The organism is Lactobacillus sp. IBH004, assembly GCF_026185255.2.
GTDB lineage: Bacteria > Bacillota > Bacilli > Lactobacillales > Lactobacillaceae > Lactobacillus > Lactobacillus melliventris.
Genome location: NZ_CP110217.2, coordinates 688,870 through 804,212, shown reverse-complemented (window position 1 = coordinate 804,212; position 115,343 = coordinate 688,870). Strand labels below are relative to the sequence as shown.

Sequence of the window (115,343 nt, the reverse complement as noted above, 5' to 3'; positions counted from 1 at the left end):
AAACTAATATCAAATAAAAAGCAAATAGCCATACTGCTGCTTCTGACTTTACTGTACGTCTGCTTTTAATAGTCATCAGCCAAATTAAACGCATTACCATAAAAAATAAAAAGTAAAAAAGAGTTTTATCAAGTGCCAACATGATTAGCTTAATCAAAGCAAAATGATTTATTTTGGTCGCATAAAGTTGTGAAAGCTGGTTATATATTGGTCCTAAAAATATCATACTGGTTCAGTTCCTAAAATAGAGTTCATTTAAATTATACTCAAATTTCCTGTTTAATTATTAAAAAAGGTCTAACTATTTGGAAAAGATTGTCTAAAAGTCCAGAAACTTTTAAAATAGTCTGATAAGGGAGAGTTCATTTTGAATAAAAAAAATCTGACCAATTTCATTCAGACTCGTATAGGCTTTTTTTGCCTTCTAGTTGTTTTATTTACACTGAAATACATTTTTGCTGCCTATCATGATTTCAACTTGGGTATTTCCGACCCCTATCAACATTTTATAATGTGGCTGAGTCCGGTTGGCAGTGCTATTTTACTTATTAGCATTGGACTTTATTTTTCTAAGCCGCTTGTTTCTTATTGTGCCATGCTGCTGCTTGATTTTGCAAATTCTGGATTGTTATTTGCAAATATTCTTTATTACCGTCAATTCTCTGATTTTATCACCGTCAAGACCATAACTAATGCTGGAAAAGTCGCTCCTGGTTTAGGAAAAAGCGCTGTAGCACTACTTCAGCCTTCCGATCTATTATTGTGGCTTGATCTTATCGTTGTAGTTACACTATTAATCACTCACAAAATAAAAATTGATCAAAAATCTTTTGGCCTTCTTACCCCTTTTGCTGTTACTTCTGTCGGTAGTTTGGTTTTGGTTCTAAATATTTTTCTGGCCGAATCATCCAGACCAAGGTTATTAGGGACAACTTTTGATCGTTCATACATTGTCAAATACCTTGGTATTAATACTTATACTGTCTATGATGGTATTAAGAATGAACAAACGGAACAGGTAAATAGAAATGCCAATACTGCCGATTTAAACAAAATTTTGACTTATAATCAAAGAAATAAATTGCCCGCAAATCCAGAGTATTTCGGTAAAGAAAAGGGCAAAAATGTTATTATTATTCATCTTGAGAGCTTTCAACAATTTTTGATTGATCTGAAAATTAACGGAAAAGAGGTCACACCTTACCTCAATTCAATTTATCACGACAAACACACTTTGAGTTTTGCCAATTTTTACCATCAAGTCGGTATTGGTCGTACCAGTGATGCGGAGAACATGCTGGAAACTGGCACATACGGTATTTCTGATGGCTCTTTATTTACAGCGATGGGCAGTTCAAACACCTTTCAGGCTGCACCACAGATTTTACGTCAACACGGCAACTATACGTCAGCGGTATTTCATGGTAATGTAGGTACTTTTTGGAATCGCGATGATGTTTATAAAAATCTTGGTTATAATTATTTCTTTGACCAAAATTACTTTAGCCATGATAAAAACGACCACATCGGCTACGGTATTAAAGACAAAATATTGTTTGCTGAAAGTATTAAATATTTAGAAAGAATGCAGCAACCTTTTTATACTAAATTCATCACCGTAACTAATCATACACCGTTTGATATGGATGAAGAAGATCTGGATCCAACGTTTAAAACCAGTGATACTTCGGACAAGTCAATTAACAACTACTTTGAAACAGCCCATTATCTGGATCAATCTATTCGCGAATTTTTCGATTACTTAAAGAAATCCGGTTTAATCAAAAACACTATGGTAGTGATCTACGGTGATCATTACGGCTTAACTAATTCGGAGAATGAAACTTTAGCACCGATTGTTGGTGAAAGCTCTGATACCTGGAATGCTTTCAATAACGTACAAATGCAGCGCGTACCTTTTATGATCCACGCACCCAATCTCAAAGGAAAAATTAAACACGAAGTCGCTGGTGAAATTGATGTTTTGCCAACAATACTTCATCTTTTAGGCATTTCTAACCGTAATTATATTCAATTTGGCCATGATCTGTTAGCTCCCAAATATCGTCCGTGGGTTGTTTTTAGGAATGGCACGATTGTCAGTCAAAAGTACGTCATTATCGGTGGTAAGGGCCTTAAGGGAGTAGTCTATGACCGTAAAAGCGGCAAGCAAATTATCAATTTTACTGAACAAGAAAAATATGAAATAAACAAGTTAGCAAAAGAAGGTAAAAAATCATTAAAATACTCAGATTTATTAAATAATCATAATTTGTTACGATTTTACACTCCCAGCGGTTTTAAACCGGTTGACCCAGATGAGTTTGACTACTTAACTAATTTTAAACAAATGGAAGACATTAGACAGCAGTTAAACAATAAATCAACCGCGCTGATAAGTAAACACCGCAAATCTACTACCGGTTTGTATAAGACAGACGCCATCGAATTAAAGGGACGTGAAGAAGAAATTACTACCATTCCTGAATCTGTTTCTGGTAATCACTTAACTGAAAAGAAAAATAAATCTAGTAAAAAGAATAAAAAGTCATATAATAAAGAAAAATAAGAATTAGGAATCTTTGGTGGATTAAAATGCTTTATGTAGTGATTATTTTAGTTATTGTACTTTTATTACTCTCCTGCTGCCGGGTTGTACCTCAAAATAATGAAGGCCTAATAGAAACACTGGGAAAGTATTCCAGAACTGTAAAGGCTGGATTAGTACTGATTATTCCAGTAATTCAGAGATTACGTAAGGTCTCACTGGCAATGTTTCCCGCAGAAATCTCCAAATATTCAATTATTACTAAAGACAATGCAGAAATCACTACCAGTCTAACTCTAAATTATTTGGTAACAGATTCTTACAAGTATTTTTACAACAACACGGATTCAGTTAAATCTATGGTCGAACTCATTCGGGGACACTTGCGTGACATCATCGGAAGAATGGACTTAAATGACGCCTTAGGCTCAACTAGCAGCATTAACACTCAACTTTCAGAAGCTATTGGCGATTTAACAGACATTTATGGCATTCGGGTCGTTCGGGTCAATATTGATGAACTTTTACCTAGTCCAGAGATTCAAAGAGCAATGGATAAGCAGCTTACTGCAGACCGTGAAAAAATAGCAGCTATTGAAAAGGCGGAAGGTGAAGCTAAAAATATTGAATTAACTACCAAAGCTAAAAATGACGCTCTGATTGCTACAGCAAAGGCCAAAGCTGAAGCTGTTAAAACCGAAGCAGACGCAGAAGCGTATCGCATTAACCAGTTACAATTGACCTTAGCAAAAGCCAGTGATGGCTATTTTAAGAATCAAAGCTTAGACAGTTTCAATAATTTAGCTAAAGGTCCCAATAATCTAATTGTGGTAGGAAAAGATGAAATGACTAATCTTGGTTCAATTCCTGTAACTGCAAAAGTTTGGCACGAAACAACTAAAAATGACAAATAAGTCATACAAATAAAAAATCATTTCCTTTTGTGGAAATGATTTTTTTAATCTTCAAGATATTGTTCATAACCCTGGTCAAAAAGTATGATTGTAAATTCCGCTCCTTGATTGATTGCAGATTGGACACTAATTTTGCCACCATGCTGTTTGATCAAAGAGGATACAATAGATAATCCTAAACCATATTCTCCTTTACCAGAGCGGCTGCGTGAAGGATCAGCCTTAAAGTATCTTTCAAAAGCGTATTTAATTTGTTGCTGATTCATTCCGATACCATTATCTTTAATCATAATTACCGTTGCGTGTGCAATTCTATAACCGCTAATTTCAATTTTACCGTTAGCTGTAAATTGAATTGCATTCTGCACCAAATTAACCATTATTTGGGTAAAACGATCTTTATCTGCATAAACAGGCAGATTTTTTGGAGCAGTGATAAAGATTGTATCATCAGCTTTAGCAGCATTTTGCTTAAGTTGCATTGTTACATCATCAAATGTCTTTCTGGCATTAAAGCGCGTTTTAACTAAATTTATTTGGTTATTGCGAATTTTTTCATAATCCAAATTTTCATTAACTAAACGAATCAACCGCTTAGTTTCTCTACTCATCAAGGCAATAGACTTGGGCTTAGCTTTATCAGGAATTGCATCATATTGTAAGCCTTCTAAAATACCATTTATCGTAGTCAAAGGCGTGCGCATCTCATGAGCAGCATCAGCCATAAACTGGTCTCGCCTTTTTTCCTGCTCTTTCACTTCTTGATTTGATTTTTTTAATGTCCGAACCATCCGATTAAAATTATCAGCCAGCTGAGTTATTTCATCATGACCACTGTAATGTGTCTGCACATCAAAGTCACCTGCTGTAACTTTTTTGGTAGCGATAGATAACTTTTTAATTCTATTGGTTGCATAAAAAGAAAGGACCAAGCTGAGTACTAAACCTACAATAATGGCAGAAACTAATGCGTTGAAGAGATTTTGCTTGGCGATTCTTACAGGCCGCTCTACTTGGGCAATTCTGACTCCTAACCACATTGCCCCAATAAATTTTCCCTTATCCTTCCATGGTATAAGTACACCAGTACAAGCGTCTTTTTTATAGCCTAAGCTGGAGAGAGCTTCGTTATTATTTTTGATACGTAGCTTCTTACCACTTTTCAATTGCCTTAGACGGTGAGAAGTAAGTTTAATTTTCTCATTTCTTTGAGGATAAACTTGTGAACCATGTGCATTAAAAACGCTAAGATACACCCTATCGCTATGAAGGACAAATTCCAGCTTATTTAAAAATTTAGGATTCAGCATTGCTGCTCCGTCCTTTTTATCATTTGTAGCCAAAGTCCCTAATGCCGCGGCAAAATCTTCCATTCGCCGATAATTATATTCGTACGATTGTTGAGTAGTATTATTAATTTCAGAAAAACCGATTATTGATACCGTAGTAAGAATGATTAGTAAAAAACTAAGCATATGCTGATAAATCAACTTCATAATAAAGCCTACGAATCATCAAATTTATAGCCAACACCCCAAACGGTTTGGATGACATTTGCACCTACTTTTTCCAATTTTTGGCGTAGCTTTTTAATATGTGCATCCACGGTGCGATCTTCACCATAATAATTATAACCCCAAACAGATTCTAATAATTGTTCACGAGAAAAGACCTGCTTTGGCTTCTGGGCCATGGTATATAACAAATCAAATTCTTTGGGGGTAATATTTTGAACATGCTTATTATCATATAATACTTCACGTCTACTTGTGGAAATTTTTATATGATTAGTAACCACATCAAATTTTTCTCCGGATTCTGCTGTTTTGGTTTGTTCCTGCTTATCATCAATTCTGATTCTGCGTTGCAAAGCTTTAATACGTGCTATTAGCGCCAAAGGACTAAATGGCTTAGATACATAATCGTCGGCACCAGCATTAAATCCTTGAATTTGTTCTTCTTCACTGCTGCGCGCAGTAAGCATGATGATTGGAATTGATGGTGAGATTGCACAAACTTCTTTAGCAACTTCTATGCCATCTTTTTTAGGTAAATTAAGGTCTAGAGTGATCAAATCATATTGATCAGGATTCTCAGCAAACATTTTAACGGCTTGTTCCCCATCAGTGGCAACATCCATGGACCATCCTTCTTTTTCGAAAAACATCCCCATCATTTCTGCAACCGACTGATCATCCTCGACCATTAAAATTTTCAGTTTCATTTTCTGTCCCTAAATCCTTTTGTTCTCTCCTTTTTTACTTTGTCAGGGTCTATATAATCTGCCGGCAGTTCATGACGATTTATCAAAAATTTTTTTAGACTTTTTTCAGTAGCCATGATTGGAAAGATAATGAAAAGATAAAATGTCAGCAGCCAAAGTAAAAAGTAACGATCCCATTTAAGTAAATGGATTCCAACTCCTAATAATAATTGAATTAAACCAAATATAATAAAATAACCTCCTGCTTTATGCTGAGCAAATTTAAAACTTGCTTTATTCACTGTGGCCAAGTACGAATAATATCCGTAAAACGGCCAAGGTCTTTTCGAAGGTGAAATGAGCCATAATAGCCCAACTACTACCATAACTGAGCCACAAGCTATATAGATCATATTTTATTATTCCCCTTAATTGTTCGGCGCAGAAATAACCAATTTCATATTACCTGCGAATGTAAATTTTTTAATATTATTAGGAATTATCAGATTTGTTCCAATTGATAGGTCATATGATTTATTTTCAATTTGAAGTGTACCTGTCCCCTTCATGATTGTTACTAATAAGTAGGGGTGACTATTTAAGCCGGTGTGCCATTTCCCAGCTAAATCGATTTGCCACAAATAAAAATGAGGTGAAACGGGTGGTGCAACCAAAGTTTTAATAGTAGCATCCTGCACGTGATCTATTGTGATATCCAGTTTAGGATCAACATGTGGGACTTGAGTAACAGCGATTGATTTTTGGGTATGCAGTTCGCGTTTCTTACCAGTTTTTTGGTCAACACGATCATAGTCATACAACCTGTATGTTACATCACTAGATTGTTGGGTTTCAATAACCAATATTCCCTTAGTAAGGGCGTGGATTGTTCCTGAAGGGACATAAAAGAAATCACCAGTTTTTACTGGTACTTTGCGTAAAAGTTTATCCCATTCTCCCTTTTCTATCATTTCAGCCAGTTCCGCGCGAGTTTTGGCAGTATGTCCGTAAATTAGATATGATCCAGGATCAGCCTGCAAAACATACCAGCTTTCAGTTTTGCCACTATCGTTTTCTACTTTGCGAGCATATTCATCATTGGGATGAACCTGAACAGACAAATTATCATTTGCATCCAGGAACTTTACCAGCAGCGGAAATTCTTTACTTTCAGGGTTGCCAAATAGCGTCGGGTTTTCTTGATAAACCTGACGCAGACTTTGCCCTTTAAATTGACCATTGATTACTGTAGAAGCATCCTCTTTATAGCCGGAGATTACCCAAGCTTCTCCTACCTTGCCATCCGGAATATTATAATTAAAGATTGTTTTCAATTTGCGTCCACCCCAAATTTTGGGTCTAAAATAAGGAGTAAGAAAAATTGGCTCCATTTTAATCACCTCTCTAATAGTTTAATCTTTTAAGATGTAAATTTAAAACTATTTTTTCAAATATGACAACATTTATTATTGTTATAATAATACTTTTTGCTAACCCTTGCTCACATAAAATAATTTAATTGTAATAGTGTGCTTAAAAAAGGGCAAGAAAAAGCCCGCCAGTTTATCTTGACGGGCTTTTTGGGGGAATAATTTACTACTTTCTTTTTGTTAATCTATCATTTTTTATTCTTTAGTTTATCTAGTCGTGATTGTGCTATTTCCTGCTCTAAATCATGTACATATTGAGTCTTTTGCTCTTTATCCCAGCCATAGTAATCAGACATATGGTTAACGACACCTTCTTTAACCTGGTTTAAAGTATCACTCTTGAATAAGATGTGATAAGTACGCCTTAAGAGATAGTCAACAGGTGTCAATGTCATTTCTTCAGCTAGTGAATAATCAAGGGCTGCTGTTTCGCCAAGACTTAATCCTGCAGCGGGCTTAATCGTTTTTGCATAGTCATAGATTTGCTCTGCTTGTGAACCAAACAAGTTGGCAATTTCCTTGGCATCATCAGCAGTAATTCCGGCTGCTACGCCATCTTTAGCAATTCGAGCAAGTTCTTCTTCTGCATGGTCTGAATCAAAGTCACCACCTGCAACTTTAATTTCAGCAGAATTTTGTAAAGTAAAGTTCTTAGAAAACTTGTCATGAAGCTTTTGCTGTATTTTCTTCATGGCACCATTAGCCATAATACGATAATCTGTTAATTTACCACCAGCTAGAGTAATTAAGCCATCCTCAGCTTCAGTTAATGAACTACCGCGAGATACAGCGGACGGCGCTGAAGTACTGTCAGAGACACTGGCACCAGTTGCTGCATCTGCTGCTTCATTGCCTTCAACTTCGACTTCAATTAGGGGACGAACTCCAGCCCAGCTGGCTTCAATATCGTCAATAGTTAAATGAGCGGAAGGATACTTCTTATTAATAATATTTAACAAATAATCGACATCACTTTGTTCAACAGTAGGATGAGCATAATCACCGGTAAAGTCAGTATCGGTAGTGCCAAAATAGGTTTTACCTTCTCTAGGAATAGTAAAAATCATACGACCGTCTGCTGTACCTGAACCAAAGTAAGTTGGTTGCGGCACAGTCAAGCGTGATTGATCAACTACTAAGTGAACACCCTTTGTAGGACGCAGACGCGGCTTTTTATAAACAGCTTTATCTTCCTGTCTTACTAAATCGGACCAAGGCCCAGAGGTGTTAATAACTACATCCGCATGAATTTCAAATTCTTCACCGGTTAAGTTATCATGGACACGTACGCCGTTAACCTGCTTTTGCTCGTTATGTAAAATCGCAATGCATTTCAGCCGACTAACAGCCAAACATCCTAATTCATGTGCCTTTTTGACATTTTCTACTACTAAACGTGAATCATTGTTTTGGTAGTCTAGGTAAACGCCTGCGCCTTGTAGATTTTCGCTGTTTAATTGTGGCTCCCGTTTTAAAGTTTCTGCTTTATCCATTGTATAGTTAGCATACTTAATTAAAGGAGAGTCACCCTCGATTCCAGCTAAATGATCATATAGATCCATTGCTACTTTGACGGAAAACATGGTAAAAGTTGTTCCCGGCTCATCATAAATTGGTAAAATCATAGGATCAGGCCGAGTCATATGAGGAGCAATATGCTGAACTATTGCACGTTCCTTGACTGTATCAGAAACTACTTGAACATCAAAAGTCTTAAGATAGCGAATACCACCATGAACTAACCTGGTTGAACGTGATGAAGTTCCGCCACCAAAGTCCTGCATATCGATTAAACCGGTTTTCATCTTAGCTGCACTAGCTTGCAATGCAACGCCAGCTCCAGTAATACCGCCACCGATAACCAATAAATCTAATTTTTCATTTTTTAAACGTTCAATTTCTTCCTGTCTGGTTTTAATTGAAAACGCCATGGTATAACCTCTTTCTTTTAGTAAAACTGTTAACTAATTCTTTTGGTAAGGTTTGTATGAAAAACTTTGAGCAGCCTTAACAGCTGATTTCCACCCTTCATAAAGATGGTCTCTTTCAGCGCCACTCATTTGTGGTTTAAATATCTTGCCGACTTTTTGGATTTTCTTTATTTCCTCGAAATCTTTCCAATAGCCAATAGCTAAACCAGCAAGAAAAGCAGCACCTAAAGCGGTTGTTTCAAGATTAGCCGCACGCTCTATTTCAATTCCTAAAATGTCTGCCTGGAATTGCATTAAATAGTCGTTATTGGCAGCACCACCATCGACTTTTAATTTAGGAATTTTAATTTTGGTATCTTCATGCATAGTATCAATAACATCGCGACTTTCATAAGCCAAAGATTGTAGAGTTGCTTTTGTAAAATCATCCCTTGTCGTACCTCTAGTTAAGCCAAAGACTGAACCACGGACATTTGAGTCCCAGTATGGAGCACCTAGACCGGTAAATGCTGGGACGACAAAAACTTCATTGTTATCCTTGGAACGTTTTGCGGCTTCTTCTGATTGAGGAGCGTCATCAATAATGCCCAATTGATCACGCAACCACTGAATAGCAGAACCGGCAACGTAAATACTACCTTCTAAAGCATAATTTACTTTGCCATTAATGCCATATGCCACAGTCGTTAACAAGTTATTGGCCGAGAATTTTGGCTTTTCCCCTGTATTCATAACAGTGAACGCACCGGTACCATAAGTGTTTTTAACCATTCCTGGTTCAAAAGCTAATTGACCAAACAGAGCTGATTGCTGGTCACCAGCCATTCCGGCTATGGGAACTTGACTGCCATAGAAGTGATATTCCGCAGTAGTGCCATAAATTTCAGAATTAGAACGAATTTCCGGTAAAATTTTTCTAGGAATATTTAATAATTTTAGTATCTCATCATCCCAATCAAGTTTGGTAATGTTAAAAAGCATTGTCCGGCTGGCATTAGTGTAATCAGTAACATGAACTTTGCCACCAGTCAGTTTCCAGACGAGCCATGAATCGATGGTGCCAAATAATAATTCACCATTTTCAGCACGCTCCTGAGCGCCAGGAACATGGTCAAGTATCCAGCGAATTTTAGTTGCAGAGAAATATGCATCAGGAATTAAACCGGTTTTTTCATGGATCATATCGGAATACCCGTCAGCAATGATTTTATCGGCAATATCTGAAGTTTGCCGAGATTGCCAGACAATTGCGTGGTAGATTGGCAAGCCAGTTTTCTTATCCCAAATTACAGTCGTTTCCCGTTGGTTAGTGATACCAATAGCGGCAATCTGGTTAGGCTTAATTCCTGAATTAATAAACGAATTGGCAATAGTCGATAAAACTGAATTCCAAATTTCGTTTGCATCATGTTCTACCCAGCCAGGTTTAGGAAAATATTGATTAAACTCTTTCCGTGAATCAATTACTTTTTTACCAGAATGGTCTAAAATAATTGCACGTGTACTTGTAGTACCTTCATCAATCGCTAAAATATATTTTTCAGCCATTATACTTCTCCTTTTTAGTTACAAAACTAATTTAGTAAAGGTAACTGTCGTTACAATTCAATTTTACCCTCGCTTTTTAGTAAGCGCTAACATATAATGATGATAACTTATTAGATAAAGTTATAAGTAAAAGGACAAAATGTGATGAAATATAGCCTATTAGCATATAAATATTTTATAGATGTTGTAGAAACTCAAGGATTTACTCCGGCTGCTAAGAGAAATTTTGTTTCTCAAACTGCCATTAGTAACGCAATAAAAAATTTAGAGGAAGATTTAGGCGTGCAACTGATTGATCGTTCAACTTCCCATTTTAAAGTTACTTTAGCGGGTATTAATCTGTATCACTGTGCAGTACCGGTACTTAAGAAATATTATGAATTTAATGAAAAAATTAGTCAGTTAAATGATTCATTTCAAACGTTGAGAATACATTATTTACATGGTTTTGATTATTGGGCCGTTAGCTTAGCGCGATTACTTACAAAAAACAATTCAGGCTTACAATTACAATTAGATACCGAAAATTTTGCTACTAGTATACCGAAACTTGATGCAGAGGATTACGATGTGCTGATTGGTTTCTCAACAGCGGTAAGTAAAATTAAGAATATTCATGTTAAGAAAATCGGAACTGCCAATTTTGGGATTTTACTGAGCAAAAAAGCTGTTAATCAAGATGGTAGGCTAAAAAGGAATGTTATAAAAAAGCAGCCCCTTTTCTTGCAAAAATGGACTGCTACAGATAAGAATGATGTACAAACAAAAATTAAAAAAATTTTGGCCAAAAAGAACATTTGTTATGAACAAATTATTTATTTAGACAGTTTCGACGCTGCATTATCGAATGTTGTTTTAGATTATGGTATAGCTATCTATCCAGATGAACTGCCATTACCAACAATTTATGCTAAATATGTTACTTTCTTACCAAACTTACCAAAACTAAAATACGATGTTGTCGCAATTTATAAGAATCCAGCTATTTGTAATATATTAGACCATTGCTTGTCTAAAAAATAAGTTTTACGTTGTTTTTTATTAGTGTAACTTTTCCAGCCTACCCAATTTACTCAAACCAGTAGCTAGGGAAATGAACACAGAAAGAAACATGCAGACGGAAGCCACAACAAAATTAGAATGAACTTCTGCTTTAATTAAGAAGCCACTAACTAATAACATATTCAGGTTAGTGATGTCGAAATTGATGTTGTTGTTTCCTTAAATTGAGGCGGAGTTTCTGCGTGAAAAATGGTAAAAAGTTTGCCTGTGACCAGACGCTACTAAACAAAACCAATGCATAACCAAAAGTGACCCAAACAAATGACTGGACATCAAGCATAATTAGGAAGCCCCCATTATTAATAGAGCAATCATAATCATTTGTGTACCAAGTTTCATATTCTTATTAGTACGCAAGTAAATAAAATTGCCAATAATAATGGCAACCGCAGCTACTGTGTAAAAACACTTACTAGGCTTACCGAGACCTTCATTTCCTGTTTTAATAAAAATTTAACATGGGAACAACTGCTTGAAAACCAACATTAGCAACAAAAAAACTGTAATCAGCCATTTAATGTCATGATGAGTAAGTAAATAAGAAAGCCCTTTTTCAGCACTTTTCATAAAGTAACCAGAGCGGCCCTTAATATGTGTCGCATCAAGATACCGTGATCTAAAATTTAACCATGTACCTTCTAATAAGCTGTTCATGCTATATTGCAAAGTAAATTCCTTGCAGCCTCTAAACCCGGACGGATCATTAGTAACGCTTATAAGAAAACCAACTGTTGAAAATGGTGACTTAGCAGCTATTTTAGTAGATGATGAGGCTACGATAAACGTGTAAAGTTTTTTGGAAATAAAGTCATCTTAATTCCTGAAAATAATGACTATGATTCGATTGTTTTAAACAAAAATCGGTAGAGAAGAATTCTAAGAAAAATTGTTCATGTAGAATATGATGTTCAATAGCACTGAAAAACATATGCCAATTTATTCTTTTAAGTCATTTATAAAAATGGTAAATTGTAATTGTATTGTTAAAAATATAGTGGGAGATGCAAATGAAATTCTTATGGATAATTGCACTAATAATATTTGTTATTTACATAATTATTAGTGATAAAAAATTAAAAAATAGAAAAGATTATAAAGAAGCATTAACACCAAGTAAAAATCCATCAAAGGAACTATTAGTAAAACGTTGGTGGGTATGGGGACTAGTACTAGTTTTAATTTGTGGTTTCTTTGTACCAGATTTAAATAATGCCGAAAATCATGATGAGACATACAAGACTAGCTCACATCATTCAAAAAAACCATCATCTGTAAAAAAGAGGAAAAGCCTTTCTGACTACGCTTCCAAAAAGGTTACCAAATTTATGCCAGTGAAGAACACAGCTAAAGCAGTTACTTTAGGTGCTGGTAAGTATAAGGTCGGTAGAGATATTAAGCCAGGCAGATACGTTATTAAAGCAGTCAAGGGCAATGGTAATTTATCTAATAGCGATTTCACTATTAACGTTATTTTAGGAAAAAATGTTAAAAGCGATCAGGTAACTTCTTTTACTACCAACTTAATAAAAAACGACAAAATTAAGTTAGACTGGATAGAGTCTACAAGCTTCACGCCAACACCAGATAAATATACTTATAAAACAAAATTAAGTGCTGGTATATGGCTAGTAGGACTTGATATTAAACCCGGAAGATATGTCATACGGCCAATAAAAGGCAGAGGTAACTTGATATCAGAAGATGGTTCTGATGATAATTTAAACGAAATATTAGGCAAAGATGCTAAAAGAGATCAAGTCAGCAAAGTAACGGCTGATTTAACTGCTGGTGAAGTTATATTGTCTACTCTAGAATTAATTGGCTTAAGTAAAAAATAAGATTTAAATATTTTGAAAATAAGAAACTTGGTAAATTGTAAAATGAAGTTGAACACTTGCCCTGATTAGAAAATGAAAAAAGTCCATTGGACTTCTTTGATAGAATGTAATTAACTACAAAATTCTAGAAAGAAGTTACCAATGAACTCCCTTAATTCTACCATATCTACTCACCAAAAAGGCCAACATCTTGCTGTGCAAGACCGCATAATTATCCAAGTTTTACGCAGCCAATACCAGGAACACTGGCACGAAGTTTTTAAGACCATCACCACCGATAATGGTTCTGAGTTTGCGGATCTAGCCCAGTTAAAAGAAGCAGCGCAGACGCTGGTCTACTACGCGCACCCCTATACTTCTTGTGAGAAGGGCGGGGTTGAGCGGCACAACCGGCTAATTCGGCGCTTCATTCCCAAAGGCAAGTCCATCAAGGATTATGACTTAAGGCAAATCTATGGCATTGATGAATGGTGCAATAACCTGCCCCGCAAGATCTTAGCCTACCACACACCCGATGAATTATATGAAAGAAGATTAGATTGCATCTATCAGATCAAGTAGAGTGTTCAACTTAAAATTGCAATTTTCGAAACAAGAAACTTCAAAGAGATCATTGTTCGAATTTAGATTTCTTAAAGGCTCTATAATTTATCCTGTTGATGGCTTATCCATGTGGTAAGCTGTTAATAGGTTTTTTATTGCATAAAAAAGGAGGACATCTTCCTCTTGCTTCTTGTAATAAAATATTAACTTCACCCAATATTTTATAGAAGGTTTGAATTATGTCCTCTTTTAATAATTATATTAAATTTGCTCTTGATATTAAAGATCAAAACATTGTTTTTGAAGATTATTTCTTCCGTTTGGCTAACGGCTATAAGCAGAAGGTTTACCAAGCTGTCTTATTGCAGCCCAAATGTCCCTTTTGTGGCTCACAGGATGCGGACACAATGGCCGTTTGAAAACCGAAATCCGCTATCCTGCTGCCAATGCCGGTCAGCCAGTCATTATTAGACTTTTTAAGCAGAGAGTCTGGTGTCGCACCTGCAATAAACGCTCAATGGCTCAATCTGACCTGGTAGGCAAATACTGCTGTATTTCCCAGCCTGCAAAGCTTAAAATTCTCAGTGCCTTAACAGAAGACCGTTCAATGACCAGCATTGCCCGGGAAAACAATGTCTCTGTCAATACGGTGCAAAGAGTGCTGGGCTCTTGCTCGCATCAGTTTAATAGCAGCTATGATTATTTGCCGGAGCATCTAGCCTTCGACGAGTTTAAAGGCGTTGACCGCACCCTGCATTTTATTTGTCTTGATGCCGACAAGCACGAGGTGGTGCAGATTCTCCGCACACGCTATAAAAAAGCAATTATAGCCTACTGCAAAAAGTTTTCGCCTGCGGCAAAACAGTTTCTCTGGACCTGAATTTTTACTATCAAGACATTGTACGAGCATGCTTTCCCAACGCTGAGCTTGTGATTGATCGCTTTCACATGGTACAAATGCTTACGCGCTCCTTCAACTCTCTGCGCGTGCAGGTCATGAAGAAATTCAAAAAGACTAGCAGAGAATACCAACTGCTTAAAGCACCCTGGAAACTGTATCTCAAGAAGTACCAGGAACTCGACCAAATTCATCCGCATTACAATTGGAATTGCAAAGACAATCTGACACAAGAGCAGGTAGTCAACGAAGGCATCACCTGCAGCACGGAGCTCACTAATGCCTACAACCTGCTGCAGGCATTTTATGAAGCTTTGGCTGCCAATGATCCGCTGGCAATTAAAGAAGTGATTCATGCTAAAGAAGAAGCAGATAAAAGTATCGTCATACTTCTATCTGCTTCCTTACTTTAGGATGTTTGACAAAGAGCTAAATAAAGCCCTATGAACGCTTTATTCATAGGGCTTTATTGAAATATTTATGGAGGTGAGGGGAATTGAACCCCTGTCCAAACGCATTCCGTCACTGACATCTACGATCATAGTTATATTATTTGAACTTCACTAGTCCAAAACGCCATATAACAGGGCTAGTATGGACTAGCTAACCTGGAATGACTCTTTTTAACTATTCAGATGAGGTAGTTAAACGTAACTCACTAAGTTGATACTTGAATTCAGACGTGAGTAATCCGAAAGCAAGCAACACATGCGCCTAAACTAGGCAGCTAATGCGTAAGAATTTTCTTTATTTGCAGTTATAAAACTGTGACGTTTTTACGTAGACGTGACCTACGAACCGCAGTCAATGCGAATCTACGCCTGTCGAATCCCAAAACACCCCCGATTTAGGTAATACAATTATAGCATAACAAAGCTAAATTGCCTAATACCAGAAGAAACCTTGCACTTTATCTAAAAAACAAATTGGTCAAAAGCCAAGGCAATTCCATCTTGATTATTTGATGCAGTTTCAAAGTTAGCTTGGTTTTTCGCTTCAGAAGAGCCATTTGCCATAACTACTGAAGTTCCTGCAACCCTAAACATAGGTATATCGTTTCGCTCATCCCCAATTGCCATCACTTCATTAGTTTCAAATCCTAGTTTTTTTGTCAAAAATTTAAGTGCCACCCCCTTGTTAACATCTGGATGCATTATTTCTAAAAAGTTATCGGCTGCTCGCACCACATAATTTTCTTTGCCAAAGGTTTTTACAACATTAGCTTCAACTTCGTCAAGCTTGACTTTTTCGTCAGCAAAAACAGCCTTAATTATTTGTTCATCTTTAGGTAGTTCATCAGGCCTTCTGATTAGAACACCAGCACTGTTTTCCCACGCCTGGACAATAGTAATTCGATTAACATTTAAATTGCTTGTAATGATTGCACTGTTTTCAGCGACAACATTGTAAGCCACGCCATGCTCTTTAGAATATTGGTCAATCTTTTCATAAGTTGTTTGATCAATTCCTAATTGTTGAAGAGTCTTACCTGTCACCGTCTCAATGACAGCGCCATTAAAAGTAACAACATATTGATTGTCCTGAACTATTCCTAGTTCATTCAAAAAATGCTTCACACCAGCTAATGGTCGTCCAGAGCAGAGTACTACCTTGATATTTCGCGCTACTGCCTTCTTAACTACTTCAATAGTAGATTGAAGTAACCTTCCCTGACTATTTAATAGTGTGTCATCAACATCAATTGCAACTAATTTAATCATTTATTTTTCCTTTACCATTTTCTTCAGGTTTACAGTTATTTTCTATCGCAGCCGACCATACTTTTGCAAATTATTTTGATAGTCAGACCAGCTCAGCCATCACTATTAAGTTTGTCTCGAAATTTTTGAGCCAATTTGTTTTTTGCCAATCAAATATAATATTTCATTATGATGATGCTTTGCTTTTCGAATACTATAATATCAAAAATAAACAAAAAAAGTCGCTAAGTTTTTCTTAGCAACTTCTCTATTTTATTATAAATTTCATCATTAACTCAAGTGAGCTAAACGAACGACATCCCGTTCAATCATTAATTCTTCATCAGTTGGAATAACTAAAGCTTTAATTTTTGAATCTGGCTTCGTAATAAATTTCTCACCATTTGATTTATTTGCTTCTAAATCAGGGTTTAAACCAATAAATTCAAATGATTTCATGATATTTTCACGAATACCAGAATCATGCTCACCTACTCCAGCAGTGAAAATAATCGCATCTGCACCTTTCATTTCAACCATGTAAGAACCAATATATTGAATGACACGATTTACAAAAATAGCTCTAGCAAGATCAGCTTTTTTATCAGAATTTTTCTCTAGGTCACGCATATCTGAGGAAATCTCAGAAATACCTAATAGACCAGATTTATCATTCAAAATATCAATCATTTCGTTAATATCAATATGGTCTTTATTCATGATATATTGCAAAACAGATGGATCAACATCACCGGAGCGAGTACCCATAGTGATGCCTGCTAATGGAGTGAAGCCCATAGATGTATCAAAAGACTTGCCACCTTTAACTGCAGTAACTGAAGCACCTGAACCAAGATGACAAACAATCAGTCTCAAATCCTTGGCATCTTTACCAAGCATTTGAGCCGCACGACCAACTATATAACGAACTGAGGTACCATGGGCTCCATATTTACGTACGCCATATTTTTCGTAATAATGGTAAGGAATTGAATACATGTAGTGAACAGGATCCAAAGTTTGGTGAAATGATGTATCAAACACGCCTACTTCAGGAACTCCTGGTAGTAATTTCATAAAGGCTTCAATGCCTTTGCCTTCTGCAGGATTATGAAGGGGGGCATATTCTTTTAAATCATAAATTTTTTGTAACTTAGCCTTGTCAATTAGTGCCGAATCGGTAAATTCTTCGCCACCCGCAACTATTCTATGACCTACACCAACAATTTCGCTTAGGTCATTAACAACATGGTATTTCTTCAAAGCCGAAAGCAATAAATTAACAGCAGTTTCCTGATCTGGAATTGCAACTTTCTCAGTATGTTTTTCGCCATTTGCCAGTTCAATTTGGAAAGAGGATCCATTAATGCCTACTCTGTCGGCAATTCCTTCTGCCAAAACCTTTTCTTCTGGTAAAGCAAACAACTTATATTTAAAAGAAGAGCTGCCTGAGTTGATTGCTAAAACTTTTTTCATAAATGTAATTCCCTCCATAAACTTGAATTTTTAACTTTTCACAAATCAATTAATATTTTTAGTATACCACTCATTTAGTTTAACATTAAGCTTTATTAGGTCTTCTTCCTTTTTAAACGAGTCTAACTTTGTGAGAAATACTTCACTATTTCTGGCATTTTTTCCATGATTTTGAAAAATTAAAATTGATCTTTGGTTAAATTTGTTTTGAAAAACATTGTCAGGCAATTCAATTATTGACCGTAAAAAAACTTTTTCTGACAGCCAAGGCATGAAGTCACTGCCGCCTTTACCAGAAAGAATTGTCTGTGGTACGAGTAGAAAAGCATAACCAGCTGGCCTGAGGTTCTTAATAATTTGTTCTATAAATAAAAGGTGAGCAAGCGAATGACCTTTCACAGATTTAGTAGCAAAATTAGCAGCATTATCATCAACCGGATAATAACCTACAGGCAAATCACTTACAACAACATCTGGGCTGGGAAACATCCAAGGAGTTAAACCATCTTGACAATACATTTCAATATCAATTTTATTCAAATGGGCTGCAATATCTGCAAAGCTTAGCATTTCTTCATCATTATCAATACCATAAAGTTCAAAATCCGCTTTAGAATGGTTGGAATTTTTTAGTTGTCTGACTACAGAAAATAGCAAATTGCCAGTGCCAATTGCCGGGTCAGCAATAATTAGTTTTTCTTTTGGCAACAGTTTGAGCATAAACATAGCGATAACAGTAGCAATAGCAGGTGGAGTCGGCATTTGATTAACATCTAGCCCATCTTCATTAACAGCTTTTAAAACTAACAAAGTGAAGATTTGTATCTTAATTTTTGGTGAAAGCTGATCGTAGTGCAAATTAGCATACTTTTGACTCAATTTTTGAACGGTCTCTTTGTCAGGAGCTCCCAACTCAACTTTTATCTGATTATTTTCTAAATTGTCAAAGGTTTCAACTAGAGCATCACCCAAAGAGACATTCAATGCTTCTTGTAAACACTTAACACAATCCAAAAAATTATTAAAAAGTTTTTCTATATTATCCATAATTTCTTCCCCTTATCTCCTAACCATTTTAATTTTAATAGAAACAAGGTTATAAGAGCAAGCAAATCAATTATTAATCAGATATTCAATCAATAAAAAATTATTTTCCATACTTTCCTGATAAACTTCTAAATAAAATTGAATAAAAATCAAACAGGTAGTCAAAACTAAGACACTACTTAAAAGTGCGTTACCTCTTATTTTCCAACTTTTGCTTTTTATCATTTACTACCTTCTTCTTCAAATTGGGACGAGAATTAAATTTAAAGTATAATTCAGACTTTCTACCATCTTTTTCCATTACATTTATTTTAATCAACCTATCTTTTGTAAGAAAATCAGCTTTTTCAACATTCAGTAATAAAGGCATGTGCCCTCCTTTAGGTGTTGTCACACGTACCATATCTTTGTATAGCGTCAAATAATAGGTAGTTGTCTCATTCTTCTTATTTGTTTTTACAAACACTGCTTTTGAGAAATTTGAATCTTTAGGTAAGGTATAAGCCTTTATACCCTTTTCTTCATTTATAAACCGATTTAATTGCACATATGAAAAAACAACATCATCTGTTTTATGTTGTGCTTTATTAGCTAATGTCAATGTCTTTAACAAATTTTGTAACATCAATACTACAATTAAGGTAATAAGAACTGAAAGCATTGCTTCAGCTAAAATAAAGCCTTTACTTCTTAATTTCATATTTTTTATTATTTTTTACATCGAGAATTTTTTTATTATCTACAAAGCGATAAAGGCGGTCATGTACCATTACCTGTTTAACGTTGGTTTTTTTCATCACGTTCCAAGCGTAAGTACGGTCAGTTTTTTGCTCAATTTTCCTTTCAATAAGTCTACTTTCCCCAATTATTAATTCTACAGTTGTAATTCCAACACATGCGATTATTAATCCAATCATGCTTTCCATTACTAAAAAGCCACACATTTTTTTATGAATCATTTATAGCACGTCCCCAAGTCATTTGTAATTTTATCTTTCGTGTATTTTTATCGTTACTGATGGTAATAGTATGAGGAGCCATTGAACCGGTAGTTGATATTTGTAAATTAGACAAATTATAAACATGTATTGGCTGGCTTATTTTTAATGATTTAAAGTAATTATCTCCAACAAATTCTATTTCTTTCAAATCCGGAAAATATTTAATAACACATGCTTGTTTACTTGTTGCTGAAACACGAGCGGCTTGTTCCACTGCACTCCTAATTTCTCCAACTGTATTCTCTAAAATTAATTTTTCTTTATAAGCATTTAACTCTATTGCACCTATTCCTGTGATGATTATTGCTATGGCCAAGGTAATAACCATTTCTACGAGAGTAAATCCTTTTAAATTAACTTTATTTAGCATTCTTTTCAACGATACCATCTTTTACAGCATAGTCCTTCGACTTTGTCAGTTGCTTCTTAGTTAGATAACCATCTGCAAACATGTTCTGAAAACTGATTGTTTTACCATTACGATCTTTATCATCTTCGTATAAAGTTACTTGAGTTTGTAAAGTTGATTTAAAGGCGTCATCTGTTTTTCTATTTGCATTGTTTTTTTGTTTTGCTAAGTTCGGAGCAATAATCACTAAAAGCATCATAATTATTGCAACTACAACTACCATTTCTATTAAAGTAAATCCCTTAACTTTACTCTTTTTCGATATCAAATTTAGTATTTTTTTCTTCATCATTATTCCTCAAATTTTTTGCATCATTGCATACATTGGTAATAATAGCTTCAAATATAAGCCAATAATGCATAATCCAATTAAAATAAAACAAAAAGGTTGTATATTTACAATTAACTTTTCTATTCTTTGTGCTAATTCATTAAAAAGTGCGTGTCCTAGAAGCATGAATTTTTTACTTAAATCTATTTTCTTTGAACCGGTTTGTAATAACAAAAGTAATTCATTCGGTAAAAAATCCTCTTTTTTGATTATTAAGTCAGGACTTATTCCCTGAGCCAACTGCTTACCCACACTCAAGCCAATTTGTTGTTGTAATGAGCCCTCCACCTGCATAGCAGCATAATCACAAATTTTTTGTAAAGAGAACCCACTCGCAAGCAAAAGTCCTACATCGTAAATTAAAATATATTCCACATATATTTGCACTAACGGCCCAATTATAGGAAAATGCCTCAGTTTACGTAGAGAAATATAATCTTGTTTTTTTAGTAAAAGCAAGACTTTACTCATAAAATAAATTATTACTAAGCAGGAAAATAATAAAATTAACAACATATAATCGCCAGTATGTTCACCAGATTCAGCAAATTGATTTGCGACAAAAGTTTGCATAAATAGTAAAAGGAAAATCATCATCAAAACTAAAACAAATGGATAGGTCAGCTCAGATTTTAGTTTTTTAAGCTGATCATTTTTCAAGCGATTCAGTGTGGCAATTTGAGTCAGGCACTCTGTTAAATTTCCTTGTGCCATTGATAATTCGATTTGAGTTACTATTGTTTTAGAAAAACCTAACTTTAACATTTCTGAACTCAATTTCTTCCCTGCTTGGATTTCAGTACATAATCTAATAAAAATATTTTTGTGATTTGGCCATATTACTGGCATCATTTCTAAACTCGCATTAAGGGAAAAGCCGTTAGATAAACTATTTTGTAAATATTCCAAAAATTCTAGTCGTTCTTTACTCGTTAATTTATCCTTGTTGATATTGCTCAAATATTTGCGCACTTATTTTTCCTCTTTCTTTGAGCTCACTTAAATTTTCTGACCAAGAGACAAAATCTGCCCTTTTTTCTTGGCTAATATCTTCTTGCAATTGGGAGCCGCTATCAATATCCATCAAACAGGCAAAACCATCTACTGTAGGTAAAAGGCGTTGATAACATACAGCCGTCAAACAGTTATACAAATCTGCTGTACTAACGTGTAAACTTTCTAATCTAGAAATAGTTTGTAAAGTGCTTTTGGCATGAACCGTAGCAAAGACAAGGTGTCCACTTAAAGCTGCATCTACAGCTAATCTTGCAGTAACTTTATTTCTAATTTCTCCAATAATCAGAATGTCTGGTCGATGGCGCAAAGATGCTTCAAGTAGTCCCTCATAGCTAATATCAGCTGCTAAATTAACCTGTGTTTGCAAGAAATCCGCCTCTTGAATTTCAACAGGATCTTCAATAGTCATTACCATTTGGTTTTTACCTACTATTTTTGCCAAATTATACATAGTAGTTGTTTTACCCGACCCAGTTGGCCCACTGGTAATTATCAATCCCCTTCTTCTAGTTAAGTCTGTTAACTTTTCAATTTGCCTATTAAAAAAATATTTGCCAGAATCAATTTGATAAATAATCCTAACAACTAAAGATTCATTATCATTAAAGTCTCCAATGCTGGAAAGTCTTAAATAGTACACAACATTTTTATACTCATATTCAAAAGCACCCACTTGAGGTCTCCGGTGTTCAGCTATATCCATTTGAGCACTAAATTTCAAAAAATTAATTATTTCTTTCCCTTCATTCACTGGATAGTGAGCTTGATTTTTGATTCCTACAATTGTTCTAAAGTTAACTGCTAACTTATTCCTCTGCAATAAGAAAAAAATGTCACTTGCACGTTTATTTATTGCTTCTTCAATCATATTATTAACTGTGTCTTTGATTCTCATCAATTCCCTCCTTTACTTTGTACTAATATTAAATACGCAAAATTGAGATAAAATTTTTACTTATTATTTACAAAAAATTGGAATTTTGCATATATTCGTTTTATAAAAAATTAAGTCTTATCTTTTATTCATTTTACTAAAAGGAACATATGAAGTGATTTAGACTCTGTTTCATATAGTTAAGCCAAACAAAAAAGTAGCACTTTCGTGCTACTTTTACCCATTAAATACATTACTAAACTGCGATTAAAACATACTTGTTTAGATAGAAAAAATTTATTAAAAATTTATTAATATGAATAAACACTAAAAACAATAAAAATTAGAAATTCACAGTAGAAGAGGCAGTATTTAAGGTTTCATCTTATTAAAATCACTCTCCTTTCTGTTTACAAATATTTGAAGCACTCAGACTTTTAAAAAATTAGCGCTATAACGATCATAAAAGAAATTCCTAAAGCCTTTGAGGTCTGTATTAATTTAATAGTTCCTTTTAATGATCATTGGTAATATTTATTTTTTATTGTTTTGATAAAGTCTTTGTAAAAATCATTTGGATTTTTTAATCTGAGTTTTAGTTTTTCTATATAGGATCAATATATTAAGTAATATTGGTAAAATAATCATTTTTAATATAGATAAAAGGATTACCGTTCATTCGCTTTAACGAAATAATTATTACAGTAAAATTTGGTGTTTGACTACCAAACTTATCTGCTTTAAATTCATCCTTACGGATTGTCTAACTCTAAAACAACCTTAATTTTTATGTACTACTCATAAATGAATATATTTTTAAAAGTACATTGATTAGCAACCTAAGTGACAGTCAGATTAGATTAGTTATCACTTAACCAACTAATTGAATTACATATATTCATAAAGATTTTATATGCTATAGCTATACATTTATATTGTGTAAAAATAATTAGCTGTGATTGCTAACCAATATAATGCAATAGAAACATTTTTTATTGCGATTTTGCTTCTTTGTATATATCATTAATAATGAAGCAAAATGATAAGTGGCTTTTTCTTTTTGCTCTAAAACTATTAAATATTTTTATTCAACAGCTTGAATTTAGGTCTATACCTACCTCCAATCTTATTATTAAATGCATTACTATGGAATATTGAATTTTCTTTAACCACAAGTGATACTATATAGGTATACAAAAAAGTAGCCAAACCCAAATTGAGGCTACTATATTAATTAACTAACACAAAAATGAAAATTTTGTGCTTACCACTATGTGGATAATTTTATTATATTACCATATTTGATAGCGGTCAAGGACAAAAGCAATCATTTGTAATACTTTTTGAGGACGAAAATAGCATGAATGTTTATTCTCGTATTTACAACTCCGCTAAAGAACACGGAATGTCAATAAAGGAATTGGCTCGAAAAGCCAAAATTGGTGAAAATAGTATTTATCGTTGGAAGACAATCAAACCGTCAATCCAGTCTTTGACTAAAGTGGCTCGACAATTGCATGTATCTACCGATTATTTATTAGGTCAAAAAGATAGTAATAGTAATTACTGCATAGATATAGCTGATGAAAATATTCAACTGCTGTATCAAGGACAAGAAATACCAGAAAAATATATTAAAATGCTCCGTTTTATTATGGAAGAAGACAAAGCAGAGAAACAAGAAAATTAGTTTTAATATAAAAAATCTCTGGAATCGCATCTTTGATTCTAGAGATTTTTAAAATAAATATTTCCTTAGTCCTCATCTGCAGCTGCTGTATAGACATTCTGAACATCATCATCATCTTCCAGAGCATCTACCAAATGATCGAATTGTTCTTTTTTATCATCTGGAACTGGAGTAGTTGTTTCAGGTATCATTGTTAATTCAGCATTAGCAAGTTTATAACCAGCTTTTTCAAGCGCATCACGTACTTGAGCAAATTGCTTAGGGTCTGTATAAATTTCATATGCATCATCGCTGGTTTGCAAGTCATCACCGCCAGCATCCATTACATCAAGTAACATTTGATCTTCATCAGCATCAGTTGTTGAGCGGTCAATAACAATGTAACCCCTACGATTGAACATATATGCAACAGAACCTGTAGCACCAAGAGAGCCGCCATTTCTGGTAAAAGCAACTCTAACAGCAGAAGCTGTTCGGTTCTTATTATCAGTTAACGCCTCAACAAAGATAGCTACACCACCAGGTGCATAACCTTCATAAGTAATTTCATCGTAATGTTCTTCTGAATTGCCTTCAGCCTTTTTAATAGCCCGGTCAATATTTGATTTAGGCATGTTGTTGGCATGAGCCTTATCCATTACCATACGCAAATTAGGATTCCCGGAAGGATCAGGACCACCATTCTTTGCAGCCATATATATTTCACGAGATAATTTTTGGAAAATTTTACCCCTCTTTGCGTCTTGCGCATTCTTGCGGCCTTGAATATTGTGCCATTTTGAATGTCCTGACATTTAAGAATCCTTCTTTCTTTTGCTAGCGTATTAACGATATTATCTTACCGCATAGCACCATAAATTTCAATACTAGCAATTATTTAGCTCAACTTTTTAGCATAATTTAATGCGCTTTCATTAAAATAAGTTTACCTTGACTCTGGTCAATTTTTTATTTAATTAGTAAAATAAAAACATTAATTGTTTTCAAAGGAGAGAGTTTTAGTGGAGGAAATAAATTCAAACAAGAAGTATATATCTTGGCCAGTCTTAACCCTGATGGCTTTTTGTACCGTGATCGGGCTGGACGATATTATGTACAACTTTCAAAATCAGGGAATGCCAGTGGTAACGTCATGGATTATCATGTGTTTGTTTTACGTCATTCCCTATTCATTAATGGTGGGCCAACTGGGATCTGTTTTTAATAATGAGGGTGGCGGCTTATCATCCTGGGTTCGTGGAACTAACGGAGAATTTCTCGGCTATTTTACTGCCTGGACATACTGGGCAGCGTCAATTCCTTATGCCGTTGATTCAGCTAACGAAATAATCGTTGATATTGGCTGGGCTTTGACCGGTTCTGAAAAGTTTCAAAGTCAAATTTCTAATACCAAATTCGCTTTGATGACCTTTGCGATGTTCATTATTTTCATTATTGTTGAACATTACTTTTCTCACTCAATGGAAGTTCTTTCTACTATTGGTGGTGGATTAATGCTCATCATGACCTTGATGTTTGTTTTCTTGGCTTTCTTGGGACTAGCAAAATCCGGTGGTCACATGGCAACACAACCGTTTACCTGGCGGACACTTATTCCCAAGTTTGACATGCATTATTGGACAACTATTGCAATGCTTATTTACGCACTGAATGGTTGTGAACTGGTGGCACCCTATGTGACTAAGATGAAAAAGCCTAAGTCTGATTTTCCTAAAGCAATGATTGCCTTGGCATTAATGACTATTTTCCTAACAGTCTTTGGCTCTTTTGCTTTGGGGATATATTTTAATAGCTACCATATTCCAAATGATTTAAAAATGAACGGCGCTTATTACGTTTTTGACATGGTAGGACACCAATATGGCTTAGGTAAAACTTTGCTCTACGTTTGGGCCTGGACTTCTGTCTTTTATAATGCCGCTTTATTAGCTGTTCTTCTTGATGCCATGACTAGGATGCTCATTTCTGATACTGGCGATAAGTATATGCCTCAGTTTTTACAGAAAAAAGACAAAAACGGTCTACCTATTAATGGCTACATTTTGACTGTTTCTTTGTCAGCGTTTATTATGCTGTTAGGTATCTTCCTACCAGATATGAACGATATCTTTAATTGGCTGCTGAATTTGAATGGAATTATTTCTCCTGGAGTAACCTGCTGGATCTTCTTCTCTTTCATGCAGATCAGGAAAAACTCGCAAAAGTTTACCTCTGACTACGTTTTTATTAAGAACGATAAGCTGGGATATCTGGCTGGTTTATTCTTACTAATAGTGACTGCTGCAGCAACTATTTTAGGAATCGCACCTCAGGACATTAAAAAATTTAGTGGCTACTGGTGGTATGAATTAATAATCAATATTGTTGCTATCATTGTATTAATCGGCTTAGGTGCTATTTTACCAAGTATCAGAAGACGTGAAGAAGAATACGGTATTGCATTTAACAAGAAGCAATGGACAACTATTTTTGTTTTGATAATCGGTTCTATTATTTTTGATCTATACCTTGGTGAGAAAAATACACTATTTCACAATGCCGCAATTAATTTTGGTCAAATTAAAATTGGGGTAAATATTGTCATGATTATTATTGAAACAATTTTGGCAATCCTAGTTTGTTGGCTTGTCGGCAGAAGAAAACCTACTCAGGTGAGCAACTAAATTTAACTCTATTCTCCGAAACTATTTTAGTTTCGGAGTTTTTATATATCAGAAAAATTTATGTAAAAATGCTTTCAAAAATAGCAGTACTCAATATTATTTCTCCCACATTGGTTAAAATATCCAAATATCTACTATATAATAGTAGTGACTGAAATAAATTAAGGAGATCTAAATGAAAAATATTCCCTTTAAAGCTGTAGCCGTTGACATGGATGGAACCTTTGAAAATGATGAAAAACAGTTTGATCATGAGCGCTTCGAAAAAGTCTTAACTAAATTGCGTCAAAGACACATCCACTTTATCGTCTCCAGTGGCAGACCATTATCACGTTTACGTCAAGATTTTTATGAATTTTTAGATCGGATTGATATTGTCGCTGATAATGGTTCAATTTTAACGAAAGACAATCAAATAATAGTTCGCCATGTGTTTACTTATAAAACTGGCATAAAATTAATTAATTTTATTCAAACCAATTATCCTTACGTTCAAATTGCTGCCAGTGGCTTGAACAACTCATATCTGAGTAAAAAGGCATTAAGTAACTTTAAAAATTTGATGCATTATTTTTATCCTAACGCCTGTGAAATTGGCGATCTTATTAATATTCCAACAAGTGATAGCCTAACCAAATTGACCTTAGAGTGCTCTGCTGAACTTGCGCATGAATTAGAACTAAAATTCAATCAGACGAATCCAGAAAGAATTCATTGTACTACCAGTGGTTTTAATAATATAGATGTAATGCCGAGTGGAGTTAATAAGGGACAGGGTTTAAAATATTTCCTGCGTTATTTTAATGTTAAACCTGAAGAATTAATTGCTTTTGGCGATGGTTTAAACGATCAAGAAATGATCGAATTAGCGGGATATAGTTATGCAATGAAAAATGGACATGAAGACCTTAAAAAAATTGCTAAATATGAGGCACCGTCTAATAACGAAATGGGCGTATTGCAAGTATTAGAGAGCTATTTAGATTAGAATAAGAATATGAATATTGTTTTAAAAATGATAAGGACAAATTTTCATGAGTTATATTGATGTACGACACAACTTTAAGCGTTACCATACAGGAGATACAGAAATATTAGCTAATAATGATGTTAGTTTTACTGTTGAAAAAGGTGAACTAGCCATTATTTTGGGTGCATCCGGTGCTGGTAAGTCAACTATTCTAAATATTTTAGGTGGAATGGATACTAACAGTTCCGGTGATGTCATTATCGATGGTAATAATATTGCTAAATATAATAAGCGGCAGCTGACAAGTTACCGCCGGACTGATATTGGCTTTGTATTTCAATTTTATAACTTAATTCAAAACCTCACAGCAAGAGAAAACGTTGAGCTGGCATCAGAAATCGTTCCTGACGCACTTGATCCGGTAAAAACTTTGGTTGACGTAGGTCTCAAAAACCGCATTAATAATTTTCCGGCAGAATTATCTGGTGGTGAACAGCAAAGAGTAGCAATCGCTCGCGCTATTGCCAAGAATCCTAAAATTTTACTTTGCGATGAGCCCACTGGTGCACTTGATTACCAAACGGGAAAAAGTGTTTTACAAACGATTATTAACATGAGCCGCAATAACGGAACTACAGTAGTTATAGTTACACATAATAGTGCTCTGGCTCCTCTTGCTAACCGGGTAATTCATTTCCATGATGGTAAGGTCACGCAAATTGAAGAAAATTCACATCCAGATAGTGTTGCAAATGTTAAATGGTAGAAAAGGCTAATCATGAATAAAGTTATTCTAAAAGATTTTTGGCAATCAATTAAGCATACCAAGGGGCAATTTATTTCTATCATGGGACTCATGATGATCGGTGCCTTTGCTTTAGTTGGTTTAATGGTTACTGGCCCAGATATGCGCGATACTGGCAATCATTATGCACAAAAGCTCAATACTGCTGATTTAACGGTTATTTGTAATTACGGCTTAGATCATAAAGATACGCAAAAAATCAAGAAAACTAAGGGCCTCCAGGCTGTTGAATTTGGTTATATGACAGATACTGTAATCAAAAACAGTCAGGAAAGTTTTCGCATTTTTTCTAAGCCCAATTCTGTGGGCAAATATGAAGTTCGGAAAGGTAACCTGCCCACTAAGTCAAACGAAATTGCTTTAGCAGACCATTATTCTGATAAATATCAAATTGGTCAAAAAATCACTTTTACTGAAAAGAAAAATGTTTTGGGTACGACTCTATTAAAACGAAAAAGTTTTAAAATTGTGGGATTTGTGCGCTCTAGTCAAATTTTATCCAATGTCAATTTAGGCCAAAGTAATAGCGGCACAGGGGAATTGAAAGGTTATGCAGTTGTCGATCCTAACTCTTTTAACCATACTGTTTATACGACTGCCAACTTAAGATATAAAGATTTGAGGGGGCTTGATTCTTATGGCAAGACTTATACCAGCAAGGTTAAGAATCATAAAAGAGTTTTACAGGATGATTTAAAAAATACTGCCCATCAAAGAAAAGCAAGGATTCTTTCTGCTGCTGGCAAAAAACTTGAGCCGCAAGAAAAGAAGATCCATGAAGCTGAGCAAAAATTAAATGCTGCCAGTCATCAAATTAACGCTGCCGCAAAGCAATTAGCCAGTCAAAAAGAAAAATTAAATGCAAAAGTAGCTCAAGCTAAAGCTGCTGGTATAAATTTGCCACCAGCTGCCCAGGCTCAATTAGAGCGAGCTGAACGAGAAATAGCTGCTGGTGAGCAAAAACTCCAACAAGAGAAAAAAGTATTTGCGCAAAAATCGCGTGATACAACCAAAAAGATAAAAACTGGCAAAGAGCAAATTAACAAGGCGAAAAGGCAATTAAATAAGTTAGCTCTTCCCAGTTATAGTGTTTATAACCGGCGAGAAGTTCCTGGTGGTGAAGGTAATTTAGTTTATACAACTGTGGCACAAGTAGTTGAAGATTTAGCAAAAGTATTCCCGATTTTTCTCTATTTTGTTGCCGCTCTAGTTACATTTACTACCATGAATCGCTTTATCGACGAAGAAAGAATAAATTCCGGCACAATGAAAGCACTTGGTTATGATGATTATGTCATTATCAATAAGTTTCTTGCATATGGCTTCATCTCAGGTACCATCGGTACCATTTTAGGAGTTTATTTAGGCCATACTTTGATGCCGCAGATTGTTTATCATGCATATTACAAGTCATTAACGGTCCCACCAATTGAATTACACTTTCACTGGCAGATCAGTCTGGTAGCTCTCCTATTGTCTTGGATTAGTTCAGTTTTACCGGCATACTTAACCGCCAAAAACGAATTCAGAGAAAAGCCAGCTGCCCTATTGTTACCAAAAGCTCCGGCTGCCGGATCCACGATTCTTTTGGAAAAAATTCCCTTTATTTGGAATCATCTTAGTTTTACCCATAAAGTTACAGCACGTAATATTTTTCGTTATAAAAAACGCATGCTGATGACCATCTTTGGCGTTTGTGGTGCTGCTACTATGCTTTTTGCAGGTTTCGCTGTCAAAAATTCAATTACTAACATGAATAACAGGCAGTTCAACGATCTAATTCATTACAACATGATTGTCGCCCAAAAGCCTGGTATTTCAGTTAACCAGCAAAAGACTCTAAATAATAAGTTAAAAGAAAACAATATTAAATCGGAGACTCCAATTTATTACGAATCTATGTCTAAAATTGCTGGTAAAACCGGTGACACCCAAGACATTACGTTAATTGCACCGTCTTCTGACAAGGTATTAAAAGATTACGTTCAGTTAACTAATCGGAAAACCAAGCAGACTCTGCATTTAACTAATAATGGAGTTATCATATCGGAACGGTTGGCAACTCTGCTTAAAGTAAGCAAAGGCGGATATCTAACGCTCACGGACAAAGATAATAAGTCTAGAAGAATGAAAGTAGCTGGTATTACAGAAATGTACATGGGACATTTTGTCTTCATGAATAAAACTCAATATCAGGATATCTTTAAGCGCAATTTTAAATCTAACGCCTATTTAGTTAACTTAAACAATCCTAGTCGCAAAAACACTAGAAATATAGCCGCCCAATTTATGGCTCTATCCGGAGTGGCCGGTGTTGTACAAAACACGGCTGTTAGCCAGGAACTAGATGTCGTGGTCCAATCCTTAAATTTGATTATGCTGGTGCTAATAGTAGTCGCTGGACTTTTGGCAATTGTAATTCAATATAATTTAACTAATATCAACATTGCTGAAAGAATACGGGAACTTTCAACAATCAAAGTTTTAGGATTCTATGATAATGAAGTAACAATGTATATTTATCGCGAAACCATTCTTTTAACAGGCATTGGTATATTGGTTGGCTATTTAACTGGTGATTTGCTCTATCGCTACATTCTTTATGTTGTTCCACCTGACAATGTTATGTTTAATCCGGCATTATCTGCTCCAAGTTTTCTGTGGCCATTAGGTGTAATTGGTTTGATCACTATCATTTTAGGTTTTATCGTTAATAAAAAGTTAAAAGACCTCGATATGTTAGAAGCTTTAAAATCGGTTGATTAATTATAACCTGCTCGCAATGAGCAGGTTTTTATTCGTAAAAAATTAAAAAATAAATAAAGTTGTGCTATACTTTTCTTATTAGATTTAATGTTCATGAAAAGATCTTCAAATTAACCTGTATACGAAATATTTATTATCCTTCCTTTTTAAATGATAAAGTTACTACAAATTAATTTTGGAGAAAAAATTGAATAATATTTTACAAGTTAAACATTTAAAAGAAACCTATAAGGATAAAAAGCAGGAATTTCAAGCTTTAGATGATGTTTCTTTTACAATTGACCAAGGAGAGATACTGGCGCTTTTAGGTCCTAATGGTGCTGGAAAAACTACTATTGTCTCAATCATTGGCGGTTATTTAATTCCTACTTCCGGCCATGTGATTTTAAATGGTCAAGATATTACCACTGCACGAAAGAGACCAAACATTGGCGTTTCTTTTGGTGGTGATTTAGGTTTTTACCGTAACGCTACAGCCAAGCAAAATTTGCAATTTTTTGCGGACTTGGCAAAGGTTCCCTTCCGCAAGCAGAACAAAGAAATCGAACGTGTTCTGTCAATTGTTGACCTTCTGAATGTTGCCAATAAAAAAGTGGGAGAATTTTCTAAAGGAATGACGCAAAGACTGCATATAGCACGCTCTTTGCTCAATAATCCTAATTTATTACTCTTGGATGAACCCACAAGTGGTCTTGATGTTGAAATTGCACAAAGTGTACAGAAGACAATTAAAAATTTGTCTGACTCGGGTATAAGTATTTTATTAACCAGTCATACAATGTCCGAAGTTGAAAAATTGGCTAAACGGATAGTCATTTTAGGTGCAGGGAAAGTATTTTTTACCGGCACCATCAATGCTGTTTTTGGCTTAGCCGAAAAAGAGATAAACCAAAAACCTAAAAATTTAGAAGAAGCCTACTTAGCTTTAGCACCTAAATTAAGGAGGAAATAAAAATGCGTTTTATTCGTCTCTTCCTCTTTCATGTTAAAGATTATCTTTCAGATCAATATTTTGTCTGGTTGACGATCACAAGTACTACTTCTATCTTTTTAATGCAATATATTATGGCGTACGCTACACATAATTTGGATAATACACAAATATGGCTCCAAAGCGGTATTTTTGGCATGTGGACTTCTTGTACAACCGTTGCCGGTTGCATCAGTTTTGAACGTTACAAAGGAACGCTGCCTTATTTATTAAACAGCCAGTATGATGAAAGAGCTTCGTTAATTACCTTGCTTTTGCCTGCATCCAGCTATGGCCTATTTTCGTTTCCGATTGCATTTATTCTGGCAAAAATTTTAGGAGCAGCTACTGGTACAGTTTCTCTCTACATTATTTTATTAATTTTGCTAATGTGGGTCGGTTGTGCAGTAATGGGCATCTTAATTTCATCTTTTCTAACTCTGTCACCAAACGCAATGGTCTATGAGAGTTTAATCGGAACTCCGATATTACTATTAGCAGGATTATTCGGCAATGATACCGTTTTAGGGCCATTAACCAATGTGTCACAATGGTTTATCCCAATCACGTCACCAATTGCTGCTTTATCCCATAATAAAAGCCTCAACTGGTCTTCTTATTTCTGCAGTTTACTTCTTTGGATTGTATTAATTGTGGTTATTGTCAGAAAAATTAACGACCTGGTAAGAAGGAAAGGAGCTCTGAAAATTATCTAATGTTTGCTACACAGTTCTCGAGCCTTTCATTTCTGAATAATTGGCGGACAAAGCTGACCTACTTTTTCATCACGCCAATGATTAATCTGGTCCTGTTAGTATTAATTAATATGCAGTATTCTAATCAGTTTAATTGGGATGTTGCCATTAGCTCCATTGCAATGGATGCGGCAGTACTTGCACTTGAAACATTTTGTTCTGCTGTGATTACCGATGCAAATTTAAAGATTGACTTTGAATTAATTGCCAAAAAGCCTTTTAGTTTCAGATATTGGCTTACTAAGTGCATTGTTGCCATTATTATAGGCTGCACTTTAGCACTAATTAACCTCTTTCTATTGTACTTAGTAGGTGCGCCCTTAGACATTATTGGACGAGCTTTGCTCATGCTACCACTTTCATGTATTTATGGTTGCGCTTTAGGTTTTGTATCTTGGGCTATTTCCTGGCAAATGAATGATCCCTATTTTTTGGAGAATATTTTTAGCAGTTTAGCCCAATTAATATCAGGAGTGTTAGTGGTAATTTCAGCTTATCCTGATTGGTTAAAAGCAATTGCTTTACTATTTCCTTTTGCAGAACCTGTTACTTATATTAAAACTGGTCATACGAATCTTATTTACAGCATATTTATTACCTTCATTTGGCTTATTATTGGCATTTTTGCTTATATTATTCAAATCAAGCCTGTTTTAGCCAAAGGAAAACATCATTATTAAAGTTCACACAGTGAAAGGACAGTCGAAACCAATTCGACTGTCCTTTTGATTGATATTATTTATCTTAAATTTTGGCTTTTCCTAATAAAACCGAACTGATAACAACTGATAATGAACTAAAGGCCATAGCTAGGCCAGCTATTTCTGGACTAAGTGTGAGACCCACACTTGCAAATAAACCAGCGGCTACTGGAATCCCCAGTACATTATAAATGAAAGCCCAGAACAGATTTAACTTTATCCTATTAAAAGTCTTGCGGCTTAGCTTTAAAGCCCGGACAACATCTTCCAAATCGTTTTTAATTAACACGATGCCACCTGCATCGATGGCGACATCGGTACCGGAACCCATGGCAATTCCTACGTCTGCTTGGGTTAGAGCTGGCGCATCGTTGATCCCATCACCCACAAAAGCCACATGATGCTTTTTCTGCAGCTTTTTAATGGTATCAGCTTTATCAACTGGTAAAACTTCAGCTATTACCTGATCAATACCAACCTGCTTTGCAATCGCCGCAGCTACCTGCTGATTATCACCGGTGAGCATAACCGTTTTAAGTCCTAATTGATGTAAATCGGAAATTGCTTTTTTGGCGTTTTCTTTAGGTGCATCTTGAATTGCAATTAGACCTATTACCTTATTATCTAAAACGACTGATACTACAGTTTTAGCGGCATTCGTCAAAGCTGCAACTTTAGATTTGAACTCTGGTGAAATAAGAACTGCATCCCTATTTTTAGGGCTACCTACCAAAATATTTTTTCCGTTAATAATACCGCTAATACCTTGTCCTTCATTAACTTTAAAGTCTTCCACTGGTAGAAAAGCAAATTTTTCTTTTTTAGCAGCAGCCAAAACAGCTGGAGCAAGAGGATGTTCAGAAAATTTTTCTAAACTGGCTGCCAATTGTAAAACAATTTTTCTATCACCAACAATATCTGTTACTTGTGGTTGACCTTTGGTAATCGTTCCCGTTTTATCAAAAACTATAGTATCAATGCTGTTTGCAGCCTCTAAAATTTCGCCGTTTTTGATTAAAATGCCCATTTTGGCACCACGACCAGTTCCTACCATTAAGGCTGTTGGGGTAGCCAGACCCAAAGCACAAGGACAGGCAATCACCATTACTGCAACAGCAAAAACTAAAGCAGTTGCAATATTTTTACCGAGAAAAATATACCAAACTAAAAAAGTTAGAATTGCAATAATCAAAACAGTAGGAACAAAAATATTGGCAACTTTATCGGTTAATTTTTGAATTGGCGCATGACTGTTCTGCGCCTTTTTTACTATAGCCACTATTTGAGCCAACATGGTATCATTGCCAACTTTTTGAGCTTCCATTACAAATGAACCTGTTTGATTAATTGTTGCCCCAATAACTTGGTCACCACTAATCTTTTTAACCGGCATGCTTTCACCAGTTACCATAGATTCATCAACACTGGAATTGCCGGAAACAATTTTGCCATCTACTGGAACTTTTTGTCCAGGCATCACTTGAATTAAGTCGCCCTTAACTACCTGAGTGATGGGAGTACTGACAAAATGATCACCTTTTTTAACCAGAGCATCTTTTGCGCCTAAATTAAGTAACTTTCCCATAGCATTTGAAGCAGTAGACCGCATTTTTTCTTCTAAAACCTGCCCTAGTAAAACAAAAGTAATGACTAAAGCCGCACTTTCGAAAAATACGGGTTTACCGGTGAACATGGCATAAATGCTGTAAATATAAGTTATTGATGTACCTAAAGCAACCAGAGTGTCCATGTTTGAATGATGTTTTTTAAATGCAGACCAGGCACTGGAAACAAACGGGCCAGCCGAAATTAACATAATAATCGTAGTTGATATCAGCATGGTCCATTCGCCACCTGGCAACATCCAGCCAGTAAAAGGATGGATAATCATTTCAATTAGCATTGGTAGTGATAATATTAGCGACGTCCAAAAACGTGTTGTGATCTTCATTGTTTTACCCTAACTATTTGACAATAACCTTACCATGAAACATATTCATACTGCATGCCCACTCGTATTCTCCAGGTTTTGATGTATCTATTTTGATCGGCTCTGTTTTACCTTGAGGCAATTTTTGATTTATCCCAAAATCTGAGAAGATAACATGATCTAAACAACTGGAAGAATCAGTTCTTTTAAAGTTTAAGGTAGCCGGTATTCCCCTTTCTAAAATAACTTTTTCCGGCGAATATCCGCCTTTGACCACGATATCAACACTTTGTTTATTCGAATTAACAGATGCATTTTCTGTGGCAACATTGTGCTTACCAAAGAACCACCATGCGATAAAAGCGATAAGTGCGACTCCTAAGCATAAAATAATAATTCTAATCACGATAATTCCTCCTAATTGAAGTTGTATTTTATGTCTACATCTGTAAACTATTTTAAGTATAGATGATATATTTACAGTTGTAAACATAAATGCTTAAAAAAAACTTACTGAAAATATCAGTAAGTTTCATTATTAATCGGCATCTAATCGCTTTAACCATTGAGTCAGATCATTTTTGTCCACCATTATTTGCTTAAGTTCGGCCTTATTATCTGCGGCCAAAAACAGCATTAACTGCAGATACTTTGCTACAGAAAGTCCATAATTTTCCAGGTTAGCTTTAGCTGCTTTTACTACTGTATCATTTAAACTAATTGTAAGAAGTTCGTCTTTCAAAGTCTATCCCATTTCCTATATTCTAAATAAAACTAACAGGATTATTTTAGAAAAGCCTCTATAGCTATGCAAGTATTTAATTCAAATTCATAATTCTTTTTATCTACCTGCTCCATTATATTTCTTCAAGCCTAAATTCCATATCCAATGGTCTAAAAATAAGAATACTAAGGCTATCAAAAGTTGCAATAACATTATTTGCCATTGCCGTGGCCTTATTAAAATAATTGTAGCAGGACAAGCAATTAGTCCAAAAGGCAGGATGAAATTAAAAATAATATTACCCAGTCCCCGATAAATACTTGCAGGATAGCGACTCATTTGTATCATACTTAAAAATAAATCATTTCTGCCAAAATTTGTTGGAAACCAAAATGCCGAAATTGTCCACAAATACCAAAGAGAATAGTATAAAATGCAGCCAAAAACGCAAGAAAGCAAAAAGAACAACACCTGGCCTATATTAACACTTATACCCTGACATGCATAAATAATTACAAATAGTCCCAGCACCGAATTAATTAATTGTGTAAATTCAATTGCACTAAAAAAGTAATATACCTTAGCGTTAATTGGTTTTAACAAAATTGAATCTAAGGTTCCTTCTCTAATGTCTTTTTCCATTTTAGGCATTGATTTGACCAAGAAAGCCATTAAGAAGCCGTCAAGCATAGTATAAACGCCAACCAACAACAGACATTCTTTGTAAGTCCAACCACCGATAGTATCAACATTTAGATAAATTACCTTAAAAAAGGCTATAGGAATGCCTAACCACAATATAGAAGAGATTATCCCAAACAATGTGTCTAACCTGAAACTAATGGTTTGCAAAAAGGCAATTTTAATTAACGATTTGACTACTTTAAGTTTACTTTTCATAATCAACCCATTACATCAGAGTATCTCTGAAGCCCTTCTTTATTGACTATTTTTACTATTAAATAAAAAACTATCATCCATACAATTTCAATGATTGTGTTTTTAAGCCATATATTTGATGGTAATGCTTTAACAAGCGTATCAATTGGAAAAGAGCTGAAATATTGAAAAGGCAGTAGTTTAATTATTTTTACCAAAAAAGGCGGCAAAATTTCTAAAGGAAAGTAAAAGCCTGCCAGCAGATTGACTACAACTTCTTTTACCAGTAAAACAAAGAAAAGATTGTCAAACCAGTACGCTACACTACCAATAATATAAGAAAAAAGAAACCATAATATGGCTGCCATAATTAAACTAAATGCAAATTCAAGTAGCACGAGTAAAGAAATATGAATTAAATTACGCGCAACTATATAGACAAATCCAATAATTAAAATCGGAGCAAGCAAAATTAAATTTGCCAGTCTATCGCCCAGCATTTTAGCAAAATAATATTTTTCAATTGTAATTGGTCTATGGATGATATTAGACAATTCTCCTGAATGGATATCATCATTCAATTCCCAGTCAACTGCATACCATACAAAAGAATTAATAAAATTAACCCCAATATAATAAATTACCATTTGATTTTTGCTAAAACCACCAATAGTTTGACCATGATTCAATATCAAAGACCATAAATAAAACATCACTAAACTTGGTACCAGTGCCTGCAAAAGCAAAATTATGACGCTGCTCTTATTGGCTAATATAGACTTCAATGAGATCTTGCTTACTGAAAAATAGGTTTTTATCATTTTTCTTTCTCCTCAGCAAATAGCTCTAAGATAATATCTTCAAGTTTCAGGTCATTTATTTGATAGTCGGAGCCTTGATTATCCCGTGCCAACTGAGCGATTTGGTCATCTACCTTTTCTACAGGAACTTTAATTGTCACGGTCAAATCATCCTGATCAATAATCTTGGCGCCCAATTTACTTTCGTTGAAGTTCTCCGATTTAATAAAAGTAATATATTTATTCTGATTAAACCTCTCTAATAAATCTGTTTTTGGTCCATCCCACATTATCTGACCGCTATTTACAATGATCAGGTGATCACAGATAGTGGCAATATCTTCCATATCATGAGAGGTAAGAAAGACAGTCAATCTTTCTTCCTGATTTAGCCTTAACAAAAACTTGCGTATATCCCTTTTTGCCAAAACGTCTAAGCCAATAGTCGGTTCATCTAAAAAGAGTATTTTTGGTCTAGTTGCTACGCCGGCCAGAAATTCTACTTTCATTCGTTCTCCCAGTGATAATTTGCGGGTTTGTACATCTAATTTTGAAGTTACATTTAATATCTGAGCCAGATCATTGACCGTTTTTTTAAAAATTTCTTCTGGTATATCGTACATTGACTGCAATAATTTCAAATAATCTCTAGGGGTTAAATCAGGAAAAAGTTGCGATCTATTTCCCATAACGACTGAGATTGACTTTTTGAAATCATTTATCCTTTTTGTAGGATCATAGCCATTTACCCTACAAGTTCCAGCTGATGGAAACAAGGTTCCAGTCAGCATCTTAATGGTCGTGGTCTTACCTGCCCCATTTTTGCCAATAAAGCCAACTTTTTCACCGTTCTTGATAGTAAAATTGAGCGATTTTACTGCTTGCACTGCCGTCTTTTCAGGCTTAAAAATATTTTTAACAACTGCACGCCAGTTTTCACCCCTGCTGCTAATAAAATAATCCTTAGAAAGATTATGAACTTCAATCGCATTTTCGTTCATTTTTGACCTCATTTAGTTATCTAGCCAGCACAAAAAAGCAATTTTTAAAAGGACAATCCTTTTTACAAAATTGCTTTAAGTTTTGAACACCTATCATCATACATTTAGAAACTGTCATTGGTTTAACCTTATTACTTATAATTTTTAAATCAGCAACAATTAGATAAATTCTACCACATTTTTAGCAGTTTTTAAATATAATTTAATTTTTGGCACAAAATATATTTTCTATTTAGAAATATCACCTTTTACTTGAGATATATTCATCTATTTGGGCAAGATAGCTTTCTTTTTCCTGCTGACTGATCCAAAATGTTTTAAATGAATTTTGTGCTATTCGAATCAGTTCTTTTTCACTCCAATCGCACTTTTGGGCAAATTTATAGTAAACATCATTAATATAATTACTACCCTTATAAGCCGGATCATCGGAATTAAAACTAATCAATGCACCGCAATTAAAAAGCTTATTAATAGCCTCCTGTTCCATAACGTTGCGGGTATAAAAATAAGCCATGGGGCATGCTGTAATACCAATTTTTTGGTCTGTTAAAAAAGTCATTAAATCCGCATTTTCAACTATATTTAAGCCATGATCCAAACGATCCACCGTAATAATTTCTAAAGCTTGTTTGATATGATCAACTGAATCAACTTGGTGGGAGATCACAATGCATTGTTAAATAGTAACCTTGAGCTCGGGCCTTAGCAAAAACCAGCATAAACTTCAACGGTGGATTATGATGCTCATCTGAATCAAGACCAACACCTAATATCCAGCCCTTTTTATGATATGGCTCAGCTTCTTTTAAAGTTGGCATTGCTGATTCTTGTGAATATTCTCTTAAAAAGCACATTATTAACTGGACATCAATGTCTAATGGTGCTGCATCAACAATCTCTTCATGAATGACCTCAATTACTGTATCAAAACGGATTCCTCTACTAGTGTGCTTGAGGATCCAAAAACAATTCAAGGTGCTTAACATTGCTGTCAGCTTCTTTGCACAAAAAAGCTGCAGTTAAATCATAGAAATCTTGTTAGTCCACAAAACCTGCATCCCTTTCTTTATAGTATGCCTTTAAAAATTCTGGCAATCCTATTCCATAATTCCGGTCAATATCCGCTGGAGTCTTAGTACCGATATCAATCTGGTTTCTCTTAGCGATGGCAAATTCCATTTCTGCTTCTAGAGTTCCCTCTATATGAACATGCAGTTCAGCCTTAGGCAATCCGTCAACAAACTTACGAGATAATTTTTTGAATCATCTTTTTCTCATTAACAAAATCACACTAAACACGAACATTTTAAGCGAATTTTAATTACATTCTTTGTCATTAAAGCTTTTATATAGCTACAAATCAATATTAAAAATAATAACATTTTTATTTTTAACTTACAATAACTATTTATATTGTACTTTTGTTCGACTTTTACATTGAAATACTGCGATAGAAATACTATAATTTTAACAATACGATCGATAATTTTATCTTGACCAAGATCAAAATCACTAGTAAAGTGTAATCAATTTAACTTTAATAATTTTAAAAAGGAGAGTGCATTAAATGTCAAATTGGACAACAAAATTTGTTAAAGAAGGTCTAACTTTTGATGATGTTTTATTAATTCCAGCCGAAAGCCACGTATTACCCAATGAAGTAGATTTACATACTCAACTGGCACCTAATCTTAAACTAAATATTCCTATAATAAGCGCGGGAATGGACACTGTGACTGAAGGTGCAATGGCCATAGCTATTGCACTGCAAGGCGGCTTAGGAGTGATCCATAAAAATATGTCAATCACCGCTCAAGCTGGAGAAGTAGCAAATGTCAAAAATGTTGTTGTCCCAAGTAATATTACGAAAGCCGCTGTTGATGATCACAACCACTTACTGGTTGCAGCTGCTATTGGCGTTACCAGTGATACATTTGAACGGGCTGAAGCACTTATAGAAAAGGGAGCAGACGCAATTGTCATTGACACTGCACATGGTCATTCAGCTGGAGTTTTACGTAAGATAAAAGAAATTAGGGCACATTTCCCTGATATTACCCTTATTGCCGGCAATATCGCTACTGGTGATGCTGCTAGAGCACTCTTCGATTCAGGTGTTGATATTGTCAAAGTTGGAATTGGGCCGGGTTCTATTTGCACCACACGTGTCGTAGCTGGTGTTGGAGTCCCACAAATTACTGCAATTTATGATGCGGCTACAGCTGCTAGAGAATACCACAAACCAATAATTGCCGATGGTGGTATGAAGTATTCCGGTGATATTGTGAAGGCTCTAGCTGCTGGTGGTAATGCTGTTATGCTTGGTAGCATGCTTTCAGGGACTACTGAGGCACCGGGCGAAATTTTCGAAAGTGACGGTCACAAATTTAAGACTTATCGCGGAATGGGTTCTGTCGGTGCAATGGCCCAAGCTCATGGCTCTTCAGACAGATATTTCCAAGGCGGAGTAAACGAGGCTAACAAGTTAGTACCTGAAGGCGTAGAAGCACGCGTTGAATATAAAGGTGATGTTTCTGATATTGTCTTCCAGATTATTGGCGGTCTGCGCTCGGGCATGGGTTATGTCGGTGCCGCTACAATTGCTGACTTACGAGAAAATGCACAATTTGTCAAAATTACTAATGCTGGTTTACGAGAATCTCACCCACATGACGTGCAAATTACCAAGAAAGCACCTAATTACGAAAGATAATAAAAATTAAGAAAAAACTAGTTATTGCCTCAAAACAATAACTAGTTTTTAATTTATCCTATTTTTCCGAAATAGCGTCATTCAGTTTCTGTAAATTCTCTACTAACTCATTTTTAGTTTCAGTTCCAAGAATTGCAGCATAACTATTCTCAGACTGAAAAACATAGTTAGAAATTTTTTGTTCTAAATTAACAGCTTTAGGGGTTAGGATGATTGCTTTTAATCGAGTGTCATGTGGATCGACTTTTTTCGTAATTAGGTCTTTTTCTGCCATTAAATGTAAAACATTGGTAGCCGTTGACTTTCTAATATTGAATTCATGCTCAATGTCTTTTTGATAAATTGGCTTATTTTGGGCAAAGGAAGATAAGTATTCGATAATCAACATTTGCGTTCCAGTTAGACCTATTTTTCTGGCATAGTGATCAGCGTTGCGGTTAAACGTATTTTGTACTCTCTGCAATGCCAATCCTAATCTTTTCATTATTTCATTCCTTTGCTTTTACTGGTTTTGTAGCCTGATAAAGTAAGTATACACCAATAAGGACAATAATTAGAATAAAAATTAGACCGACTTGTGCGGCATCAATGTATTTTCCAGAAGTAGAATTTTGACTACTCATCTGCTCTACGAATTGCATGATGGCTGAAATAACTGCAGTGCCAACCGCACCAGCAAATTGCTGTGCCATATTGAACAGACCGTTACCATCAGTACTTTCTTTTTCGTCAAGTTGACCAATAGAAGCCGTCATAGTATCACCCATTACTAAACCTATTCCCAGCATCGTAATGGTATAAAACAAGATTATCTTGCCAGAGGTTAACGATGAAGCAAATAAACAATATAATATGCCACCAATTATTTCAAAAACAGCTCCAGTCATAATTGGCTTTTTTGGTCCGTAGTTATCAAGTAACCTGCCACTAATTGGTGACATAATTGCTCCTACGAGCCCACCGGTTAGTAGTAATAGCCCCGCAGTCATCGCAGTAGAATGGTTGACAATTTGGACATAATTAGGCAAGATGAAAGACAAACCCAAGGTATTTACCTGGAAAATAAAGTAGGCTGTAATTCCTTGAGTGAATCTGATGTTTTTAAAAACACGAATATTAATCAATGGATTAGTAGTTTTCAATGAGTGCTTAATAAAAATGATTAAACTGATTATTCCTAATGCTAAAGGTAAAACAAACATGAACGGTTTTTGTAAAATTGTAGACAAGTTGCTAAAAGCAAAAATTAAACCAATAAACGTTAAAGCAATGCTCAGAAAGCCGGTAGTATCAAGTCTAGTATGCTTAATGCTCTCGGTTTGACTTGTTATTGAAGTTAAGCCCATGATCAAAGATATTACCATCACGGGGATAATAAAGATAAAAATATAACGCCAGCCTAAATTACTAACAACCAACCCGCCAAAACTTGGTCCTAAAGCTGGAGCTACAGCAGTAATCATTGTTCCTATTCCCATAAGGAGGCCGAGTTTATCAAGCGGTGTCCTTTCCAAAATGATATTAAACATTAAGGGAATAGCTATTCCTGCGCCCGCTCCCTGAATTACGCGACCAATAACTAAAAAAATAAATTGGTTAGCAACTGCGTCGATCACCAATCCGCAAATAAATAAAGAAGCGGCTGTTACAAACAGCTTTTTCGAACTAAAGTTTCTTTTTAAATATGCCGATAGCGGCATAATAATGGAAGCAACCAGTAAATAGCCCGTTGTCATCCATTGTACTGTGGCCATATTAACATGAAAATCATTCATTAAAACTGGAAAAGTAACATTCCCTGCCGTTTCAATTAGCACACCTGAAAATGACATCAGTCCAGCTGCGAAAATTGAACAAATTAATTTTGCATCTAATTTTCTTTCCATTCGAATTCCTCCTGGTTATTTAGTTAGCAAGCTAACTAAATAACCATAGTAACTCACATTTTTTTGAAATGCAATAAATTAAAAGCAAAGAAAAACCACTTTGAATTTCAAAGTGACTTTTTAAATGCTATTTATTTATCTGTATTAATCACATATTTTTGCCAGTAACGCCAAACATTATCACTGGAAAAGCGCTTAGCATTTTGATAAGCACCCTCATTCATTTTCCTGCGTAATTTTGGACTAGCAAAGAATTCACTAATTTTAGCTGCTAAGTCATCTATATGACCACTTGGCACGACAAAACCGCTCTGACCATCAACAATCAAGTCTGCTGGACCATAATTGATATCATATGCAAATACCGGAACGCCGTGTGATTGAGCTTCAACTATTGAAAGCGGGGCTCCTTCGTATCTTGAAGAAAGAATTGAAAGTTGAGCATTGTCATAGACATAATCCATATCTTGGGTGTAACCCATAAAGTGAACTACATTTTCCAACTTGAGATCTCGCACCAGCTTCTTTAGCATGTTTTCTTCTTTGAAATTATCCGCGCCATTGCCATAACCATAAATATCTAGAGTAAGCGTATCATTATTTTGATAAGCTTGATTAAAGGCTTTGATCGCGTCATCAATTCGTTTTTCATGGAATAAACGAGCTACAATTATTATTTTTCCTTTTATACGCTCACTCATGGGGATATGCTCTGCATGTAACTGCTCATCTGGTACTATTCCCACAGGTATAGCTACTATCGGCACTTGCGTTCTTAGTCTTTCACGCATGTCATCCGCTTGATGTTTTCCAGGAGTGACTACTAAGTCGGTTTTACTGAGTAATTCGTTATTAGAAATTGAGTTGTAAGTAAGAGGTGAAGTAGGATCCCAGTAGTCTCTGAAGTGAATATTATGAAAATGTTCGATTTTTCTGGCAGGCGTTTTCATATTAATCATTGGCACGTTGGTAATATTACTGCGATCAGAGATAAAGGTTGACCTTTCATCCCCATCCTGCTGGTTTAATTCATCAAGCATAATAGTAAAGGCTTGACCACTATTCATAAGTGAGTGTACAACACCTTGAATATCAGTCAATTGAATGTTAGTTGCTGGATATGAATTCGGTCTTTTTTCATATGAAATCTCGTAATATATGGTATTGTCGGGACGGAAAAACAATTCATAAATCAAATGGCCATCAACCGTATCATAAATTTGTGTTAGGCTTTTAAACCCACGAGTATCATAAAAGTCCTGCTTAATGCAGTTGACATCTCCGTTATAATATTTAATCGTGTCCACACTGCCATTAGGCAACATATTAATAGTCATGGTTTTACGATTATCTTCGTACACTTCATAACCATTATTGATTTTTTTCACCTTATTAAAGTTTGGTATCGGTAAATCTTTTATTGTGACAACGCGACTAGCAAACTTTACCGTACCGGCAAAGAAGTCAAACATATTGACATAATCATCATCAGTCATGCCATACAAAGGTAAATTACGATGTGCAAAGCGATTAAACTCCGACATAACAATCTTTGCCTTAACATGATTACGTTTAAATAACTTTAATCTTTTTACTTCTGCGTGCTCTATCCCTGAACTATTTGCGTCTAATCTATTGTTTAAAAAGTAGTACATTAATTTGTCCTTTATTTATACATTCGAATCACTATTAATTTTAGCACACATTTAATAAGTATTTACGTTACGTTAAAATAAATAAGCATTAACCTAATTTTTTAGGTAATGCTTAATTTTAAAATTAATATTTTATTCTTTTTTTGTTAGCTTTAAAACTAATGGCCAAATCAATGCTGTTATCACACCTACTGCCAATCCTGCCCACAGCACTGGAGAAACAGTTAACGAAATTCCTTGAGCAACATTACTTTCCAGCCATTGTACTAATTGGTTAGCTAAGAATTGTAATGCTCCAAAGGATCCCACAGATGCAATTAACAAAATAATTGCAGCCCAATATTTACCAAATAATATTAACAAAGCGGATAGGATAAAAATTAGTATTGCGGCAAAAAAGCAATAATGGAAAATAGTGATACTTTGATTAACCTGATTCTGGTTTTCTTTCAAACCGTCGTTAATTTTGTTTAGTAAAAGTTTGCTGACTGCTTTTTGCACATCATTATTCTCTGGAAAAGATAAACTTTTAGCCGTCACTTCACCATTTTCCTGGTAACTTGCACCTAAATTGTACAAGCTGGTATAAGACATATCATGATGATATTTTTTAGGTAATTGTTCGAGAATTTTGTCTTCAACACCAAAGTCCTTAGCCAGTTTCAATGTACTCTTTAGTCTTGAGTCACCTGTATTGTTAACACTCTTTTTGATCACTGTTTGAGCCAGACCACGAACATTTTGCACATTCACTGTTATCGGGGACTCTATCATTAGAAAGCCGGAAACACCAACCGCTGCAACAAAAATTAGCCGTAACAAAATACTAGCGAATTTTCTCATTTAATTAACCTCCTAAAAAATATTAACTGTTTAATCTAACAGACATGTTGACCCGAAGCCAGACAGTTACAATTAACCATTTCAGGAGCATGCTCCTTTTTTAGAGCAAGTTCTTTTTCAATCTGGGTAATATCGCCTTGAGAAAGAGGCATATCCTTCAGAATTGCTATCATTACCTTACCTTTATGCATATCACACATGTGGCACATCATTTCATTAGTGACTTGAATCATCATCTCTATCTGCGTAACAGTAGCGGAGTATACAAAACGGCGACCGTCCTTACGGGTTTTTAGCAGACCCTTTTTGACTAAGCGACCCATCAGAGTTTTAATAGTTGACTCAGACCAATCCTTTTTTGCTTGTAGTTGCTGAATCACATCACCAGTGTGAATTTCTCCTAAAGTCCACACTATTCTCATAACTTCCCACTCAGCTTCGGAAATATTATGTTCTTTATTTTTTTCTACCATAATAATCAACCTAGTTTTATTTTACTACAGAACAAACTTTTTTAGTGCTTTGGCAATTCCATCATTGTCATTATCTGCAGTCACATAATCTGCATAGTCTTTGATCATTCCCACAGCATTACCCATGGCTACTTTTTTGAAATCAGGATTAGTAAACATCGAAATATCGTTGCCCTGATCGCCAAAAACCATAACTTGACTTGACTTAATTTTCAGTCTCTCGGCTAATTGCAGGACTGCATTACCCTTAGAAGCGTCTTTAATGTTAATTTCAACAATAGAAGAAAAGCTGCGAACAATATCATACTTGGCAAAGGCCCATTGAGGGATATTATTCCACAATTTATCAACTTCACGTTCATCATCAAGAACACTAAGCCCCACTTTATTAAAAGTAAAATCTTGTGATATCTCTTCTGCTTTCCTCACTTTAATCACATTTTTATTATAGGTAGCATTTCTAGCTAAATTTACTCCTATATCACGATCACATGTCCAGTAACACTCAGGAGTTTCAAAATGAAGGTTGACATGGGCTAATCTTTGCAAGCGACGCATATTAGAGAAATCATGGTAGTTCATTTCTTCATTCATTAAAATATTTCCCGCCAGATCCTGGATTACTGCACCATTGAAAACAATGTCATATTGTCTTGCGCCTTGTAAACCTAATTGTTTATTAAATTCAATTGTACCAGACAATGGTCGACCTGTGGCTAAAACCACCTTAATGCCCTGACTGTCAGCTTGTTTCAGTACCCTTTCAGTTTCCGGTGAAATTTGTTTAGAAGTAGTAAGTAAAGTACCATCTAAATCAACCGCAATCAATTTTATTGCCAAAATAATATCCTCCTGCACTTTTTCACTATCTTCTTTATTATACAAAAGAGTCTGGTAAAAAAGTAGGTCATTGAACTTACAAAAAACGCAATCTGGTCTGTGACATGATTTTGCTAAATGATGATTGTTCTTGGTTCTACTCAAAGTGGTAAATAAATACTGGGAAGTTCAAGAAAAAGGCACTGAGCCTTAAAGTGATATGACCCCCAAATTTAGGACAAATTTGGGGGTCATATCAAAGCTCAATGCTTTTTTAGTTAATCTGTTAAAATAGGTTTTTCTCAAATTTTTTCCTAACACAGAGTAGAAATTTAAGAAAATTATTCTACAGTAACGCTTTTCGCCAAATTACGCGGCTTATCAACATCTAGTCCTTTATCTTTAGCTGCAAAATATGCAAATAATTGTGCTGCTACTACACTAACAAGTGGCGAAAGATAATAATTAACTTCAGGTAAAACAATATCATCACTAGGTTTAGCTAATGATTTACGCGCAATAGTAATAACAGTTGCTCCACGTGCAATTACCTCCTGAATGTTTCCCCGCATCAAATCCGCCGTAACAGGGTCATTAATTAAAGCGACTACAGGCGTGCCTTTTTCAATCAATGAAATTGTGCCATGCTTTAATTCTGCTGCCGCAAAACCTTCTGTTTGAATATAAGATACTTCTTTAAGCTTAAGGGCAGCTTCCAAAGCGACCGGATAATCAATACCCCTGCCAATATAAAATGCATTGCGACTAGGTATTAAATCTTTTTGTGCTAGTTGCTCTATTTTGGCTTGACTGGAAATCACTTGTTCAATTCCTTCTGCAGCTAAAGCGAAATTCTTTTTCAAGTCAAAAGCTGCAGCATCTTTAACACCTAATTTTTCTCCTAATGCCTTGGCAATTATAGCTTGAACGGCAACTTGGGCAGTATAAGCTTTAGTTGAAGCTACAGCAATTTCGGGCCCAGCTTCAAGTGACATGGCATAATTAGCTTCGCGCGCTAAAGTAGAATTGGGAACATTCGTCAAAGTTAGACTAGGAATACCACGTTTAATCGCTTGTTGCAAGACAACGCGTGAATCAGCCGTTTCACCTGATTGCGATAAGAAAATAAAGAACGGGTGTTTTGACATCATTGGAAAATGGTAACCTGCTTCAGATGCAAATCCTACTTCAGTTGGAATCTTAGTCAGCTTTTCAAAAAGTTGTTTACCAATTAAGCCCGCATGATAACTGGTACCAGCAGCAAAGATATACAGTCTATCTGTCTGAGATAGAGCATTAATAATTTTAGCATCTACTTTAGGGTCACCAGTTTGATCAAGATAATGTTGATCTAAGTGCCGTAAAACACTCGGCTGCTCACAAATTTCTTTAAGCATGTAAAATTCATAAGTGCCCTTAGAAGCAGCATTTTCATCAATATTTAACTCATAGTGCTGATGATCAACCTTTTGACCAGCAATAGTTTCAAGCTGATACCCATTTTGAGTAATGTCTCCAACCTCACCATCTTGTAAATCAACGAAAGTTTTGGTTTGATCCAATACCGATAAGGCATCAGATGCGATAACGTTAAAGCCATTACCCAGTCCCAGCATCAAAGGAGATTTATTTTTAGCAATAAAAATATGATTTGGATTCTGATTGTCTATTAATAAAAGAGCATATGATCCCTTAATCACTTGTAGAGCCTGCTTTAGAGCCGTAAAGGCATCTTCATTTTTTTCACGAGCAAATTTACTAACTAATTGAACTATTACCTCGGTATCAGTGTCAGACTTAAAGGTAACATCATTTAAGTATTGCTTTTTTATTTCTTGGTAATTTTCAATTACGCCATTATGAACCAGATAAAAGCGTTCAGTTTCATCAAATTGGGGATGAGCATTAGTTTCAGTGGGCTTACCATGTGTTGCCCAACGAGTATGACCAATTCCAATCATACCCTGCTCTTCTGGAGTCATTTTGTTCTTCAAGTCCTCAATACGACCAGCAGTTTTAGTTAAATATTCTTTTCCTGCCAAATCATTGAGGTAAATTCCTGCAGAATCATATCCGCGATATTCAAGCTTAGACAACCCATTTAAAACAATTTCTCTAGCAGACTTTCCAACTATGCCAACAATTCCACACATATTCTTCTCCTTTGGTCTAGTAAAAATAATTAATTTGGATTAATTAGTTAATTCAACTTACGTATGGAATATTAGCCTTTTTTAATAAATTGGTCAAGCAATATTTTAAAAATTGGTCTATACAATAATGTAAAATTACTATTACTAACACAAAAGTTTGCCCAAATAAGTGATGAAAATCTTAAATGGAGGCCAGTTAAACAGTTATACATTTAAATAAGCATATGCTTAAGCTGTTGTGTAAAATGCAAAAGTGATATTTAAGTATTATTCAGAAAAAAGCGGGCTTCTTGCTATCTTTTTTGTTTTACGTAAAGTTATCATTCTTAATAGACAATTTAATAGCTAGCTATTAGAATTTAAGGATAAAAGGGGTAATTACAATGAAAATTAACAAAAAATTGTTTATTAGCTTAGTAGCTGGAATATTGACAACAGCATCAATAGCAGCTACTACGACTAATATTGATCAAGCTCAAACTACTACGTCAAATGTAAATTCTGAGCAAGGCAAGCTAAACTTAAATCATAAGACTCGTGTTTATAACAAAAAGGGTAAGAAAAAATATTCTTATCTTAAAACGAATGGGCTGCTAAAAAAGGGTGCTTTAGTAAGATACGTTGGCAAAATTAAAGTCTTATCTGATCCAAATATTAAGCGTTATTCGTTTAGTGACGAAGATATGAACTGGTATTATCTACCATATAGGACAATTAAGGGGAAGCAATACTACAATATCGATCATGGTGGGTATATTAAAGCTGTGAATGTTGACAGTATCAATGGAAATAGACTAGTTACTAATTATGTTACTGTTACAATAGCTTCCTGGCCGTTTTCTTCTGATAAAGATTTTACAAAAGCCAGACTTGTTAATAATAAAGGTGAATTTACCGATAAATATGTTAAAAAAGGAACGAAACTGGTAGTTGATCGTTTTAGTAATAGAGAAGAGTTAGCGGGTACGAATAAAATTGATATGCTTGATAATGGTGTAGTTCTAGAAGTATACCGCATAAAAAACAATAAAAACTTGTTTGTTTTAAGAGACGACCTTAAAACACCGCCTCGTCAAAGTCTAATACCGTATACCAATATTATGACTGTAAAATTTGTGAATGACGCATATCTTTATAATACAAAAGGAGAATTGGGAGACGAATCAAGATTTAGACCTGGTGATACGGTTTCGGTTACAAGTTTAAGATATATATGGGTTCCAGAAGATAAAAAAGCAGAGCTGTTTTATGAAGTTTTAGATTCACCTTCATCAGTGTTAAACTGTAATTTTGTAAAGGTTTCTTCTGCTAAATATATTTTTGGTAAACATTTAAAGCCAGTGAATACAGCAGCTGATGTCACGCCAGCCAACATAGAAAAAGATGTAAAAGAATAATACAAATATTTTTGAGTAAAGTTTGTATAATAAGACCCCAAAATAGAAGTCAATTTTGGGGTCTTATTATTATTTACCTGCTTTTTAACTCAAAAATGCAATGGGTTTATTTTACTTACACGCCCATTTCCTTTTCAACTACATCAGTTATTCTCTTCACATAGGCATCAGTTTCCTCTTGGGTTGGTCCTTCAGCCATTACACGCAAAAGTGACTGTGTTCCGGAAGGTCGCACTAATACTCTACCATCGTCACCCATATCGTTTTCAACCTCTTTTATTACATCTAAAATAGGTTGATGTTCTTTCCAGGAGTTCTTATCTTTTACCGGAACATTTACCAGACACTGTGGATATTCTTTAAAATCAGTTAGTAACTCAGTTAGAGTTTTGCCAGTTCTTTTCATCACTAACATCAAATGTAAACCTGTTAGCATTCCGTCACCGGTATTATGATAATCACTCATAATCACGTGACCCGATTGTTCTCCACCTAAATTATAGCCATGCGCACGCATTTCTTCTGAAACATAGCGGTCGCCTACCTGAGTCCGGACATTTTTAATGCCACGCCTTTGCAAAGCTTTAGTGAATCCGAGATTACTCATTACAGTGGTAACGATTGTATCTTTTTTCAAACGACCACCATCTTCCATATAGCTGCCGAGTATATACATAATGTGGTCGCCATCAACTTCATGACCATTTTCATCGACAGCGATACAACGATCAGCATCACCGTCAAATGCAAGACCAAGTTGTGCGCCCTGTTTCACTACTTCTTCCTGCAGTTTTTCAGTATGAGTGGCTCCAACGTGATCATTAATGTTAAGACCATCGGGATGAATGGCAATAGTAGTGAAGTCAACACCGCAATCAGCAAATAACCGAGAAATTAGGCTGCTGGCGGCACCATTTGCACCATCAATAACAACCTTAATACCACTAAGGTCTTCAGGAATAGTATTTTCAATAAATTGTAAATATTTGGCACTACCTTCATGAAAATCGGTAACAGAACCCAATCCTTTGGCAGAAGGTCGAGGTAAACTATCTTCAGGGGCATCAATCAATTTTTCAATTTCGCCTTCCATTTCGTCCGACAATTTCAAACCATCGCTGCCAAAGAACTTAATACCATTGTCTTCCACAGGATTATGGGAAGCAGAGATTTGAACACCTGCATCAGCGCCTTGAGCACGAACTAGATACGATAATCCCGGTGTAGTAATTACACCTACCTCCAAGACCTCAATTCCAACAGAAAGAAGTCCCGATATTAAGGCATATTCCAACATCTGGCCAGAAATCCTGGTATCACGAGAAACCAAAACTTTGGCCTGTTCTTCTTTAGACTTGTTTTTAGTTAAGACGTAACCACCGTCTCGCCCTAGTTTAAATGCCAATTCAGGAGATAAATCTTGATTAGCCACCCCACGAACACCATCAGTGCCAAAATATTTTAACATTACTAAACAACCTTTCTTTCTTATTTATCAACATTTTGTGTGTCTTTTGTATTTTCTACCTTTATATCAACATTGATTTGCCTTGGATTCGATTTAACTACACCGTCAGGTAAATTGAAAGTAATAGTTTTGGTAGCAGAAACATTAACAGAACCTAAATCAATGGGAACTTTCAAGCGCTTAACTTTCGCCAGAGCATCTTCATTGCCATATAAAGTTACATATTTAGTTTTAGCAGTCAATGAGTAAATTTTATTTGTTTTTTCATGTTCAGGCTCAAGCTGAACTTTTACTACTTTTTTTGCCGTTGTAATAGGTATTGTTACTTTAGCAGTTGCAGGATCAATTATTACATTCAACTGTCTGCCCTTATTATCTACTGCAATCAGGTTTACCTGGCGCTCATAAGTGTGATCAATACCATTAGGTAAAACCACCCTGGCAACGATCTGATCGATTTGATCAACTTCTGAGCGAGCCCCAGTTACCTCCACCTGTTGTGGATAAACACTGGAATGACCTCTCTGATAACCGGGGGCTACAGCACCCTTATTATACTCTATTTGTACAGGCATTGTAGTTGACTTACGTCGCTGAATGTCAACAGTAATATTTCGCGGCTTGACTGAATAAGAAATTTGCTTATTAATGCCATTAATGTGAATTTTGACATTATGCTTACCAATGCTTTTTTTCGTCAAGTCAATGTAAGCTCTAAAATTTTGGGTATTGATCGTAGAAGTAACAAGTGCCGTAGACCCTTCCAAAGTAACACTAACTCTTTCGGGGTAGCCTACAACGTAATACTTATCCGTATCAACTGAAACCTGCAAAGGTACTTTGATAGTTTCAGTCTTATTAGCAGTTTGCTTTGTCTTTTCAGTTTGTCCCTGAGATAAAAATCCTTCTTGGGTGGAATTGACATAAATAACTAATAAAACTGCAATTAAAAGGGAAACCAGCCTGATAAACCAAGATTTTTTCCAAAACTCTTTCATCGGTCAGCACCCCATTTCCATATTTTACGGATAATTTTTTGATACCATTTATCATTATCATTTTTCTTTGGTACCAATTCAGCAGTAAGATATTTTAGATATTCATCCCGAGTCATATCGACCATAAAGCGACCGTTACGGGTAATTGTTACCCCACCTGTTTCCTCCGACACAACGACGGTAATTGCATCTGTCACTTCGGAAATCCCTACAGCAGCCCGGTGACGGGTTCCCAATCTTTTAGGAATCATACTATTATCTGAAAGTGGTAAATAAGCTGCTGCCACTGCAATTTTGTGATCCTTGTTAATAATCACGGCACCATCGTGTAATGGAGTATTAGGAATAAAAATGTTAATTAATAATTCTCCTGTAACATCGGCGTTAAGCTTAATCCCAGTTTCAATATAATCTTCCAGGCCAGTTTCTTGCTGGATAGTAATGAGTGCCCCAATCCTTCTTTTTGACATATATTGAATAGCTTTGTCAATTTCATTAATAAACTTAATTGATTCGCTTCGAGCACTGTCCTCGCGACCGCCAAAAATTGGCAGGCGTCCTAAATGTTCGAGACCACGTCTAATTTCTGGTTGAAAAATCACAATAATTCCAACTACAGACCAAGAAACAATTTGGTCAATCAGCCAAGTCGTGGTATGTAGTTGCAGTATCCCTGCAATAATACGCACGATAAAAATCAGCACAATTCCCTTGGCTAATTGGACAGCCTTAGTTCCCCTGATTAAAATAACTAAGTGATAAACTACAAACCAGATAATCAGGACATCAAGAATCGTAGATAAGTTGCCCCAAGTAAAAATATGTGCTCCGCTAGTTTGCATAAATACTCCTTTCTCTAATGTGTGAACATAATAATTGTAGCAGTTTATTCATCAGGTTCGCCAATTATTCTAACTTCAGTTTGCAAATCCAAACCAAATTGAGACTTAATTTTTGCCTGTATCAGATGAATTAAATTGAGGTAATCAGTCGCAGTAGCATTACCCTTATTTACAATAAATCCGGCGTGCTTGGTGGAATCTTGAGCGCCACCAATTTGCTTACCTTGTAATCCTGCCTTAATAATCATTGGACCAACATAGTGACCGGCCGGTCGTTTAAAAACACTGCCACATGAGGGGTATTCAAGCGGCTGTTTATATTTACGCAAAGCATTAAGATAATTCATATCTGCTAAAATACGACTTTTGGCAGATCTTTTTAATGCAAAAACAGCCTCTATAACGATATCACCATTATCCTGAACTAATGAATGTCTATAAGAAAAATTCATTTCAGACAAAAAATATTGCTTTATTTTTCCCTTCCGCGTCATCACCTTGACACTTTGAATAACGTTACTAGTTTCACCTCCATAAGCACCAGCGTTCATGAAAACTGCACCACCAACACTTCCTGGTATCCCAGCTGCGAATTCTAACCCACTTAGGCCGTGATGTGCAGCTGTAAAAGCCGTATCCACAATAGTGGCTCCTGCTTGAGCAACAACTTGATTACCTTCAACCTTAATTTGGTTCATCGCGGTTAATATTAAAACCAGACCTGAAATACCACCATCACGTATAATTAGGTTAGAAGCATTGCCTATTACAGTTAAGGGAATCTGGTTATCATAAGCAGCAAGGACTAAATCTCTTAATTCACTTTCACTGTGAGGAAAAGCAAGTAATTCAGCTGGACCTCCTGTTTTCGTAAATGTGTATTTACTAAGTGGAACCTGTTTTTTTATTTCTAAACCTTTTTTGGTTAAATCTGATAACTTCAAAACCAAAATCCCCTTTTATCTAATCTTTTTCTATTTTACCTCATTCAGTTAAGAGCTTCATCATATGTTATACTAAAATTAAAATTTAAAGGAGATAACATGAATTTTATTGCGATGGATTTCGAAACAGCCAACAGACATCCTGAAAGTGCCTGCTCTTTGGCCTTGGTAATGGTTCGCAACAACCAAATTGTAGATCGCTTTTATACGGTAATTAATCCGCAAATGCCTTTTGATGCACGCAATATTCAAATCCACGATATCACTGCAGAAGACGTTAAGGATGCCCCGACTATGGCTGAAGTCTGGCCTAAAATTAAGGCACTTTATCAGCCTGGGATGTTGGTTACAGCGCACAATGCTCGGTTCGATACTAATGTAATGCGGCAAAGCTTAGCTCGCTATGATATTCCTGAACCGCATTATTTCGTCATCGATACCTTGCAGACCAGCAAATTATTTGAACCCAAGCTACCTAATCATAAACTGGATACAGTTTCTAAAGCTCTTAATGTGGAATTATGGCACCATCATAATGCTCTTAGCGATAGTGAGGCCTGTGCAGGTATTTTGATAGCACAAAATGAAAAATATGGAGACGAGGCTCTCAAAGGTTTGGTCTACCAAATATAAGCAAAAAAGCAGGGTTTAAAAACCCTACTTTTTAGGCTAGTAGCTGCAAAATATTTTTGACCCATTGTTTATATCTTTCACCCTTTGCCTCAAATTCAACTACTCGTTTAGTTGAAGACCAACTATCATCTACTCTTTTAATGGTCAGTTGTAAAAATTGCTCAGGAAGTTCTTTTTGAATTACGTCTGGCCATTCAATTACCACTATTCCCGGTTCAGACAAATAGTTAGTCAAATCGATGGAAGATAAATCATCATTTTCTAAGCGATAAAAATCCATATGAAATAATGGCAGCTTGGCTTCAGGATATTCCCTCACAATAGTAAAAGTGGGACTTTTTACTGGGCGTTTAATTCCTAGAGCCCTGCCAATTCCTTGAGTTAAAGTCGTTTTACCAGCTCCGAGATCGCCATTTAGCAATAATAAGTCATGTGCCTGGGCAGTCTGAGCAATAGCTGCACCAAGCTCCTGCATTTTCTGAGCAGAATCAATACTAAGCTTCATTGTTTTCATCCCTTAATAACGCCTGCGCAGCAGTTAAAATTGCGATATTATAAACGTCCTGTGTACTGGCACCGCGTGACAGGTCGTTAACAGGTTTCTGTAATCCCTGCAAAATAGGACCAATAGCTGCAAAATTGCCCAAACGCTGAGCAATTTTATAGGAAATATTACCAGATTGCAGTTCAGGAAATATGAAGATATTTGCTTGGCCCTTTATTGCGGAATCAGGAGCCTTTTTAGCCGCCACAGCCGGCACAAAAGCGGCATCGAATTGCAGTTCGCCATCTGCTGGAATTTCAGGGTGCTCTTTATGAAAAAGCGCAGCGGCTTTCTTAACTTTGGTAACCATATCGCCTTTAGCTGAACCTTTAGTTGAAAAACTCAAAAATGCAACTTTAGGATTTATATCAATCATTTGTGCGGTTTGAACTGATTGGTATGCAATTTCCTCCAATGTTGCACTATCTGGTTCTAAATTGATAGCACAGTCTGCAAAAATATATTTCTCATCTCGGCGTTCCATAATGAAACTGCCAGAAACGCGTTTCATCCCTTCAGTTGTATGAATCAATTGTAGAGCAGGTCTAACCGTTTCAGCGGTTGAATGAGTTGCTCCAGATACCATGCCATCGGCCAGACCCATTTCCACCAACATAGTACCAAAATAATTGGGCTCATTTAATATTTCAGCAATATCAGCCTGCGGGACATTTTTTCTACGTGCCTTTATAAAGCTTTGTACCATCGCCTTTTTGCTTTTATAGTGAATCGGATCAACTATTGCTAATTCGTTAAAAGCTAAATTGTTTTTGCGGATTGTATTAGTTATTACTCCGGCATTACCTAATAAAATAGGTTTAATAATATTTGCCAGGGATAACTGACTGGCTGCTTTTAAAATACGTAAGTCGTTTCCCTCCGGAAAAACTATTTGATATACTTTTTTCGAATTTTGCACCTTATTTTTTAATAGATCAAAAACGCTCATTTATCTCCTACCTATGCTAAATCTGCTTGCGTAACCTTTGGGGGTAATTGCCAATCAATTGGGGTTTCGTCAAAATTTTTCAACGCTTCATTACACCGTGAAAATGGTCTTGAACCAAAGAATCCCCTATCAGCTGAATACGGACTTGGATGAGCTGATTTAATCACAAAATTTTTGTCTTGGTCAATTAAAACGATTTTGTTTTGAGCAAAGCGCCCCCACAAAATAAAGACTACTTTACCACGATCACTCAAAGCTTTGATAGCGGCATCGGTCACGGCTTCCCAACCCTTTCCCTGATGACCGTTAGCATGACCGTAAGGAACTGTCAAAACAGCATTTAACAATAATACTCCCTGATCTGCCCATTTTTTTAAGTAACCGTGATTAACTGGACGGCAACCAACATCATCATATAATTCTTTATAAATATTTTGAAGGGAAGGAGGCAATTTCACTCCCGGATTAACCGCAAAACTCATTCCAGTTGCCTGACCAGGATTGTGATATGGATCTTGTCCTAAAATCACAACTTTTGTATTTGCAAACGAGGTTAGTTTGAAAGCAGTAAAAATATGATACATATCAGGATAAATTTTCTTTGTAGCATATTCTGTTTTTAAAAATTCATGTAATTGCTGATATTCTTTGCTTTCGAAAATGGGAGCCAATATTTCATCCCAGTCGTTACCAATAAACTTTTTCATTACTTCAACAGGCCTCTCTTTCACTAACTTTTATGGTATCATGAAATTAATTATCGATGTGGTGAAATTTAATACATTTTAGCTCTTTTTATTATCTAAAATTATAAAGTAAGAATTTCTTCATATATGGTAATATGGTAGATAAAGAAATGATCTGTAACTAGGAGGAGTTAATTATCTGTGATTAAATTAGTAGCTTGTGATTTAGACGGAACCCTGTTTAACAGCGATATAAGAATTTCAGACGAAAACGTGTCTGCAATTCGCGCAGCACAAAGAAATGGAATTGAATTTTTAGTAGCTACGGGGCGTGCACCACGGCAATCACGGAAAACTATTAGAGATTATGGTTTAAAAACGGGTTTTATTAATATCAATGGTGCATTAGTATATGACGCGAATGATGATTTGCAGATTAAGCATAAATTGCCTAATGAGAAGGCACGTATAATCGCAAACATTCTTGAACAAAACAATATTTATTTTGAATTGGTTACCGCTGAACAAATATATTCAAGTGATATCAGTAAACGTGTGGTTAACTTGGCTCGTGCACTAATGACTCTGAATCCAGGAGTAACTTTTAAAAAAGCAGTTGCAACAGCAGCTGGTAGTAATGCTATGTTTAGCATGACCTTGGAAAAAAACTTTGACAAATTGTTAACTAACCCTAAAACCGAAATTATGAAAATAATTGCCTTTGATGCACACGGACCTGCTGCTTTTACCAAAGTTAAAAAAGAAATCAAGGGTGTAGACGGTGTTGTTGTGACATCAAGCTCTGCAGCTAACATTGAGATTAATGATATTAAAGCGCAGAAAGGCCCTGCCCTTTTAGATTATGCCAGAAAAAAGGGTATTAAAAGAGAGGAAGTAGCCGCAATTGGGGATAATCTCAATGATGCCAGTATGATTAGGGATGCCGGCGTAGGAGTAGCTATGGCAAATGCAGTACCCACTATTAAGAAATTAGCACAAGTCCGGACTAAATCAAACAATGATAATGGAGTTGCTTATATTTTAAGGAAATTTATTAAAAATAACGCAAAAGAATAGAGGTGCTTAAATGCGCTACTTATTGGAATTAACTCAGAAACAGGAATATGGTCAAATACCTGTCGCAAATGAAGAAGACCAAATTGAATATATTATTCAAGGTAATTTAGATAATCCTAATCACACCCTGTACTTAAAAAGGTTTACCGGCAAAGAAATAGGACGGCTGTACACTGATGGTAATGGCATTATTTCTTCTTACACCATTGATGTGGTTAATCATTCTTTGGTCAAAGTTAAAAGGTTAAACAATAAGGTAGCTAACCTTTTCTATGTTACTCGTTTAAACTACATAGTTACTGGCAGTATAAAAAAAGGAAGTTATAAATTTCTTTTTGGGCTAAAAAAAGTTGCTACTGTTAAGACTGTTGTTCGCAATGAGGGTGTCGTTTTAATTTGCGATATTGATCGTCCTGAAGACGTACCCTTTATATTATTATGCGCCACGCTTTTTACTCAATGGCACACTACTCCGCTACGACTGCCAACTTTTCCACCCGTTGGTCGTAAATATAATGTTAATTTTAATTAAAAAGGCGCTACTTGCATGATAGCTTAGCTAAACTGCTAGTAACGCTTTTTTTAGGCTAGTCTACAAAATATTATTTTAATAGCAAATTTTTGAAGGAAAAGCTAGCAACTTCTGCACTTCGATGTGAAACAACAATTACGCTTTCCACCCTATTTAATAATTTTTGCAATAAATTTTGTGCTGTTTTCAAGTCAATACTGGAAAAGCTCTCATCCAGTAAAATTAATTTACCCTTAGTATCGATTAGTCTAGCTAACGCAATACGTTGAGTTTGACCGCCAGATAAGGAATTATAATGCCAATTTTCATTAACTTCAAAATCTTGTTTTACCCTATCTAGACTTGCTTTATTATAGTTTCGTCCCAGCAAGATATTATAATTAATACTGCGAGGAAACACTGTCACTGTCTGGGGCAGATAGATAATTATTGAGTTTATTACGTTACGGGGTATAACAGTAACATTGATCCCATTTAGTAAAATTTCGCCTTTAGTAGGAGTAAGTTGACCTGTTGCCAATTTAAGTAACGTGGATTTACCCCGGCCAGAAATCCCATTTAATTTATAAAAATCACCTTTTTTAAAGACATAAGAAAAATTATGCAGGATTTTTTCTTTTGCATTAGGATATGAAAAGGTGACATTTTTAAATTCCAGTGACTGAAACTCCATTGAAAAATTAGTTTTAACAAAATTATCATTTTCACTTTCCTCTTGTCCTTTCAGCTCATTAAATTTAGCAAAAATACTGGAAGTAGAAAGCAATTGTGCAAAGTAACGATTAATAATTCCGGCAGAGTCAAAAACTTTAGTAGCTAATTCAGCAGTGGACAAAATAGCACCTGCACTAATTTTTCCTTGAAAATGAAGAAGTCCTGTAATACCTAGAATAAGAAGTTGACTACCAATATTGATTACACCTGTAATAATATCCACAGCAGAACGTCTGACAGTGTTATGTACATTTGCCTGCTTTAAACTTTGTGATCCCGTCGCGACTAACTTCTTGATTTCACCCAAAGCGTTAAAAGCGTATAGAGTATCATAACCGTGTAAACCGCTACTAGTAAATTTTAAAAAATTTTCGTTAGCCTGAGAAATTTTAGTAACCCCTGCTGTCAGAAATCTTTTGCAGAAACGCGGGACTAATATAATCACTAAAACTAATAAAATAGCTGCAAGAAATAGAATATTGCTATAAAGGTATAAAGCTATTAACGCAAAAATTGCATTACCACTAAAACGTACTATTAGAAAAAAGGTATTCAGACCTTCTTTTTGAATTAAATTGACATCATTTTGCAGGTAAGACTCATAATAATCCACTGGATTTTGTTTAAATTCATTTTGAGAAAGTTTAATTAGACTAGTAACAATGTCATTGCGAATATTGCTAAGAATATCTTGTATAACTGTTTCTTGAATATAACTTTCCAGAAAAGAAATAAGAAACGTGAGAAACCAAAGTAAAAAGATCACTACCAACATGCTAACAAAAGGCCTAATTTTGCCGGCAATTAAATAATTTGCCAGTACGGCCATTTTGGTAGCAGCCAAAACTTGCAATACAGAATTTACTAAAAGTAATAGACAAGATGTGATAACTGCAAATGCATGTTTTTTGAGATAATGATACACTTTGGCCCTCCTTTATTAGTTCACATGGCAGTAAAATAATTTCAGCAAAAGCTTTAATTATTTTTTAATTTATTAGTAATATTAACAAATTAAATTATGCTAAACAAGATATAATTGTAATTGTTCCAAATTTAACTTCTAATCAATAATAAAAACACTCCTAAAATTACTAATTAGTTTTAAGAGCGTTTATCGTGGCAAGGCTTAAATGCGTTTTTCATATGCCAGTTTTTCTTTTTCAAAACTTAACAATTGATCATCAAAATGATCAATTTTATAATCAAGATAATTAACTGTTTTTTTAATATTTATAATTTCCTTATTCAGCTGGCTTCGTTGCACAATTAGCAAATGTTTCCGTATTTTTGCAGTTGAAGAGTCTTTCATATATAAATTGACAAACTTTTTTAATTTTTTGATAGACATACCTGCTTTACGTAAAACCATAATGTAAAAAACCCAGTTTTGTTCTTTTGTGTCATACACGCGATAGCCATTTTTGTCTCTTTTAACAGTAGGTATCAGCTTTTCTTTTTCCCAGTAACGTAAGGTATCTTTAGATAAGCTAAATTTTTTACTGATTTCGTTTATTGTCAAAATTCGTTTTCCTTTAATCTACGTTTCTAATTAAATCATGAATATTTTTCACTGATGCTAGATCACGATGATCAAAAAACTGACTTTCATTTTTATCCAGATTTTTTATTTGTGCCATTTCTGCTTGATTTAATTCAAAGTCAAAAATTTTACTGTTTTCTACCAAGCGATCGTGATGAATTGATTTTGGAATGACTACTATTCCTCTTTGAACTAACCAGCGTAAGATAACTTGACCAGTTGTTTTATGATGATCTGCAGCTATTTGCCTAATTAGTGAATTAGTAAACATATGATGCTTTCCTTCCGCGAAAGGTGCCCAAGCTTCGGGTTGAATTTTATTTTCTTGGAGGAAAGAAACTTCTTTTGCTTCTTGCATCCAAGGATTAATTTCAATTTGGTCAACAACAGGACGGATATCATTATACAAACTTAAATCGAGAACACGGTCTGGTGAAAAATTAGAAACTCCAATTGCTCTGATAATTCCGGCCTTATATGCTTCTTCCATTGCACGCCAGGAACCATAAACATCACCATAAGGCTGGTGTATTAGATACAGATCTAAATAATCAAGCTGTAATTTTCTTAGAGAAGTGGTAATTGCCCGTTTGGTTGCATCATAACCTGTATCAGATACCCACAATTTAGTGGTGATAAACAAATCGGTTCTATCAACTCCACTGTTTTTAATGGCCTTTCCTACAGCCTCTTCATTACCATATGATGAAGCTGTGTCAATTAGACGATATCCTATTCGGATTGCATCCTCAACTACATTTTCAGCCATAGTCAGGTCAGTTATTTGAAAAACGCCTATACCTAGAGTAGGCATTGATATACCATTATTTAGTGTTGTTTCTATCATTTTGGTACTCCTTTATCATTTTGAAATAAAGTGTATACCTTAGAGTTAGCTCCATAGCAAGGATTTTTCTAATACTGAGCTTGATTCCTATTCTTGCAGTTTTTTAACTATTAAATTTGCTAATAGGTTATATCCTTCTTTTCCAAAATGTAAGCCGTCATCCAATTGCCCTTTACAGAGTGTTGTTAAATTGCCATGATCAATCATAGCTTGGAATAGATTAATAAAATTTAAATTGTAGGTTTCTGCTAACTTAATCAGCTCAGCAGTATAAACAGTAATTTCACGGTTGGTCCGCTTATTTTGCCTATTTTGATCAACAGCAGGCGGGGAAATCAAAATTACATTTTGAGGATAATATAAACAAATTATGCTAGATATAATAAGAGCCATGTTTCTCTTGAATTGAGCGATAGGTACCCGCTTGTGTTTTGCTATATCGTTTGTTCCCAAAAGCAATACCAACTTATCGCAGCGTCCAACTTTTAGGATCAAATCTGGCAATAATGCATAAAAAGCTCCCGAATTTACTCCAGAAACTGCAGTATTGACAATCTCAACATCTGATATTTTTGCTTTTATTGCATTATTAATACGAGGTAGTTTTAAACCTTCTTTGCGAGCAATAATGCTATCTCCTGTTAATAATAGTTTCACTTTTTCTCCTTTTTAAAACTAAAAACTGTAATCACAATTAGTTGCGACTACAGTTTCAATAATTAACGTGGGTTAACTTTTCTATATTTCATATCTTTAAATTCAAATGCACTATACTTATTTGTTATAGATTTTGTTTTAAAAAATTGGTTAGTTACTAAACCATTTTCTGGATTACTTTGAAATAAAACTTTATGTTTTTTACCAGCTATTTTTTCAGTCTTAACTGTGAAAGCATTTCCGTTTTTAATTGTTTTTTCCTGTACCGGACTTAGTATGATCCACTTACTCCCATACATTTTTTTACTAGATACTCGTAAATATTTTGCTAAAACGCTCTGATTTTTCTCTTGCCAAGCTGAAGACATTTCCCAAGGATATTTCTTTGTGCCTTTGACCATTCCGACTTTAATTACTTTAAAATAATCATTAGTTAACGGCATATTGATCGCAGACGCATGAATACTCATTGGGTTGGGAGTAAAATTGTTATTGCTATACCATTTGCCACGCCAGGTTTTGGGAAATCTAAATTGTTTTGCAAAACCATATTTATTTTTATTGGTTTTCTTAGCTTGCACTGTTTTCGGTTGAACACTTGCAAGTGGCACTGTCATAGGTATAGCTAGGCCTGCTAATGCAAATATAGTAATAATTTTTTTAGCCATTTTTCTCTCCTGTAAAACAATATTGTGTTTTTATTTATAGTAATAATTATAAACTGGTTGGTTGTATAAAGTAATTCAATTTATTAAAAAAAACTAATTCCTTAATTGAGAATTAGTTTTAAAATCTGATATTTACTTTACCTAATATTGATTAAATGAAGGTGCATAAGTTTCACCCTTAAAATTGTAGTGTTGATATTTTTGAGCTAATTTTGGTGAACGGAAGAACTGGTCAACGATTTCACCGGTTTTGGGATTAGCTTCAAATATTACTTGTTGCGTTTTACCAGCAATTTTTTCATTCTTCAATCTAAAAGCGAAGCCAATTTCAATATTGTTTTCATCTATTGGACTAAAGACAAGCCATTTTTTGTTGCTAATCTTATTAGTGGTTAATCTACCCAAATGTTTAAAAATTTTATCATGCTTGGTAAACCAGCTTTGAGGCATTTGCCACAAGTATTTATTGGTGCCTTTTACTTTACCTGCTGAAACCAGTTCAACATATTCTCCTGTCCAAGGCGTATTGAAACCGTTCTTTTTAACGGTCATTTTGCTTAATTTATCATGAGTATTACTATACCATTTACCACGCCATGATTTAGGAAACTTAAAGTCTCTCTTAAAACCATATTTTGTTTTATTAGTAGTAATTTTGGCATTTTTTGCAGTACTTGCCGCCTGAACCAAATTCGTCTGATTAACACTAATTCCACTTGCTGCAGCTATAGCAGCCACAACAACTGCCCAAGTAATTGTTTTACGTAATTTCATAAACTTTACCTCCCATACTGGAATTATTTCATCCTATTATGGACACGCACTATGATAAAAGCAAGCGATAGTGGAAATATTAAACAAAAAAAGTCTCTGAAAAATCAGAGACTCTTTTATTATATACAGTTAAAAATTAATCTTGGTAATTTACTAATTCTAAGAATGAATCAGGTTTAAGTGAAGCACCACCGACTAAACCACCATCAATATCAGGTTTAGCCATTAATTCCTTAACATTACCTGGATTTACTGAACCACCATATTGAATTCTAACATTCTCAGCAGTTTCTTCGTTGTACAGATCTTTAACAGTATCACGAATAGTCTTGCACATTTCTTCAGCTTGGTCAGAACTGGCAGTCTTACCGGTACCAATAGCCCAGATAGGTTCATAAGCAATAACTAAACTTGAAACTTGATCAGCTGACAAACCGGCAAGTGCAGCCTTAATTTGACTAACTACCCAATCTTCTTGCTTGTTAGCTTCACGTGTTTCAAGTGATTCACCACAGCAAATAATTGGAGTAACGCCATTAGCAAATAAAGCCTTTGCTTTCTTGTTAATGTCATCATCTGTTTCGTGAAAATAGCCACGGCGTTCGGAGTGACCAATAATACAATAGTTCATGCCCATTTCTTTTAAAACTTTAGGTGAGGTTTCACCAGTGAAGGCACCTTCATCTTCAAAATAAGCATTTTCTGCACCGACGCGCAGGTTTGTGCCAGCAGCTGCGTTCGCTAAACTTTCAAGATCGACGGCAGGAGCACAAATTAGTGCTTCAACCTTACTTGCTTCTGGCAATTTATCCTTTACAGCAGCAACAAATTCAGTTGTTTGCTTAGGATTCATATGTAATTTCCAGTTACCAGCAATAATTGGTGTACGCATGTAAATAATGTCCTTTCTTAAAGTCTACTTGTCTGAAATGCAGGCAATTCCTGGTAATTCTTTACCTTCAAGATATTGCAAAGAAGCACCACCACCAGTTGAAATGTGGGTGATCTTTGGAGCGATACCAAGTTGTTTAGCGGCTGCAGTTGAGTCACCACCACCGATAATAGTAGTAGCATCAGTTAAATCAGCAAGAGCCTTACCAACTTCTAGAGTACCTTCAGCAAAGTTGGACATTTCAAAGGCACCCATTGGTCCATTCCAAACAACAGTCTTGGCATCTTTTAAAACATCCTTAAACTTAGCAACAGTCTTAGGACCGATATCAAGACCCATCATGTTTTCTGGGATGTCATCGCCGACAACTTTGCGAGCTGCATCATTTGAAAATTCGGTTGCTGCGACATTGTCAACAGGTAACACAATCTTGCCATCAGCGTCTTTCAACAATTTTTTAGCAAGATCAACTTTATCTGGTTCAAACAAAGATTTACCAATTTCATGACCTTGGGCAGCTAAGAAAGTATAAGCCATACCACCACCAATTAAAATGTGGTCAGATTTTGGAATGAGGTTAGTAATAACATCGATCTTGTCTGAAACCTTAGCACCACCTAAGATGGTAACAAATGGGTGTACAGGATTAGCAACAGCATCACCTAAAAACTTGATTTCCTTTTCCATTAAGAAACCAGCAGCAACAGGCTTGCCATCTTTCTTCATAGCTTCAGCGATACCAACATTGGATGCGTGACTTCTGTGAGCAGTACCAAAGGCATCGTTAACATACATGTCACCTAATGAAGCCCAGTATTCACCTAACTTAGGATCATTCTTGCTTTCACGTTTGCCAAAGTCATTGTCAATATCTTGGAAACGAGTGTTTTCAAGAACAGCAACGTCACCGTCTTGCATCTTGGCAACGGCATCTTCAACTTCTTTACCTTCGTTAGCTGGAACAAAGGTAACTGGCTTCTTTAAGAGCTCGCTCAAACGCTCAGCAACTGGTTTTAATGACAATTCTTTCTTATCATCATCTGACTTTACACGTCCCAAGTGACTGAGTAAAATTGCCTTACCACCATTTTCAATGATGTATTTAATAGTAGGAAGTGCAGCAACAATTCTGTTGTCATCTCCGATCACACCATCTTTAATTGGCACGTTAAAATCAACACGAACTAAAACCTTTTTGCCCTTTACATCAAGGTCAGAAACAATTAATTTAGCCATCTATATCCTCCGATAATTTAATTATTTTTATTTTGAAAAAAAGGCGGAAGGAAGAATTTCCCTCCGCCTTCTCTTTCACCACTTAACAGTAATCAAATATTACAGATTAAAGAGTAGCAAATTTCAACAAAGTACGAACCATTTGGCAAGTAAATGAGTATTCGTTGTCATACCAAGCAACAGTCTTAACTAATTGATTGTCACCGGCAGTAGTTACCATAGTTTGAGTTGGGTCAAAGATTGAACCAGCTGTCATACCAACTACATCACTTGAAACGATTTCGTCATCGTTGTAAGCAAATGATGGGCTTTCGTACTTCTTCAATGCTGAGTTAACTTCGTCAGCAGTAACTTTCTTGTCAAGGATTGAAACTAATTCAGTTAATGAACCATCAGTAACTGGAACACGTTGTGCGTGACCGTTAACTTTACCGTTCAATTCTGGAACAACAAGACCAATAGCCTTAGCAGCACCAGTTGAGTGAGGAATAATGTTAACAGCAGCAGCACGAGCGGCACGCTTGTTACCACCACGAACAGGTCCGTCCAAAAGCATTTGGGTTGAAGTGTAAGCGTGGATAGTAGTCATAGTAGCTACCTTGATGCCAAATTCTTTTTGCAAAGCGTCAACCATTGGTGCTAATGAGTTAGTAGTACATGAACCAGCTGAAACGATCTTGTCGTTTGCATCTAAAGTATCATCGTTTACTGAGTAAACAATAGTCTTCAAGTCATTGCCTGCAGGAGCTGAAATCAAGACTCTCTTGGCACCTGCGTCAAGGTGAGCTTGTGACTTAGCCTTGCTGGTGTAGAAACCAGTACATTCAAGAACAAAGTCAACACCGTCATTCTTAACCCAAGGAATGTTTTGAGCTTGTGGTTCAGCGTATACGCGGTATTTCTTACCATCTACAACGATTGAATCTTCAGTAGCTGAAACTTCGTGGTCAAAAGTACCATGAGTTGAGTCATATTTTAGCAAGTGTGCCAAAAGTGCTGGGGTAGTCAAGTCGTTAATAGCAACAACTTCAATATCCTTTGACTTTTCGCCTAAATCCATGATCCGACGGAATGCCAAACGACCAATACGGCCAAAGCCGTTAATACCAATTTTAACTGTCATATTCTAAAGTCCTCCTTAAGAACTATGTAAGAACTGTAAACATCAATTTATTTTAAATGAGAATTACTTCTCCTTTAAAATCTTCTCTGAGGCTCCTTCATCAGTAATTAACCAGGTTTGATGTGGAGCATTTGGCATATAAGCCTTGATTGCTTTAGCCTTGCGGCCACCACAAGCAAATGCAAATATGTGAGGTATTTTATTTAGATTCTCAAACTGCAAACCAACCTGATGTACGCGGTCGACAATCTTCCCTTCGCCATCGAAGAAACACCCGAAACATTCGGTGACTACTTTTTTTTCACGCAATTCAGATAAGCGAATTGAATCGTATCCTCTGCGTCTTGCCATGTCGTGAGCTAGTCCAATTCCATGAATTACTACATCCGTCTGAGAAATATCTTCCAGCACGTCAGTAAAAGTAGATTCACGAATCAAAGAATTGTAAGCTGCTTGAGAAATCTGCTCCGGTAAATACAATGTTTTATATTTACCACCAGTTTCAGCAGCCATTTTCTGCACAATAGTATTGCTTTGAATAGCAACATTTTCACCCAGAGCCCCACGACCTGGCACAAATTCCAGTTGTCGATTTTTACTTAAACTTTTAGACAAATTCCTAGTCGATTTTGCAAGAGCTTCACCACCCAAAACAGTAATAATTGAATGTCCTAGGGGTAACAGTAAATCAAGAGCTGCATTAAGCTCTTCACCCATTCTCTCATATACCAGTTCTTGTAAATCACTATCGCCTGGCACAATAATTGTGCGCTCGATACCGAGTTTACGCGCTAAATCAATTTCTGTTTTGCGTGCGTTAAACAACCGATCTATCAGAGGTGCCGCCTCTTGCAATATTTTTTTGCCCTTCTCTGTCATAAACATGCCAAAGCTTTTGATCTCAATCAAACCTCGATCACGCAGATACTCAGTTTCTGTTCGCACGTTTCTTTCAGATAGTCCTAAAGACTGAGCTACGCTTCTGCGACCTACAGGTGCATTAAGCGATATTTGCTCAAGAACAAGATATCTTTGCCGAAAAACTTTTAAGATGTCAGGAACGAGAGCTTCAAGCACAGGAAATTCCGAGTACATTAATTTCTCTCCTTCTTCTGGGACCAAATTGACCCATTTGTTGTCATTAGGTGTCCCAGATTGTCTAAAAATATATGAGAAACGTAAATTGACATTAATCAATTTAGCCATTCCTCAATCGACAAATACAGTATAGCAACACTCCAAAAATAATTCAAGTTAAATTGCCGCAATTAGAAAGTCTTAATAAATTAGTCGATATTGATACTAAAACATGCAAAACTGCAACTCTTTTGTCAGTATCAATAAAAAACAATTCAATTTTTGTTTCTTTTCTGTTATACTTGTTGTTGTGCAAATTCGGGTCCTTAGTGTAATGGATCGCACGTAAGATTCCGGTTCTTAAAATCTGAGTTCGACTCTCAGGGGACCCATTGAATTAATTTAAAAAGAGTAGCTGTCGCAATCTAGCAGTAGCTACTCTTTTATTTTACTTTTCAAGCATATTTTTTAAATCTCTTTGAAGCTCATTATCAATCTTGTTCGAAAAATCTTCTTTAGCTAATTTATCTTTAAGTAAATAAGTAAATATTGCTCTCATTGCCGTCTTTTTGTTCGCAGCCTGTTGCCAAACAATTGATTTTTCACCGTTAAGCACAGAGGCTGTCACTTCTTCCCCTCTGTTTGCAGGTAAACAATGCATAAATTTAACTGCAGAATTGTGCGTTTTAGCCAACATCTCTGCGTTAACCTGGTACTTAGGATAAAATATTTTCATATACTCTGTTTGATCAAGTTCTTGATCATATAGGCCATACCAAACATCCGTGTAAATAAAATCAGCATTTTCTAAGACTTTTTCATCATCAGATAGATTAATTGTGCCACCGTTTTGCTGAGCTATTTTTTCTGCTTTGCGCAATAATTTTGGAGATAATTGCTTTTCTTTAGGACCGTATTGCACAAATTGCATTCCCATTTGAGCGCATAAAAATAATGCAGAAACAGTAATTTGCGTTGCATCCCCTACAAAGACCAGCTTAATATCAGATAATTTTTTACCTTGCGGTAAAAATTCTTTAATTGTAATCAAATCACCTAAAGCCTGAGTAGGATGGTCATCATCGCTCATGAAGTTAACTACAGGTGCATGCGAATTTTGAGCAATCGTAACAATATCGTCATGACTAGCGGTTCTCACACCAATAATATCGACTAAGTCGCCTAAAGCGTGACTGGTATCAGCCAAACCCTCATGACCATTGTCTCCTAGTTGTATCTGCCCTGGAGCTAAATACAAAGCATGTCCTCCTAATTCAGTCATTGCTGTTTCGGCAGAGCAGCGCGTTCTAGTAGATACTTGATCAAAGATCATACCTAAGCTTTTGCCTTTTAAAAGCTGAGGGTAATAGCCATGGTTGATAGTCTCCTTAATTTTTAGACCTAAATCAGCCAGGTATTGCATTTCGTCTCTTGAAAAGCCACAAGTATCAATAAAGTCTTTTTTAACCAAAAAATCCTCCTTTTTGTATTCTTTACTTTTCTTATCGCCTACCATAATACAGAAACTAAGTTTATTTGAAAAACAATTACATTCAAATATAGAAAGTCTTAACTATTTTAGCCACTAAACTTCTACTATAAATAAAAAAAGCCACTGAAAAATATTTCAATGACTTACATTATTATTTTAATATGTATTACCGGCTGTTAATTCTCCGCGCTGTGCAAATTCAACGTAGAGTTTATTACCAGATGCAGACAAACCTTCAATTTCGCGTCTTACGTGAAGGTGATGGGTGCTCTTATAGGTTCCGTCTTCACCAACTTTAAAGATATAGTCATTAAATCCAATATAAAATTGGTTATGACTTTGATCGTAGGTAAACCCTTGAACTGGAGAACCATTACTTACAAAGTTACCTTTAGTAGCTCCTACCTCAACGGGAGTCCAGGAATCACCGTTGCGAGTTACTTTCCAATATTCATAATAGCCGTTTCCACCATTATGGAATAAACAGTACATTGTGTTGTCACCGGCAAAGGTGGCATTATGAATGTATCTAGGACTACCATAGTTAGAAATTCTAAAGGTCCAGATTTGATTGATCTTCATGTCTGACTTACGTATTTGTAAAATTTCTTCAGAAGCACTTGAATTGCTAGAGGTGTTGTTATTAGCAATTACATAAATGTAATTAGCTGATGAGCCGATAGCCTGACCATGACCTAACTTGATATAAGGACTAACTTTAATATGTGAAGCATATTTCTTGAAGGTTGACCATCTCAATGTTTGTAAATTTTGTGCCTTAAATTTATTAATATGCTTTAAATTATAAGAAACTAAATGACCCTTTTGTGCACTACTTGAATTAAATAGAGCAACAGTAAAGTTTGAACCATTCACGGTAATGCCCTCAGGAATTACACCTACTTGTCCCATCTTATCACCAGATTGATTGTAACCAAGACTGACAAAACGAGGTTGGAACAGCTTGGTTTTTAAAGTTAAACCGTTAGCCTTAAATGTATTAGATCTAGTTTCGGAAGTATAATGATGCGCTGCGTTCCAGTTTCTTGAAGAAGACTTGGAACTACCTTTCCAAGTTGAGACTTCCTTTGGTCCATTCATAGGCTTTTTATCAGCTCTTGCTATACCCTCATTCTTTTCTGAACGAACAGTAACATTGACTGTTGCCTTAGCCTTGCCATAACTATAGTCAACCGTGGTCTTACCAGGAGTGCCCGAACTAATTTTTGACTTAGAAACTGTTACCTTGCTTGTATCTACAGCAGTACCTGCACTATTAGTCACATAATTAATGGCATCTTTAGTATTAAACGAATATTGATTGTTTTGCACTAAACTTACGTTCTGCGCAACAGAAATCTTGTTTCTGGCAAAAAAGTTCTGGTTAACCCAGCCGACCGTACGCCCGTCAACAATTATCTTCCAAAACTTGCCTTTCTTAGTGGCAATTGACTGTTTAGATTGAATCTGTGCGTTCTTAAAATATTTAGTCGACGTAAACTTGCCAGATGGTCCCATTTTTGAAGCATAATGATAAACTGCATAATTACCATTACCGGCTATTTTAGTAACAGCTTTGTGGTAAGTTTTTGCAGAAATATAAGAATTATTACTCCCAACAAATAAGCCAAGTGCAGCTATTGTCCCAGCAACCAGCAGCTTACTTTTAAATTTTCTTTTCATTAAACTTACAACCCCTTCTTCTACTATATAATAATAGTTTTACACTTTTTTAATTCATATATCAATAATTATTTTTGTTATTAATTTCAAGTGACTTATTATTAGATTTTTAAAAACATTTAAGTTAAAATAAAAAATTGTTATTTTTATATAAGGGAGAAGTTTCATGGGTGAAACACCAAACAATTCTAAAAAGATGATGTGGACAACGCTGGCCACTATGGCTTTCTCTATTGTGTGGAGCTTTGGCAACGTTGTTAACGGATTCATATACTTTGATGGTACCAAAGTAATTTTCAGCTGGATTATTATTTTCCTGCTTTTCTTTATTCCTTACGCCTTGATGGTCGGTGAACTTGGATCAGTTTTTAAAGATTCAGAGGGTGGCGTTGCTTCCTGGATTAACGCCACTATCGGACCTAAATGGGCCTACTATGCTGGTTGGACATTCTGGGCAGTACATGTGGTTTATATTTCCAGTAAAGGTACAACGGGCTTAAGAGGCATGGCTTGGGGCATTTTTGGTAATACTAAATGGTATGATAGTTTGCCAACAGCTTGGACGCAATTAGCCACGCTAGCAGTATTTTTGTTCTTTTGCTGGGTAGCCAGCCGGGGGATTCCAGTAATTAAAACTTTATCAACAATTGCTGGAACTTCAATGTTTATCATGTCAATTCTTTTTATTATCATGATGTTTGCGGCACCGATGATTAATCCGCATGCTAGTTTCAACAGCATAAACTGGAATTGGCAAAACTTTATGCCAGATTTTAATACGAAGTACTTTACTTCACTTTCAATTTTGGTATTTGCTATAGGTGGAGCTGAAAAGATTTCACCATACGTTAACAAATTAAAAAAGCCTGCAAAAAATTTTCCGAAAGCTATGTTGGGCTTAGCGGGAATGGTAATGATTTCTGCCATCTTAGGTACTATTGCTTTAGCATTAATGTTTGATCCTAAAGTAGTTAATGGCAATTTGAATGAATACATTTCGAATGGTCCGTACATTGCTTTTCAAAAATTAGGTGAATATTATGGTGTGGGCGGATTATTCCTCTATATTTATGCCTGGTGCAATGTTATCGGACAGTTTTCAGCACTGGTTATTAGTATTGATGCTCCTTTGAGAATGCTTCTGGGAGGCAAAGAGGCAAAAGACTTTATTCCGAAAAAGTTATTAAAAGTCAACAAACATGGAGCTTACATTAACGGTATTTGGATGATTGTTATTCTTTCAGGTGGTATCATTGCATTGCAAGCTGTTATGCCTGATGCACAAACCGTAATGGCACAATTAGTTAAACTAAATTCGATAGTGATGCCAATGCGTTATTTATGGGTTTTCATTGCCTACTTAGCTTTGCGTAAACAACATGAAAAATTCCATAACGGTACTGATAACTATCAAATGACTAAGCATCAGTGGTTAGCCTATACTGCCGGAATTTGGGGATTAGCCGTTACAGTTGCTTGTTGTTTAATGGGAATGTATTCAAATGATCCATTCACACTTTGTTTAAATATTGCCACTCCAGTGGTATTATTCCTACTTGGTTTAATTATGCCAACAATCAGACGAAAACAAGAAGAAAAAATAAGCTAAATAATACTTAACCGCCTAGCAATAGGCGGTTTTTTTACATAAAAAATGCTACACTATAATTAATTGAGGAGATGAGAATCATGCCTAATTTTTCTGATGAAGCAGGAAGTCTGTTACGTAGCCATCACTTAAAAGTAACTAAACCGCGTTTAAAAATACTTGAATATTTAATGGTACATCATAATCATCCCACCGCTTCCACAATTTTTACAGCAATTAGTGGAGACGAGCCAGCTTATCGTGCAACTGTTTATAACAATCTCAACAAATTAGTAGACGCGGGGATCGTAACAGAAATTAAAAATGGTGATGATTCTCTGCACTATGACTATTTTGTAAAACCACACTTTCATATTATCTGTAAAAAGTGCGGTAAAATTGCCGATGTTTATTATCCTGACTTTGGGAGAATTGAAGAACAGATGAGAACTGAGGCAGACAAGCAAACTGGTTTTGTCACTTCATCAAGCCACGTTGAAATCTATGGCCTTTGTCCTGACTGCCAAAGCAAAGAAAAAAAGAGCTGAAAGATGCAAAATCTTAAAATTCAGACAACAATCAAATTCTAATTATGGACTAACTTTCAATATTTGATTTAGGTTAGTCTTTTAATGTTACTTTTTTAATAAATATCTCAATCACAATATGGCAAAATTCCTAAAATAGATAACTTTCAGGTTTTTTACGACATTTCCTAAACCAAAAAAATGGCTCTATAATTTATCCTGTTGATGACTTATCCATGTGGTAAGCTGTTAATAGGTTTTTTATTGCATAAAAAAGGAGGACATCTTCCTCTTGCTTCTTGTAATAAAATATTAACTTCACCCAATATTTTATAGAAGGTTTGAATTATGTCCTCTTTTAATAATTATATTAAATTTGCTCTTGATATTAAAGATCAAAACATTGTTTTTGAAGATTATTTCTTCCGTTTGGCTAACGGCTATAAGCAGAAGGTTTACCAAGCTGTCTTATTGCAGCCCAGTTGTCCCTTTTGTGGCTCACAGGAGCTGCGGCACAATGGCCGTTTGAAAACCGAAATCCGCTATCCTGCTGCCAATGCCAGTCAGCCAGTCATTATTAGACTTTTTAAGCAGAGAGTCTGGTGTCGCACCTGCAATAAACGCTCAATGGCTCAATCTGACCTGGTAGGCAAATACTGCTGTATTTCCCAGCATTCTAAGCTCAAAATTCTCAGTGCTTTAACAGAAGACCGCTCAATGACCAGCATTGCCCGGGAAAACAATGTTTCTGTCAATACGGTGCAAAGAGTGCTGGGCTCTTGCTCGCATCAGTTTAGTAGCAGCTATGATTATTTGCCGGAGCATCTGGCCTTCGACGAGTTTAAAGGCGTTGACCGCACCTTGCATTTTATTTGTCTTGATGCCGACAAACACGAGGTGGTTCAGATTCTCCGAACACGCTATAAAAAAGCAATTATTGCCTACTTCAAAAAGTTTGCGCCAGCGGCTTTGCAAGGCGTCAAAACAGTTTCTCTGGACCTGAATTTTTACTATCAGGACATTGTGCGAGCATGCTTCCCCAACGCTGAGCTTGTGCTTGATCGCTTTCACATGGTACAAATGCTTACGCGTTCCTTCAACTCCCTGCGCGTGCAGGTCATGAAGAAATTCAAAAAGACCAGCAGAAAATACAAACTGCTTAAATCACCGTGGAAACTGTATCTCAAGAAGTACCAGGCACTCGACAAAATTCATCCGCATTACAATTGGCACTACAAAGACAATCTGACGCAAGAGCAGATAGTCAACGAAGGCATCGCCTGCAGCACGGAGCTTACTAATGCCTACAACCTGCTGCAGGCATTTTATGATGCTTTGGCTGCCAAAGATCCGCTGGCAATTAAAGAAGTGATTCATGCTAAAGAAGAAGTTGGCTGGCAAATGCATCAAACCCTGTTAACTTTTAAGCATAACCTGAAAGCAGTAATTAACGGGATAACATTGAATTATTCCAACGGCTGCTTAGAGGGCTTCAATCGCAAGATTAAACAAATTGAGCGCACAGCTTTTGGCTACGCCAACTTCCACAATCTGCTAACCAGGATTAGATTAGCAGAAAACAAGGTAAAAGAAAAAGAACCAAGCAGTTTTTTAGCTGCTTGATTCTATTCATTTAAGCTCTATCAACAGGATTTGACAAAGAGCCAAAAAAATAAGAGCTTTTCAGCTCTCATCTAAAAATATTTATTTTATTTAATATTCATGCTTACCAATAATTCAGCTCTTTGTGCAAGGTTTACATACAATTTATTATCACTAACTGATAAACCTTCAATTTCACGACCGGTATCAAAAGAATAAGTATCTTTTAATTTGCCATCGCGGCCAATCTTAAAGATTAAGTCATTGAATGCCAAGTAAAAGTTTTTATTCTTGGTATCATAAGTAAAACCTTGAACAGGTGAATTATTGTTTACAAAGTTGCCATCGGTTTTACCGACTAATTTTGGATACCAATTATCTCCAGTACGAGTGAATTCCCAGTATTCATAACAATTATTTTCAGTGTCATGGTAAACAGTGTACATATCCTTATCCGATACTATTACACCATTTTGGAAATAGCGATTACTCTTGCCATCATCAATCCAAGTTTTAATTGTCCAAATCTTGTTAATTTGTAAATCACCCTTACGAATTTGAAGTAATTCTTCAGAGTCGTTAGTGTCATTTAGCGTATTATCATTATTTAACACATAAATATATTTATCACTTGCGCCCAATGCCTGACCATGGCCAATTGGAATATAGGGACTTACCTTGATATTTTTAACATAATTGTTAAACTTCTTTTGCGACATATCAAGTAAATGTTGCGCATCAAACGGGTCAGTTAAAGTATTCAGATCATAACCAACAATATGACCAGATACCAAATTTGTGTGACTTAAAAGACTGGTATATGCCCAGCCATTAGAAACGGTAACACCTTCTGGAATGTGACCAACACGGTTAATATTATCGTCTGAGGGATCAGCTACACTTAATAAGACTGGTTGATATAACCGTGTCTTTAAGGTCAAATCACCACTAGTCAAAGTATGTTTATTGGTTTCAGGCGTGTATTCTGTAGGGCTAATATAATTTAATGATGAACCGTAATGAGTTTTCCAAGCCTGATAATCATTTGTACCAGGTTGCGCTGGGAAGGAGGCAACGGTATTCGCATCGACCACCCCTTCTTTTTTACTCTTTCTAACAGTTATTTTAACTGTAGCAGTTGCATCTCCATAAGTATATTTAACTTTATATGTCTTAGGAGTCCCGCAATTAATGCTATCTTTTGATACAGTTACTTGACTGTTGTCAATTACTGTACCCATGCTGTTAGTTATATAAGAAATAGCATCTCTGGTGGGGAAGTTGTAGAACTCATTGCGCACTAGAGATATAGTCTTAGGAACCGCAATTTGATTTCTGGCAAAGTAACGTTCATTAACATACCCTACTTGTCTGCCATTAACATAAATGCGCCAATAGCGGTATTTTTTAGTTTCAATCAACTGGTCTGATTGAATATGACTGTAACGAAAGTTAATGCCGTCAGCTACTTTGGTGCTAACTTTTCCGTTATTTACTTCTTTCCAGACCTTATAATTTTTGTTGCCCGCAACTTTGGTCATCATAGAAAAACCAGTAACAATTTGCTTAGGCTTAGGTTTTTTAGTATTGGTGTCGTCTGTCCCAGTTTGATCAGATTTACCTGTTTGATCATTAGTGGCATTATTATCATTATTTACATCAGTTGAGTTGCTTGATGACTTGTTGCTGTCATCTTGAACTGGCGGTTGAGCGCTATTCGAATCTGCCGCAACTGATGTAGTTGACAAGCCGGTACAAACTAGTAATCCGACAACCAATGTCAGTAAATATGGTAATTTTTTCTTATAAAGCTTCAAAATATATCCTCCAATATTTAGTTTACCTTTAAATTATATAATAAAACTCTCACTAAAAAGAATACAAAATTAATACACTTTCATTGACAGCAAGTAATGTAAGTGATTTAATTAGCACTGTACTTGATAGAGTGCTAATTATATTTAGGAGGTAGAAAGATGCTTGTACCTACAGTTATTGAACAAACTGCACGTGGCGAACGCGCATATGATATATATTCACGTTTATTGAAAGACAGAATCATCATGCTTAGCGGCGAAATTAACGATGATATGGCCAATTCAATTATTGCACAATTACTATTTCTTGATGCTCAAGACAACACCAAGGATATTTCACTTTACATTAATTCACCGGGTGGTGTGATTACTTCTGGTTTGGCAATCATGGATACCATGAACTTTATTAAATCAGATGTTTCAACTATTGCCATCGGCATGGCAGCTTCTATGGCTTCCATTTTACTGACTAGCGGAGCAAAAGGTAAACGTTTTGCATTACCTAATTCGACTGTTTTGATCCATCAACCTTTAGGTGGTGCACAGGGTCAGCAAACCGATATTCAAATTGCAGCCAATGAAATTTTAAAGAGCCGTGAAAAAATTAACCGGATCTTACATGAAACTACTGGTCAGCCTTTAGAAAAGATTCAAAAGGACACTGAACGGGACAATTACATGACCGCACAGCAAGCTAAAGACTATGGTTTAATCGATGAAATTATGGTTAATCAAAAGAAATAGTAACAATAAACTGAAAAAAAAAGAAACCCATCATTTGATGAGTTTCTTTTTTATTGCTCTAAACTTGCAGCAATATCGTGAATTTTTTTAAAGCGATGATTGACTCCAGATTTTGAAATCGGACCATCTGGCACCTGTTGCGCTATTTCTTTCAGTGATAGTTCCGGTTCATCTAATCTTAGTCTAGCCAAACCTTGCAATTTTTCAGGAATGTTTTCTAGCCCAATTTTACGTTCAATCAACTCAATATCTTCAACCTGCTTGGCTGCTGCATTAGCCGTCTTTTTTAAATTAGCTGTATCACAATTGACCAACCTGTTAACAGAATTACGCATATCCCGCATAATGCGCAAATCTTCAAAAGACAACATTGCATTTAATGCTCCGACAATATGTAAAAAGTCACCAATTTTTTCGGCTTCTTTTAAATAAACAATATAGCCACGCCTTCTTGGTGTACTTTTAGCATTCAGATTAAAGCGGTCATTCATAATATGAAGCAAATCGTCATTATGGTCTTTATAAATAGAATAAATTTCCAAATGATACCGACTCGTATTAGGATTATTCACACTGCCACTGGCTAAAAAAGCACCACGCAAATATGACATCGACCCTTCCCGTGAATTAATTATTCTTTTAGGAATGCTAGTAATTAAATTCAAGCTTGGGGTCAAAATTTCCAAATTATTCAGTATTTCTTTCACGTGATTTTGTAATCTCACCAAATACTGATTATTTTTTTTAAGCTTCATTTTGCGAGAGACTATCAGTTGTGGTTCAACCCTATATGCAGTTTTTATCAATGAAAAAATACGTCTAGCTATGGCAGGATTTTCAGTAGTGATATCAAGACTAAATTTGTGCTCATGAAAATTCAAAACGCCATTCATACGCAGGAAAGCAGCCAATTCAGCTTTGGCATGTTCGCAGTGAATGGGCAGCGAAGTCAACTCTTTTTTTACGTTACTAGCATAGCTGGCCATTATTTGTTATTCCTTCCTGCGAGCCATTGCGGCAAATGCCAGGTTGATGATTTCTTTTGCTACCTTCTTACCGTCATGAAAAACCAAGCCGCTACGCTGGTCAATAAAATCATCGGTAATCACCCGACAGCCCTGCTCGCGCAGTCCGTTAAAGTCTCTTTTCACCGGCTCAATATAGGCATCGTAATCACTAGGATTAAACTTAGACATGTCAATTTTGGCACCATTAACTAAAGCAGTATTAATATAATGACCACCAAGATGTGCGTTAATTACTTTAACGTGATCACAGTCTGAAAAATGATCGGTTTCACCAAGCTGTGTCATAATATTGCAAATATATATTACTTCTGCACTAGTTTTCCTAACAGCTTCGCCTAAATTAGGTATCATCAGGTTAGGTAAGATTGAAGTAAACAAGCTTCCGGGTCCTAACACTACTGCATCAGCATTTTTAATAGCATTTAGCACTTTAGACACGGCTTTTGGTTCAGAATTTGAGTTTGTATTGGTAACCCAAACTCGTTTTATCCTCTTATCCTTATCAGTAATTTCTTTTTCTCCTGCTTGAATGGTCCCATCAACAAACTCAGCATTAAGTGTTAAGGGCTCGTTAGAGGCAGGATACACGTGTCCATCTACATGCATCATTTTAGACAAAGACTGGACAGCATCAAAAATATTGCCATGCATCTCATTCAAAGCAGCAATGATTAAGTTTCCGATAGCATGCCCTGAAAAAAATGAATCGGAGGAATCAAACCGATATTGAAAAATATCTTTTTCTTCCTGTGAAATTCCACTTAAAGAAACCAACACATTGCGAATATCACCAGGTGGAACAACATTAATAAAGTTGCGAATTGATCCTGATGAACCACCATCATCTGATACCGTCACAATGGCAGTAATTTCAGCTTCTTGTTCTTTAAGCGCATTCAAAACAACTGGCAACCCAGTTCCACCACCAATGACCACAATCTGTGGTCTTCTACTTCTAGTTACACGAATCACTTTTTCAGCATATGTCATGAAAATCACCTTTTTCTAGTGTAACGACTAATTTCGCGGTGCGTAATATCAACTGTATAGTCTTCAGCCAAGTCCTGTGCCAATTGCTGTGCAATTGCAACGCTGCGATGCTGGCCACCCGTACACCCAATTGCAATAGTTAATTTGCTTTTGCCTTCATTAATATACCCTGGCAAAGCAACTTTTAATAAGTCTAAAAATTTTTGATAAAAAGTCTGGGTTTGTTTTTTATCCATTACATAATTAAAAACCCGTTTATCGAGTCCCGTAAATGGCCTTAATTCAGGTATATAAAATGGGTTAGGCAAAAACCTGACATCCATCACAATATCTGCATCAATTGGCATACCGTATTTGAAGCCGAAAGATAATACTTCAATGGAAAATGGCTGTTTATGCTGTTTACTAAATCTATTAATCAGCTCCTGCTTTAGTTCCTTAGGTGACAAATTAGAGGTATCTATAATGTCATTAGCTCGATTCTTTATACCTGTTAAAATTCGTCTTTCTTCTAAAATACCGTCAAGCAGACGACCATTGCTTGCCAATGGTGGCACACGCCTTGTCTCTTTGTAACGGGCTACTAAAGTGTTATCGGAAGCATCCAGAAATACAATTCTAGTTTGAGCGTTGCCATTATCTTCAAGCGAATTGATCTCGTTATCTAAGTCTTTATAAAACCGTCTAACTCGTAAATCAATTACCACTGCTACTTTAGTAAAATCATCCGACCTGACAATTAATTCCCAAAAACTAGGTAAAAGCGATGGAGGCAAATTATCAACTATAAAATAGCCCATATCTTCCAAAGCATGAGAAGCCACGGTTTTGCCCGCACCACTCATTCCTGTAATAATCAGTAGTTGCTTTTTGTGCTCAGCCATTTTCAAACTACCCCCCTATTAATAAAATTATACCATACCAGGTTTTTCCTAACTTTTTTGAGTAAAAAAAAAGTTCTAATGAACTTTTTATTTATTAGCGATTAACAAAAGCTGCAATAATTTGATTAATTCCAAAAATTAATAACCAGAATGACACTAACCAAATTAGTGTTAAAGCAGACAATGCCGGATTAAACATCAGGCTGATTGCTATCAATAATCCTAGTATATTTAATATTAGGTTTAGCCAAAAGAAGAAATTAGAAATTCTTCTCATCTGCCATGAAAAAACTATACCGGTAATCGAATCAAATAAGAACCAAAAAGCAAAAAGGTAGGCAATTGTTAATCCAGCAGCGTCGTATGAGTAAAGAAACAAAATTCCAACGATAATGTCCAATACTCCTGAAACAATTGACCACCAGCTAGAAGGGATAAAATACCGAAAACGGCTGTAAAATACCAGCCAAACAAATCCCTGGACAATAGAGACAATAGCAAACAGCAAGACAAATGCGTGTAGTGCTTTACCAGGGTGCCGCAATAGAAATAACCCGGCAATTACCATTAAAATCCCAGAAATAAATGCGGCCCAATTAAAACCACGATTTTGTCCGTAACTAGAAAAATTATCCATTTTTATTCCTCCTTGCGCTATATTTTACACTTTCTCACAAATAATTAATACTATTTAATTACTTTTTGCTCTAGCCTTTTTTGTTAGTGATGTGTCACGCATAAGAACTGGCTTTAAATACTGACCGGTATAACTTTCCTTAACCTGTGCTACCTGCTCTGGTGTGCCAGTGGCAACTATTTGGCCACCACCTTCTCCTCCTTCAGGACCCAGATCAATTAACCAATCAGCATTTTTAATCACATCCAAATTGTGTTCGATTATCAAAACTGTATTACCTTGATCAACGAGTCTTTGCAATACTTCCAGTAAACGCTTGATATCATCTGTATGCAAACCAGTTGTCGGCTCATCTAAAATGTAAAAGTTCTTACCTGTTGATAACTTCTGCAACTCCGCAGCAAGCTTCATCCTTTGCGCTTCACCACCAGATAAGGTAGTAGCAGACTGACCTAGTTTGACATAACCTAAACCGACATCCACAATTGTTTGTAATTTGCGCGCAATTTTAGGAATATTTTTGAAGAACAAGCAAGCCTCACTAATTGTCATATCTAAAACCTGTGCAATATTTTTCTTGCGATAGGTTACTTCGAGAGTTTCAGAATTATAACGACTGCCATGACAAACTTCACACGGAACATATACGTCCGGTAAAAAATTCATTTCTATTTTAATAATGCCATCGCCATGGCAGGCTTCACAACGGCCGCCTTTAACATTAAAAGAAAAGCGCGCCTTAGTGTAACCACGAAGTTTGGCTTCATTTGTTTGGGCAAATAAAGCTCTAATATCATCAAAAACACTGGTATAAGTAGCGGGATTACTTCGAGGAGTACGGCCGATCGGACTTTGATCAATATCAATGATCTTTTCAATGTTTTGGTAGCCACTGATAGTTTTATATTTGCCAGGTTTAGTTTGATTTCGATTCAATTTTTGTGCTAAAGCACGTTTTAATATCATATTTACCAAGGTTGATTTACCTGAACCTGAAACCCCAGTAACCACAATTAATTTACCTAAAGGAAATTCAACCTTTAAATTCTTGAGATTATTTTCAGCTGCACCGGTAATTGTAATTTTTTTACCATTACCTTTACGCCTTTTTAACGGAACAGGTACAAACTTTTTACCTGCCATATATTGTCCAGTTAGAGATTTTTCATTCTGTTCAACTTCTTCAGGCGTACCGGCAGCCATGACTTCACCGCCATAAGTCCCAGCACCCGGACCCATATCGATCAGGTAATCGGCTTGTCTCATAGTCTCGTCATCATGTTCAACTACAATTAAGGAATTACCTAAATCACGCATGCGCTTCAAAGCAGCTATCAGCCGGTCATTATCACGCTGATGTAAACCAATTGACGGCTCATCCAAAACATACATGACTCCTGAAAGATTTGAACCAATTTGGGTCGCAAGTCGGATTCTTTGAGCTTCCCCACCAGATAAAGTATTAGCAGAACGTGACAAGGTCAAATAATCTAGGCCCACACTATTTAAGAAGGTGAGCCTGTCACGCACCTCCTTTAGTATTGGCTTAGCAATGACAGATTCTTGTTCATCAAGTTTGATATTATTGAAAAATTTAAGGGCATGACTGATTGCCAAATCCGATGCCTCAGCGATATCCTTGCCATTAACTTTAACCGCTAATGCTTTACGATTTAATCTTTTGCCATGACAAGTTGAGCAAGTAAGTTCTGTCATATATTTGCCCATAACATCACGCATGAATTTGGACATCGGATGATAATAACGTCTTTCAACATTCTCCATAGCACCTTCAAAAGGCGCTGTAGTATCATTAACTCCGAAATCACCGGTAACATGAAACTTAATTTTTTTAGTTGAGCCGTGTAAGATTGTATTTTTTTGCTTCTTAGTCAACTTAGAAAATGGTTTATCAAGCGGAATTTTCAAAGCCGTACATGCCTGCTCAAGCATTTCCCCGTAGTACTTGGAATTTTTCCAAGGTGCAACTGCTCCTTCGGCTAAAGTTTTGCTTTGATCCGGAACAACCAAGTCCTCATCAACTGATAACTTGACGCCTAAGCCGTCACAATCAGGACAAGCGCCAAACGGTGCATTAAAAGAGAAAAGCCGTGGTTCCATTTCTCCTACAGTAAAGCCGCATTTAGGACAAGCATAGTATTCTGAAAAGTTGATCGTTTCTGCGCCGATCACATCAACATTCATATAGCCGTCCGATAAGCGCAGAGCTGCCTCCACGGAATCAAAAAGGCGTGACCGAATACCTTCTTTAACAATCAAACGGTCAACCACGATATCAATTGAATGGCGCTTATTTTTTTCTAAATCAAATTTTTCACCAATTTCATGCATATCGCCATCAACAATAACACGCACATAGCCTGCTCTTTGTACCCGTTTAAAGACTTCTTTATGTGCTCCTCTTTTAGCTCTAATTACTGGTGCCAAAATTTGAATACGGCTACGTTCAGGCAAAGCCAAAATGCGGTTAACCATTTGCTCAACCGACTGTCTTTCAATTAAAGTACCATCGTTAGGACAAACTGGGTGTCCAACTCGAGCCCACAAAAGTCTGAGATAATCATTTATTTCAGTAACTGTGCCCACAGTTGATCTGGGATTATGCGATGTCGTTTTTTGATCAATTGAGATTGCTGGATTTAAGCCATCGATTGAATCAACATCTGGCTTATCCATTTGTCCTAAAAATTGGCGCGCATAGCTTGACAGTGATTGGACATATCTTCTACGCCCTTCGGCATACAAAGTATCAAAAGCCAAAGAACTTTTGCCAGAACCCGACAGGCCGGTAATAACAACTAATTTATCCTTAGGTATAGACAGGTTAATGTCTTTTAAATTGTGTTCACGCGCACCCCGAATAACAATTTTATCATTTACCATTTAATGCTTTCCCTTTTTTCTTAATTGGACTTCTAGTTGAACTTTCCAGTTCCATGATAGCATCCCGCAAAGTTGCAGCGCCTTCGAAATCAAGCTTCTTAGCAGCTTCCTGCATTTGCTTGCGCAAGTCTTTAATCATGGTTCTCTTTTGTTTAACGGTTAATTCGTCAAAATTCAAATCAGCAAAACTATCAGTTTGCGTATCTTCATCCGCCACTTTTGTAGCAGAAATAACATCCCTGATCGGTTTAACAATAGTTTTCGGTTTCATACCATGTTCTTCATTAAACTTAATCTGTAATTTACGTCTTCTCTGCGTTGCATCGATAGCTTCCCGCATTGAGTCTGTGATTGTATCGGCATACATAATTACAGCCCCATCTGCGTTTCTGGAAGCACGCCCCATTGTTTGCACTAGCGGCCGGTATGCACGTAGAAAGCCTTCCTTATCAGCATCAAGAATTGCAACAAGTGAAACTTCCGGTACATCAATACCCTCACGCAATAAGTTAATACCAATTAAAACGTCATACTTGCCAGTACGCAAGTCACGCAATATTTGCATCCGCTCCAAAGTTTTAACATCTGAATGAAGATATTGCACTTTAATCCCGAGATCTTTTAAATAATCTGTTAAGTCCTCAGCCATTTTTTTCGTTAATGTAGTAACGAAAACACGTTCATTCTTTTCAATCCGCTTGTTAATTTCAGCAACTAGATCATCAATTTGACCCTCAACCGGTTTAACTTCAATCTTTGGATCAAGCAAACCAGTTGGTCTGATGATTTGTTCGACCTTATGATTTGTCCGTTCGAGCTCATAATCTCCCGGGGTTGCTGAAACATATAATATTTGGTTAACATGCTTTTCAAATTCAGCCAGCTTCAAGGGCCTGTTATCAAGCGCAGAAGGTAAACGAAAGCCGTAATCAATCAAAGTCTTTTTACGGTTGCGGTCTCCGTTGTACATTGCCCTAATTTCCGGCATAGTGGCGTGAGACTCATCAATTAGAATGAGAAAATCATCCGGAAAGAAGTCAAGTAAAGTATAAGGGGGTTCTCCTTCTTTTCTTCCTTCCATATGACGAGAATAGTTTTCAATACCGTTGGTATAGCCAACTTCACCCATCATTTCCATATCGAAAGTGGTCCGTTGCTTAATACGTTCAGCTTCCAGCAACTTTCCCTCGCCTTCAAACTTTTTCACTTGAATTTTCATTTCTTGTGAAATGGCCTTGAGAGCGCGTCTCATTTGCTCTTCATTGGTCATGAAGTGCGTTGCTGGGAAAAGTGAAATACTCTCTCTTTCACCAATAACTTCACCAGTTAAGGCATCAACTTCTACAATTCTGTCAATTTCATCGCCGAAAAATTCAATCCGATAAGCGTGGTTAGAATTACCTGCAGGAAAAACTTCTACAACATCTCCACGAACGCGAAAACGACCACGTTGAAAGTCAATATCATTGCGGTCATATTGAATATTGACTAGATCACGCAGTAAAGTGTTTCTGTTGTATTCTTCACCCTCATGAACCGTAATCACACTCGCAGCATATTCTTTCGGGTCACCTAAGCCGTAAATGCATGAAACTGACGCTACGACAATAACATCGTTACGTTCCATTAAGTCGCTGGTAGCTTGGTGACGCAACTGGTCAATTTCATCATTAATTGCTGAGTCCTTTTCAATATATGTATCTGATTGCGGCACATATGCTTCAGGTTGGTAATAATCATAGTATGACACAAAATAGTCAACGGCATTATGTGGGAAAAACTCTTTAAATTCGCCGTATAGCTGTCCCACCAAAGTCTTATTATGCGAAATGACTAAAGTGGGTTTATTTAACTTAGCAATAATATTGGCCATAGTGAAAGTTTTACCAGTACCGGTAGCACCTTCCAAAATCTGTTCTTTATACCCTTTTTTAAAGCCAGCAGCCAATTTATCAATGGCTTGTTGCTGATCGCCTGCTGGATTAAATTTAGAAACGAGTTCAAATTTACGTTCTTCTTGTCGTTTAATCATCGAAAGACTCCTCGTAGAAAAAGTTGGACAAAATTGCCCAACTCTTATTTGACTTATTATATTTTACTCTCTCGAACGTATTTTCGCATCCTTTTTGTCTTATTTTAACAGTTTTGCCATTGCCTTTTGATAACTTTCAGCCGCCTCATGAGCAGTTGCAATATCGGGCTTATTAACTCCGACGTAGGCTTTAATTACTGGTTCTGTACCAGATGGTCTTAAAGCCAGCCAGGTTTCATCTGCTAAATAATATTTTAATACATTGGATTTAGGTAGCCCTGCTAATGGTTGAACACCATTCTCGGTAATTTCTTGCTGCTTTAAAAAGTCTTGAATTTTGTTAACCTTAACACCATTTATCTTTTCCAAATGTTCTGAGCGCAACTTTGCCATCAAGAGCGCCATTTTCTTTTGGCCACCGATGCCTGGCATTTCAACAGCTTTGGTTATTTCGTATGAAGTGCCATATTTTTGCCAAATTTCATTGAGTCCATCTAGCACGGTCATGTTGCGCGAAGCATAATAAGAAGCTACTTCAGCAAACATTAGTGCACCCTGCATAGCGTCTTTATCCCGCGCAAAAGGCTTAAAAAGATAGCCGTAGCTTTCTTCAAAGCCCATCAAGAATTTGCCATCATGCATCTTACTCATGCGATCGATTTCTTCGCCAATAAACTTGAAACCGGTCAAAACATATTTGGTTTTAATACCAAAATCTTGGGCAATTTTAAACGGCATGCTACTGGAAACTACTGAGGTAATTAATTCATAATCGCCGGCTAATTGACCATTATTTTTTAAATTGACCAGCAAATAATAAATCATCAGCGTGGCAATTTGGTTACCAGTTAGTACCTGAAAATCACCGTTTTTAGTGCGCACGCATGCACCCATTCGATCAGCATCAGGATCCGTGGCAATGATTAAGTCTGCCTGTTTTTCATTTGCTAATTTTATTCCCGGATCAAAAACATCACGGTATTCCGGATTTGGTTTTTTAGTTGTTGGAAATTCCGGATCAATGATTGCCTGGCTGGGAACCGGAATTACATTAGTAAAACCTCCTTGCCTGAATGCGCGATCATAAATCATTTTACCTGTACCATGCAATGGGGTATAAATGATTGTTAATTTGTCGGCATTTTGCCGGATAAGGTCGGGGTTAACATTTACCGTTTTTAATGCTGCTAAATATGCTTCATCAATGTCTTCACCAATCAGCTGTAAAGTTTTTCGTGCACGGAGTTGCACTACTGGCGCTGCTTGAACGTTAAAAATATCTGTTACTCTTTGAGAATACTCAAAAACTCGCTCTGCATCTTCAGGACCCATTTGGGCGCCATCGGCACCATAAACCTTGTAACCATTATATTGTTTGGCATTATGAGAAGCAGTAATATTAATTCCGGCTGCAGCGTGTAAGTACCTAACAGCAAATGATAATTCAGGTGTTGGTCTTAAATCATCAAACAGATAAACATGGATATTATGGCTTCCTAAGATTCTCGCCGCATGTTCCGCAAATTCACGAGAGTGATAACGTGAATCAAAGGAAATTACTACCCCTTTATTTTGAGCTTGCTCACCCTTTTCATCTATCAACCGAGCTAAACCTTCTGTTACACGGCCAACAGTGTACAAATTGATGCGATTAGTTCCCGGCTCCAGTCTGCCCCTCATGCCGGCTGTACCGAAATTAATATCTTGCCCAAACGCATCCTCAACCCAATTTGGATCTTGACCAAGTTCAGACAGTTGATCTTTTAAATAATCGGGCAGATTTTGTGCCTGTTGCCATTTTTGAAATGTTTCTCTTGCTTTCATTTCAGTAATGTTCCTCTTTTTCTAGCATTTAATTCGTTTTCATAAATTATATTCTAGCATTTATCACTATCGCTATCTGTAAAAATAAAAAAAGAATTCATTTAAGCTGAATTCTTTTTGTAATCCTTATATTTTCCGATCATTTAAATCTTGCAAATAATTGTATGCCTGTTGGCCAGCAATACTGCCGTCACCAACTGCATTAGCAATTTGGCGTAAGTCTTTTGCCCTTACATCACCCAGGGCAAAAATACCATCAACCTTAGTTCTCATATGCTCATCTGTTGGAATCCAACCATTCTCATCAGTTACACCCAAATCTTTAAAAGGAGCAGTTTGAGGAATAACGCCAACGTAGATAAAAACACCGCGAGTCTTTAAGTGTTTTTCTTCACCGGTCTCTTTATCTTTATAGGTAACGCCAGTCACCTTATTGCCGTCACCATCAATAGATTGAGTTAAGCCATTCCAAATGAAATGCATTTTAGGATTGGCAAAAGCACGTTTTTGCAGAGTTGGTTGAGCACGTAGTTGATCCCGCCTATGTATAACCGTAACCGACTTAGCACTTTGAGCCAAGTAAATTCCTTCTTCAATAGCTGAATCGCCGCCACCTATAACCGCAATATCTTCATCTTTAAAAAAGGCAGCATCACAAACCGCACAATAAGAAACGCCCTTACCGGAATATTCATCTTCACCAGGAACACCTAAATGACGATGATCCGCTCCGGTAGCAATAATTAAAGCAGGTGCACTGTACTCGCCAGTATCTGTTTTAACTATTTTTAGGTCACCATCGGTGGTTACTGTTTGAACATCCCCATATTCAAATTTGGCACCAAACTTCATAACAGAATTGTACATTTTTTCGCCCAACTCTGGTCCTTTAATTTCACTAAAGCCGGGATAGTTATCAATTGCATCGGTGTTATTCATTTGCCCACCATACAAACCACGATCAAGCATTAACACTGAAAGGTTTGCACGAGAAGCATAAAGAGCAGCAGTTAAGCCGCCAGGTCCTGCTCCGATAATGATTACGTCATATTTTTCCGTCATAGTTTTACCCCCAGTACTTTCTTATTTTTCGTAAGTAAATATTACAACGATTTGCATGTTAAAGTCTAATCTCCTGTTTAGGACTTCTACCCATCATCTGGGTAATTTCATCATCTACATTAGAATTTTGGTATAAAACGCGGTAGATAGCTTCACTAATTGGCATATCAATATGCTTTTCTGCGCATAATTCGTGCACAGCCTTTACTGTTGTGGCACCTTCAACAACCTGACCCATATTTTGCAAGACATAGTCAAGACTCTTGCCCTCACCTAATTGCTTACCACAGCGCCAATTACGAGAATTGACTGATGTACAAGTAACAATTAAATCACCTATTCCTGCAAGACCACTAAAAGTCATTGGGTCGGCACCAAAATAATTAACTCCTAGGCGTGTAATCTCTGCTAAGCCTCGGGTCATTAAAGCCGCCTTAGCATCGTCACCATAGTGCTTACCAACTAAAATCCCAGCCGCGATTGCAATAACATTTTTAACCGCACCAGCTACTTCAACACCAATCAGGTCGCTATTGGTATATAAACGGAAATAGTCATTTGAAAATAACCGCTGCACTTTTTGTGCATTTTCCATGCTGCTTGAAGCACATGAAATGGCAGTCAAATCTTTTTGAGCAACACTTTCAGCATGGCTAGGTCCTGAAATAGCTACAATTTTATCCTCATCATCCGGATAGATTTCTTCAGTTAAAATTTCCGATATCAGTTTTTTGGAACCCGGTTCAATACCTTTCGTAGCAGTGACTATAAGCGGCTTTGAATTAGTTTGTCTTAAAATTTTACTTACATTCTGAGCAACACTGCGAATAGCTTGAGTAGGTAAAACAAATAATACAATTTCGGCTTCCGTTAAAGCTTCATTTAAGTCACCTGTCGCAACAGCCGTTTTATTTACCTGCCAGTTTTTCATGTAGTGCTCATTGGTATGATTCTGGTTAATTTCGTCATTAACTTTTTCGTTATTACCATACAGAACGATATTATATCCTTTATCAGCAAGCATTGATCCTAAAACCGTACCCCATGAACCTGCTCCTAAAACTGCAATTTTTGTCATTTTTTACTCTCTTTCACTAAAATAATTATTAATCTCGACTATAAGGGTATTTCAAGCCACTGCCGTCTAAATACCATTTGGGTTTAACAATTCGCCTGCGATAAATAAATAATACTATAACCACTATCAGCAATATTACACTAAGCATTTGCGAAACCCGAATAGATCCCCAAAGGTAAAGACTATCTGTCCGCATGCCTTCTACGAAAAAACGTACGACAGAATACCATGCCAAATAGAGCATAAATATTTCGCCTTGTTTAAACAGATGCTTTCTGTGTCTTAATAACAATATTATCAGTAAACCAATCAAATTAAAAAAAGATTCATATAGAAAAGTTGGCTGATAGTATACTCCACCGATTTTCATCTGATTAATAATAAAATCAGGTAAGTGTAAGCTTTGTAAAAACGCCAAGGTTGTGGGCCCACCATGAGCTTCTTGATTAATAAAATTACCCCAGCGGCCTAATATTTGAGCAGCCATTACTCCTGGCGTAATGATGTCCAGCATCAGAAATGGTGGCAACATTCTCTTATAACAAAATACCAGTAAAACTGCCAATCCGGCCAGTAAGCCGCCATAGATAGCTATGCCACCATTCCAAATAGCAATTATCTCGTCAAGATGCTGAGAATAATAATTCCATTCAAAAATAACATAGTAAATGCGTGCACCCACATATCCAAGAGGAACAGCCCATAACAGCAAATCCATGAAGTCATCACTTTCAATTTGACGTTTACGTCCTTCAAAAATTGCCATTGAGACAGCTAAAATAATTGCGACAGCCATAATAATGCCATACCACTTGACACTTAGGTTTCCTAATTTAAATGCTACAGGATTGATGGTCAATATCATTTATTCTTATCCTTTGCTGTGTCTGCTTGAGAGTTTTTCTTAATTAATTTCGTTAAATTACTGTCAAAAGTTTTGGTAGCATTATAGCCGCTTCTCTTGGCGCGGAAATTCATAGTTGCAATTTCAATAATATCTTCCATGTTACGACCGACTTTAACAGGAATAGTGATTTGGGGAACTTCAACATTACAAATATCTCGTTTGCTTTCCTCAAAACCTAAACGATCATAATTAGCTTTCTTATCCCAATTGACAAGTTTGATAACCAGCTGGATGCTTTCACGGTTTTTAACAGCTCCAACACCGAACAGATCCATAACATCAATGATACCAATACCACGAATTTCCATTAGGTGTTTTAATATTTCCGGAGCTTCACCCATCACGGTTTCCACATCTTTTTGATAAACATCAACTCGATCATCAGCTATTAAACGGTGACCACGATGAATTAAGCCTAAAGCAGTTTCAGATTTCCCAACACCTGAATCACCAGTCAGTAACACGCCCATACCTTTAACTTCAACTAAGACGCCGTGAATCGTATCACGGACAGCTAGTCGCTCTCTTAAATATTCCGTCAAAATACTGGAAACATAGGTAGTTGACTCTGGTGAAGAAAGAATAGGAATCTCCGCCTCATCAGCAGCTTGAGCTAGTTCCGGTGGTATTCGCAGAGAACGCGATACAAAAAAGCAGGGCGTATCAGGGGTACAAAGTTTTTTAAAAACCTGCACTAAACTATCGTGGTCTAGTCTAGCGGCATAAGAAATTTCTGTACGCCCAAGTAACTGAATACGCTGGCGGGGGTAAAAGTCAAAGTAGCCTGTTAACTCCAGTCCTGGTCTATAAATATCAGATACAACAATCTCCTTATTATTGATATATTGTTTTCCCTGCACAACATGAACAATTTTATTATCACGAATTAAATTTCTTAATTTAACAGCGTTTGTCATTTCAAAATGCCCCTTTATTATTTGTCGACATCTTTGGTTTTAGCATCGCGTACTTTTTTCCGTTTTGGTTTAGTTTGATTATTTTCATTCCAATTGTCCCAGCTATAAGAACCAGAATTAAGATCAGAGTGTCCAGCATTATTATCATCATTTTTGGTAAAATGATTGATTAACCAGATAATACCAATAATTACTAAGGCTGCCGGTAATATCATGAAAAAGATGTGAAATATGGCAAAAATAATACTTAAAATAACAACTGCCAATAATACTAAACCAACAATTCCCCAAAAACTCATCTAATCACCTACTCTGGATTTTCCTGGCTCAAAAGCCATTGTAAATATGCATAAACAAACGGTTGCAGCTTGCCATCCATTACACCACTTGTATCGGAAGTTTCATAGCCTGTGCGCAGATCTTTAACCAAATTATAAGGATGAAAAACATAAGATCTAATTTGTGAGCCCCAACCAATTTCTTTTTGGTCACCTTTAAGCTCCTGCTTGTGCTTACGTTTCTTTTCTTCTTCCAAATGAAATAATTTTGCTCGCAGTTCATTCATTGCGGTTTCCCGATTCTGCAACTGTGAACGCTGCGCCTGAGACGTAGTTACGATTCCTGTCGGTAAATGAGTGATTCTGACAGCGCTTGATGTTTTATTAATATGCTGACCGCCTGCACCACTCGACCGGTAAACATCAACACGGAGATCTTTAGGATCGATATCCACCTTTATACTCTCATCAATTTCCGGAATAACTTCAACCGAAGCAAAAGATGTATGTCTCCTCTTGGCCGAATCGAAGGGAGAAATTCTCACCAAGCGATGAACACCATTTTCCGATTTCATCAGGCCGTAGGCATTTTTACCAGTAATCTTGGCACTAACGCTTTTAAGACCAGCTTCTTCTCCAGGTTCATAATTACTAATTTCAAATTTAAAGCCGCGAATATCGGCATATCTCTGGTACATCCGCAAGAGCATTTGGCCCCAGTCCATCGCTTCAGTGCCACCTGCTCCCGGATGAATTTCAATCAGCGCATTGTGATCATCATATTTGCCAGATAAGAGTAAATCTAGCTCATAATCATGAAACTCAGTTTGCAATTTTTGCAGATCGGTTTCAACTTCTTTTTGTAAATCTTGATCTGCTTCTTCACGCAGTAATTCTAGTGCTGTTATTTCATTTTGATAATCCTTTTCCAATTTAACAAAAGAATCACGTTTTTCTTTCAACACATTTGTTTCACTAATCAAAGTTTGTGCTTTTTCCTGATCATCCCAAAAAGTCGGCTCTTGCATCTTATTTTCATTAACAATGATACTTTCGTTTATTGAATCTAAGTCAAAGAGACCCCCTAAAGTGGTCTAACCGCTTTTTCAAACTATCCAATTTATTTTGAATGTCACTTATTTCCATATTTTACAATAGCTCCTTTATTTTTAATAAAATTTCAGTAAAAAAGAGAAAGCAGCTGCTTTCTCCTCCCATCTTAACTATTAACGACTAAGATTTTGTCTAATTTCAGCTTTCATAAATAAACGAGTCACGTCAAATTCAATATTTGATACCATTTCTTCAAACATGTTGTAGCCAGAATCCTGGTATTCTACCAGCGGATTAAGTTGACCGTAGCCACGTAAACTGATTGATTGCCGTAATTGGTCCATAGCATCTATATGATCAGTCCAGCGATCGTCAACTACCCGCAAGATAACTACTTTTTCAAATTCAAGCATTTCTGAAGGATCAGCCAAAATCGCTTCTTTTTCTTCATAGTTGGCTTCAACGATATCATACAGCTTTTGCTTTAAGTCAGGAACCGTAATTGTCTTGAAGTCAATTGCATCAGTTTCTTCTTCGTTCGTCAAACTTGAAGAAATGAAGTCACGCAGTGAATCAAGCCGCCATTTACTACGATCACCCTGTGTAAACATATCAACTTGACTATTAATAGTACGACGAATCATTGGGATTAAAACATCCTTAAGTGACTTTTCTTCACCAATAACCTGCATCCGTTCACCATAAATAATCTCACGTTGAATACGCATAACATCATCATACTGCAATGTTTGCTTACGGGTATCATAGTTATTACCTTCAACACGTTTTTGAGCAGACTCAACTTGTCTAGTGATCAAGCGACTCTCAATTACCTTGTCATCATCATTGTCAGACAAACGGTCAAGGAAGTCTTTGACTCTATCGCCACCAAAGCGTTTCATCAAATCATCTTCAAGTGAGAGATAGAAACGAGTAACACCAGGGTCACCTTGACGACCTGAACGTCCACGGAGTTGGTTATCAATTCTACGAGACTCATGACGTTCAGTACCTATAACAGAAAGGCCACCTAGTTCTTTCACACCTGGCCCTAATTTAATGTCGGTACCACGGCCAGCCATGTTGGTCGCAATAGTGACCGCACCGCGTTGACCGGCGTTCATGATAATCTGAGCTTCCTTAGCATGGTTTTTAGCATTCAAAACGGCGTGAGGAATTCCTTCTTTGTCGAGTAACTTACTCAGTCTTTCAGAACTTTCAACCGCAACGGTACCAACTAATACCGGTTGACCTTTTGAGTGCCGTTCTTTAATTTCATTAACAACTGCCGCAAACTTGGATGACAAAGTAGGATAAAGAATATCCGGATTATCTATCCTGATCAAAGGACGGTTAGTCGGGATAGTAATTACCTGCATGTTGTAAATTTCACGGAATTCTTCTTCTTCAGTTTTAGCAGTACCTGTCATACCGGCAAGTTTTTTATACATTCTAAAGAAGTTCTGGTAAGTAATTGTCGCCTGCGTCTTGGATTCTTCTTGAATCTTAACGCCTTCTTTAGCTTCAATAGCCTGGTGCAGGCCATCAGAATAGCGCCGTCCCTGCATAACACGACCAGTGAAAGAATCAACGATCAGGACTTCACCGTTTTGCACAACATAATCGATGTCTTTAAGCATAATGTAATTTGCTCTTAAAGCCTGATCAAGGTGATGCACTAATTTCTGATTTTCAACGTCATACAAGTTTTTAAGGCCAAAATGATCACAAGCTTTTTGAATACCAGTTCTAGTTAAAGAAATAGTCTTAGTTGGCCAGTCAATTTTGTAATCACCATAGTCCTTATCATCATCCGCATCATCATCACTTTTGTCTTCTTTAAGAGTTTTAACAAAGCGGTCAGCACGAATATAGTCACCATTAGCTTGTTCTGCTTCGCCAGAAATAATTAATGGAGTTCTGGCCTCATCAATTAAAATTGAGTCAACCTCATCGATAATAGCATAGTTAAGTTCACGTTGAACCATTTGCTCCTTGTAAACGACCATATTATCACGTAGATAATCAAAGCCTAGTTCTGAGTTAGTGGAATAAGTAACATCACAATTATATGCTTCACGCTTTTCATCAGGAGACATAGCATTCAAATTAAGACCAACGGTTAAGCCTAACCATTTGTACAACTGGCCCATTTCTTCGGCATCACGACTGGACAGGTATTCGTTAACGGTAACAACGTGAACGCCTTTTCCTGTTAGTGCATTCAGATAAACAGGCATAGTCGCAGTTAAGGTCTTACCTTCACCAGTCATCATTTCGGCAATGTTACCGTAGTGCAGCGCAATACCACCTAATACTTGAACATGAAATGGGTATAGGCCTAAAACTCTTTTAGCTCCTTCACGAGAAACTGCAAAAGCTTCCGGCAAGAGCGAATCTAAGCTTTCACCATTTTTCAATCTATCACGAAATTCAGGTGTTTTTGCCAGTAATTCTTCGTCTGAAAGCCGACTGTATTCGTCTGCATGACTTTCAACTTTATCTGCAATTTTTTCAAATTTTTTCAGTTCTCTTTTATCGTTATTGTATAGTTTCTTTAAAATGTTTACCATTTAATCGATCCTTATATGTAGTTAAAGTATAAAAACACATTATAATTTTACCATGATTAGCGCTAAATGAAAAATAAACAAAACAAAGACCTCACACTAAATGTGGGGCCCTTACTTAATAATATTATTACTATTTGGTCTCAATCAAACCATAACGGCCGTCATTTCTGCGATAGACAACACTTGTACCGCTGGTTTCACCATCTTGAAAAACAAAGAAATCATGCTCTAGCATATTCATTTGCAAGATTGCTTCTTCAGGACTCATTGGTTTCAACCCAATTTGTTTATTACGAACAATTGTAAATTCATTACTTTCTTTGTCTTTCGAATCTTCCTCCGCACTTTCAACGAAGAAATCATTAATGCCTTTTTCACGGCTCTTACGATTTACACGTGTCTTATATTTTCTGATTTGTCTTTCCAATTTTTCAGAAACAAAATCAATACTGCGATACATATCGTCAGTTGTTTCTTCAGCTCTCAATACTAAGTATGGTAGTGGTATAGTTACCTCGACTTTAGCCTTGTGATCACGATACACCTTTAAATTAACATGAGCAATCATATCTTGATTTAAATCGAAATATTTTTCTAATTTTTTAAGGCGCTTTTCTACGTAACTTCTTAAAGCATCCGTTACCTCGATATTTTCACCACGAACATTATACTTTAACATATGAGATTCTCCTTTCAACTGCTAGAGGCAGTCTTATGTTATCTATATTATAGCAAAATTATAACAAAACATGAAAGCGCTGAACAATTTTGTTTTATCTACATAAGGTAAAACTACTGATTTTCGCATTAGGGAAAATTTTTGCCAGCGCATCTCGAGCATGATAAAGCGTTCTGCCAGTAGTGTATATGTCATCCAGCAAGAGGACAGTGCATTTTTGAAAATTAATCGTAAAGTTTTCCTTAACAAAAAAGCTTTGCTCACTAGTTAATCTTTCAGCACGATTTTTCTCTCCTTGGGCTCCTAGTCCTGCTTTCTTACCCAGCATGTTTGTTAAAGGAACAAGACTACCGTACAGTGCAGTGATTGTATCGAATTGTCTTTTAGCGATGTGCTCAGGAGAAGTTGGAACTGGAACATAAACATCAGCTTTAAATTCAGATAGTTCTTCAACACACAATTCTTGCAGTGCAGCGTATAAAATGTAGTCACCATAGCGCTTATAGTTAACCATTAAATCATGAAATGCTCTGTTATATAAATACACAGAGTGATTAATTAACAACTTTTCGCCGTATATTTTTTGCCAATTCACACAGTCTGAACAAATCTGATTTTGCTTCGAACTGCCTGAGCATATTGGGCAATGCTTTTCAGGTACATGAATGAACTTTTTTAAACAGTGGTCACAAATACTTTTTCGATCCTTTTGGTGCAAGGAAAATAAATTTAAAAATGACATTTTTGAAATAAAATATTGTCCACATAATAGGCATTTTTTCATTTATTCATCTCACGAATTTGTTTCATAGCATTACGCAGACTTGAAGTATATTTTTGGTAGCAAAATAATATTAAACCTGTTGGATCAGTCCTAGAGCGACCAACTCTACCCGCAATTTGGACCAAACTAGAAGTATTATAAATTTTATCATCTGCTTGAACTACAATCACCCAAACATGATTAAAAGTTACACCACGTTCCAAAATAGTAGTGGTAACAAGCAATTGTATTTGTCCACGCCTGAAATTATCAACTTTTGCAATTCTCTGTACATCATTAGCATGTACACCCTCTATTGTTATTTGCTTAAATTCAGGCTCATTTCTAAGTGCGCTAACATATGGCTTAATCAAATCAATTCTGGGCAAAAATAAAAGTAGTGGATGCTTAGCCTTAATTACTTTGCTAATTTCTTGCACAAGTCTTGGATTAATTCGTTTACCTTCTAAAAATTGACGTAAAAACAGTTTTTCTTTTGGTACAGGCAAGGAATAGCCATGAAAACGTCTATTTAACTTTAATTGCTGAATTTGGCCCTTTTTAACCAGTTTTAATAAATCTTTTGTAGGTGTTGCTGTCAGATAGACCATCTGGCCATTATTCTTAAGCGCATTTTTCGAAGCAAAATTAAGCTCAGGGTTCTGCACATATGGAAAAGAATCAGCTTCATCAATGATCAATAGATCAAAAGCACGGAAAAATTTTAATAATTGATGGGTGGTACAGATGGTTAATTGCTCTAAGCCTGGCTCTTGGTATTCATGCCCATGATATTTACCAATTTTGATTTCAGTGAATGCCACTTGCAAGCGGGGAAATAATTCATTAACTACATCGATTCTTGGTGCGGCTATGCAGCACCGCTTCCCTTCCGCTAAACAGTGCGCAATCAAAGGAAACATCATCTCAGTTTTACCAGCACCGGTTACTGCATGAATTAAAGTATTTTGCTTATTCATATAGTTCTGAACCAAATCCTGAGCAATTTTTTCTTGTTGAGTTGTTAATTTACCATTCCAAGTTAAGCCACCGTTTTTTGTGCGCGGGAAATTTACTTTCTCTTCATTACGAATAAGATAATCGCCTTCAACCACTCTTCCTAAACCGATACATTCGCGACAATATCTTTTGCCATTCGGCAATTTAGCCCAAACTTTAGCATTGCAGCGTGAACACCGATCGTTGATAACAGCCTTGATTTTTGTTATACCTTTCTTTGTGCTAAAATCCAGTTGACTACTAAGCCATTGACGACCAGCAAGATGAGAAATATTTTCCATTTTGTCCTCCAATGATAAATACGCAAAAAAGGGCTGATTTTTTTGAACGAAAACGAAAAAGAAGATTATTTAACCATTAAGGAAAACGGTGACCACGAATTAATAATTAAAAAAAGTCGCTTTATTGCCACTGTTATAAGAACTTTAACCGTTAAAGAGGCCGAAAAAGCAATTAATGCTGTTACCCAAAAATACCGTGATGCTACCCATAACACTTTTGCTTACACTATTGGATTAAACGACGAGCATGTTAAAGCAAGCGATAATGGTGAACCATCCGGAACCGCAGGTGTCCCGGAGTTAAAGGCACTTCAATTAATGAATCTTAAAAACGTTACCGTGGTAGTAACGCGCTATTTTGGTGGGATAAAACTGGGAGCTGGCGGTTTAATCCGTGCATATTCCAACAGTGTCACTAAGGCTGTTGAAGCTATTGGAGTGGTTAAGCGCGTGCAGCAACAGGGCTTGAAATTTCAAGTCGATTATAAAAAATTTGACGAAACTCAGCATTATCTTAATCAAAAAAAGATTTTCATTGATAATATCGACTATGAAGCGAAAGTCACAATTTCCATTTTTATTGATGAAAACAAATTAAAGCAGCTTGAAAATGACTTAATCAATATTTTGGCGGGCAAAGTAGAATTTGAACTTCTTCCCCAAAGATATAATGAAGTTCCTGTCACTCAACACAACTATCATGAGCAGTAAAAAAACTCACATGTGAAATGTGAGTCAAGTTTAAAATTTATTCTTTTTTCTTCTTTTTTAATTGCTCAGGTTTATCCTGTCCCAGATGCCATACCTCAACTGTTGGATCTTTTTTACTGCGTGAATTAATTAATTTTTGGGTTAAATTCAGCAGAGGCTTATATTTTTCACCTAAAAGCCCAATGGACTCTACGAAAAATTCAAGTGCAACTGCCAGACCAGCAATTAAGACCCACATGCCCCACATTGGTGACAATAAAAATAACAGGGAAATAAAAGAAAAGACCAGTGATATTGCATAAATGCTTAAAACCGTTTGTCTGTGGGTCAAGCCCATTCTCATTAGTTGATGATGCAAATGGTGCTTATCAGCTTGGGAAACGGGTCGATTATTAAGTTTGCGCCGAATCATAGCATAAAGCGTATCAGTAATCGGCACACCTAGAATAGTGACTGGTACAAGCAATGAAATGAAAGTTACGTTCTTCAAGCCTTTTAGAGAAAATACGGCAATCATAAATCCGATGTATAACGCACCGGTATCGCCTAAAAATATTTTAGCCGGGTGAAAGTTATATGGTAAAAAGCCCAGTAAACAAGCTGCCAGCATAAAACAGCCGATCGGAATATAGAGTTGACCGGTGTGCAAAAAGAAATAGCCGACAATTCCCATCGTTATGAGGGAAATCATAGAGACACCATCAGCCAATCCGTCAAGCCCATCAATTAAATCAACTGCATTAGTCAAAGCTAAGATCCAAAAAATGGTAATTGGCAGACTCCACCATCCCAGATTTATTTGTTTATTCAAAAATGGCAGGTTGAGAACATTCATTTTAATACCGGCAAGAAAATAAATTACTAAAGCGCCAATAAAAATACCCAGCATTTTTTGTCTTGGTTTCAGTTCCATAATATCATCGATTATACCAGTCAAGACAATTACACTAGAACCTAAAAGTATACTAAATGCTTCATGAGTTGGAAACTGATCGCGCAGGAGAATAAAAGCTCCTATATTGAAGGTGACAAAAATACCCAACCCCCCTAGGGTTGGCATCGGTTTTTTATTTACTCTTCTTTTATTGGGAATGTCGACAGCACCTAATACAAAAGCTAATCGCCTAATAAAAGGTGTGATCGCAGCCTGTATAATCACTAAAAAGAATAATTCAACAATAATTTTAAACATAGTCGGCTACTTTCATTTAAAGTTGTCTTAATTATACAGGGTAGAGCAAAAATGCACAAATTAGGTTGATTATCATAGATATTTCCAAATAAAAAACTGGATGCAAATGTATCCAGTTTTAATTATATTTAACTCCAAAAACTAATTCTGTGAAGCACCAGAATTAGTATCAGTTTTTACTTGAGCATTCTTTGCAGCACTTTCACCGGCAATTCTGCCAAAAACAATAGCGTTTGTAATGCCCATTCCGCAACCTGGATAGGTCATTCCTCGCCATCCGCCTGTCGTACTACCAGCAGCAAAGAGATTACTAATTTTTCTATCAAAATTATCCAAAACTTCAGCTTTAGTATTGATGCACAATCCTCCAGCCATATCCGGTGTTGATGGCGCAAGTTTAGCGGCATAGTATGGAGCATTAAAAGCAGTTAAATCTTTTTGGCGACCAAATTCCGTATCTTGACCATTGTTTACATCATTATTCCATTTAGCAATTGTTTTCTCTAACACATTAGGGTTTAAATTAATTTGCTCTGCTAATTCCGCGATAGTATCTGCTTTTTTAAAGTAGCCATCTTCTACTTCGCGTTTTAAATGCGGTGAAGGAGCTGGGGCAGAAAAGGCAGCTGGCATTTCATTTGCCATTCCTTCATCGAAAATCAGCCACACGAAACCATGATCTAGGTCAGCAATTTTCTTAGAAGCGTATTCGAAATACATATCTTCTCTAAAGTGTCTTTTAGCATCTGTTCCAACCCAAATATAAGGTTTTGTCCAAGCTGTGCACAAAGGCCCAATACAAACATTATCGCCTGATTGAGTTCCAATAGAATTTGCTATTGGCATCCACATATCTTTTAACTTGGCGCCAATTTCAGCACCCATTGTGATACCATCACCCATTTGCCTAATAGAACCATATGATTCCCCTACAGCAAAATCTGGTGCAAAGCTTTTAAGCATTTCTTTATTGCGTGAAAAACCTGCAGTTGCAATAACAACGCTTTGAGCTTTGTAGTTACCTTTATTAGTATGTACACCAACTACATTATTTTTCTCATCAGTAATTAAGTTCTCAGCTGTAATATTAAAAATAAATTTTGTGCCAACTGCTTTTGCCTTATTGTAAAGTGGCTTTGAAAGACCATAGCCACTTTTTTCGACAGTTAAATGAGACCTTGCTGCCGGAGTCGCATATTCTTTCATTGCTTCTTCATTGCCAATTTCTTGTACTTCTTGGAAATTGACCCCAACTTCTCCAGCAAGCCATTCATAATCTTCAGCAGCATGTTCTACTATTGTTTCACGCATATCCGCATCTTCGTATCCTTGACCGACTGCTTTCAAATAATTATTCCAATTGTCTTTAGAGTCTTTAATACCTTGCGCTTTTTGCAAGCTAGTACCACCACCAGCATTGTAATAACCTCCAGACAGAGTCATATCAGATAGCATATAGCTTGATGTATATTCCAAACATATTACGGAAGCACTTTTTTGCCTTGCTGTAATGGAAGCTGCAAGTCCAGCGGCTCCAGCACCAATTACCAACACGTCAGCATGATCTTCAAATTGCAAATCATCTGGATTGACGTTACGGTAGTCCTTACCATCATCCTTTTTCACTGTATTTCTAAGATCAACTCTTTTATCAAGACCACTGGGATCGCCAGCTTTTGAAACAGCATCTTTGACTGCTTTTTGTACAGCTTGAAAACTAATAGTTGCTCCGGTGACTGCGTCAATATTATATGACTGATGCTCAACAATTAGCTTCGGTGCTTTTTTTAAAGCAGCAGTGCTTATGCCAGAAGTTTCATCTTGTTGATCAATTGTTATATCCGTAATTTTATTGTCTTTGACTTTTACCGAAACCTTGACTTCACCACGATTACCAGAGCCTTTTCCCTGATAAATACCATCTTTTAAATTTGCCATTTCTTATCCTTTCGTTAAAATCTATGCCTGCTTCAAAGCAGATTCTACAGCTTCTTTAAATGCGCGACTTGATGCAGAAGCTCCAGAAACAGCATCTACGTTAGCTGTTTTCTTAGCTAGCATTTCTGTTTTCATTTCCTTAATTGCTTTTTCACCGTAGTCAGGTGATTCGCTTTCTTTTAAAACTTCAATATTGCTTGGACGCTTATCACTGTCAACTGTTACTCGCACTACGATTTCATTGCCCATGCCACTTGAAGATTTACCAATGTATTGATTTTCAGCAGTTGAATAGCTTTCTTCTTTAACATCTGATTCAGGAAATGCAGTATCAGCATTATTTTCACTAACACTGGCACCTGAAACAACTTGATCATCTTTAATTTTGGCGGCATTTTCTCCAGCTATCTTACCAAATATTAAGCAGTCAGCCATGTCACCCCCGCCATTATATTGATTTGCACCTATATGACCAAGTTCACCAGCAGCATATAAGTGTGGCAAAACTTTCTGATCTGTATCTAATACTTCAGCATTTTTATTTCGGCGTGGGCCACCCTGGGTGTTTAACATGGTGTGTTGTTGAGCTAACGAATAAAATGGACCCGTAAGTGAAATTTTGGTCATTGACTCTGGCTTACGTCCACATTGGTAATCAACTCCACGATCAACGAAGAAATTATACGTGTTCAAAGTATTTTCTAAAACTGCCGGATCAACTTTTATTTCTTGAGCTAAGTCAGCGATAGTTTCTGACTTAACCACTTTGCTTAAAGCTTCCTTTTGAAATTCATCATTCTCAGCTGAGAATAGTTCATCGTATTTATTCTGATCAAAAATCATATGAGGATGCACTTGGGCTAAAGGGATTCTCCAAATACCATGATTATAGCGATGACCATGACGGGTTGGATCGTCTTCTGCTACATAACGTGTACCATCATCGCCAACTGTGATCAGTGAACCGGCAAATAATGCTTTCCAGGCCATAATGTTATGAGCTCTTTGGCCTTTGGGAGCAGCTAAATTAACAGTTCCACCTGGTTCATAATTATTCATGTGCCACAAATCTGCACCAACTTCTATAGCCATTTTGATGCCATCGCCATTGTTATAAAGCGTACCGTATGGTAATAAATTAGTTTCACCTAAATAATCCTGCACCATTTGTTCGTTATTTTCAAATCCACCAAGTGCTAAAACTACACCATTTTTTGCATGGACGTTGAACAACTTGCCTTTATTTTTAATCTGTACACCTATTATTGTCTTATCAGTATCCTGAATTAAATGCTTTGCTGGCGTTGAATAAAGCACATCAATCATGTCGCTGCGATCTAAAACATTCTGGCGCAATTTCTTCCAAAGAGCAGCATCGAATATTTGATCATGCACTAACAAGTCATCGTTTGTATCTGCACCTTCAAATTCGGGATATTCAGCACTCATGTATGCCAACATGGCAACATTTTTGTTACCTGGGTTATTTTTAACGCTGAATGCTTTACCACCGAGATACTTTTCGAAGTAATCTGGTAAATTGACCATCCCTTTTACAAAAGTTTCTAGCACCTGCTCATCTAAATCAAGTGGAGCAGTCATTTTTTGATAATACTTTTTTAGCTTTTCATAATCATAACCTGCTTCAACAATCTGTCCACAATATCTGGTATTACCACCTTCATGTCCCTCTGGTGCACTATCTACTAAAAGGACTTTTGCTCCTTTATCTGCTGCGAAACGTGCTGCTGTAGCACCTGCTCCACCAAAACCGATTACCACAACATCATAAGATGCATTCCATGATTCGTTATCTTTTAAAAACATTTTGTTTCCTCCTAATTAAATTACCGCATTTATACTATTAGTTTTTAATATTGCTTGAAGCCTATATTCTTTAACAGTCACTCCTGTCCATTTCTTAAAGGCTTTATAGAACGAAGAAACACTATTAAAGCCAACTAGAAAACTTACTTCTGCAGTATTTAAAGTTCTGTCTTGAAGTAGATTTTGAGCCAAAATTTTCTGCACAATACTTAACTGTTTTTTAAAAGTTGTGCCTTCATTTTGCAGCCATCTTTGTAATGTTCTTGATGAAATACCCAGTTTATTTGCTACGTCTTTTACCTGAAAATTACCTCCGGCTATCAATTTAAACAGAGTGTTTTGTACAACTGCAGAAATGAAGTGCTCCATAATAGTTAGACATTAATCTGACTATTAGGAGCACTTTTTTCATGACTAAATATTCAACTGCTTTGAAAATGGAAATTTGCAGTAAATACTTATCCCACCAAACCTCTTTAGCTAAACTAGAACGCGAATACGGCATTGATCATACCGAGATTAGGGCCTGGGCAGAACGTGCCCGCAAACATGGCTTAGCCGCTTTAAAGGTTACTCACACCCGGCAAACTTATTTGCCTGAATTCAAGCTAAATGTGGTACGCTTTTATCATGAACATCACATGGGAGTACTCCAGGTAGCTGCAGTTTTTAATCTTTCGCGGTCAGTAGTAAGACAATGGCTGGCGGCTTATCAGGCTGCAGGCTACTCTGGGCTGCTCCCAAAATCCAAGGGGAGACCACCAACCATGACTAAAAAGAAGCGTCAGAAGAAGCTTAAACCCACTAAGAAGCTAACCGAAGTAGAACAATTGCGTCGTCAGGTCGCTGAGCTAGAGGCACAAAAAGCCGACTTAGAATTGGATAACTTAATCCTAAAAAAAGTGGCTGCCCGATATCCACGCTCACCAACCGGCAAAAAACCAGAATAGCCGTGGAGATTCGGGCTGAGCGACCTGAGGTGCCGTTAAAGCTTTTGCTTGCCAAGCTGCACCTTAACCGCAAAACTTATTACGACAACCGCAGTCACCGATTGAACCGATTAGATAAATACGCTGCTGTTAAAGGCGTAATCAAGTCTATCTTCTACCAAGAAAGTGATGAGACTTACGGTTATCGACGTATGCATGGTGCACTCTTAGATCAAGGCTTTAGCTATGCGCCCAATACCGTGCGCAAGCTGATGCGGCAGCTGGGACTAAAGACCAGAGTCTACAGCAGGCGCACTGCACGCTACAGTTCTTATGCGGGCCCTGCAGGCGTAATCAAGGAAAACATTTTAAAGCAGCGGTTTAATGAAACCAGACCCTACCACGTCTTACACACGGATATTACCAAATACAATGACTTCAGGCAAAAAGGTTTATATTTCACCGGTCATTGATGAGGCCTCACTGGAAATACTGGCTTGTCAAGTCAGCTATTCGCCTAACATGAGGCTGGTTTATGACATGCTGGCAGAGCTCAAGCAAAAACTGCCTGAAACAGCCCAGCCTATTTTGCATTCAGATCAGGGCTTTCAATACCGCCACAGCGGCTATCAAGCTAAATTAAGGCAAATGAAGATTAAGCAAAGCATGTCGCGCAAGGGCAACTGCCACGATAATGCACCGGGAGAAACCATCTTCAACCTAATGAAACGGGAGAAGCTCAACCGCATTAAGATCAGTTCACTAGCAGAAATGCAGGCAGTACTGCATGATTACGTTTACTGGTTCAACCATATCAGAAGATCAAACAAACTAAAATACACGACTCCGATTAAATATCGGAATCGTGCATTGAGTCTTGCGTAATATTAAAATGTCTAACTTTTTAGTTGCACTTCATAGCTTGGAGGTCTTTCTTAACTTCATCTCTTGCATTTTTAAGTATTTTTGTTATACTTAATTTCAGTTGATGAAGCTAATCTGTGACTGGTCAAAGTTTTGGGATTAGCTTTTTCTTTGCCCTAATTGCTTAAAACAAGCAACTGGGGCATTTTTATTTGCGTTAATATCGTAATCATAGCATAAAAAGCACGCTGAGGTAAATACTTGTTAATTAAATAGATTTTAAACTAAAGCAACGAGGTATACTACAATCACAAGTTTATGTATCCGTTTACATTTGCGTCCGTTGAAACAGACCCGGCATCAAAGAATGAACAAATTTCATCACCTGATACTGCTACAAATGAAAAAAATGATAACACTGAACTTACTGGAGAAGAAGGAACAGTAACAATTAATGGTGTTACCATGACTCAGGCTGAATTACTTGATAAAGTAAATGACATGACAATTTCCTATGAGGATGACAATTTAGACGATATATTCAATAATACTGGCAAAACTGGGTTTATGCCGACGTTTGCTCCAGCTATTGCAGCAGTCGGTTCAATCCCTGGAATTGGCGAAGTTGTGGTAACAGCCGCTGGAGTTATACTCATAGGTGGTATGGTTGTTAAAGCTGGGTCAGCCTTATATAATAAAGCTGTAGAATTATTTAGTCCTCATAGAAGCAATGCAAGACATAGTACACGTGACAAACACACTAAGCCAAGACCCGGTCGTAGTAGTGAAAAGAAAAAAGGAAGTAAAAAATGGCATTCAAGAAAATAAACATATTACCTCAAAAACTCCATAAATATCTAGGCTCTACTAAGTTACTGGAAATTTATTCTAAATCAGTTTCTAGTAATGATACTTTTTTACAAGGATATCTAATAGGTGATATAGAATATTATTTTATTTTTGAAGGTATAGAATTAGATGGCTCTCTTGCCGGTTACACTTTGTATGCCAAATCAGACATAGCTAAAGGTGTTACAAATACAAACTATGAAGCAATAACTAATTCATATGTTAGTCAACAAAAGAGAAATAATGCATATGATCCTTTCAATTTGAGCGCAAGATATAAATCTATAGACAAAACTACAATTAATACTATTCTTACGTATTGTTATAAAAATAATAAAATCGTAATGATTAATAGTGATGAATACGATAACAAAACAAGGGCTGGAAAAGTTATCGATTTAGATAGCGAATATGTAACATTAGATCAAGTTTCATACTATAAAGATTGGGGAGCTGATTTTGAAGTAAAAACCAATAAACCTATAGCCATAAAATCAATTCTCACTTTAGACTTTATTAGCAAAGATAATTATTTATATGAGCAATATTTAAAGCAAAACTAGCTATACCGCCTGCTATTTTACATAATGTACATTATCGGAAGTAGGTAAAAAGCCTGCAGGATTAGGTCTAATTTTAGCTTTAAAAATAAGCTTGTGAATTTTAATCTGTATAGCATATAAAAATCCCGAATTAGTGGGCTTTTTGTTTTCTGATTTTTTTCAATTTCACAATTAGACCAATTAAAAAAAGCGCAAGAAAATCTTACGCTTCCTCTTACAATTTTACTTAAAAATTTTAAGTATTGCTTCAAGTAAATCTTTCAACTTATCAAGTAAGTTTGCCAATTTATCTAAAGCGATTCCCAATTCCCGCAAAGCGGGTGTTAAATCAGTAAGTAATATGCAAGTAAGAGATAATAAAACTACGTATTTTAGCATCACGCCCACCTCCTTTCATGGAAGTTAATCAGACTTCCTGAGATTGCGCACTAAAAAACGTGCATTAACATTTTATCATGTTATAATTATGCATGAGAGATAATAAACTACGATTTTAGTAGTAAAACGTGCATGCGACCTAATCAATCGCAAGGTACAGGGGCAGTCGCAATAGACTGCTTTTTTTGTTTCTTTTTGAAAAAGAAAATCGTGTCCTTGAGGACACGACCAGACGAAAAAACAAGCAAAAGTCGTGAAGACTAATGCTTGTTTTTTCGTCATGAAATTTTGTGCATTACGCAGTTTTGCCAAAATTGAATTAAGCAGAAATTGCGCCAGCTTTTTCTGCTTCGCCCCCTGCGTAAGGGCGTTTGATGTAGTGACTTTTGCGTTAGCATTTGTCACTACATCGAAAACGCTTCTTTTTAGCAAAAGAAGCAAAAAATTAGTAGAATAGGATCAGCTGGAGGTCGCTAAATTATGAACCAAAAAATGACTGTTTCGTTTGCAAAAGGCAACGCCACCGAAACTTCAATTAGACACAATAACCGCTCCCTTGATCCCGATCACTTCGATTACGATAAAGCAGGACACCGTCACATTTTGCCAGAATATACGTCCCTAAACGAGGTGCTAGTTCATCGTGACATTAAAAAAGTTTATCAAGAACAATTTGGCAAAGCCGTTGAACAATACAATGCCAAACAGAAACGTAAAGATCGCCGGATCACCGATTATTATCGCAAAATCAAAAATAGTAAAAATCAAGCGACCCAACGTGAATTTATTGTTCAAGTTGGCAACCAGAATGATTATTTAAAGCAAGATCGTACTACATCTAAAAATTGGCAAACTGCCAAAAAGATTTTGACCGAATTTGAACATGATTTTGAACAGAATAACCCCAATTTACAGGTTTACAATGCGGTCATTCACATGGACGAGCCGGGCTCACCCCACCTACACCTTAATGTTGTCCCTGTGGCGCATTTAAAGAATGCACAGCGAGGAGTAACCGTTAAGCCGAGTTTTGATAAAGCTTTAATTGAAGAGGGGTTTAAACCTGATCCCAAGGACAGTCGGGCGCTTTTTCGTGAATTTCAACATCAACAAGCCGATCGTCTAACTGAACTAGCACGTAAATTTGGCATTGAACGTGAACAAGGCTTAACCAATCAATTAAAAAACGTCCACGAATACAAGCAGGCTATGCGTGCCGTTAACCAAGCCCAAGCCTTAGCTCTACAACAAAAAAATAAAAATGCTGAATTAGCTATCAAATTAACTGATCAAAAAATCATGAGCCAAGAATTGGATCAGCAAATCAAGGATAAACAACAAAAATCGGCTATTTTGAGCCGTGAGAGCCATTTAAAAGTTGAAAATGGGAAACATACTTAAAGACACTAAAACTGCTCTCAAACGTTAATAATGACGCTGACGTTGATTATTACTTGCCAACTAAATCTTTTGGACTCGTTGACAAAGTTACTGCTCAAATTCGAATAGCTGACTTAATCAAAAAAGCTAAGCTATCCCAAAACTTAGTTCAAATAATCCAACAAAATCAAAAACTAACAGCCTCCAACACACAATTACAATTACAAATTCAAAAATTAACATTAGAAAACCAAACTATTGCTGATAAAAAATCACTTGAAGGCTATAACATCGGCATAAAAAAAGGACGCCATGAAGAAAAACAAAGAGTCCATGTTAAAGCTGGTGAGCCTTATCAAAAAGAAATTAAAAGCTTAAATAAAAAAATTACCGAGCAAGATAACTATGCTGTCGAACTAGTTATGGAACTTAACAAGTTACAAAGCGATAACTTAACTTACCAGTATCAAATCAAGCAATCACAAGAACAGTTAGGTAGCGTCAAAATACCCTATCAAGAAAAAATCGCCACTCTAACTACAGAACTCCAAGACCAAAAACAACAAAATCAAACACAAAAACAGCAATTAGCACAAAAAGACCAAGTCCTCCATATGCAAACCAATACTATCAAACACCAAAAGCACCAAATTAAGCACCTCCAACAATTTGGGCAAACTTTAGTTACTGCAATTGGCGAGTGCAAACCATTACTCAAAAATACTTGGTCTAAAGTGGTAGAGCTTATTGGACAACATTTCCACCAACAACAAGAAACCGACTTAAGTCTCTTTGAACACCACTGGTCTAAAACTGATTTCCAAACCCTTAAACATCACGCTTCGACACCTTCAAAAGCTGAATTATATCAACTATATCTACAACATAACCAAGATATGGATTTAGATCGTTAAAACCACTACTAGCATTCTAGGCTGCTTTCCTGCGTCTACTCACCCTGCACTACTTCTAAATCACTACTGCCATACCCTCCAGTGGGGCATACTACCCCCATAAGCACCTGTAATAAAACCGCAAAGCGGTTAGTTAGGTACTTTTCCCCTAGCATAAAGAGGAAAATAAAAAGTATCTAACTAATTTGCTTTGCAATTGCTGGTTATAACTTTCGGCTTACGCCGACATACATTTAAGTTTAAACGCCCTACACAGTAGTTCTCGCCGTTGTTTTTTCTCGCTTGATGAATGAATCTCGTTCTGGGCAACGCCATTTACTAACCCCAGTCAATAGCTTTTCTTGCTATGTTCTGCTCACTACTGCCGTATGTTCCACTGCTACAAATTCTCCTTACACATGAGTAATTCCAAATTTGCAGTAGTCGTCTGTACCGCCCTGACCTTGTTCGCACTGCTGGTCATCACCGCCACTTGCCCCACTGCCCTCGTTACTGGCTTTCGGAAATAGATTTATTACTTGAGATGGCTCTATTAAACCTGTCCCTTTTTACAACTTTGTCCTGTTGGCTATTTGTGTGCTGTCTTGATAACGGAAAAAGACCTCCGAGCTAATCTTTTTAGCTGAAGTGCTCCATAATAGTTAGACATTAATCTGACTATTAGGAGCACTTTTTTCATGACTAAATATTCAACTGCTTTGAAAATGGAAATTTGCAGTAAATACTTATCCCACCAAACCTCTTTAGCTAAACTAGAACGCGAATACGGCATTGATCATACCGAGATTAGGGCCTGGGCAGAACGTGCCCGCAAACATGGCTTAGCCGCTTTAAAGGTTACTCACACCCGGCAAACTTATTTGCCTGAATTCAAGCTAAATGTGGTACGCTTTTATCATGAACATCACATGGGAGTACTCCAGGTAGCTGCAGTTTTTAATCTTTCGCGGTCAGTAGTAAGACAATGGCTGGCGGCTTATCAGGCTGCAGGCTACTCTGGGCTGCTCCCAAAATCCAAGGGGAGACCACCAACCATGACTAAAAAGAAGCGTCAGAAGAAGCTTAAACCCACTAAGAAGCTAACCGAAGTAGAACAATTGCGTCGTCAGGTCGCTGAGCTAGAGGCACAAAAAGCCGACTTAGAATTGGATAACTTAATCCTAAAAAAAGTGGCTGCCCGATATCCACGCTCACCAACCGGCAAAAACCAGAATAGCCGTGGAGATTCGGGCTGAGCGACCTGAGGTGCCGTTAAAGCTTTTGCTTGCCAAGCTGCACCTTAACCGCAAAACTTATTACGACAACCGCAGTCACCGATTGAACCGATTAGATAAATACGCTGCTGTTAAAGGCGTAATCAAGGAAAACATTTTAAAGCAGCGGTTTAATGAAACCAGACCCTACCACGTCTTACACACGGATATTACCGAATACAAGCTGACTTCAGGCAAAAAGGTTTATATTTCACCGGTCATTGATGAGGCCTCACTGGAAATACTGGCTTGTCAAGTCAGCTATTCGCCTAACATGAGGCTGGTTTATGACATGCTGGCAGAGCTCAAGCAAAAACTGCCTGAAACAGCCCAGCCTATTTTGCATTCAGATCAGGGCTTTCAATACCGCCACAGCGGCTATCAAGCTAAATTAAGGCAAATGAAGATTAAGCAAAGCATGTCGCGCAAGGGCAACTGCCACGATAATGCACCGGGAGAAACCATCTTCAACCTAATGAAACGGGAGAAGCTCAACCGCATTAAGATCAGTTCACTAGCAGAAATGCAGGCAGTACTGCATGATTACGTTTACTGGTTCAACCATATCAGAAGATCAAACAAACTAAAATACACGACTCCGATTAAATATCGGAATCGTGCATTGAGTCTTGCGTAATATTAAAATGTCTAACTTTTTAGTTGCACTTCAAAATTGGAGGATTTATATTTAATTCTTTTATGTACTTTTTCAAACCAGGCTCCATGAAATTCCACATTACATCATTTTTGGTTACAAATGACTGCTCTAAATCATGCTTTCTAAACACCAAATAATTGTCTGAGCTATTTTGAGCTTCAATACCTAAATATTTATTTATTCTTGATCCATACTCATATTTGCTCCCAATAGATACGGGTATAACACATTTATTTGTACCTGCTCTAATCAGACTTACTAAAGAAATTTGATCTACTAATAGGCTAAAACGTGAAAATTTACGATATTTGTCCAAATATTTAATATGAATTCTTAATTTTTCACCTTCCTCAAAAGTTCCCATTTCAATTGGACCTATAAGCTGCTGGTAAGCTGCTAGGCGAGAAATTGCCTGTAAGCCATTTTTGCTTGACAAAGCTGCAAAATATGGAGGAACAAATTGGTAAAAATTACGAACATCACTACACTTCAACAGCTGTTTATCATTTGCTTCTTTGTCTAACATTTCAAATACATGAGAATTTTTAATCCACTTTGCATTCAGATATTTGTCCATTACGCTAGAATCAAGTAAACCAGAAATTGAATTAAATGGGTAACCTAATTCTAGTAGGAAATCTTTTAATTCAGTTGTTATTTTTAGATTCATAGCAGGTTCCTCCATTCAATCCGTATTGTATACCCTTTCATTTTACCAAAATGTGCTTTTTTGCGCTTTTTTATGTTAATTTGCGCCATATTTTGAAGATATATTACAAAACAAAAAAGGATTGAATTTTGCATTCAATCCTTTTATTTACTTTGCAATTGATACAGCACGTTTTTCACGAATAACTGTTATTTTAATATTACCCGGGTAATCAAGTTCTTTTTCAATTTGATTGCGAATGTCGCGTGCTAAAACTGTAATACGATCATCTGAAATCTTGTCAGGTTCAACCATCACGCGGACTTCTCGACCAGCTTGAATAGCGTATGCCTGTTTGACTCCATCATACCTATTTGCTATTTGCTCGAGGTCGGTAAGTCTTCTAATATAATTTTCCAAACTTTCGCTTCTAGCACCAGGTCTTGCAGAAGAAATGGTATCCGCTGCAACTACCAATTCAGCAATAAATGTTAACTTAGGCACATCCCCATGGTGTGCTGCAATTGCATTAACAACCACATCCGGCTCATGATACTTCCTTGTCAGTTCTACACCAATTTCTACGTGTGAACCTTCAATGTCATGGTCGACTGCTTTTCCAATATCGTGTAATAATCCCGCGCGAACGGCTAATTTTTCATTTAATCCAAGCTCTGCAGCCATTGTACCAGCTAATTTTGCAACTTCAATTGAATGACCCAAAACATTTTGACCATAAGATGTCCGGTATTTGAGTCTACCCAATATTTTAACCAGTTCTGGATTCATTTTATGAATTCCCAGCTCCATTAGAGCGCTTTCTCCAGCTTCGTAAATATCATCGTTTACTTCTTTACGAGCTTTATCAACTGTTTCCTCTATTCGAGCCGGATGAATGCGTCCATCCTTAATCAAACGTTCCATTGCCCTTTTCGCAATTTCACGCCTGATGGCATCAAAACCACTTAAAGTTACAACTTTTGGAGTGTCATCAATTATAAGATCAACTCCAGTAAGAGCTTCAAAAGATCTGATATTACGTCCTTCACGACCAATAATTCGACCCTTCATTTCCTCATTAGGCAAATCAACTACAGATACTGTTGTTTCAGCTACTGTATCTGCCGAGCTACTTTGAATTGCATCAATAATTATTTTGCGCGCATAATGGTCAGCTTTAGCTTTTACTTCTTGATTACTATTACTAATCAACTCTGCCCGTTCTTTAACTAATTCATCTGCTAATTGATCTAAAACAAGCTTTTTTGCCTGCTCTTTGTTTAAATGGGCCACTTCGTATAGCTT

At 36.3% G+C, this 115,343-nt stretch carries 103 protein-coding genes, 1 other RNA gene and 4 pseudogenes (2 of these 108 only partly in view); 30 read left to right on the top strand and 78 right to left on the bottom strand.

Annotated elements, in window-relative coordinates; translation table 11 throughout:
* Window positions 1-226, bottom strand: partial view of a VanZ family protein gene (locus tag LDX54_RS04085; RefSeq protein ID WP_187156538.1) — the 5' portion only. It extends 401 nt beyond the left edge of the window; only the first 226 of its 627 coding nucleotides appear in the window; the start codon lies at window positions 224-226; its stop codon lies beyond the left edge, outside the window.
* Window positions 227-367: 141 nt separating this feature from the next.
* Here LDX54_RS04085 and LDX54_RS04080 point away from each other — a divergent pair, with 141 nt between their 5' ends.
* Window positions 368-2,569 carry an LTA synthase family protein gene (locus tag LDX54_RS04080; RefSeq protein WP_187156537.1) on the top strand — a complete coding sequence of 734 codons (2,202 nt, stop codon included), beginning with the start codon at window positions 368-370 and terminating at the stop codon, window positions 2,567-2,569.
* Between the two features lie 26 nt (window positions 2,570-2,595).
* Window positions 2,596-3,462: an SPFH domain-containing protein gene (locus tag LDX54_RS04075; RefSeq protein WP_187156536.1), complete on the top strand. Its 867-nt coding sequence runs from the start codon at window positions 2,596-2,598 to the stop codon at window positions 3,460-3,462.
* Between the two features lie 44 nt (window positions 3,463-3,506).
* Here LDX54_RS04075 and LDX54_RS04070 read toward each other — a convergent pair whose 3' ends face one another.
* The 6 genes from LDX54_RS04070 to glpK form a co-directional block, all read right to left on the bottom strand.
* A complete protein-coding gene (locus LDX54_RS04070) occupies window positions 3,507-4,958 on the bottom strand; it encodes a HAMP domain-containing sensor histidine kinase (protein ID WP_265666804.1) in 1,452 nt (483 codons plus the stop codon).
* 8 nt (window positions 4,959-4,966) lie between these two features.
* On the bottom strand, window positions 4,967-5,686 hold the full coding sequence (locus LDX54_RS04065; RefSeq protein ID WP_046324679.1) for a response regulator transcription factor: 720 nt from the start codon (window positions 5,684-5,686) through the stop codon (window positions 4,967-4,969).
* Entirely contained in the window at window positions 5,683-6,078 is a 396-nt protein-coding gene (locus LDX54_RS04060) for an SdpI family protein (RefSeq protein WP_187156534.1), read from the bottom strand. Before LDX54_RS04060 ends, LDX54_RS04065 begins: the two co-directional genes overlap by 4 nt.
* A gap of 15 nt (window positions 6,079-6,093) precedes the next feature.
* Window positions 6,094-7,056, bottom strand: coding sequence for a type I phosphomannose isomerase catalytic subunit (locus LDX54_RS04055; RefSeq protein ID WP_187156533.1), 963 nt, complete (start codon window positions 7,054-7,056; stop codon window positions 6,094-6,096).
* A 227-nt stretch (window positions 7,057-7,283) separates the two neighbouring features.
* Complete coding sequence (locus tag LDX54_RS04050; protein WP_046324676.1) at window positions 7,284-9,026, bottom strand: FAD-dependent oxidoreductase; 1,743 nt, start codon at window positions 9,024-9,026, stop codon at window positions 7,284-7,286.
* Between the two features lie 33 nt (window positions 9,027-9,059).
* Window positions 9,060-10,574, bottom strand: a complete 1,515-nt coding sequence (gene glpK, locus LDX54_RS04045) for a glycerol kinase GlpK (RefSeq protein WP_110445964.1) — start codon at window positions 10,572-10,574, stop codon at window positions 9,060-9,062.
* A gap of 144 nt (window positions 10,575-10,718) precedes the next feature.
* Here glpK and LDX54_RS04040 point away from each other — a divergent pair, with 144 nt between their 5' ends.
* From LDX54_RS04040 to LDX54_RS04025, 4 genes and pseudogenes are all read left to right on the top strand, one after another.
* Entirely contained in the window at window positions 10,719-11,597 is an 879-nt protein-coding gene (locus tag LDX54_RS04040) for a LysR family transcriptional regulator (protein WP_187156532.1), read from the top strand.
* Between the two features lie 1,046 nt (window positions 11,598-12,643).
* Entirely contained in the window at window positions 12,644-13,474 is an 831-nt protein-coding gene (locus LDX54_RS04035) for a hypothetical protein (protein ID WP_122037468.1), read from the top strand.
* A gap of 222 nt (window positions 13,475-13,696) precedes the next feature.
* A pseudogene (locus tag LDX54_RS04030) lies at window positions 13,697-14,035 on the top strand (IS30 family transposase); the annotation flags it as partial.
* A 221-nt stretch (window positions 14,036-14,256) separates the two neighbouring features.
* Window positions 14,257-15,283, top strand: a pseudogene (locus LDX54_RS04025) (ISL3 family transposase); the annotation flags it as partial.
* Between the two features lie 110 nt (window positions 15,284-15,393).
* Here LDX54_RS04025 and ssrA read toward each other — a convergent pair.
* The 10 genes from ssrA to comGA form a co-directional block, all read right to left on the bottom strand.
* Window positions 15,394-15,759, bottom strand: a transfer-messenger RNA (tmRNA) gene (gene ssrA, locus LDX54_RS04020).
* Window positions 15,760-15,829: 70 nt separating this feature from the next.
* The gene (locus LDX54_RS04015; RefSeq protein ID WP_187156531.1) at window positions 15,830-16,636 is read right to left on the bottom strand and encodes a Cof-type HAD-IIB family hydrolase; all 807 of its coding nucleotides are present in this window, start codon (window positions 16,634-16,636) and stop codon (window positions 15,830-15,832) included.
* Window positions 16,637-16,906: 270 nt separating this feature from the next.
* On the bottom strand, window positions 16,907-18,091 hold the full coding sequence (locus LDX54_RS04010) for an acetate kinase (RefSeq protein ID WP_110445916.1): 1,185 nt from the start codon (window positions 18,089-18,091) through the stop codon (window positions 16,907-16,909).
* A gap of 45 nt (window positions 18,092-18,136) precedes the next feature.
* Window positions 18,137-19,138, bottom strand: coding sequence for a class I SAM-dependent methyltransferase (locus tag LDX54_RS04005; protein WP_265666805.1), 1,002 nt, complete (start codon window positions 19,136-19,138; stop codon window positions 18,137-18,139).
* Between the two features lie 190 nt (window positions 19,139-19,328).
* On the bottom strand, window positions 19,329-19,838 hold the full coding sequence (locus LDX54_RS04000; RefSeq protein WP_265666806.1) for a ComGF family competence protein: 510 nt from the start codon (window positions 19,836-19,838) through the stop codon (window positions 19,329-19,331).
* The gene (locus LDX54_RS03995; protein ID WP_122037462.1) at window positions 19,822-20,097 is read right to left on the bottom strand and encodes a type II secretion system protein; all 276 of its coding nucleotides are present in this window, start codon (window positions 20,095-20,097) and stop codon (window positions 19,822-19,824) included. Before LDX54_RS03995 ends, LDX54_RS04000 begins: the two co-directional genes overlap by 17 nt.
* Complete coding sequence (locus LDX54_RS03990) at window positions 20,087-20,509, bottom strand: prepilin-type N-terminal cleavage/methylation domain-containing protein (RefSeq protein WP_233558039.1); 423 nt, start codon at window positions 20,507-20,509, stop codon at window positions 20,087-20,089. The genes LDX54_RS03995 and LDX54_RS03990 overlap by 11 nt, the downstream gene beginning before the upstream one ends.
* Window positions 20,499-20,837 carry a competence type IV pilus major pilin ComGC gene (comGC, locus tag LDX54_RS03985; protein WP_265666807.1) on the bottom strand — a complete coding sequence of 113 codons (339 nt, stop codon included), beginning with the start codon at window positions 20,835-20,837 and terminating at the stop codon, window positions 20,499-20,501. The genes LDX54_RS03990 and comGC overlap by 11 nt, the downstream gene beginning before the upstream one ends.
* Window positions 20,838-20,846: 9 nt before the next feature.
* A complete protein-coding gene (locus LDX54_RS03980; protein WP_046324668.1) occupies window positions 20,847-21,851 on the bottom strand; it encodes a type II secretion system F family protein in 1,005 nt (334 codons plus the stop codon).
* Complete coding sequence (gene comGA, locus LDX54_RS03975; RefSeq protein ID WP_046324667.1) at window positions 21,817-22,791, bottom strand: competence type IV pilus ATPase ComGA; 975 nt, start codon at window positions 22,789-22,791, stop codon at window positions 21,817-21,819. The genes LDX54_RS03980 and comGA overlap by 35 nt, the downstream gene beginning before the upstream one ends.
* 1,339 nt (window positions 22,792-24,130) lie before the next feature.
* Here comGA and LDX54_RS03970 point away from each other — a divergent pair.
* A complete protein-coding gene (locus LDX54_RS03970) occupies window positions 24,131-24,460 on the top strand; it encodes a helix-turn-helix domain-containing protein (protein ID WP_265666808.1) in 330 nt (109 codons plus the stop codon).
* Window positions 24,461-24,525: 65 nt separating this feature from the next.
* Here LDX54_RS03970 and LDX54_RS03965 read toward each other — a convergent pair whose 3' ends face one another.
* Window positions 24,526-25,254, bottom strand: a complete 729-nt coding sequence (locus tag LDX54_RS03965) for a YebC/PmpR family DNA-binding transcriptional regulator (protein WP_046324664.1) — start codon at window positions 25,252-25,254, stop codon at window positions 24,526-24,528.
* A 207-nt stretch (window positions 25,255-25,461) separates the two neighbouring features.
* Between LDX54_RS03965 and LDX54_RS03960 the strand changes: the two genes are divergently transcribed.
* From LDX54_RS03960 to LDX54_RS03930, 7 genes are all read left to right on the top strand, one after another.
* Entirely contained in the window at window positions 25,462-27,123 is a 1,662-nt protein-coding gene (locus tag LDX54_RS03960; protein WP_187156526.1) for an amino acid permease, read from the top strand.
* A 175-nt stretch (window positions 27,124-27,298) separates the two neighbouring features.
* Window positions 27,299-28,111: a Cof-type HAD-IIB family hydrolase gene (locus LDX54_RS03955; protein ID WP_122025905.1), complete on the top strand. Its 813-nt coding sequence runs from the start codon at window positions 27,299-27,301 to the stop codon at window positions 28,109-28,111.
* Window positions 28,112-28,157: 46 nt separating this feature from the next.
* Entirely contained in the window at window positions 28,158-28,859 is a 702-nt protein-coding gene (locus LDX54_RS03950; protein ID WP_046324661.1) for an ABC transporter ATP-binding protein, read from the top strand.
* Window positions 28,860-28,871: 12 nt separating this feature from the next.
* Window positions 28,872-31,664: an FtsX-like permease family protein gene (locus LDX54_RS03945; RefSeq protein WP_265666809.1), complete on the top strand. Its 2,793-nt coding sequence runs from the start codon at window positions 28,872-28,874 to the stop codon at window positions 31,662-31,664.
* A gap of 187 nt (window positions 31,665-31,851) precedes the next feature.
* A complete protein-coding gene (locus LDX54_RS03940) occupies window positions 31,852-32,616 on the top strand; it encodes an ABC transporter ATP-binding protein (RefSeq protein ID WP_046324659.1) in 765 nt (254 codons plus the stop codon).
* Window positions 32,617-32,618: 2 nt separating this feature from the next.
* On the top strand, window positions 32,619-33,350 hold the full coding sequence (locus tag LDX54_RS03935; protein ID WP_046324658.1) for a hypothetical protein: 732 nt from the start codon (window positions 32,619-32,621) through the stop codon (window positions 33,348-33,350).
* The gene (locus tag LDX54_RS03930) at window positions 33,350-34,069 is read left to right on the top strand and encodes an antibiotic transporter permease (RefSeq protein ID WP_265666810.1); all 720 of its coding nucleotides are present in this window, start codon (window positions 33,350-33,352) and stop codon (window positions 34,067-34,069) included. Before LDX54_RS03935 ends, LDX54_RS03930 begins: the two co-directional genes overlap by 1 nt.
* A 64-nt stretch (window positions 34,070-34,133) precedes the next feature.
* Here the strand turns inward: LDX54_RS03930 and LDX54_RS03925 are convergent, their stop codons facing one another.
* From LDX54_RS03925 to LDX54_RS03885, 9 genes are all read right to left on the bottom strand, one after another.
* The gene (locus tag LDX54_RS03925; RefSeq protein ID WP_265666811.1) at window positions 34,134-36,041 is read right to left on the bottom strand and encodes a copper-translocating P-type ATPase; all 1,908 of its coding nucleotides are present in this window, start codon (window positions 36,039-36,041) and stop codon (window positions 34,134-34,136) included.
* A 13-nt stretch (window positions 36,042-36,054) separates the two neighbouring features.
* Entirely contained in the window at window positions 36,055-36,429 is a 375-nt protein-coding gene (locus LDX54_RS03920; RefSeq protein WP_265667657.1) for a cupredoxin domain-containing protein, read from the bottom strand.
* A 129-nt stretch (window positions 36,430-36,558) separates the two neighbouring features.
* The gene (locus LDX54_RS03915; RefSeq protein ID WP_198203111.1) at window positions 36,559-36,762 is read right to left on the bottom strand and encodes a hypothetical protein; all 204 of its coding nucleotides are present in this window, start codon (window positions 36,760-36,762) and stop codon (window positions 36,559-36,561) included.
* A 99-nt stretch (window positions 36,763-36,861) separates the two neighbouring features.
* Complete coding sequence (locus tag LDX54_RS03910) at window positions 36,862-37,644, bottom strand: ABC-2 family transporter protein (protein ID WP_198203112.1); 783 nt, start codon at window positions 37,642-37,644, stop codon at window positions 36,862-36,864.
* Between the two features lie 2 nt (window positions 37,645-37,646).
* Window positions 37,647-38,444, bottom strand: a complete 798-nt coding sequence (locus tag LDX54_RS03905; RefSeq protein WP_232352191.1) for an ABC-2 family transporter protein — start codon at window positions 38,442-38,444, stop codon at window positions 37,647-37,649.
* Window positions 38,441-39,424, bottom strand: a complete 984-nt coding sequence (locus LDX54_RS03900; protein ID WP_198203113.1) for an ATP-binding cassette domain-containing protein — start codon at window positions 39,422-39,424, stop codon at window positions 38,441-38,443. The genes LDX54_RS03905 and LDX54_RS03900 overlap by 4 nt, the downstream gene beginning before the upstream one ends.
* A gap of 241 nt (window positions 39,425-39,665) precedes the next feature.
* The gene (locus LDX54_RS03895; protein WP_265666812.1) at window positions 39,666-40,094 is read right to left on the bottom strand and encodes a hypothetical protein; all 429 of its coding nucleotides are present in this window, start codon (window positions 40,092-40,094) and stop codon (window positions 39,666-39,668) included.
* Window positions 40,075-40,413 carry a hypothetical protein gene (locus LDX54_RS03890; protein ID WP_255524980.1) on the bottom strand — a complete coding sequence of 113 codons (339 nt, stop codon included), beginning with the start codon at window positions 40,411-40,413 and terminating at the stop codon, window positions 40,075-40,077. Before LDX54_RS03890 ends, LDX54_RS03895 begins: the two co-directional genes overlap by 20 nt.
* A 52-nt stretch (window positions 40,414-40,465) precedes the next feature.
* A complete protein-coding gene (locus LDX54_RS03885) occupies window positions 40,466-40,606 on the bottom strand; it encodes a hypothetical protein (protein ID WP_281214434.1) in 141 nt (46 codons plus the stop codon).
* Window positions 40,607-40,994: 388 nt separating this feature from the next.
* Here LDX54_RS03885 and LDX54_RS03880 point away from each other — a divergent pair, with 388 nt between their 5' ends.
* Window positions 40,995-42,140, top strand: a complete 1,146-nt coding sequence (locus LDX54_RS03880) for an IMP dehydrogenase (RefSeq protein WP_198203114.1) — start codon at window positions 40,995-40,997, stop codon at window positions 42,138-42,140.
* Between the two features lie 58 nt (window positions 42,141-42,198).
* Here LDX54_RS03880 and LDX54_RS03875 read toward each other — a convergent pair whose 3' ends face one another.
* The 7 genes from LDX54_RS03875 to glmS all read right to left on the bottom strand — a co-directional run bounded on the left by LDX54_RS03875 (window position 42,199) and on the right by glmS (window position 49,969).
* Window positions 42,199-42,624 (bottom strand): MarR family winged helix-turn-helix transcriptional regulator, encoded by a 426-nt coding sequence (locus LDX54_RS03875; RefSeq protein ID WP_110445897.1) that lies wholly within the window; start codon window positions 42,622-42,624, stop codon window positions 42,199-42,201.
* Window positions 42,625-42,628: 4 nt separating this feature from the next.
* Complete coding sequence (locus LDX54_RS03870) at window positions 42,629-44,026, bottom strand: DHA2 family efflux MFS transporter permease subunit (protein WP_265666813.1); 1,398 nt, start codon at window positions 44,024-44,026, stop codon at window positions 42,629-42,631.
* 131 nt (window positions 44,027-44,157) lie between these two features.
* Complete coding sequence (locus LDX54_RS03865) at window positions 44,158-45,681, bottom strand: glycosyltransferase (protein ID WP_265666814.1); 1,524 nt, start codon at window positions 45,679-45,681, stop codon at window positions 44,158-44,160.
* A gap of 132 nt (window positions 45,682-45,813) precedes the next feature.
* A complete protein-coding gene (locus LDX54_RS03860) occupies window positions 45,814-46,524 on the bottom strand; it encodes a hypothetical protein (protein ID WP_046324647.1) in 711 nt (236 codons plus the stop codon).
* 35 nt (window positions 46,525-46,559) lie between these two features.
* Window positions 46,560-46,997 carry a CopY/TcrY family copper transport repressor gene (locus LDX54_RS03855; protein WP_046324646.1) on the bottom strand — a complete coding sequence of 146 codons (438 nt, stop codon included), beginning with the start codon at window positions 46,995-46,997 and terminating at the stop codon, window positions 46,560-46,562.
* 24 nt (window positions 46,998-47,021) lie between these two features.
* Entirely contained in the window at window positions 47,022-47,837 is an 816-nt protein-coding gene (locus LDX54_RS03850) for a Cof-type HAD-IIB family hydrolase (RefSeq protein ID WP_265666815.1), read from the bottom strand.
* Window positions 47,838-48,157: 320 nt separating this feature from the next.
* Window positions 48,158-49,969, bottom strand: a complete 1,812-nt coding sequence (gene glmS, locus LDX54_RS03845) for a glutamine--fructose-6-phosphate transaminase (isomerizing) (RefSeq protein WP_265666816.1) — start codon at window positions 49,967-49,969, stop codon at window positions 48,158-48,160.
* A gap of 383 nt (window positions 49,970-50,352) precedes the next feature.
* On the opposite strand from glmS, the gene LDX54_RS03840 reads away from it, so the two are divergent.
* Window positions 50,353-51,366 carry an SLAP domain-containing protein gene (locus tag LDX54_RS03840; RefSeq protein WP_265666817.1) on the top strand — a complete coding sequence of 338 codons (1,014 nt, stop codon included), beginning with the start codon at window positions 50,353-50,355 and terminating at the stop codon, window positions 51,364-51,366.
* A 115-nt stretch (window positions 51,367-51,481) separates the two neighbouring features.
* Here the strand turns inward: LDX54_RS03840 and glmM are convergent, their stop codons facing one another.
* From glmM to murB, 4 genes are read right to left on the bottom strand one after another with little or no spacing between them, the layout of a single operon-like run.
* Entirely contained in the window at window positions 51,482-52,834 is a 1,353-nt protein-coding gene (gene glmM, locus LDX54_RS03835) for a phosphoglucosamine mutase (RefSeq protein ID WP_122037440.1), read from the bottom strand.
* 20 nt (window positions 52,835-52,854) lie between these two features.
* On the bottom strand, window positions 52,855-53,832 hold the full coding sequence (locus tag LDX54_RS03830; protein ID WP_122037439.1) for a CdaR family protein: 978 nt from the start codon (window positions 53,830-53,832) through the stop codon (window positions 52,855-52,857).
* A complete protein-coding gene (gene cdaA / locus LDX54_RS03825) occupies window positions 53,829-54,674 on the bottom strand; it encodes a diadenylate cyclase CdaA (protein WP_046324641.1) in 846 nt (281 codons plus the stop codon). The genes LDX54_RS03830 and cdaA overlap by 4 nt, the downstream gene beginning before the upstream one ends.
* Window positions 54,675-54,718: 44 nt before the next feature.
* The gene (gene murB, locus LDX54_RS03820; RefSeq protein WP_265666818.1) at window positions 54,719-55,618 is read right to left on the bottom strand and encodes a UDP-N-acetylmuramate dehydrogenase; all 900 of its coding nucleotides are present in this window, start codon (window positions 55,616-55,618) and stop codon (window positions 54,719-54,721) included.
* Window positions 55,619-55,717: 99 nt separating this feature from the next.
* Here murB and LDX54_RS03815 point away from each other — a divergent pair, with 99 nt between their 5' ends.
* Entirely contained in the window at window positions 55,718-56,251 is a 534-nt protein-coding gene (locus tag LDX54_RS03815) for a 3'-5' exonuclease (protein WP_046324639.1), read from the top strand.
* Window positions 56,252-56,282: 31 nt separating this feature from the next.
* Here LDX54_RS03815 and tsaE read toward each other — a convergent pair whose 3' ends face one another.
* From tsaE to LDX54_RS03800, 3 genes are read right to left on the bottom strand one after another with little or no spacing between them, the layout of a single operon-like run.
* A complete protein-coding gene (tsaE, locus tag LDX54_RS03810) occupies window positions 56,283-56,756 on the bottom strand; it encodes a tRNA (adenosine(37)-N6)-threonylcarbamoyltransferase complex ATPase subunit type 1 TsaE (protein WP_174794332.1) in 474 nt (157 codons plus the stop codon).
* Complete coding sequence (pta, locus tag LDX54_RS03805) at window positions 56,746-57,744, bottom strand: phosphate acetyltransferase (protein ID WP_265666819.1); 999 nt, start codon at window positions 57,742-57,744, stop codon at window positions 56,746-56,748. Before pta ends, tsaE begins: the two co-directional genes overlap by 11 nt.
* An 11-nt stretch (window positions 57,745-57,755) precedes the next feature.
* Entirely contained in the window at window positions 57,756-58,451 is a 696-nt protein-coding gene (locus LDX54_RS03800; protein WP_265666820.1) for a uracil-DNA glycosylase, read from the bottom strand.
* A 180-nt stretch (window positions 58,452-58,631) separates the two neighbouring features.
* Here LDX54_RS03800 and LDX54_RS03795 point away from each other — a divergent pair, with 180 nt between their 5' ends.
* Together LDX54_RS03795 and LDX54_RS03790 are read left to right on the top strand one after the other, a co-directional pair.
* Window positions 58,632-59,507 carry a Cof-type HAD-IIB family hydrolase gene (locus LDX54_RS03795; protein ID WP_265666821.1) on the top strand — a complete coding sequence of 292 codons (876 nt, stop codon included), beginning with the start codon at window positions 58,632-58,634 and terminating at the stop codon, window positions 59,505-59,507.
* 10 nt (window positions 59,508-59,517) lie between these two features.
* Entirely contained in the window at window positions 59,518-60,039 is a 522-nt protein-coding gene (locus LDX54_RS03790) for a hypothetical protein (protein WP_158593805.1), read from the top strand.
* 70 nt (window positions 60,040-60,109) lie between these two features.
* On the opposite strand, the gene LDX54_RS03785 is transcribed toward LDX54_RS03790, so the two are convergent.
* From LDX54_RS03785 to LDX54_RS03730, 12 genes are all read right to left on the bottom strand, one after another.
* Complete coding sequence (locus LDX54_RS03785) at window positions 60,110-61,678, bottom strand: ABC transporter ATP-binding protein (protein ID WP_265666822.1); 1,569 nt, start codon at window positions 61,676-61,678, stop codon at window positions 60,110-60,112.
* A gap of 204 nt (window positions 61,679-61,882) precedes the next feature.
* Window positions 61,883-62,275: a MerR family transcriptional regulator gene (locus LDX54_RS03780; RefSeq protein WP_265666823.1), complete on the bottom strand. Its 393-nt coding sequence runs from the start codon at window positions 62,273-62,275 to the stop codon at window positions 61,883-61,885.
* A gap of 13 nt (window positions 62,276-62,288) precedes the next feature.
* The gene (locus LDX54_RS03775; protein WP_265666824.1) at window positions 62,289-63,143 is read right to left on the bottom strand and encodes an aldo/keto reductase; all 855 of its coding nucleotides are present in this window, start codon (window positions 63,141-63,143) and stop codon (window positions 62,289-62,291) included.
* An 87-nt stretch (window positions 63,144-63,230) separates the two neighbouring features.
* Window positions 63,231-63,800, bottom strand: coding sequence for a GDSL-type esterase/lipase family protein (locus LDX54_RS03770; protein ID WP_265666825.1), 570 nt, complete (start codon window positions 63,798-63,800; stop codon window positions 63,231-63,233).
* Window positions 63,801-63,862: 62 nt separating this feature from the next.
* On the bottom strand, window positions 63,863-64,468 hold the full coding sequence (locus LDX54_RS03765) for a hypothetical protein (RefSeq protein WP_265666826.1): 606 nt from the start codon (window positions 64,466-64,468) through the stop codon (window positions 63,863-63,865).
* Window positions 64,469-64,609: 141 nt separating this feature from the next.
* The gene (locus LDX54_RS03760; protein WP_265666827.1) at window positions 64,610-65,242 is read right to left on the bottom strand and encodes a hypothetical protein; all 633 of its coding nucleotides are present in this window, start codon (window positions 65,240-65,242) and stop codon (window positions 64,610-64,612) included.
* Window positions 65,243-65,378: 136 nt separating this feature from the next.
* A complete protein-coding gene (gene tpiA, locus LDX54_RS03755) occupies window positions 65,379-66,134 on the bottom strand; it encodes a triose-phosphate isomerase (RefSeq protein WP_174794322.1) in 756 nt (251 codons plus the stop codon).
* 24 nt (window positions 66,135-66,158) lie between these two features.
* Entirely contained in the window at window positions 66,159-67,370 is a 1,212-nt protein-coding gene (locus tag LDX54_RS03750) for a phosphoglycerate kinase (RefSeq protein ID WP_265666828.1), read from the bottom strand.
* A 106-nt stretch (window positions 67,371-67,476) separates the two neighbouring features.
* Complete coding sequence (gap, locus tag LDX54_RS03745) at window positions 67,477-68,493, bottom strand: type I glyceraldehyde-3-phosphate dehydrogenase (protein WP_046324625.1); 1,017 nt, start codon at window positions 68,491-68,493, stop codon at window positions 67,477-67,479.
* A gap of 63 nt (window positions 68,494-68,556) precedes the next feature.
* Window positions 68,557-69,588 (bottom strand): sugar-binding domain-containing protein, encoded by a 1,032-nt coding sequence (locus LDX54_RS03740; protein WP_046324624.1) that lies wholly within the window; start codon window positions 69,586-69,588, stop codon window positions 68,557-68,559.
* Between the two features lie 430 nt (window positions 69,589-70,018).
* The gene (gene argF / locus LDX54_RS03735) at window positions 70,019-71,041 is read right to left on the bottom strand and encodes an ornithine carbamoyltransferase (protein ID WP_265666829.1); all 1,023 of its coding nucleotides are present in this window, start codon (window positions 71,039-71,041) and stop codon (window positions 70,019-70,021) included.
* Between the two features lie 177 nt (window positions 71,042-71,218).
* Window positions 71,219-72,745 carry a GW dipeptide domain-containing protein gene (locus LDX54_RS03730; RefSeq protein ID WP_265666830.1) on the bottom strand — a complete coding sequence of 509 codons (1,527 nt, stop codon included), beginning with the start codon at window positions 72,743-72,745 and terminating at the stop codon, window positions 71,219-71,221.
* A gap of 166 nt (window positions 72,746-72,911) precedes the next feature.
* Here LDX54_RS03730 and LDX54_RS03725 point away from each other — a divergent pair, with 166 nt between their 5' ends.
* The 3 genes from LDX54_RS03725 (at window position 72,912) to LDX54_RS03715 (ending at window position 76,483) form a co-directional block, all read left to right on the top strand.
* Window positions 72,912-74,354, top strand: coding sequence for an amino acid permease (locus LDX54_RS03725; protein WP_046324621.1), 1,443 nt, complete (start codon window positions 72,912-72,914; stop codon window positions 74,352-74,354).
* 80 nt (window positions 74,355-74,434) lie between these two features.
* Window positions 74,435-74,881, top strand: coding sequence for a Fur family transcriptional regulator (locus tag LDX54_RS03720; RefSeq protein ID WP_199726686.1), 447 nt, complete (start codon window positions 74,435-74,437; stop codon window positions 74,879-74,881).
* A 327-nt stretch (window positions 74,882-75,208) separates the two neighbouring features.
* Window positions 75,209-76,483, top strand: coding sequence for an ISL3 family transposase (locus LDX54_RS03715; RefSeq protein ID WP_265666831.1), 1,275 nt, complete (start codon window positions 75,209-75,211; stop codon window positions 76,481-76,483).
* An 86-nt stretch (window positions 76,484-76,569) separates the two neighbouring features.
* Here the strand turns inward: LDX54_RS03715 and LDX54_RS03710 are convergent, their stop codons facing one another.
* Window positions 76,570-78,279 carry an SH3-like domain-containing protein gene (locus LDX54_RS03710; RefSeq protein ID WP_265666832.1) on the bottom strand — a complete coding sequence of 570 codons (1,710 nt, stop codon included), beginning with the start codon at window positions 78,277-78,279 and terminating at the stop codon, window positions 76,570-76,572.
* Between the two features lie 159 nt (window positions 78,280-78,438).
* Between LDX54_RS03710 and clpP the strand changes: the two genes are divergently transcribed.
* Window positions 78,439-79,023, top strand: coding sequence for an ATP-dependent Clp endopeptidase proteolytic subunit ClpP (gene clpP, locus LDX54_RS03705; RefSeq protein WP_034977497.1), 585 nt, complete (start codon window positions 78,439-78,441; stop codon window positions 79,021-79,023).
* A 50-nt stretch (window positions 79,024-79,073) separates the two neighbouring features.
* Here clpP and whiA read toward each other — a convergent pair whose 3' ends face one another.
* The 17 genes from whiA to LDX54_RS03620 form a co-directional block, all read right to left on the bottom strand.
* Window positions 79,074-80,009: a DNA-binding protein WhiA gene (whiA, locus tag LDX54_RS03700; protein ID WP_265666833.1), complete on the bottom strand. Its 936-nt coding sequence runs from the start codon at window positions 80,007-80,009 to the stop codon at window positions 79,074-79,076.
* A gap of 6 nt (window positions 80,010-80,015) precedes the next feature.
* Complete coding sequence (locus LDX54_RS03695; RefSeq protein ID WP_046324618.1) at window positions 80,016-81,041, bottom strand: gluconeogenesis factor YvcK family protein; 1,026 nt, start codon at window positions 81,039-81,041, stop codon at window positions 80,016-80,018.
* Window positions 81,042-81,046: 5 nt separating this feature from the next.
* Window positions 81,047-81,925, bottom strand: a complete 879-nt coding sequence (gene rapZ / locus LDX54_RS03690) for an RNase adapter RapZ (RefSeq protein WP_046324617.1) — start codon at window positions 81,923-81,925, stop codon at window positions 81,047-81,049.
* Window positions 81,926-82,019: 94 nt separating this feature from the next.
* The gene (locus LDX54_RS03685) at window positions 82,020-82,562 is read right to left on the bottom strand and encodes a DUF308 domain-containing protein (RefSeq protein ID WP_122025857.1); all 543 of its coding nucleotides are present in this window, start codon (window positions 82,560-82,562) and stop codon (window positions 82,020-82,022) included.
* Window positions 82,563-82,616: 54 nt separating this feature from the next.
* Window positions 82,617-85,466: an excinuclease ABC subunit UvrA gene (uvrA, locus tag LDX54_RS03680; RefSeq protein WP_265666834.1), complete on the bottom strand. Its 2,850-nt coding sequence runs from the start codon at window positions 85,464-85,466 to the stop codon at window positions 82,617-82,619.
* A complete protein-coding gene (gene uvrB / locus LDX54_RS03675; RefSeq protein WP_198202858.1) occupies window positions 85,456-87,498 on the bottom strand; it encodes an excinuclease ABC subunit UvrB in 2,043 nt (680 codons plus the stop codon). The genes uvrA and uvrB overlap by 11 nt, the downstream gene beginning before the upstream one ends.
* Window positions 87,499-87,597: 99 nt before the next feature.
* A complete protein-coding gene (locus tag LDX54_RS03670) occupies window positions 87,598-89,322 on the bottom strand; it encodes a phospho-sugar mutase (RefSeq protein ID WP_265666835.1) in 1,725 nt (574 codons plus the stop codon).
* Between the two features lie 126 nt (window positions 89,323-89,448).
* Window positions 89,449-90,384 carry a thioredoxin-disulfide reductase gene (trxB, locus tag LDX54_RS03665; protein WP_046324612.1) on the bottom strand — a complete coding sequence of 312 codons (936 nt, stop codon included), beginning with the start codon at window positions 90,382-90,384 and terminating at the stop codon, window positions 89,449-89,451.
* A 58-nt stretch (window positions 90,385-90,442) separates the two neighbouring features.
* A complete protein-coding gene (locus LDX54_RS03660; protein WP_046324611.1) occupies window positions 90,443-91,462 on the bottom strand; it encodes an NAD(P)H-dependent glycerol-3-phosphate dehydrogenase in 1,020 nt (339 codons plus the stop codon).
* A 28-nt stretch (window positions 91,463-91,490) separates the two neighbouring features.
* Window positions 91,491-92,327, bottom strand: a complete 837-nt coding sequence (lgt, locus tag LDX54_RS03655; protein WP_046324610.1) for a prolipoprotein diacylglyceryl transferase — start codon at window positions 92,325-92,327, stop codon at window positions 91,491-91,493.
* Window positions 92,324-93,286: an HPr(Ser) kinase/phosphatase gene (gene hprK / locus LDX54_RS03650; protein ID WP_110445862.1), complete on the bottom strand. Its 963-nt coding sequence runs from the start codon at window positions 93,284-93,286 to the stop codon at window positions 92,324-92,326. Before hprK ends, lgt begins: the two co-directional genes overlap by 4 nt.
* Before the next feature lie 17 nt (window positions 93,287-93,303).
* Window positions 93,304-93,585 carry a hypothetical protein gene (locus LDX54_RS03645; RefSeq protein ID WP_046324608.1) on the bottom strand — a complete coding sequence of 94 codons (282 nt, stop codon included), beginning with the start codon at window positions 93,583-93,585 and terminating at the stop codon, window positions 93,304-93,306.
* Between the two features lie 8 nt (window positions 93,586-93,593).
* A protein-coding gene (gene prfB, locus LDX54_RS03640) for a peptide chain release factor 2 (protein WP_265666836.1) occupies window positions 93,594-94,710 on the bottom strand; the annotation gives its coding sequence in 2 pieces (ribosomal slippage) (window positions 93,594-94,637 and window positions 94,639-94,710; 1,116 coding nt in all).
* 80 nt (window positions 94,711-94,790) lie between these two features.
* On the bottom strand, window positions 94,791-97,190 hold the full coding sequence (gene secA / locus LDX54_RS03635) for a preprotein translocase subunit SecA (protein ID WP_265666837.1): 2,400 nt from the start codon (window positions 97,188-97,190) through the stop codon (window positions 94,791-94,793).
* A 130-nt stretch (window positions 97,191-97,320) separates the two neighbouring features.
* Window positions 97,321-97,869, bottom strand: a complete 549-nt coding sequence (gene raiA, locus LDX54_RS03630) for a ribosome-associated translation inhibitor RaiA (protein ID WP_174794308.1) — start codon at window positions 97,867-97,869, stop codon at window positions 97,321-97,323.
* Window positions 97,870-97,963: 94 nt separating this feature from the next.
* Window positions 97,964-98,653: a ComF family protein gene (locus LDX54_RS03625; protein ID WP_265666838.1), complete on the bottom strand. Its 690-nt coding sequence runs from the start codon at window positions 98,651-98,653 to the stop codon at window positions 97,964-97,966.
* Complete coding sequence (locus LDX54_RS03620; protein ID WP_265666839.1) at window positions 98,650-99,933, bottom strand: DEAD/DEAH box helicase; 1,284 nt, start codon at window positions 99,931-99,933, stop codon at window positions 98,650-98,652. The genes LDX54_RS03625 and LDX54_RS03620 overlap by 4 nt, the downstream gene beginning before the upstream one ends.
* Before the next feature lie 36 nt (window positions 99,934-99,969).
* Here LDX54_RS03620 and LDX54_RS03615 point away from each other — a divergent pair, with 36 nt between their 5' ends.
* Window positions 99,970-100,644: a YigZ family protein gene (locus tag LDX54_RS03615; RefSeq protein WP_265667658.1), complete on the top strand. Its 675-nt coding sequence runs from the start codon at window positions 99,970-99,972 to the stop codon at window positions 100,642-100,644.
* Between the two features lie 37 nt (window positions 100,645-100,681).
* On the opposite strand, the gene LDX54_RS03610 is transcribed toward LDX54_RS03615, so the two are convergent.
* From LDX54_RS03610 to LDX54_RS03595, 4 genes are all read right to left on the bottom strand, one after another.
* Complete coding sequence (locus LDX54_RS03610) at window positions 100,682-101,836, bottom strand: MraY family glycosyltransferase (protein ID WP_046324601.1); 1,155 nt, start codon at window positions 101,834-101,836, stop codon at window positions 100,682-100,684.
* A 141-nt stretch (window positions 101,837-101,977) separates the two neighbouring features.
* Window positions 101,978-103,774 (bottom strand): FAD-binding protein, encoded by a 1,797-nt coding sequence (locus LDX54_RS03605; protein ID WP_265666840.1) that lies wholly within the window; start codon window positions 103,772-103,774, stop codon window positions 101,978-101,980.
* Between the two features lie 21 nt (window positions 103,775-103,795).
* On the bottom strand, window positions 103,796-105,601 hold the full coding sequence (locus LDX54_RS03600) for an FAD-dependent oxidoreductase (protein ID WP_265666841.1): 1,806 nt from the start codon (window positions 105,599-105,601) through the stop codon (window positions 103,796-103,798).
* Between the two features lie 15 nt (window positions 105,602-105,616).
* Entirely contained in the window at window positions 105,617-105,970 is a 354-nt protein-coding gene (locus LDX54_RS03595) for a helix-turn-helix transcriptional regulator (protein ID WP_265666842.1), read from the bottom strand.
* Between the two features lie 41 nt (window positions 105,971-106,011).
* Here LDX54_RS03595 and LDX54_RS03590 point away from each other — a divergent pair.
* From LDX54_RS03590 to LDX54_RS03580, 3 genes and pseudogenes are all read left to right on the top strand, one after another.
* Window positions 106,012-107,415 (top strand): annotated as a pseudogene (locus LDX54_RS03590) (IS3 family transposase).
* A 297-nt stretch (window positions 107,416-107,712) separates the two neighbouring features.
* Entirely contained in the window at window positions 107,713-108,222 is a 510-nt protein-coding gene (locus tag LDX54_RS03585; protein WP_265666843.1) for a hypothetical protein, read from the top strand.
* Complete coding sequence (locus LDX54_RS03580) at window positions 108,204-108,806, top strand: hypothetical protein (protein ID WP_198183649.1); 603 nt, start codon at window positions 108,204-108,206, stop codon at window positions 108,804-108,806. The genes LDX54_RS03585 and LDX54_RS03580 overlap by 19 nt, the downstream gene beginning before the upstream one ends.
* Window positions 108,807-109,028: 222 nt before the next feature.
* On the opposite strand, the gene LDX54_RS03575 is transcribed toward LDX54_RS03580, so the two are convergent.
* Window positions 109,029-109,184, bottom strand: coding sequence for a hypothetical protein (locus tag LDX54_RS03575; protein WP_158592510.1), 156 nt, complete (start codon window positions 109,182-109,184; stop codon window positions 109,029-109,031).
* Between the two features lie 480 nt (window positions 109,185-109,664).
* Here LDX54_RS03575 and LDX54_RS03570 point away from each other — a divergent pair, with 480 nt between their 5' ends.
* The 3 genes and pseudogenes from LDX54_RS03570 (at window position 109,665) to LDX54_RS03560 (ending at window position 113,368) form a co-directional block, all read left to right on the top strand.
* Complete coding sequence (locus LDX54_RS03570; RefSeq protein WP_265666844.1) at window positions 109,665-110,585, top strand: plasmid recombination protein; 921 nt, start codon at window positions 109,665-109,667, stop codon at window positions 110,583-110,585.
* Between the two features lie 53 nt (window positions 110,586-110,638).
* Window positions 110,639-111,478, top strand: coding sequence for a hypothetical protein (locus LDX54_RS03565; protein ID WP_265666845.1), 840 nt, complete (start codon window positions 110,639-110,641; stop codon window positions 111,476-111,478).
* A 677-nt stretch (window positions 111,479-112,155) separates the two neighbouring features.
* Window positions 112,156-113,368, top strand: a pseudogene (locus LDX54_RS03560) (IS3 family transposase).
* A gap of 19 nt (window positions 113,369-113,387) precedes the next feature.
* Here LDX54_RS03560 and LDX54_RS03555 read toward each other — a convergent pair.
* The gene (locus tag LDX54_RS03555) at window positions 113,388-114,059 is read right to left on the bottom strand and encodes a hypothetical protein (RefSeq protein WP_265666846.1); all 672 of its coding nucleotides are present in this window, start codon (window positions 114,057-114,059) and stop codon (window positions 113,388-113,390) included.
* Window positions 114,060-114,206: 147 nt separating this feature from the next.
* Window positions 114,207-115,343: the 3' portion of a ribonuclease Y gene (rny, locus tag LDX54_RS03550; protein WP_265666847.1), read on the bottom strand. It continues 495 nt past the right edge of the window; the window shows 1,137 of its 1,632 coding nt (coding positions 496-1,632); the start codon falls outside the window, past its right edge; its stop codon occupies window positions 114,207-114,209.

Bases quoted from the DNA above. Each gene is read 5' to 3' on its own strand.
- LDX54_RS04075 (WP_187156536.1), top strand. From the start codon at position 2,596: ATGCTTTATGTAGTGATTATTTTAGTTATTGTACTTTTATTACTCTCC.
- LDX54_RS04070 (WP_265666804.1), bottom strand. From the start codon at position 4,958: ATGAAGTTGATTTATCAGCATATGCTTAGTTTTTTACTAATCATTCTT.
- LDX54_RS04065 (WP_046324679.1), bottom strand. From the start codon at position 5,686: ATGAAACTGAAAATTTTAATGGTCGAGGATGATCAGTCGGTTGCAGAA.
- LDX54_RS04060 (WP_187156534.1), bottom strand. From the start codon at position 6,078: ATGATCTATATAGCTTGTGGCTCAGTTATGGTAGTAGTTGGGCTATTA.
- LDX54_RS04055 (WP_187156533.1), bottom strand. From the start codon at position 7,056: ATGGAGCCAATTTTTCTTACTCCTTATTTTAGACCCAAAATTTGGGGT.
- LDX54_RS04050 (WP_046324676.1), bottom strand. From the start codon at position 9,026: ATGGCGTTTTCAATTAAAACCAGACAGGAAGAAATTGAACGTTTAAAA.
- glpK (WP_110445964.1), bottom strand. From the start codon at position 10,574: ATGGCTGAAAAATATATTTTAGCGATTGATGAAGGTACTACAAGTACA.
- LDX54_RS04040 (WP_187156532.1), top strand. From the start codon at position 10,719: ATGAAATATAGCCTATTAGCATATAAATATTTTATAGATGTTGTAGAA.
- LDX54_RS04035 (WP_122037468.1), top strand. From the start codon at position 12,644: ATGAAATTCTTATGGATAATTGCACTAATAATATTTGTTATTTACATA.
- LDX54_RS04015 (WP_187156531.1), bottom strand. From the start codon at position 16,636: ATGATTAAATTAGTTGCAATTGATGTTGATGACACACTATTAAATAGT.
- LDX54_RS04010 (WP_110445916.1), bottom strand. From the start codon at position 18,091: ATGAAAAAAGTTTTAGCAATCAACTCAGGCAGCTCTTCTTTTAAATAT.
- LDX54_RS04005 (WP_265666805.1), bottom strand. From the start codon at position 19,138: ATGGATAATATAGAAAAACTTTTTAATAATTTTTTGGATTGTGTTAAG.
- LDX54_RS04000 (WP_265666806.1), bottom strand. From the start codon at position 19,838: ATGAAATTAAGAAGTAAAGGCTTTATTTTAGCTGAAGCAATGCTTTCA.
- LDX54_RS03995 (WP_122037462.1), bottom strand. From the start codon at position 20,097: ATGATTCATAAAAAAATGTGTGGCTTTTTAGTAATGGAAAGCATGATT.
- LDX54_RS03990 (WP_233558039.1), bottom strand. From the start codon at position 20,509: ATGCTAAATAAAGTTAATTTAAAAGGATTTACTCTCGTAGAAATGGTT.
- comGC (WP_265666807.1), bottom strand. From the start codon at position 20,837: ATGAAGAAAAAAATACTAAATTTGATATCGAAAAAGAGTAAAGTTAAG.
- comGA (WP_046324667.1), bottom strand. From the start codon at position 22,791: ATGAGAATCAAAGACACAGTTAATAATATGATTGAAGAAGCAATAAAT.
- LDX54_RS03970 (WP_265666808.1), top strand. From the start codon at position 24,131: ATGAATGTTTATTCTCGTATTTACAACTCCGCTAAAGAACACGGAATG.
- LDX54_RS03965 (WP_046324664.1), bottom strand. From the start codon at position 25,254: ATGTCAGGACATTCAAAATGGCACAATATTCAAGGCCGCAAGAATGCG.
- LDX54_RS03955 (WP_122025905.1), top strand. From the start codon at position 27,299: ATGAAAAATATTCCCTTTAAAGCTGTAGCCGTTGACATGGATGGAACC.
- LDX54_RS03950 (WP_046324661.1), top strand. From the start codon at position 28,158: ATGAGTTATATTGATGTACGACACAACTTTAAGCGTTACCATACAGGA.
- LDX54_RS03945 (WP_265666809.1), top strand. From the start codon at position 28,872: ATGAATAAAGTTATTCTAAAAGATTTTTGGCAATCAATTAAGCATACC.
- LDX54_RS03935 (WP_046324658.1), top strand. From the start codon at position 32,619: ATGCGTTTTATTCGTCTCTTCCTCTTTCATGTTAAAGATTATCTTTCA.
- LDX54_RS03930 (WP_265666810.1), top strand. From the start codon at position 33,350: ATGTTTGCTACACAGTTCTCGAGCCTTTCATTTCTGAATAATTGGCGG.
- LDX54_RS03925 (WP_265666811.1), bottom strand. From the start codon at position 36,041: ATGAAGATCACAACACGTTTTTGGACGTCGCTAATATTATCACTACCA.
- LDX54_RS03910 (WP_198203112.1), bottom strand. From the start codon at position 37,644: ATGAAAAGTAAACTTAAAGTAGTCAAATCGTTAATTAAAATTGCCTTT.
- LDX54_RS03905 (WP_232352191.1), bottom strand. From the start codon at position 38,444: ATGATAAAAACCTATTTTTCAGTAAGCAAGATCTCATTGAAGTCTATA.
- LDX54_RS03900 (WP_198203113.1), bottom strand. From the start codon at position 39,424: ATGAACGAAAATGCGATTGAAGTTCATAATCTTTCTAAGGATTATTTT.
- LDX54_RS03890 (WP_255524980.1), bottom strand. From the start codon at position 40,413: ATGTTAAGCACCTTGAATTGTTTTTGGATCCTCAAGCACACTAGTAGA.
- LDX54_RS03885 (WP_281214434.1), bottom strand. From the start codon at position 40,606: ATGGAATTTGCCATCGCTAAGAGAAACCAGATTGATATCGGTACTAAG.
- LDX54_RS03880 (WP_198203114.1), top strand. From the start codon at position 40,995: ATGTCAAATTGGACAACAAAATTTGTTAAAGAAGGTCTAACTTTTGAT.
- LDX54_RS03875 (WP_110445897.1), bottom strand. From the start codon at position 42,624: ATGAAAAGATTAGGATTGGCATTGCAGAGAGTACAAAATACGTTTAAC.
- LDX54_RS03870 (WP_265666813.1), bottom strand. From the start codon at position 44,026: ATGGAAAGAAAATTAGATGCAAAATTAATTTGTTCAATTTTCGCAGCT.
- LDX54_RS03865 (WP_265666814.1), bottom strand. From the start codon at position 45,681: ATGTACTACTTTTTAAACAATAGATTAGACGCAAATAGTTCAGGGATA.
- LDX54_RS03860 (WP_046324647.1), bottom strand. From the start codon at position 46,524: ATGAGAAAATTCGCTAGTATTTTGTTACGGCTAATTTTTGTTGCAGCG.
- LDX54_RS03855 (WP_046324646.1), bottom strand. From the start codon at position 46,997: ATGGTAGAAAAAAATAAAGAACATAATATTTCCGAAGCTGAGTGGGAA.
- glmS (WP_265666816.1), bottom strand. From the start codon at position 49,969: ATGTGTGGAATTGTTGGCATAGTTGGAAAGTCTGCTAGAGAAATTGTT.
- LDX54_RS03840 (WP_265666817.1), top strand. From the start codon at position 50,353: ATGAAAATTAACAAAAAATTGTTTATTAGCTTAGTAGCTGGAATATTG.
- glmM (WP_122037440.1), bottom strand. From the start codon at position 52,834: ATGTTAAAATATTTTGGCACTGATGGTGTTCGTGGGGTGGCTAATCAA.
- LDX54_RS03830 (WP_122037439.1), bottom strand. From the start codon at position 53,832: ATGAAAGAGTTTTGGAAAAAATCTTGGTTTATCAGGCTGGTTTCCCTT.
- cdaA (WP_046324641.1), bottom strand. From the start codon at position 54,674: ATGCAAACTAGCGGAGCACATATTTTTACTTGGGGCAACTTATCTACG.
- LDX54_RS03815 (WP_046324639.1), top strand. From the start codon at position 55,718: ATGAATTTTATTGCGATGGATTTCGAAACAGCCAACAGACATCCTGAA.
- tsaE (WP_174794332.1), bottom strand. From the start codon at position 56,756: ATGAAGCTTAGTATTGATTCTGCTCAGAAAATGCAGGAGCTTGGTGCA.
- pta (WP_265666819.1), bottom strand. From the start codon at position 57,744: ATGAGCGTTTTTGATCTATTAAAAAATAAGGTGCAAAATTCGAAAAAA.
- LDX54_RS03800 (WP_265666820.1), bottom strand. From the start codon at position 58,451: ATGAAAAAGTTTATTGGTAACGACTGGGATGAAATATTGGCTCCCATT.
- LDX54_RS03790 (WP_158593805.1), top strand. From the start codon at position 59,518: ATGCGCTACTTATTGGAATTAACTCAGAAACAGGAATATGGTCAAATA.
- LDX54_RS03775 (WP_265666824.1), bottom strand. From the start codon at position 63,143: ATGATAGAAACAACACTAAATAATGGTATATCAATGCCTACTCTAGGT.
- LDX54_RS03765 (WP_265666826.1), bottom strand. From the start codon at position 64,468: ATGGCTAAAAAAATTATTACTATATTTGCATTAGCAGGCCTAGCTATA.
- LDX54_RS03760 (WP_265666827.1), bottom strand. From the start codon at position 65,242: ATGAAATTACGTAAAACAATTACTTGGGCAGTTGTTGTGGCTGCTATA.
- tpiA (WP_174794322.1), bottom strand. From the start codon at position 66,134: ATGCGTACACCAATTATTGCTGGTAACTGGAAATTACATATGAATCCT.
- LDX54_RS03750 (WP_265666828.1), bottom strand. From the start codon at position 67,370: ATGGCTAAATTAATTGTTTCTGACCTTGATGTAAAGGGCAAAAAGGTT.
- gap (WP_046324625.1), bottom strand. From the start codon at position 68,493: ATGACAGTTAAAATTGGTATTAACGGCTTTGGCCGTATTGGTCGTTTG.
- LDX54_RS03740 (WP_046324624.1), bottom strand. From the start codon at position 69,588: ATGTACTCGGAATTTCCTGTGCTTGAAGCTCTCGTTCCTGACATCTTA.
- LDX54_RS03730 (WP_265666830.1), bottom strand. From the start codon at position 72,745: ATGAAAAGAAAATTTAAAAGTAAGCTGCTGGTTGCTGGGACAATAGCT.
- LDX54_RS03725 (WP_046324621.1), top strand. From the start codon at position 72,912: ATGGGTGAAACACCAAACAATTCTAAAAAGATGATGTGGACAACGCTG.
- LDX54_RS03720 (WP_199726686.1), top strand. From the start codon at position 74,435: ATGCCTAATTTTTCTGATGAAGCAGGAAGTCTGTTACGTAGCCATCAC.
- LDX54_RS03715 (WP_265666831.1), top strand. From the start codon at position 75,209: ATGTCCTCTTTTAATAATTATATTAAATTTGCTCTTGATATTAAAGAT.
- clpP (WP_034977497.1), top strand. From the start codon at position 78,439: ATGCTTGTACCTACAGTTATTGAACAAACTGCACGTGGCGAACGCGCA.
- whiA (WP_265666833.1), bottom strand. From the start codon at position 80,009: ATGGCCAGCTATGCTAGTAACGTAAAAAAAGAGTTGACTTCGCTGCCC.
- LDX54_RS03695 (WP_046324618.1), bottom strand. From the start codon at position 81,041: ATGACATATGCTGAAAAAGTGATTCGTGTAACTAGAAGTAGAAGACCA.
- rapZ (WP_046324617.1), bottom strand. From the start codon at position 81,925: ATGGCTGAGCACAAAAAGCAACTACTGATTATTACAGGAATGAGTGGT.
- LDX54_RS03685 (WP_122025857.1), bottom strand. From the start codon at position 82,562: ATGGATAATTTTTCTAGTTACGGACAAAATCGTGGTTTTAATTGGGCC.
- uvrA (WP_265666834.1), bottom strand. From the start codon at position 85,466: ATGGTAAATGATAAAATTGTTATTCGGGGTGCGCGTGAACACAATTTA.
- uvrB (WP_198202858.1), bottom strand. From the start codon at position 87,498: ATGATTAAACGACAAGAAGAACGTAAATTTGAACTCGTTTCTAAATTT.
- LDX54_RS03670 (WP_265666835.1), bottom strand. From the start codon at position 89,322: ATGAAAGCAAGAGAAACATTTCAAAAATGGCAACAGGCACAAAATCTG.
- trxB (WP_046324612.1), bottom strand. From the start codon at position 90,384: ATGACGGAAAAATATGACGTAATCATTATCGGAGCAGGACCTGGCGGC.
- LDX54_RS03660 (WP_046324611.1), bottom strand. From the start codon at position 91,462: ATGACAAAAATTGCAGTTTTAGGAGCAGGTTCATGGGGTACGGTTTTA.
- lgt (WP_046324610.1), bottom strand. From the start codon at position 92,327: ATGATATTGACCATCAATCCTGTAGCATTTAAATTAGGAAACCTAAGT.
- hprK (WP_110445862.1), bottom strand. From the start codon at position 93,286: ATGACAAACGCTGTTAAATTAAGAAATTTAATTCGTGATAATAAAATT.
- LDX54_RS03645 (WP_046324608.1), bottom strand. From the start codon at position 93,585: ATGAGTTTTTGGGGAATTGTTGGTTTAGTATTATTGGCAGTTGTTATT.
- secA (WP_265666837.1), bottom strand. From the start codon at position 97,190: ATGGTAAACATTTTAAAGAAACTATACAATAACGATAAAAGAGAACTG.
- raiA (WP_174794308.1), bottom strand. From the start codon at position 97,869: ATGTTAAAGTATAATGTTCGTGGTGAAAATATCGAGGTAACGGATGCT.
- LDX54_RS03625 (WP_265666838.1), bottom strand. From the start codon at position 98,653: ATGAAAAAATGCCTATTATGTGGACAATATTTTATTTCAAAAATGTCA.
- LDX54_RS03620 (WP_265666839.1), bottom strand. From the start codon at position 99,933: ATGGAAAATATTTCTCATCTTGCTGGTCGTCAATGGCTTAGTAGTCAA.
- LDX54_RS03610 (WP_046324601.1), bottom strand. From the start codon at position 101,836: ATGTTTAAAATTATTGTTGAATTATTCTTTTTAGTGATTATACAGGCT.
- LDX54_RS03605 (WP_265666840.1), bottom strand. From the start codon at position 103,774: ATGGCAAATTTAAAAGATGGTATTTATCAGGGAAAAGGCTCTGGTAAT.
- LDX54_RS03600 (WP_265666841.1), bottom strand. From the start codon at position 105,601: ATGTTTTTAAAAGATAACGAATCATGGAATGCATCTTATGATGTTGTG.
- LDX54_RS03595 (WP_265666842.1), bottom strand. From the start codon at position 105,970: ATGGAGCACTTCATTTCTGCAGTTGTACAAAACACTCTGTTTAAATTG.
- LDX54_RS03585 (WP_265666843.1), top strand. From the start codon at position 107,713: ATGTATCCGTTTACATTTGCGTCCGTTGAAACAGACCCGGCATCAAAG.
- LDX54_RS03580 (WP_198183649.1), top strand. From the start codon at position 108,204: ATGGCATTCAAGAAAATAAACATATTACCTCAAAAACTCCATAAATAT.
- LDX54_RS03575 (WP_158592510.1), bottom strand. From the start codon at position 109,184: ATGCTAAAATACGTAGTTTTATTATCTCTTACTTGCATATTACTTACT.
- LDX54_RS03570 (WP_265666844.1), top strand. From the start codon at position 109,665: ATGAACCAAAAAATGACTGTTTCGTTTGCAAAAGGCAACGCCACCGAA.
- LDX54_RS03555 (WP_265666846.1), bottom strand. From the start codon at position 114,059: ATGAATCTAAAAATAACAACTGAATTAAAAGATTTCCTACTAGAATTA.